The organism is Paenibacillus sp. ov031 (assembly GCF_900143165.1).
In the GTDB taxonomy this organism is placed as follows: domain Bacteria; phylum Bacillota; class Bacilli; order Paenibacillales; family Paenibacillaceae; genus Paenibacillus; species Paenibacillus marchantiae.
The window spans coordinates 57,672-173,014 of sequence record NZ_FRDO01000005.1; the positions used below are offsets into that span (position 1 = coordinate 57,672).

109 protein-coding genes and 2 riboswitches (2 of these 111 cut by a window edge) are annotated in these 115,343 nt (G+C 48.2%); of the genes, 29 read left to right on the forward strand and 80 right to left on the reverse strand.

From position 1 onward, the window contains the following. The 4 genes from BUA17_RS20600 to BUA17_RS31300 all read left to right on the forward strand — a co-directional run. Nucleotides 1-168 carry the end of a zinc ribbon domain-containing protein gene (locus BUA17_RS20600; RefSeq protein WP_072734846.1) on the forward strand. 651 nt of this gene lie to the left of the window's left edge, so 168 of the gene's 819 nt are visible here — the last part of the coding sequence; its start codon lies beyond the left edge, outside the window; its stop codon occupies nucleotides 166-168. Nucleotides 169-711: 543 nt separating this feature from the next. Then, complete coding sequence (locus BUA17_RS31295) at nucleotides 712-879, forward strand: hypothetical protein (RefSeq protein WP_161490662.1); 168 nt, start codon at nucleotides 712-714, stop codon at nucleotides 877-879. A 201-nt stretch (nucleotides 880-1,080) separates the two neighbouring features. Then, nucleotides 1,081-1,758: an aspartate/glutamate racemase family protein gene (locus BUA17_RS20605; protein WP_072734847.1), complete on the forward strand. Its 678-nt coding sequence runs from the start codon at nucleotides 1,081-1,083 to the stop codon at nucleotides 1,756-1,758. 64 nt (nucleotides 1,759-1,822) lie between these two features. Beyond that, nucleotides 1,823-1,990, forward strand: coding sequence for a hypothetical protein (locus BUA17_RS31300; RefSeq protein ID WP_170867900.1), 168 nt, complete (start codon nucleotides 1,823-1,825; stop codon nucleotides 1,988-1,990). Nucleotides 1,991-2,106: 116 nt separating this feature from the next. On the opposite strand, the gene thiC is transcribed toward BUA17_RS31300, so the two are convergent. Beyond that, complete coding sequence (gene thiC, locus BUA17_RS20610) at nucleotides 2,107-3,894, reverse strand: phosphomethylpyrimidine synthase ThiC (RefSeq protein ID WP_072735000.1); 1,788 nt, start codon at nucleotides 3,892-3,894, stop codon at nucleotides 2,107-2,109. A 359-nt stretch (nucleotides 3,895-4,253) separates the two neighbouring features. Next, a riboswitch (TPP riboswitch) is annotated at nucleotides 4,254-4,367 on the reverse strand. 117 nt (nucleotides 4,368-4,484) lie between these two features. Next, entirely contained in the window at nucleotides 4,485-5,228 is a 744-nt protein-coding gene (locus tag BUA17_RS20615) for an IclR family transcriptional regulator (protein ID WP_063568040.1), read from the reverse strand. A gap of 358 nt (nucleotides 5,229-5,586) precedes the next feature. On the opposite strand from BUA17_RS20615, the gene BUA17_RS20620 reads away from it, so the two are divergent. Continuing rightward, on the forward strand, nucleotides 5,587-6,615 hold the full coding sequence (locus BUA17_RS20620) for an alpha/beta hydrolase (RefSeq protein ID WP_063568039.1): 1,029 nt from the start codon (nucleotides 5,587-5,589) through the stop codon (nucleotides 6,613-6,615). 197 nt (nucleotides 6,616-6,812) lie between these two features. Continuing rightward, nucleotides 6,813-8,135 (forward strand): Fe-Mn family superoxide dismutase, encoded by a 1,323-nt coding sequence (locus BUA17_RS20625; RefSeq protein ID WP_072734848.1) that lies wholly within the window; start codon nucleotides 6,813-6,815, stop codon nucleotides 8,133-8,135. Nucleotides 8,136-8,268: 133 nt separating this feature from the next. Here BUA17_RS20625 and BUA17_RS20630 read toward each other — a convergent pair whose 3' ends face one another. The 9 genes from BUA17_RS20630 to BUA17_RS20670 all read right to left on the reverse strand — a co-directional run bounded on the left by BUA17_RS20630 (nucleotide 8,269) and on the right by BUA17_RS20670 (nucleotide 19,253). Continuing rightward, on the reverse strand, nucleotides 8,269-11,901 hold the full coding sequence (locus tag BUA17_RS20630) for an S-layer homology domain-containing protein (protein WP_083584799.1): 3,633 nt from the start codon (nucleotides 11,899-11,901) through the stop codon (nucleotides 8,269-8,271). A gap of 270 nt (nucleotides 11,902-12,171) precedes the next feature. Beyond that, nucleotides 12,172-12,396, reverse strand: a complete 225-nt coding sequence (locus tag BUA17_RS20635) for a hypothetical protein (protein WP_053779639.1) — start codon at nucleotides 12,394-12,396, stop codon at nucleotides 12,172-12,174. Between the two features lie 70 nt (nucleotides 12,397-12,466). Next, on the reverse strand, nucleotides 12,467-13,321 hold the full coding sequence (locus BUA17_RS20640) for a lipoate--protein ligase family protein (protein ID WP_083584800.1): 855 nt from the start codon (nucleotides 13,319-13,321) through the stop codon (nucleotides 12,467-12,469). 253 nt (nucleotides 13,322-13,574) lie between these two features. Further along, entirely contained in the window at nucleotides 13,575-14,168 is a 594-nt protein-coding gene (gene folE, locus BUA17_RS20645; protein WP_063568443.1) for a GTP cyclohydrolase I FolE, read from the reverse strand. A gap of 79 nt (nucleotides 14,169-14,247) precedes the next feature. Further along, complete coding sequence (locus BUA17_RS20650; protein WP_072734850.1) at nucleotides 14,248-14,511, reverse strand: YneF family protein; 264 nt, start codon at nucleotides 14,509-14,511, stop codon at nucleotides 14,248-14,250. A gap of 223 nt (nucleotides 14,512-14,734) precedes the next feature. After that, nucleotides 14,735-15,766, reverse strand: coding sequence for an HD-GYP domain-containing protein (locus BUA17_RS20655; protein WP_072734851.1), 1,032 nt, complete (start codon nucleotides 15,764-15,766; stop codon nucleotides 14,735-14,737). A 15-nt stretch (nucleotides 15,767-15,781) separates the two neighbouring features. Then, complete coding sequence (gene queG, locus BUA17_RS20660; protein WP_072734852.1) at nucleotides 15,782-17,620, reverse strand: tRNA epoxyqueuosine(34) reductase QueG; 1,839 nt, start codon at nucleotides 17,618-17,620, stop codon at nucleotides 15,782-15,784. 178 nt (nucleotides 17,621-17,798) lie between these two features. Next, nucleotides 17,799-18,404: a signal peptidase I gene (gene lepB / locus BUA17_RS20665; RefSeq protein ID WP_024632997.1), complete on the reverse strand. Its 606-nt coding sequence runs from the start codon at nucleotides 18,402-18,404 to the stop codon at nucleotides 17,799-17,801. 423 nt (nucleotides 18,405-18,827) lie between these two features. Continuing rightward, the gene (locus BUA17_RS20670; protein WP_024632996.1) at nucleotides 18,828-19,253 is read right to left on the reverse strand and encodes a GNAT family N-acetyltransferase; all 426 of its coding nucleotides are present in this window, start codon (nucleotides 19,251-19,253) and stop codon (nucleotides 18,828-18,830) included. Nucleotides 19,254-19,791: 538 nt separating this feature from the next. Here BUA17_RS20670 and BUA17_RS20675 point away from each other — a divergent pair. Next, complete coding sequence (locus BUA17_RS20675) at nucleotides 19,792-20,403, forward strand: superoxide dismutase (protein WP_024632995.1); 612 nt, start codon at nucleotides 19,792-19,794, stop codon at nucleotides 20,401-20,403. A 185-nt stretch (nucleotides 20,404-20,588) separates the two neighbouring features. On the opposite strand, the gene mutY is transcribed toward BUA17_RS20675, so the two are convergent. Both mutY and acpS read right to left on the reverse strand, forming a co-directional pair. Further along, nucleotides 20,589-21,944, reverse strand: coding sequence for an A/G-specific adenine glycosylase (gene mutY / locus BUA17_RS20680; RefSeq protein ID WP_072734853.1), 1,356 nt, complete (start codon nucleotides 21,942-21,944; stop codon nucleotides 20,589-20,591). Nucleotides 21,945-21,999: 55 nt separating this feature from the next. Beyond that, nucleotides 22,000-22,419 carry a holo-ACP synthase gene (acpS, locus tag BUA17_RS20685; RefSeq protein ID WP_072734854.1) on the reverse strand — a complete coding sequence of 140 codons (420 nt, stop codon included), beginning with the start codon at nucleotides 22,417-22,419 and terminating at the stop codon, nucleotides 22,000-22,002. 186 nt (nucleotides 22,420-22,605) lie between these two features. Here acpS and BUA17_RS20690 point away from each other — a divergent pair, with 186 nt between their 5' ends. Then, complete coding sequence (locus BUA17_RS20690; RefSeq protein ID WP_072734855.1) at nucleotides 22,606-23,421, forward strand: alpha/beta hydrolase; 816 nt, start codon at nucleotides 22,606-22,608, stop codon at nucleotides 23,419-23,421. A gap of 99 nt (nucleotides 23,422-23,520) precedes the next feature. Here BUA17_RS20690 and nadE read toward each other — a convergent pair whose 3' ends face one another. The 3 genes from nadE to BUA17_RS20705 form a co-directional block, all read right to left on the reverse strand. Next, a complete protein-coding gene (gene nadE, locus BUA17_RS20695) occupies nucleotides 23,521-24,330 on the reverse strand; it encodes an ammonia-dependent NAD(+) synthetase (protein WP_072734856.1) in 810 nt (269 codons plus the stop codon). A 137-nt stretch (nucleotides 24,331-24,467) separates the two neighbouring features. Next, a complete protein-coding gene (locus tag BUA17_RS20700; RefSeq protein ID WP_053779648.1) occupies nucleotides 24,468-24,902 on the reverse strand; it encodes a BrxA/BrxB family bacilliredoxin in 435 nt (144 codons plus the stop codon). A gap of 168 nt (nucleotides 24,903-25,070) precedes the next feature. Next, nucleotides 25,071-26,792, reverse strand: a complete 1,722-nt coding sequence (locus BUA17_RS20705) for a two-component system sensor histidine kinase NtrB (protein WP_083584801.1) — start codon at nucleotides 26,790-26,792, stop codon at nucleotides 25,071-25,073. Nucleotides 26,793-26,961: 169 nt separating this feature from the next. On the opposite strand from BUA17_RS20705, the gene BUA17_RS20710 reads away from it, so the two are divergent. Next, complete coding sequence (locus BUA17_RS20710) at nucleotides 26,962-28,230, forward strand: BaiN/RdsA family NAD(P)/FAD-dependent oxidoreductase (protein WP_072734857.1); 1,269 nt, start codon at nucleotides 26,962-26,964, stop codon at nucleotides 28,228-28,230. A 175-nt stretch (nucleotides 28,231-28,405) separates the two neighbouring features. Here the strand turns inward: BUA17_RS20710 and BUA17_RS20715 are convergent, their stop codons facing one another. The 3 genes from BUA17_RS20715 to BUA17_RS20725 all read right to left on the reverse strand — a co-directional run bounded on the left by BUA17_RS20715 (nucleotide 28,406) and on the right by BUA17_RS20725 (nucleotide 30,905). Beyond that, nucleotides 28,406-28,789 carry a hypothetical protein gene (locus BUA17_RS20715; protein WP_072734858.1) on the reverse strand — a complete coding sequence of 128 codons (384 nt, stop codon included), beginning with the start codon at nucleotides 28,787-28,789 and terminating at the stop codon, nucleotides 28,406-28,408. Between the two features lie 114 nt (nucleotides 28,790-28,903). Beyond that, on the reverse strand, nucleotides 28,904-30,154 hold the full coding sequence (locus tag BUA17_RS20720) for an ABC transporter permease (RefSeq protein WP_072734859.1): 1,251 nt from the start codon (nucleotides 30,152-30,154) through the stop codon (nucleotides 28,904-28,906). A 19-nt stretch (nucleotides 30,155-30,173) separates the two neighbouring features. Further along, nucleotides 30,174-30,905, reverse strand: a complete 732-nt coding sequence (locus BUA17_RS20725; protein WP_072734860.1) for an ABC transporter ATP-binding protein — start codon at nucleotides 30,903-30,905, stop codon at nucleotides 30,174-30,176. Between the two features lie 179 nt (nucleotides 30,906-31,084). On the opposite strand from BUA17_RS20725, the gene BUA17_RS20730 reads away from it, so the two are divergent. Further along, a complete protein-coding gene (locus BUA17_RS20730; RefSeq protein ID WP_244552198.1) occupies nucleotides 31,085-31,393 on the forward strand; it encodes a type II toxin-antitoxin system death-on-curing family toxin in 309 nt (102 codons plus the stop codon). Nucleotides 31,394-31,505: 112 nt separating this feature from the next. Here the strand turns inward: BUA17_RS20730 and BUA17_RS20735 are convergent, their stop codons facing one another. After that, nucleotides 31,506-32,840: an MFS transporter gene (locus BUA17_RS20735; protein ID WP_244552199.1), complete on the reverse strand. Its 1,335-nt coding sequence runs from the start codon at nucleotides 32,838-32,840 to the stop codon at nucleotides 31,506-31,508. A gap of 307 nt (nucleotides 32,841-33,147) precedes the next feature. Here BUA17_RS20735 and BUA17_RS20740 point away from each other — a divergent pair, with 307 nt between their 5' ends. Continuing rightward, the gene (locus tag BUA17_RS20740; RefSeq protein WP_024632985.1) at nucleotides 33,148-33,609 is read left to right on the forward strand and encodes a MarR family winged helix-turn-helix transcriptional regulator; all 462 of its coding nucleotides are present in this window, start codon (nucleotides 33,148-33,150) and stop codon (nucleotides 33,607-33,609) included. 90 nt (nucleotides 33,610-33,699) lie between these two features. Here BUA17_RS20740 and BUA17_RS20745 read toward each other — a convergent pair whose 3' ends face one another. The 5 genes from BUA17_RS20745 to BUA17_RS20765 all read right to left on the reverse strand — a co-directional run bounded on the left by BUA17_RS20745 (nucleotide 33,700) and on the right by BUA17_RS20765 (nucleotide 37,151). After that, nucleotides 33,700-33,885, reverse strand: a complete 186-nt coding sequence (locus BUA17_RS20745; protein ID WP_139295705.1) for a hypothetical protein — start codon at nucleotides 33,883-33,885, stop codon at nucleotides 33,700-33,702. Nucleotides 33,886-33,916: 31 nt separating this feature from the next. After that, entirely contained in the window at nucleotides 33,917-34,405 is a 489-nt protein-coding gene (locus tag BUA17_RS20750) for a hypothetical protein (RefSeq protein WP_072734862.1), read from the reverse strand. 119 nt (nucleotides 34,406-34,524) lie between these two features. Next, nucleotides 34,525-36,033 (reverse strand): MDR family MFS transporter, encoded by a 1,509-nt coding sequence (locus tag BUA17_RS20755; RefSeq protein WP_079695914.1) that lies wholly within the window; start codon nucleotides 36,031-36,033, stop codon nucleotides 34,525-34,527. Between the two features lie 51 nt (nucleotides 36,034-36,084). Continuing rightward, nucleotides 36,085-36,657: a GNAT family N-acetyltransferase gene (locus BUA17_RS20760; protein WP_063567812.1), complete on the reverse strand. Its 573-nt coding sequence runs from the start codon at nucleotides 36,655-36,657 to the stop codon at nucleotides 36,085-36,087. A 197-nt stretch (nucleotides 36,658-36,854) separates the two neighbouring features. Then, nucleotides 36,855-37,151: a hypothetical protein gene (locus BUA17_RS20765; RefSeq protein WP_063567811.1), complete on the reverse strand. Its 297-nt coding sequence runs from the start codon at nucleotides 37,149-37,151 to the stop codon at nucleotides 36,855-36,857. 186 nt (nucleotides 37,152-37,337) lie between these two features. Here BUA17_RS20765 and BUA17_RS20770 point away from each other — a divergent pair, with 186 nt between their 5' ends. After that, entirely contained in the window at nucleotides 37,338-37,826 is a 489-nt protein-coding gene (locus tag BUA17_RS20770) for a GAF domain-containing protein (protein ID WP_063567810.1), read from the forward strand. A gap of 153 nt (nucleotides 37,827-37,979) precedes the next feature. On the opposite strand, the gene BUA17_RS20775 is transcribed toward BUA17_RS20770, so the two are convergent. From BUA17_RS20775 to BUA17_RS20805, 7 genes are all read right to left on the reverse strand, one after another. Next, the gene (locus BUA17_RS20775) at nucleotides 37,980-38,795 is read right to left on the reverse strand and encodes a MerR family transcriptional regulator (RefSeq protein ID WP_063567809.1); all 816 of its coding nucleotides are present in this window, start codon (nucleotides 38,793-38,795) and stop codon (nucleotides 37,980-37,982) included. A 367-nt stretch (nucleotides 38,796-39,162) separates the two neighbouring features. After that, entirely contained in the window at nucleotides 39,163-40,587 is a 1,425-nt protein-coding gene (locus BUA17_RS20780; RefSeq protein WP_139295706.1) for an aldehyde dehydrogenase family protein, read from the reverse strand. Nucleotides 40,588-40,677: 90 nt separating this feature from the next. Beyond that, complete coding sequence (locus BUA17_RS20785; RefSeq protein ID WP_072734864.1) at nucleotides 40,678-41,100, reverse strand: universal stress protein; 423 nt, start codon at nucleotides 41,098-41,100, stop codon at nucleotides 40,678-40,680. Between the two features lie 19 nt (nucleotides 41,101-41,119). Next, the gene (locus BUA17_RS20790) at nucleotides 41,120-42,337 is read right to left on the reverse strand and encodes an MFS transporter (RefSeq protein WP_072734865.1); all 1,218 of its coding nucleotides are present in this window, start codon (nucleotides 42,335-42,337) and stop codon (nucleotides 41,120-41,122) included. Nucleotides 42,338-42,477: 140 nt separating this feature from the next. Further along, nucleotides 42,478-42,918: a helix-turn-helix domain-containing protein gene (locus BUA17_RS20795; RefSeq protein ID WP_063567805.1), complete on the reverse strand. Its 441-nt coding sequence runs from the start codon at nucleotides 42,916-42,918 to the stop codon at nucleotides 42,478-42,480. 246 nt (nucleotides 42,919-43,164) lie between these two features. Beyond that, the gene (locus tag BUA17_RS20800; protein ID WP_161490650.1) at nucleotides 43,165-43,524 is read right to left on the reverse strand and encodes an SdpI family protein; all 360 of its coding nucleotides are present in this window, start codon (nucleotides 43,522-43,524) and stop codon (nucleotides 43,165-43,167) included. Nucleotides 43,525-43,624: 100 nt separating this feature from the next. Then, nucleotides 43,625-45,997 carry a heavy metal translocating P-type ATPase gene (locus BUA17_RS20805; protein ID WP_072734866.1) on the reverse strand — a complete coding sequence of 791 codons (2,373 nt, stop codon included), beginning with the start codon at nucleotides 45,995-45,997 and terminating at the stop codon, nucleotides 43,625-43,627. Between the two features lie 264 nt (nucleotides 45,998-46,261). On the opposite strand from BUA17_RS20805, the gene BUA17_RS20810 reads away from it, so the two are divergent. Further along, nucleotides 46,262-46,633, forward strand: a complete 372-nt coding sequence (locus BUA17_RS20810; protein WP_072734867.1) for an ArsR/SmtB family transcription factor — start codon at nucleotides 46,262-46,264, stop codon at nucleotides 46,631-46,633. A gap of 139 nt (nucleotides 46,634-46,772) precedes the next feature. Here the strand turns inward: BUA17_RS20810 and BUA17_RS20815 are convergent, their stop codons facing one another. From BUA17_RS20815 to BUA17_RS20850, 8 genes are all read right to left on the reverse strand, one after another. Then, complete coding sequence (locus BUA17_RS20815) at nucleotides 46,773-47,933, reverse strand: AI-2E family transporter (RefSeq protein ID WP_063567801.1); 1,161 nt, start codon at nucleotides 47,931-47,933, stop codon at nucleotides 46,773-46,775. A gap of 315 nt (nucleotides 47,934-48,248) precedes the next feature. Continuing rightward, a complete protein-coding gene (locus BUA17_RS20820; protein WP_063567800.1) occupies nucleotides 48,249-49,283 on the reverse strand; it encodes an LLM class flavin-dependent oxidoreductase in 1,035 nt (344 codons plus the stop codon). 164 nt (nucleotides 49,284-49,447) lie between these two features. Further along, the gene (locus BUA17_RS20825) at nucleotides 49,448-49,759 is read right to left on the reverse strand and encodes an ArsR/SmtB family transcription factor (RefSeq protein WP_063567799.1); all 312 of its coding nucleotides are present in this window, start codon (nucleotides 49,757-49,759) and stop codon (nucleotides 49,448-49,450) included. 147 nt (nucleotides 49,760-49,906) lie between these two features. Beyond that, complete coding sequence (locus tag BUA17_RS20830; RefSeq protein ID WP_072734868.1) at nucleotides 49,907-50,584, reverse strand: NAD(P)H-dependent oxidoreductase; 678 nt, start codon at nucleotides 50,582-50,584, stop codon at nucleotides 49,907-49,909. 267 nt (nucleotides 50,585-50,851) lie between these two features. Further along, a complete protein-coding gene (locus tag BUA17_RS20835) occupies nucleotides 50,852-51,310 on the reverse strand; it encodes a 2-thiouracil desulfurase family protein (protein ID WP_072734869.1) in 459 nt (152 codons plus the stop codon). A gap of 60 nt (nucleotides 51,311-51,370) precedes the next feature. Then, a complete protein-coding gene (locus BUA17_RS20840; RefSeq protein WP_072734870.1) occupies nucleotides 51,371-52,624 on the reverse strand; it encodes a hypothetical protein in 1,254 nt (417 codons plus the stop codon). Then, nucleotides 52,621-53,199 (reverse strand): RNA polymerase sigma factor, encoded by a 579-nt coding sequence (locus BUA17_RS20845; RefSeq protein ID WP_083584802.1) that lies wholly within the window; start codon nucleotides 53,197-53,199, stop codon nucleotides 52,621-52,623. Before BUA17_RS20845 ends, BUA17_RS20840 begins: the two co-directional genes overlap by 4 nt. 177 nt (nucleotides 53,200-53,376) lie before the next feature. Beyond that, nucleotides 53,377-54,111, reverse strand: coding sequence for a class I SAM-dependent methyltransferase (locus BUA17_RS20850; RefSeq protein WP_072734871.1), 735 nt, complete (start codon nucleotides 54,109-54,111; stop codon nucleotides 53,377-53,379). Between the two features lie 167 nt (nucleotides 54,112-54,278). Here BUA17_RS20850 and BUA17_RS20855 point away from each other — a divergent pair, with 167 nt between their 5' ends. Further along, the gene (locus tag BUA17_RS20855) at nucleotides 54,279-55,634 is read left to right on the forward strand and encodes an MATE family efflux transporter (protein ID WP_063567794.1); all 1,356 of its coding nucleotides are present in this window, start codon (nucleotides 54,279-54,281) and stop codon (nucleotides 55,632-55,634) included. 149 nt (nucleotides 55,635-55,783) lie between these two features. Here BUA17_RS20855 and BUA17_RS20860 read toward each other — a convergent pair whose 3' ends face one another. Then, nucleotides 55,784-56,140, reverse strand: a complete 357-nt coding sequence (locus BUA17_RS20860; RefSeq protein WP_072734872.1) for a FlxA-like family protein — start codon at nucleotides 56,138-56,140, stop codon at nucleotides 55,784-55,786. Between the two features lie 453 nt (nucleotides 56,141-56,593). Here BUA17_RS20860 and BUA17_RS20865 point away from each other — a divergent pair, with 453 nt between their 5' ends. The 6 genes from BUA17_RS20865 (at nucleotide 56,594) to BUA17_RS20890 (ending at nucleotide 63,349) form a co-directional block, all read left to right on the forward strand. After that, nucleotides 56,594-57,487, forward strand: coding sequence for a carbohydrate ABC transporter permease (locus BUA17_RS20865; protein ID WP_162493574.1), 894 nt, complete (start codon nucleotides 56,594-56,596; stop codon nucleotides 57,485-57,487). After that, nucleotides 57,484-58,368, forward strand: a complete 885-nt coding sequence (locus tag BUA17_RS20870; protein WP_063567787.1) for a carbohydrate ABC transporter permease — start codon at nucleotides 57,484-57,486, stop codon at nucleotides 58,366-58,368. The genes BUA17_RS20865 and BUA17_RS20870 overlap by 4 nt, the downstream gene beginning before the upstream one ends. A 53-nt stretch (nucleotides 58,369-58,421) precedes the next feature. Further along, the gene (locus BUA17_RS20875; protein WP_072734873.1) at nucleotides 58,422-59,804 is read left to right on the forward strand and encodes an ABC transporter substrate-binding protein; all 1,383 of its coding nucleotides are present in this window, start codon (nucleotides 58,422-58,424) and stop codon (nucleotides 59,802-59,804) included. 131 nt (nucleotides 59,805-59,935) lie between these two features. Further along, nucleotides 59,936-60,943: a LacI family DNA-binding transcriptional regulator gene (locus BUA17_RS20880; RefSeq protein ID WP_063567785.1), complete on the forward strand. Its 1,008-nt coding sequence runs from the start codon at nucleotides 59,936-59,938 to the stop codon at nucleotides 60,941-60,943. Nucleotides 60,944-60,976: 33 nt separating this feature from the next. Further along, the gene (locus BUA17_RS20885; protein WP_072734874.1) at nucleotides 60,977-61,969 is read left to right on the forward strand and encodes an N-acetylglucosamine kinase; all 993 of its coding nucleotides are present in this window, start codon (nucleotides 60,977-60,979) and stop codon (nucleotides 61,967-61,969) included. A gap of 54 nt (nucleotides 61,970-62,023) precedes the next feature. After that, on the forward strand, nucleotides 62,024-63,349 hold the full coding sequence (locus BUA17_RS20890) for a 6-phospho-beta-glucosidase (RefSeq protein WP_072734875.1): 1,326 nt from the start codon (nucleotides 62,024-62,026) through the stop codon (nucleotides 63,347-63,349). A 254-nt stretch (nucleotides 63,350-63,603) separates the two neighbouring features. Here BUA17_RS20890 and BUA17_RS20895 read toward each other — a convergent pair whose 3' ends face one another. From BUA17_RS20895 to BUA17_RS20925, 7 genes are all read right to left on the reverse strand, one after another. Then, nucleotides 63,604-64,833, reverse strand: a complete 1,230-nt coding sequence (locus BUA17_RS20895) for a family 8 glycosyl hydrolase (RefSeq protein WP_072734876.1) — start codon at nucleotides 64,831-64,833, stop codon at nucleotides 63,604-63,606. Nucleotides 64,834-65,278: 445 nt separating this feature from the next. Beyond that, nucleotides 65,279-66,499: a TraB/GumN family protein gene (locus tag BUA17_RS20900; RefSeq protein WP_072734877.1), complete on the reverse strand. Its 1,221-nt coding sequence runs from the start codon at nucleotides 66,497-66,499 to the stop codon at nucleotides 65,279-65,281. A gap of 198 nt (nucleotides 66,500-66,697) precedes the next feature. Beyond that, on the reverse strand, nucleotides 66,698-67,993 hold the full coding sequence (locus BUA17_RS20905) for an ABC transporter permease (protein ID WP_072734878.1): 1,296 nt from the start codon (nucleotides 67,991-67,993) through the stop codon (nucleotides 66,698-66,700). Beyond that, nucleotides 67,986-68,888: an ABC transporter ATP-binding protein gene (locus BUA17_RS20910; RefSeq protein WP_064642929.1), complete on the reverse strand. Its 903-nt coding sequence runs from the start codon at nucleotides 68,886-68,888 to the stop codon at nucleotides 67,986-67,988. Before BUA17_RS20910 ends, BUA17_RS20905 begins: the two co-directional genes overlap by 8 nt. Before the next feature lie 20 nt (nucleotides 68,889-68,908). Beyond that, the gene (locus tag BUA17_RS20915; RefSeq protein WP_063567903.1) at nucleotides 68,909-69,805 is read right to left on the reverse strand and encodes an ATP-binding cassette domain-containing protein; all 897 of its coding nucleotides are present in this window, start codon (nucleotides 69,803-69,805) and stop codon (nucleotides 68,909-68,911) included. Between the two features lie 15 nt (nucleotides 69,806-69,820). Beyond that, nucleotides 69,821-70,210, reverse strand: a complete 390-nt coding sequence (locus BUA17_RS20920) for a GntR family transcriptional regulator (protein ID WP_072735004.1) — start codon at nucleotides 70,208-70,210, stop codon at nucleotides 69,821-69,823. A gap of 92 nt (nucleotides 70,211-70,302) precedes the next feature. After that, the gene (locus BUA17_RS20925) at nucleotides 70,303-71,016 is read right to left on the reverse strand and encodes a hypothetical protein (RefSeq protein ID WP_072735005.1); all 714 of its coding nucleotides are present in this window, start codon (nucleotides 71,014-71,016) and stop codon (nucleotides 70,303-70,305) included. 134 nt (nucleotides 71,017-71,150) lie between these two features. On the opposite strand from BUA17_RS20925, the gene BUA17_RS20930 reads away from it, so the two are divergent. Continuing rightward, nucleotides 71,151-71,441 carry a hypothetical protein gene (locus tag BUA17_RS20930; RefSeq protein WP_139295707.1) on the forward strand — a complete coding sequence of 97 codons (291 nt, stop codon included), beginning with the start codon at nucleotides 71,151-71,153 and terminating at the stop codon, nucleotides 71,439-71,441. A gap of 107 nt (nucleotides 71,442-71,548) precedes the next feature. Here the strand turns inward: BUA17_RS20930 and BUA17_RS20935 are convergent, their stop codons facing one another. From BUA17_RS20935 to BUA17_RS20975, 9 genes are all read right to left on the reverse strand, one after another. Next, a complete protein-coding gene (locus BUA17_RS20935) occupies nucleotides 71,549-71,920 on the reverse strand; it encodes a hypothetical protein (protein ID WP_063567901.1) in 372 nt (123 codons plus the stop codon). A gap of 111 nt (nucleotides 71,921-72,031) precedes the next feature. Next, a complete protein-coding gene (locus tag BUA17_RS20940) occupies nucleotides 72,032-72,496 on the reverse strand; it encodes a DUF420 domain-containing protein (protein ID WP_024632131.1) in 465 nt (154 codons plus the stop codon). Between the two features lie 36 nt (nucleotides 72,497-72,532). Further along, the gene (gene ctaG, locus BUA17_RS20945) at nucleotides 72,533-73,456 is read right to left on the reverse strand and encodes a cytochrome c oxidase assembly factor CtaG (RefSeq protein WP_072734880.1); all 924 of its coding nucleotides are present in this window, start codon (nucleotides 73,454-73,456) and stop codon (nucleotides 72,533-72,535) included. Nucleotides 73,457-73,562: 106 nt separating this feature from the next. Then, nucleotides 73,563-73,883, reverse strand: coding sequence for a cytochrome C oxidase subunit IV family protein (locus tag BUA17_RS20950; protein WP_063567899.1), 321 nt, complete (start codon nucleotides 73,881-73,883; stop codon nucleotides 73,563-73,565). A 3-nt stretch (nucleotides 73,884-73,886) separates the two neighbouring features. After that, on the reverse strand, nucleotides 73,887-74,513 hold the full coding sequence (locus BUA17_RS20955) for a cytochrome (ubi)quinol oxidase subunit III (RefSeq protein ID WP_063567898.1): 627 nt from the start codon (nucleotides 74,511-74,513) through the stop codon (nucleotides 73,887-73,889). Then, nucleotides 74,510-76,399 carry a cytochrome c oxidase subunit I gene (ctaD, locus tag BUA17_RS20960; protein WP_063567897.1) on the reverse strand — a complete coding sequence of 630 codons (1,890 nt, stop codon included), beginning with the start codon at nucleotides 76,397-76,399 and terminating at the stop codon, nucleotides 74,510-74,512. The genes BUA17_RS20955 and ctaD overlap by 4 nt, the downstream gene beginning before the upstream one ends. Nucleotides 76,400-76,431: 32 nt before the next feature. Then, the gene (coxB, locus tag BUA17_RS20965) at nucleotides 76,432-77,484 is read right to left on the reverse strand and encodes a cytochrome c oxidase subunit II (RefSeq protein ID WP_063567896.1); all 1,053 of its coding nucleotides are present in this window, start codon (nucleotides 77,482-77,484) and stop codon (nucleotides 76,432-76,434) included. Nucleotides 77,485-78,064: 580 nt separating this feature from the next. After that, nucleotides 78,065-78,826, reverse strand: coding sequence for a type I methionyl aminopeptidase (gene map, locus BUA17_RS20970; protein ID WP_072734881.1), 762 nt, complete (start codon nucleotides 78,824-78,826; stop codon nucleotides 78,065-78,067). A gap of 232 nt (nucleotides 78,827-79,058) precedes the next feature. Beyond that, the gene (locus tag BUA17_RS20975; protein WP_017690840.1) at nucleotides 79,059-79,247 is read right to left on the reverse strand and encodes a hypothetical protein; all 189 of its coding nucleotides are present in this window, start codon (nucleotides 79,245-79,247) and stop codon (nucleotides 79,059-79,061) included. A 397-nt stretch (nucleotides 79,248-79,644) separates the two neighbouring features. On the opposite strand from BUA17_RS20975, the gene BUA17_RS20980 reads away from it, so the two are divergent. Together BUA17_RS20980 and BUA17_RS20985 are read left to right on the forward strand one after the other, a co-directional pair. After that, nucleotides 79,645-79,926 (forward strand): hypothetical protein, encoded by a 282-nt coding sequence (locus BUA17_RS20980; RefSeq protein WP_064642492.1) that lies wholly within the window; start codon nucleotides 79,645-79,647, stop codon nucleotides 79,924-79,926. Between the two features lie 153 nt (nucleotides 79,927-80,079). Further along, the gene (locus BUA17_RS20985; RefSeq protein ID WP_063567894.1) at nucleotides 80,080-80,418 is read left to right on the forward strand and encodes a DUF4870 domain-containing protein; all 339 of its coding nucleotides are present in this window, start codon (nucleotides 80,080-80,082) and stop codon (nucleotides 80,416-80,418) included. A gap of 315 nt (nucleotides 80,419-80,733) precedes the next feature. Here BUA17_RS20985 and BUA17_RS20990 read toward each other — a convergent pair whose 3' ends face one another. Both BUA17_RS20990 and BUA17_RS20995 read right to left on the reverse strand, forming a co-directional pair. After that, nucleotides 80,734-82,095, reverse strand: coding sequence for a nucleobase:cation symporter-2 family protein (locus tag BUA17_RS20990; protein WP_063567893.1), 1,362 nt, complete (start codon nucleotides 82,093-82,095; stop codon nucleotides 80,734-80,736). 1 nt (nucleotide 82,096) lies between these two features. Continuing rightward, nucleotides 82,097-82,684, reverse strand: coding sequence for a xanthine phosphoribosyltransferase (locus BUA17_RS20995; RefSeq protein WP_024632141.1), 588 nt, complete (start codon nucleotides 82,682-82,684; stop codon nucleotides 82,097-82,099). Nucleotides 82,685-82,983: 299 nt separating this feature from the next. Next, a riboswitch (purine riboswitch) is annotated at nucleotides 82,984-83,083 on the reverse strand. A 270-nt stretch (nucleotides 83,084-83,353) separates the two neighbouring features. Here BUA17_RS20995 and mscL point away from each other — a divergent pair. After that, entirely contained in the window at nucleotides 83,354-83,848 is a 495-nt protein-coding gene (gene mscL / locus BUA17_RS21000) for a large conductance mechanosensitive channel protein MscL (RefSeq protein WP_072734882.1), read from the forward strand. 285 nt (nucleotides 83,849-84,133) lie between these two features. Here the strand turns inward: mscL and BUA17_RS21005 are convergent, their stop codons facing one another. Then, nucleotides 84,134-84,436, reverse strand: a complete 303-nt coding sequence (locus BUA17_RS21005) for a hypothetical protein (protein WP_063567890.1) — start codon at nucleotides 84,434-84,436, stop codon at nucleotides 84,134-84,136. A gap of 79 nt (nucleotides 84,437-84,515) precedes the next feature. Between BUA17_RS21005 and BUA17_RS21010 the strand changes: the two genes are divergently transcribed. Further along, nucleotides 84,516-85,199 carry an NUDIX hydrolase gene (locus BUA17_RS21010; protein ID WP_063567889.1) on the forward strand — a complete coding sequence of 228 codons (684 nt, stop codon included), beginning with the start codon at nucleotides 84,516-84,518 and terminating at the stop codon, nucleotides 85,197-85,199. Nucleotides 85,200-85,387: 188 nt separating this feature from the next. On the opposite strand, the gene BUA17_RS21015 is transcribed toward BUA17_RS21010, so the two are convergent. Then, nucleotides 85,388-86,185, reverse strand: a complete 798-nt coding sequence (locus BUA17_RS21015; RefSeq protein ID WP_072734883.1) for a TrmB family transcriptional regulator — start codon at nucleotides 86,183-86,185, stop codon at nucleotides 85,388-85,390. A gap of 68 nt (nucleotides 86,186-86,253) precedes the next feature. Next, nucleotides 86,254-87,045, reverse strand: coding sequence for a zinc ribbon domain-containing protein (locus tag BUA17_RS21020; RefSeq protein WP_064642520.1), 792 nt, complete (start codon nucleotides 87,043-87,045; stop codon nucleotides 86,254-86,256). A gap of 348 nt (nucleotides 87,046-87,393) precedes the next feature. Between BUA17_RS21020 and BUA17_RS21025 the strand changes: the two genes are divergently transcribed. From BUA17_RS21025 to BUA17_RS21035, 3 genes are all read left to right on the forward strand, one after another. Next, nucleotides 87,394-90,057, forward strand: a complete 2,664-nt coding sequence (locus tag BUA17_RS21025; protein WP_072734884.1) for a UvrD-helicase domain-containing protein — start codon at nucleotides 87,394-87,396, stop codon at nucleotides 90,055-90,057. A gap of 85 nt (nucleotides 90,058-90,142) precedes the next feature. Further along, a complete protein-coding gene (locus BUA17_RS21030; protein WP_063568360.1) occupies nucleotides 90,143-90,511 on the forward strand; it encodes a hypothetical protein in 369 nt (122 codons plus the stop codon). 204 nt (nucleotides 90,512-90,715) lie between these two features. Continuing rightward, on the forward strand, nucleotides 90,716-91,756 hold the full coding sequence (locus BUA17_RS21035; protein ID WP_348537084.1) for a zinc-binding alcohol dehydrogenase family protein: 1,041 nt from the start codon (nucleotides 90,716-90,718) through the stop codon (nucleotides 91,754-91,756). A gap of 119 nt (nucleotides 91,757-91,875) precedes the next feature. Here the strand turns inward: BUA17_RS21035 and BUA17_RS21040 are convergent, their stop codons facing one another. Together BUA17_RS21040 and BUA17_RS21045 are read right to left on the reverse strand one after the other, a co-directional pair. After that, nucleotides 91,876-92,946, reverse strand: coding sequence for a Gfo/Idh/MocA family protein (locus BUA17_RS21040; protein ID WP_063568361.1), 1,071 nt, complete (start codon nucleotides 92,944-92,946; stop codon nucleotides 91,876-91,878). 38 nt (nucleotides 92,947-92,984) lie between these two features. After that, complete coding sequence (locus tag BUA17_RS21045; RefSeq protein WP_072734885.1) at nucleotides 92,985-93,461, reverse strand: GNAT family N-acetyltransferase; 477 nt, start codon at nucleotides 93,459-93,461, stop codon at nucleotides 92,985-92,987. 282 nt (nucleotides 93,462-93,743) lie between these two features. Between BUA17_RS21045 and BUA17_RS21050 the strand changes: the two genes are divergently transcribed. Then, nucleotides 93,744-94,817 (forward strand): copper amine oxidase N-terminal domain-containing protein, encoded by a 1,074-nt coding sequence (locus tag BUA17_RS21050; protein WP_072734886.1) that lies wholly within the window; start codon nucleotides 93,744-93,746, stop codon nucleotides 94,815-94,817. 388 nt (nucleotides 94,818-95,205) lie between these two features. Here BUA17_RS21050 and BUA17_RS21055 read toward each other — a convergent pair whose 3' ends face one another. The 16 genes from BUA17_RS21055 to BUA17_RS21130 all read right to left on the reverse strand — a co-directional run. Further along, a complete protein-coding gene (locus BUA17_RS21055) occupies nucleotides 95,206-96,177 on the reverse strand; it encodes a M15 family metallopeptidase (protein ID WP_072734887.1) in 972 nt (323 codons plus the stop codon). A gap of 319 nt (nucleotides 96,178-96,496) precedes the next feature. Beyond that, a complete protein-coding gene (locus BUA17_RS21060; protein ID WP_072734888.1) occupies nucleotides 96,497-97,309 on the reverse strand; it encodes a hypothetical protein in 813 nt (270 codons plus the stop codon). Between the two features lie 52 nt (nucleotides 97,310-97,361). Further along, nucleotides 97,362-100,565, reverse strand: coding sequence for a DEAD/DEAH box helicase (locus BUA17_RS21065; protein WP_072734889.1), 3,204 nt, complete (start codon nucleotides 100,563-100,565; stop codon nucleotides 97,362-97,364). 284 nt (nucleotides 100,566-100,849) lie between these two features. After that, nucleotides 100,850-101,302 (reverse strand): chemotaxis protein CheW, encoded by a 453-nt coding sequence (locus BUA17_RS21070; protein ID WP_072734890.1) that lies wholly within the window; start codon nucleotides 101,300-101,302, stop codon nucleotides 100,850-100,852. A gap of 257 nt (nucleotides 101,303-101,559) precedes the next feature. Continuing rightward, nucleotides 101,560-102,522, reverse strand: coding sequence for an ABC transporter ATP-binding protein (locus BUA17_RS21075; protein ID WP_063567983.1), 963 nt, complete (start codon nucleotides 102,520-102,522; stop codon nucleotides 101,560-101,562). Next, a complete protein-coding gene (locus tag BUA17_RS21080) occupies nucleotides 102,519-103,496 on the reverse strand; it encodes an ABC transporter ATP-binding protein (protein ID WP_072734891.1) in 978 nt (325 codons plus the stop codon). The genes BUA17_RS21075 and BUA17_RS21080 overlap by 4 nt, the downstream gene beginning before the upstream one ends. Before the next feature lie 53 nt (nucleotides 103,497-103,549). Beyond that, on the reverse strand, nucleotides 103,550-104,887 hold the full coding sequence (locus tag BUA17_RS21085) for a M20 family metallopeptidase (protein ID WP_063567985.1): 1,338 nt from the start codon (nucleotides 104,885-104,887) through the stop codon (nucleotides 103,550-103,552). A 96-nt stretch (nucleotides 104,888-104,983) separates the two neighbouring features. After that, a complete protein-coding gene (locus BUA17_RS21090; RefSeq protein WP_072734892.1) occupies nucleotides 104,984-106,567 on the reverse strand; it encodes an ABC transporter substrate-binding protein in 1,584 nt (527 codons plus the stop codon). A gap of 262 nt (nucleotides 106,568-106,829) precedes the next feature. Next, nucleotides 106,830-107,705: an ABC transporter permease gene (locus tag BUA17_RS21095; RefSeq protein ID WP_072735007.1), complete on the reverse strand. Its 876-nt coding sequence runs from the start codon at nucleotides 107,703-107,705 to the stop codon at nucleotides 106,830-106,832. A 51-nt stretch (nucleotides 107,706-107,756) separates the two neighbouring features. Continuing rightward, a complete protein-coding gene (locus BUA17_RS21100; protein WP_170867904.1) occupies nucleotides 107,757-108,767 on the reverse strand; it encodes an ABC transporter permease in 1,011 nt (336 codons plus the stop codon). A gap of 312 nt (nucleotides 108,768-109,079) precedes the next feature. Next, nucleotides 109,080-110,612, reverse strand: coding sequence for a PucR family transcriptional regulator (locus tag BUA17_RS21105; protein ID WP_083584805.1), 1,533 nt, complete (start codon nucleotides 110,610-110,612; stop codon nucleotides 109,080-109,082). A 395-nt stretch (nucleotides 110,613-111,007) separates the two neighbouring features. Further along, nucleotides 111,008-111,640 carry an aspartate/glutamate racemase family protein gene (locus BUA17_RS21110; RefSeq protein WP_072734894.1) on the reverse strand — a complete coding sequence of 211 codons (633 nt, stop codon included), beginning with the start codon at nucleotides 111,638-111,640 and terminating at the stop codon, nucleotides 111,008-111,010. Nucleotides 111,641-111,868: 228 nt separating this feature from the next. Beyond that, the gene (locus BUA17_RS21115; RefSeq protein ID WP_072734895.1) at nucleotides 111,869-112,819 is read right to left on the reverse strand and encodes an aminopeptidase; all 951 of its coding nucleotides are present in this window, start codon (nucleotides 112,817-112,819) and stop codon (nucleotides 111,869-111,871) included. 19 nt (nucleotides 112,820-112,838) lie between these two features. Then, the gene (locus BUA17_RS21120) at nucleotides 112,839-113,510 is read right to left on the reverse strand and encodes an AroM family protein (RefSeq protein ID WP_072734896.1); all 672 of its coding nucleotides are present in this window, start codon (nucleotides 113,508-113,510) and stop codon (nucleotides 112,839-112,841) included. A gap of 96 nt (nucleotides 113,511-113,606) precedes the next feature. After that, a complete protein-coding gene (locus BUA17_RS21125; RefSeq protein WP_072734897.1) occupies nucleotides 113,607-114,557 on the reverse strand; it encodes a DUF1177 domain-containing protein in 951 nt (316 codons plus the stop codon). A 240-nt stretch (nucleotides 114,558-114,797) separates the two neighbouring features. Beyond that, a protein-coding gene (locus tag BUA17_RS21130) for an alpha/beta fold hydrolase (RefSeq protein ID WP_083584806.1) crosses the window boundary here: on the reverse strand, nucleotides 114,798-115,343 show its end. Its footprint extends 1,461 nt past the window's final position; 546 of the gene's 2,007 nt are visible here — the last part of the coding sequence; the start codon falls outside the window, past its right edge — the gene reads right to left on this strand; the stop codon is at nucleotides 114,798-114,800.

A 115,343-nucleotide genomic window follows, 5' to 3' on the forward strand; every position in this document is an offset into this window, starting at 1 on the left:
AAGGGCCCGATGGCCGAGGTCGTAGGTGAGGCCTGGGGTGCGGTGTGGGCCTGGAACAATCAGGGGGAACGCACGTTTACCGGGGACTTCGAATTATATGATGAACGAAGTCTGGATCCTGAGAATGTACAAGTAGATCTATATATCGCTGTTCGGCAGGAAAAATAAGAAAAAAGTGATTATGATCATTTCTTAATTCCAATTGCACCGTTTCGATCTATATCTTGCCAATCGAATACCGCTCGCGGGGTTTACGCAAAATGATGTGAGGCTGTCAGGTTTTCCTGGCGGCTTTTTAGCGTTCCCCCATTGTCTATCCATCAAAAAATGCTCTAATATGCACCCGACAACCGACCATGGTACCAAGTTAGCTAGCTTGCGTCGTACCTATACAACCAGACAATATGTCTTAATTTCGACACAATTGGCATTCCCAAAACTGGGTCTATTCACTTAACGACCGCTTCTATCCTCCCATACAAAACCTCACATATGCGGTCCTTTCCTCCTGAATTTACTTAAAAACGTTTACATCTCCTGAATACGGGGTAAAATCACTACAATCCAATTGGAATTACACCTTAAGTTGCCTATTTCGTCTAACAAGTCACATATACCTATTTGCGTAACAGAGACGATAACCCGTCGGAATACATAACCTATTAATAATCACATATGCATATTCGAAAATGCATTAAAGGAGGAACCAAGATGATCCGCATGCCTATTCAGCAAATGATCCCGTACCACCACCAATACCCGCGCAACACGGCGACCACTGCTCCCAAAAAGGAGAATGAGAACACTCAAGGTCTATCCTTTCATGAAATTTTGCAACAAAAAATGGCTAAAAAGAATGCTGCGCCTTCTATGCGATAAATGAATGACGAGCGAATTGAGAATCGCTTACGTGGTTTGCACCGTTCCTCTGCGAAGTTGTGGATGAACGGTTATTCGCGTTTTCATGATAATTGTTGTTATCTCCGTATTTTAAATATGTACAGTCTATTGTCACATACCTATAATGGGTTAAATATCTACGGAACTTATATGAGAGATAATCCATTTCAGGGGGCAAGTATGATGATGACCATTGGCTGTTTTCACGCTCACTATTCCAATATTGCACTAATTGAAGAAACTCTCGCTCCTTATGAGGTTGAACTTGTACATTATGTCGATCCGGGTCTGGATCGCCTCAAACATGATGCGGATTTCACCGAGGCAGTTACACATGAGAAAGTATCACAGACGCTGCAATGGATCGTACATTGTCATGCAGATGCCATCCTCGTCACCTGTACTCTGTTTGCGGCCGTACTTGAGCAGGAGGCACAGCATGTTCCCGTGCCCGTGATTGGAATTGATGATCCATTACTTCAGGAAATACAGCAGAATCCTGGCGAGTATATCCTAGCGTTTACCAACCCCGCAACGATTGAAGGAACGATGGCGCGGGTGAATCTGGCTTTGCAGCAAGATGATAAGGATGAGCAGCGAAACGGGATCGAAGCAGTATTGATCCCGGGCACATTCGAGTTAATTATGCGAGGCGATAAGGAAAGTTATCTTGCAGCAGTGAGCACCGGATTACAGCAACTTGCTGAGCAGTATCCAGATAGCACTGTCGTAGCCGCTCAACTGTCGATGGCTCCCGCAGCAGCACGGGTCACATCAGATACAGGCATGGCGATCTATAGCCCGCTGGCATCGCTAGCGGCTTATTTGGAGAAGAAGTTGAGCTTGAAGCGGTGTTAGACTTTGAATCCGAGACGTAAGCCATTCAAACCATCTACATCTACAATTGACGGGAGGAATAAGCGTGCGTTTTCTTTATGTTGTTATATTATTTGTAGTTGGATTTGGGTGTTCGGCATTTTTACATGGAAGTAATCTCAAACTCAGTGATGCACTGTTATTTGTTATTGCGGGGATTTTATATAAAATGTGGAACAAGAAAAATCAAGAAACTCATACTGATGAGAACTGATTGTTCAGATGATTGTACACATACAAGAAATTAGAAAAAAGCTGTTCCTCTCCTCAATCACGGAGAAGAACAGCTTTTCACCATGTCAGGCCGCCCAGATTGCGCTGTAACGACGCTTAAGAGCGTGTCCGGTATTCCTCAGCCTTTTCCAACATACCCGCGGCCACAGCCTCATTCTCGGACAAGCCGTTGTCTGCCGCAAAAGCACGAATATCCTGCGTAATACGCATGCTACAGAACTTAGGGCCGCACATGGAGCAGAAATGGGCTTCCTTAGCCCCTTCTGCCGGCAACGTCTCATCATGGTAGGACAGCGCACGTTCCGGGTCCAGTGACAGGTTGAACTGATCCCTCCAGCGGAACTCAAACCGTGCCTTGGACAGCGCATCGTCCCGCCGCTGGGCACGTGGGTGACCTTTCGCCAGATCAGCGGCATGAGCAGCGATCTTGTAGGCGATAACGCCTTCCCGCACATCATCCTTATTGGGCAGGCCCAGATGTTCTTTTGGCGTAACATAACAGAGCATCGACGTGCCAAACCAGCCGATCATCGCCGCCCCAATCGCCGAGGTAATATGGTCATATCCTGGGGCGATATCGGTCGTCAGCGGCCCCAGCGTATAGAACGGCGCCTCCTTGCAAATCTCCATTTGCAGATCGACATTCTCCTTGATCTTGTGCATCGGCACATGTCCCGGACCTTCAATCATCACCTGCACATCATGCTTCCAGGCGATTTGTGTTAGTTCACCAAGCGTAGCCAGTTCCGCCATCTGGGCTTCATCATTAGCATCGTAGATGCTTCCTGGACGCAGTCCGTCTCCGAGTGAGAACGCCACGTCATACCTTTTCATAATCTCGCAGATTTCTTCAAAATGGGTATACAAAAAATTCTCCTGATGATGCGCAAGGCACCATGCTGCCATGATGGACCCGCCCCGGGACACAATGCCCGTCATACGTTTGGCGGTCAGCGGAATATATCGCAGCAGCACACCTGCATGGATCGTAAAATAGTCCACACCCTGCTCTGCCTGTTCTATGAGCGTGTCACGATACAACTCCCATGTCAGTGCTTCTGCTTCGCCATTGACCTTCTCCAGCGCCTGATAGAGCGGTACTGTTCCAATCGGTACAGGTGAATTGCGGATGATCCATTCGCGGGTCGTATGAATGTCCTTGCCTGTGGAAAGATCCATCACCGTATCCGATCCCCAGCGTACGGCCCAAGTCATCTTCTCCACCTCCTCCTCGATGGAGGAGGATACCGCAGAGTTTCCGATGTTCGCATTGATCTTCACATGAAAATGACGCCCGATCAGCATCGGCTCACTCTCTGGGTGATTAATATTCGACGGCAGGATGGCCCTTCCACTCGCTAGCTCCTGCCGCACAAACTCTGGCTCCACACCCTCACGAATAGCGGCGAACTCCATCTCCGGCGTGATCATTCCCTGCCGTGCATAATGCATCTGAGTCACACTGCGCCCTGCCTGTCCACGTAATGGTTTAGCACGCAAGCCTGGATACTTCTCGGCTCCAGTTCGCTTCCCTCCTGGTTTCAATCCGTTATCCTCCGGTTTGACCGTTCTTCCCTGGTAGGCTTCAACATCTTCACGCTCCGTAATCCAGCGGGTGCGCAGCGCTGGCAGCCCTGCCCGGATATCGGCATGAAATCCAGGATCGGTCATTGGTCCGCTCGTATCGTAAACACGCAGCGGTTCGTTATGCTCCACTCCTTGGGGAGTATTGGTGTCATGAAGGGCAATTTCGCGCTCCGGTACAGCAATGTCCGGTCGTGAGCCATGAATGTATACTTTGCGGCTGCCCGGGAAGGGCTGAACCCGTCCTGTCGTACCTTTTTCCTCTGCCAACTGCAGATTCTGCTTGTCCTGTCCCATCATTCGGTTTCCTGTGCTCATCGCTCTTGTCTCCTCCTCATTAGTGATTGCCTGGATTGAAATGCTTGCTCACGGGTCCAAATCATCCACAACATAGAAAAAGGAAGAGCGACCATACCACACAAAATAGGGACATACACTTCAATTAATACAGACAGTCGAAGCAAAAGGTTTACACCCAATGCTCGCCAATGGCACCCAGCCCTTTATCCAAAAGCAGATCTGACACCAGCTTCCGCCTGTTTACTGTATAAAAAAAGCCGGTTCCCAAGGGAACCGGCTTATGTCCATCACCAATAACATACCTTATAGAGACTCCATAACGGAGTCCATCCATAGGTCACATTATACGGTGTTCGTGGTCGTATCGCCGATTACTTCCCTACGCTGGTATGATCCAGATCAGGTGCAAAGGGTCCAGAATCTCATGCGATTCCGTCTCAGTCCGGACAATTCGGACTCCCCCAGTAACGTTAACAAGTTGCAGCATTTAAGCCGCAAATTCATATTCAATTGCTGACCCTGTTGGGCCGTCCATTACAGAGTAGCGCAACCGAATCATAAAAACAACCTTTATATTCCAGAACATAAAATCAGGATAACATAAGTCCCATCTGTGTAGCAGCTTCCTTCAGTACAGGTGCATATTCATGCAACGTCTCCTGCGAAAGGCGACTAACAGGCCCGGATACCGACAGAGCAGCAGCGATGTTGCCTTTCCGATCCATGATGGGTACAGATACTGCCGCGGCTCCTGGTTCACGCTCCTCATAACTTGTTGCGTAGCCATATTCCAGAATGTCTTTCATCTGGGCCAAATATACTTTGGGATCGATAAATACCGGCCATTCCGGTCCATTCATCAGATCTTCGCGGTCCTCTTCGGTGGCAAAAGCCATTAACACTTTACTGGATGCTCCCACAGATAACGGAAGTCTGACGCCCACCGGAGCTACACGACGAATCGCCTGATCACTCTGTACGGCTTGAATTCGAATCCGCTCACTGCCATCACGCAGATATAAACTCACGGTTTCGCCCAGTCGATCTCTCAGCCGCTCCATCGCAGGAAGGAGCAAAATGGCAGGATCATCGCTGCGAGACATATGGGCAGACAGTTCCCAGATACGTATGCCGAGTCGATACTTCTCGGTTGCTGCATCCCGGATCACAAACCCCTTGTCCTCCAAAGTAGCCATCAGACGATGGACTGTACTTTTGTGCAGACCGATCTGGCTCGCAATTTCCGTGAGCCCCAGATCACTGCGGGTTGTAAAACACAATAATATATCCAGCGCCCGTTCTACAGCCCGGACGGTTAACTTTCGGTCTTCCATGGCAAGTTGCCCTCCTCATGTTTCATCACATGAAACTTGGTTACATAAATTATATGAGAAACGGTCTCATCTGTAAACCAAAAAGCGCCATTTGGAATAGGGATATTTGTAAATATTTTCTTTTTATAAATTAGAATCCCCTGCAATTTGCACCCTAAGGAAATGTTACCCATATATCTTCAAAACTATATAACAATTGCGTAACAAATGGCCTCAATCAATTGACTTTGACTATATTGGAACATACGATAAAGATATATTAAATTAAGATTTTGCTTCATATGTAGTCAGAAAAATCATTTATCCGCTCTGTTCGTCTCGTTGTTATCTTCATTTGATTTTTAAAGGAGGGGCAATCATGTATCCGACATCCCAGAGCGAAGCCCCGCTGCAAACGAAAGTGTCAGATCTGCCTTCTTCGTTATCACCGAGGCTGATCCGGTTCAAACATATTGTCGTGGCGTTGTTGCTCTCCGTTGTATTTTTTCTGCTCTTTTGTTTCATTGCACTACACGGTTATATTGCTTGGGTATTATCCAATCCAACTGTAGCGCCTGTATTCTCCAATCCCATGCAGGCGAAGAACATGAAGTATCAAGACATCACGTTCCCGGCAGCAGACGGCAGTCGAACGATGCAGGGTTGGTATATTCCGGCTGATGATAATGCAAACAAAACCATCATATTCAGCCATGGATATGGTGCGAATCGTGAAGAGACCTGGGTACCAATGTATGATCTGGCCCATTATGCTCACCAACTTGGCTTCAATGTGGTGATGTTCGATTACGGTTTCGCTTCACAGGTGAACAAAGCTGTTGCCACAGGCGGCAAAGCCGAGTCCCAGCAGCTGCTTGGTGCTATCCAGTTTGCGAAGCAGCGCGGAGCTCAGGAGCTTGTCGTATGGGGTTTCTCCATGGGTGCAGGTACAGCCCTGCAGACTGGGCTTATTACCAAAGATGTGGATGCTATGATTCTGGACAGCACGTTCCTGCTTGAGCCGGATACGCTGTATCACAACATCCATAATCAGATTGATCTTCCGCGGCAGCCTACGCTGGAGATTATGAACCTGCTGTTCCCGATTCTGAACGGGACCGGATTGCAGCAAATTCCGTATCAAGAAGTGAAAAAAGAAGATTATCCTTTCCCGATTTTCTTCATCCATGGTACCGAGGATGAGAAAGCTCCTTACCCGATTGCAGAGCTGCTTGCCGGCAACCAAACCAATCCGAATTCCGATGAATGGATTGTGGACGGTGCGCATCATGAGCTGATCTTCCGGGAGCATCCGAAGGAATATCTGCGCCGTGTCTCCACATTCCTGAGTCATGTGACCAAGACGAGCAGCGATGATGTGGAAAATACGAATAACGGAGAATCGTGAAAATCCGGTAATTCAAGAGCCCCTAGGGGCTCTTTTTTTTGTGTATACATAGGACAACATGCCTGAAGAATATACTTTTGGGATGTAATTAAAGGCAGCTCTACCTTGTACAATACAAAATTGAGCGAACCGGGGAAGCAATTCGTTTCTGCTACTGGATCTGAATTCAAATTCATCTGAACGGAGGTATACCGCTTATGAATTGGTATGGATATGGGCATCTGCTGCCTCTGCGGGTACTCGAAGAAGTCCGTTTCTGGAAAGAGCAAGAGAAGGAACATACGATTGTCATTCGTGCCTTGGTTCCTGATCTTGAACCCTCATATGTCAAATGGCTTGCGGAATGGGAAGCGATTTTTGAGAATAGCGAACGAGTCGCGAATCAGCTGTTGAAGCAAATACTGCCGGGAACCCAACCGCCTGCTCCTTACATCATCCGCTGTATTGAACAGCTCGTGGCTGCGGCCTGCACACAATCGCGTGAGTTCATTAGACAGCTGTACGTCCTGCTGGAGCAAAGTACTGCTGTTCAGCAGGTGCCGATTGCCAAAGTGGTTATTCTGCATTTCATACGTGAATCGGAGTATTTCCTGGGGGTACTTGAAACGTTGAAACAATCTGGAGCTTTGCGAGATTTGGTGTCTGATCCATCTTTTTCACTGGACCATATTCTTCAAACCTCAGAACAACCGGCTGATCCCAACGTACAAGTTGCTTCAACGCCCGTATCTGAACAAGCCTATCGTGAAGCTGTAGAAGAATCGTCCAATGCTGCGGGAAAAATCAATAACTCCACTCCAGCGGTACAGGCACAATCTTCAGCGGCTATCCAGTCTCCCAATGCAAACGCAGAGGGCACAACCAACTCTTCAGCAGCGCCAGTCAAAGAGAAACCTGTCCCTATTGGTGGACACACACTGCCACCCCTACCCTATGCCTACAATGCGCTGGAACCACATATCGACGAGATGACGATGCGCATCCATCATGACAAGCATCATCAATCCTACGTGGATGGGCTGAACACCGCGGAGAAAAAGCTGGCGGAATCGCGCAAAAAGAATAATTTTGAACTCGTTAAACATTGGGAACGCGAACTCGCATTTAATGGTGCAGGCCATTACCTGCATACGATATTCTGGACAATTATGAACCCTAAAGGTGGAGGTAAGCCTTCCGGTATGCTCGCAGAGCAGATCAAGCGGGATTTTGGCAGCTATGAAGCGTTCAAGAATCAATTCACTGAAGCGGCCAACAAAGTGGAAGGCAGTGGCTGGTCCATGCTGGTCTGGAGCCCGCGGGCGCACAGATTGGAGATTTTACAGGCGGAGAAACATCAGAACCTGTCCCAGTCCGACATCGTGCCTCTCCTGCCACTTGATGTATGGGAACACGCCTACTATCTGAAACACCAGAATGAACGCAAAAAATATATCGAGGACTGGTGGAAGGTTGTGTACTGGCCAGCTGTGGCGGAACGTTACGAAACTGCGCGCAAGCTGTTATGGCCACCTTATTAGGATTCTCGGGCTAAGCATAGCATCGGGGAGTACTCTGAAGCACATTAAATCCATGGTGCTAAATGTTGATTAAAAAAGAGATATCTCCAGCCGAATGACTGAAAGATATCTCTTTGAGTTTGAATACAACTAGTTACTTGCGGATAGAAGCTGCCTCAATCGCTTCATAAGCCCAATGTGTGACAGGTACATCCGACCACTGTCCTGCCGCATTCGTTTCAGCTTGAAGACCGATCAGCTTATTCAGCATTGTAACAGCTTCAGCGCGGGTTATCGGACGACTTGGACGGAACGTGCCATCCTTGTATCCGGTAACTACTCCCGCCGAACTTAATTGTTCTACTGCTTGTTGCGCCCAATGCTCGTTCACATCGGTAAATGCTTTCGGCGCAGTAGTCATCTGAGCAGATGTTAATAACGGCTGTAACACGACAGCCATTTCCGCGCGAGTAATCGCTTGATCCGGCTTGAAGCTGCCATCTGTATAGCCTTGAACATAACCGGATTGAGCTGCTGCTGAGATAGCCGCATCTGCCCAGTGACTGGATGTAACATCTGTAAATTCATGACTTCCCTCAAGAGTCGATGTTCCCAGAATACGCGTGATTAATGTTGCCATTTCCGCACGAGTTACATTACGCTCTGGCCGGAAACTGCCATCCGTGTACCCCTGAATATAAGGGTGTGCTTTCAATGTGTTGTCTGTCCAGTCTTTGACCTTAACAACGGAGAATGTACTGAATTTGTTGACTTCAATCTCGACGCCTTGCTGATGATCACCGTTTAGGGTAACCCGTTTGCCGTGTACAAGCTCCTTCGTTCCATCACTATGCTCAATATATACACCTAGCTCCTCAGACTTCACACTTGCAACCTGATTAGCATCTAAAGGCAATATGAGCGTAACAGGTCTGCTCTGTAGATTCGTTTCGATCGTCATTGGACGTCCAATGATCTGGATATCCGTTGTGCCTACGAATTGGATGATCGACTCATTCGCCTGTGCTCTCGTTTGGATCTCTGAACGTTGGGATTCCTTCTTCACCGGTACAAGACGGAAATAAATATCATCTGTGCGTCCGTTCAAGGAACTCGCCGGAATGATAATCTTCACATTAGGATTGGAAATAACCAGATTCACTCCTTGCTCAGCCAGCATTGCTGACGATTGTGGAGAAAGCTTCAGATCCCACTGCGATACTTCATCTTTTGCGTCTGGAATCAAGACAACCGCTGTACGGGAGCCTGTCTGTTTCAACTGGTCGATAATGGTTTGCGTTTTGCTCTGATCAAGAAAAAGTTCATCCTTAACCGTACCATCTGTTCCTCGAGTACGATTAATCTCCAAGGAAGCGATCGTTGAAGCTTGATCCCCATTCGCTACATCCACTTTGATTACTTCTTTCTGTGGAGCTTGTGGAGTTGTTGGCGTTACAGGAGTTGGAGTAATAACTCCCCCACCTCCCCCATTACCTGGCGTTTCTGGATTGGATGGAGTTATGTTAATCTTCACTGAATTAGATATTCCATATTCGGATACGCCATCTTCATATACAGCTCTAACCGCGAAAATATATTTTTCGCCTTCTCTAAGATTAGTAATTTCCCAACTACTATTCAAAATGTTAGAAGTAACAAGTACCCATTGTGAAGGGTCTACTGGTGCTGATGAACCTTTGTACATATAGACCGAAGCTAATCCGTTGATTGGATCCCAGGTTAACGTAACCTTTTTCTCACCTTTTGTTGCCACTACATGCTGTGGCACAGGAAAGTTCGGGTCTGGATCTGGATTAGATCCACCACCATTATTATTTTCCTCTTGCGGGATCACAACGTTAGATGCAACATAATCTGAATTTTCTTCATCGGAAGTATACGATCTAACTGCAAATACATAAGATTCACCATTCGTCAGCCCACCAATATGTCCATCGATGTAACTGTCCGTCACATTTGTCCACAGATCCGGATCCTTAGGTGCCTCCGTACCTTGGTACATATACACGCGATATTCTAATTCTGGTTCTTCAGTCCATTCAATGGCAGCCTGACCATCACCCGGTGTAGCCACTACGTTTTGTGGAAAAGGCGTTGAGTTTGCAGGAGTTTCATATCCCCGTTCTCCCATGTTCCAGAGCTGACCATTCGTATCTTCTACCGCCAGGAACACTCGGTACGAGGTGCTCTCTTCCAGTCCTGTGAACAAGAACGATCTTTCTTCATTAGCTTCTAGATCAACATAAGATAGATTAGCCAAGGCATGTAATTTAGTATCTTCATCCGACTGTCCCGCATTTTCTTCATCATACGTTCGATTGTCAAAATAAAATCTACCAGCTTCATTAAGCTTCACTATAACTTTAGATGTGGACTGAGTAATTGTTCCGTTTGTAGGATATGGATACAAATAATCTATTGTCCGATCAGGCAGTGGTGGAGTCGGTGCAGTCATAAGCTTGGATGAACGTAATATCGGATACCCATCGTTGATCCTGTTACGAGTTGTCCAAACTCCATCGAAATCCCATCCACTGAAATTAGATTGTTGTTTCATCTGTTCGGTAGTAAGACCCGTTGCATGATTAAAACCATTCTGCTGGTTCGTACTACTCTTGGCTAAATCATAGTAGTTATTAGTAAAGATAACTTGATTCTCTGGATCATTCAGATTACCAATGACTGACCCTATTGTCTGATCATCAACAGGTGATGATGAATTATCAGACATAACGTTTACAGATGCCGCCACATAATTATTAAGTACATTTATTTGAGAGGTGTTACTCGAGCGACGTACTTTATTCACTTCACCAATCAGTCCGCCAATGGCTTCAGCAGAAAAATCATTATTCCCTGCAGCATCAGATCTGACTGAACCAATCACATAGTTATCCGCAATAGTATGGCTAGACTCATAATTAAGCTGGCCAATCAAGCCGCCTACCTGGTAGTTACCCGTCACCTGTCCTGAAGCGTAGCTTTGTTGAATGAAGTTATCATTCGACTCTCCGATCAGTCCACCTATAGCCTCATAACCACTCACTATACCCTCAGCAGCATTTGCAATGATTGTACTCTTGTTACTTTCTCCAACAAGTCCCCCGAGTGAGTCGCGATCCTCACCTAAGGCGATCACTGCGACATTAGTACTATTATTTAGATATTCACTTTTGTCCGATAAACCTGAAATACCGCCAACTTTCATATTCCCTTGTATATTTCCACTGATTTGGACCCCTTCAATATGCGACTCTATGCTCCGTCCGGCAAGTCCGCCTACGATTACATTCCCTTTTATAGAAACATCGTTTAGTTTAAGATTTTTAACCTCAGCACCTTGTAAAACTGAGAACAGCCCCACATACTTCTGATTCTCATCCATCGTTTTCAAACCGGAGATCGAGTAACCATTCCCATCGAACCTGCCTGTAAAAGGCATAAGCTCATCTTCTATCATGTCAGCAATTGGAGTCCAAGATCCTCTGTTCAAAAACGTGCTCATGGCTGCTTCAGAAATATCATTCTTCAGCTTGTAATTACCGTTTAAGTCTTCTCTTACGCAATAGAGCTCTTCAGGCGTACTAATGAGCTTCCATTCAACATCATCAGAATCCGTTTCCGTTATTTCATAGCAACTCTTGGCCTGAACGACGCCTTGTTGAAACACAACTGGCAGCATACCGAAGACCATAAGGAACGATAATATCACGACCCCTATTCGTCTCAGGAGCCTGGCGCGCTTCTGGTGATCCTTTTTTCGCATGTTCGAATCTTCCCTTCTCTTTCTGTTGTAGGAAGATTATAACTATCAGCTCTGAACGGATTCTGAACATTTATCGTCATTTTTCGTGAAAATATGCCTTTTCTCGCATTTTCGCAAAACCACTTTCAAATAAGCATGTTTCTTCCCGTGCAATTTGTTGTTCAGCGGGGCGCGCCTGAATCGAATAATCCAAATGCAGATACAAAAAAAGCAAGCCTCTATACTAGAGACTTGCTTATCATTTGAGAACCACTGTGCAGAGCGTTTACCTTAAGACGCGCAGCCTTCACAGGCAACATAGTTGTCGCCAACCTGTTTGCTAATTGCGATCAGATCGCCCAGCTTGATATCTTCTTCACCTGTAAATTCAAGATCAGCGATACGTGCAACGATCAGGGCAGCTGCTTCTTCCTTGCTTGTAGCCATTTGGCTGAATTCAGACTTTTCGCCTGTAGAAATGACCTCATATAAGTACGTATATCTTAAAGTTTCCATGTAGACACTCTCCTTCCGAAATCACATCATATCATCTCTATTACCCAATTCCAAGTCCAAGCTTCTGAACCTAATCGTAACGTAGTTTCATCTGCTCAGCCGTCCGTCTAACGGCTTCCCGATCCACGGTCAACACACGGCTCGTCTCCGCCAGGGGAAAACGCTGACGCAGTGTACGTACCAGCGAAGCTGTATACGCCGCAGCAGAAGGGACACCTGCCAGTTCCTGCAAACTCGCCATCGTTCCGGGCCGAACATCCGGATAGCCTTCGCTGGCACCGTCTGCTGCATCCTGATAGAACTTACGCACGTCTGCTGCCAATTGGTCCCCTTGTCCTTCCACGATGATAAAGGCCGTAATGATATAAGCCTTGGCCTGTCTACGCTGGGCAATACCACAGAATTTCAGTCCACCCACGCTGACATCATAATCTCCAGGACAGAAGGCGCCTTCGATCTCCCCCGTACGTGCCTGACTCGACCACGGTGTTAGCGATTCAGCAATCAGTGAGGCCATCTCCCGAAAATCATCGTGTATATTGATGGCTCGTCCAGGGTTGGGCAAAATTAAAGAAACGTTAACCACCCCTGGATTCAAGGGAACTGCTGCACCACCGGATGGACGAACGCAGACCGCTGTTTCCTGGCTTCTAATGCGTTCCATCGCTTCTACCGCCTGTGGTAGCCTCCGATCCCGCAGCCCTGCTACAAAGGCATCTGGATGCCGCCATATATGAGCAACGGGCAACTGACCCTCTCCCACCCGGCGGCACATGACTTCTTCCCAAGCAAATGCTTCAAGCACACTGCTCCCGTGCCGCAGCAGCGGTGTCTCCCAAATCTGTAGACGCAATGAATGATCCAGCTGCATCTGCTGCTTTATTCCCGGCGATCCGGGTTGATCTGAATTGGACGGTACACTCATATAAGATAGCCTCCGACTAAACTAATCTGGATGAATTGAAATAATTACGTGATCCTTATGTATCCCCATGAATGCAAAAGTAATATATAAATAAGCCGGTTCCCCAGGGAACACGGCTTATTTATGAAAGCTTCCATTGGCACAAGCATCTATACTGCCATTTCAGATCCAGCAAATTGCCGAATGGAAACAACATGATGGTGCCAAAGGATTCAATGCTTCTGGCTTGTCCATCGAGTGGAATGAGCCGATCTTAATCTTTCATCAGCGACAGGAACTCGGCACGCTGTGCCGGATTGTCACGGAAAGAACCACGTACAGCAGATGTAACCGTCTTACTGCCCGGCTTCTTCACGCCGCGGGAACACATGCACAAGTGCTCGCCTTCCACGACAACCATGACACCGTTCGGCTCTACCGCTTCAGTCAGAATATCGGCAATCTGTGAGGTAATGCGCTCTTGAACCTGCAGGCGGCGGGTAACTGCCTCCACCAGACGGGCCATTTTGCTTAATCCCACAATCTTGCCACTCGGTACATATCCAATGTGCACCTTGCCGAAGAAAGGCGCCATATGGTGTTCACATTGGCTGTAATAGACAATGTCCTTCACAATGACCAGTTCTTCATGATTCTCGTCAAACGTCACTCCAAGTACATCGCGCGGGTCCACTTCATACCCGCCAAAAATCTCTTCATACATCCGGGTTACGCGTGCAGGCGTTTCAAGCAGCCCTTCCCGCGTACTATCCTCACCGATCAATTGCAAGATCTGCTCAATGTGATACTCGATCTTCTCCCGATTGTCGGATACTTTTGAATTCAAATAATCTTTAACGCCAGCCACTGCCGAACGCCTCCTTTCGAACCACATGCTGTAAGTAGCCATTCACTCCAGCATTAAGCAAAATGCTCGCTCACAGCTATTATTTTCGGCGGCCCGAGTTTTTACGCGCAGGATGTTGTTGCGGCTGAGGCATCTTAGTGCCAGGCTGCTGGTTCTTCATCATCTGCTGGGCGCGCTGCATCTGCTTGCCATTCAGGTTATAACCCATTTGCTTCGCCATCTTCTGGAGCATGTCGGGATCGCTTTGCATTTTCTCAAGCTGCTTCCGCAAGTAGTATACCCCAATGAAAAATCCTCCGACCAGACCAACAATCAATGTAATAATCGGTATTGCTATTTCCATCTCTTAGACACCTCTGTATGCAATCTAAAAAGCCTGATGATCCGTGTCAGCACATGATGTTATACGCTCACAATGCAAACATGACACGCACCGGATTTCCTGAAAGTTATCATAGCATTTCCGCACGCCTTGAGCAAACGGATTTTCCAGCTATCTGCTGAATTTAACATCCAGAAAACAGATCGAAAACATTCAATAAATCTTTCAGGAACATCCGTATAAGTTACATCAGTACCGCCTCTATGAAAACGGTTGTTTGCTGAGCCAGATCCACTTCAATCACATCCAGATCATAACGTGTACTGCCACGTGCCACCCGAATGACCGGCCTACCGGGCAAACCCCGGTGCTGACGCACAATGACTCCGGTCTCTCTGGTAGACAATCGAACTGCTGTTCCATTCGGATAAACGGATACACTCCGGTTGAATTCTATCAAAATGTCACGATCCAGCTTCGTGCCAGACATCGCCATCATCTCTTCACAGGCTTCATGCGGCAGCAACCTTCGACCCGAAAGGCCATTGATCAGATTATCATACGTGTTAGCTGCACTGACGATTCTGGCGAACAGATGAATGTCTTTTCCCTTGATACCTCTCGGCTGTCCCGTTCCATCCACATGCTCATGATGCTGCAGAGCTGTATGTGCCACAAGCAGATTGAACTCCCGTTTGGACTTGATCAACTCGAACCCTCTCCACGTGTGATGCAGGGAGGAATTCGCTGCTGAACCGCTGCCGGGTGGCTCCCCCACTTTACCGATGTCATGCAATAGAGCTCCGACGGCTAGATCCTTGAGCTGCACATAGTTAAGCCCCAGATTCAGACCAATGACAGAAGACAGCAAACATACATTCATGGCGTGAACATACTGTGCGTTATCTTTGGTCCGAATATCTGTGAGCTGGACAAGCAGTTCACGCCCATTCAGAACATCGTTCAACAATTTATCGATGCTGATGGCGACCTTCTTCGGGCTCCAGTCCTTCCCGGAACGGATAGATTCAAGAGTTACACTCATTTCATTAATAACTGCTTTTTTCGTGGCTTCATCCAGAATGTCTTCTGTATCCACATCTTTATAAGCTTCATCCTGGATGTATAGCATGGTCACGCCAATACGCTTCAGCGTATTAACCATAAATACGGTGAGTTGGACTCCGGCAGACAGCAATACTGTACCGTTACCGGAATATACTGTTTTGCCCAGAAACTCTCCCGCTTCCACGCTCTCCACGTTAACATACTTCATGAACGTCCCCCGCTCTTACGATTGCTGCTCCAATGTGAGCAATTGCTCTTTGGTTTGCAGCCCACCTACATAACCCACCAGGGTTCCGTCTTTACCGCTGATGCGGTGACAGGGAATAATAATCGGAATCGGATTTTTACTAATGGCATCCAGAACTGCTCGAACAGCTTTGGGCCTACCGATGATTTCCGCAACCTGTTGGTGTGTTGAGGCCTCTCCATAAGATATATCGGACAGGACTTGCCATACTTGTAGCTGGAATGGTGTTCCAAACAAATCGAGCTTCAGTTCAAACGCTTTTCGTTCTCCTGCAAAATACTGCTTCAACTGCTGTGCAGCTTCACTCAGCTTCTCTTCATTTTTCTCATATCGATATTCGCCAATCCATGTACGGGCCCATTGTTGCAGATGTGCCTCGCGCACATGGAATGCACCGAAATCAATGTGACACAGGCCCTTATCCGTGGCACAGAGCGTTAGTGTACCGATCGGTGTCAGTACCTCGTCGTAATATACCGGCGTACCATGCAGGCCTGTTACGGCTGATGGTTTCCATGCTTCAGCTTCCGTTTTGGCAGGCTCTGTCGTCTGCCCGTTCTGTTCGGGTGTCTTATTCTGTTCCTTCTGATCCTCAGGCTTATCGTTGCTCTTTGGCTCTGCCTGAGGCTTATCGGGTAAGGTCTCGGACGAACTCAGTCGTTCCTTGGCCTTCTGCAGCATGCTTAGCACGTTCCCATCTTGTTCGTTAGCGGCAGCTTCCCCAATGGCTCTCATTGCGTCTTCTCCTCCAATTCTGCTCAGCGCCCAAGCTGCAGTTCCCCGCAGCTCGGGACGCGGATCACGCTTCAGTACCTCCGTTAGTTTCGGTACAGCGGTTTTGTCTTTGAAATTGCCCAGGGCAATTACGGCGTTGCGCTGGATTGGCTTCTTGCCCCGCCAAGCGGCGGAACTTTGGCCAAAGCGCTCTTTGAATTCACGGTTACCGATGTCAAGCAGCGGTATCAGCAAAGGTTTTACAATCTCCGGATCGGGATGAAACTCGGGATGGTGGTCCCAGTTTTTACCCCGATTCTTCGGACAGACAATCTGACAGGTATCACAACCGTACAGACGGTTGCCAATTTTCAGCATAAACTCTTCATCCACGAAGCCTTTCGTCTGGGTCACAAACGAAATGCAGCGCTGTGCGTTCAGTTGTCCCGGTCCCACCAATGCTCCTGTTGGACAGGCATCAATACACTTCGTACATTCACCACAATCCTCGGTTACCGGGTTATCTGGCTGAAACGGAATATTCGTGACCAGTTCGCCGAGAAAGATCCATGAACCGAATTTGGGCGATATAATGGCACAGTTCTTGGCACTGAATCCTATCCCCGCACGTTGGGAAACAGCACGGTCCACCAACGCCCCCGTATCTACCATACTTTCAATCATGGCTTCAGGTACGCGTTCACGTATAAAGTTAACCAGCTTGTCCATCGCTGCACGCAGGACTTGGTGATAATCCTGCCCCCAGGCGGAACGAGCCAGAATACCGCGGTATGCACCCGGCTCGGACTTCGGCGGATTGACCATCTTCGATGGATAAGCAACAGCAATAGCAATGAGCGAAGCAGGCTCTCCATCTTTTAGTTCGGGACGCACCCTTTTCTCAATATCAGGCTCCTCAAATCCGGACTCGAATCCTTTCACCCGATGTTGCTCCAGAATGGATTTCAAGGTCACGAATGGTTCTGCCGAAGCGAATCCTATATCATCAATACCCATCTCGGGAGCAGCTGCCTTAATCTCTTGTTTTAACTTCTCCCATACAGCTGCTGCCTTTGCTGCTCCGGTCTGTACACTCGTCATATCTATTCCCTCTCTTCTTCCACGCTAATTCCGTAAATAGTGAACGCCCGCCTCAGGTGGGAGGACAGGCGCTGATTTCGATATACAAGTCGGACATACCGGAGCTAGAAAGAAACCGAGTCTATATCGTTTAACGCAAAATGTAGCGTGAAGTTGTTGTCCTTGTCCTGCTAACATTTTACAGTTTTTTAATTTCCGAGAACGGCCAAAAAATAAACTCCGCCCTGCCTACAATTTCACTGGATGTAATGCTGCCAAACACACGGCTATCCTTGCTCTTGCCTTCATGACGGTTATCTCCCATCACAAAGTAATGATCCGCTTCCAGCGTAATCGGTCCAAAATCAGGGTCCTGAACCTCAGTATCCGTGTACGTTTCCGCTTGCTGCTCCCCATTCACGAACAGATGATGATCCCGTACTTCAACCGTATCACCGGGAAGTCCGACAATCCGTTTGACCAGAAAATCTTTTTTCTCCACACCTTCGCTTGGATCACGAAGTACAATAACATCCGATCGGGACGGTGTCCCAAAATCGTATACAATTTTATTCACAAACAAACGGTCCCGCTCAACCAGCGTGGGCTGCATCGATTGACCTTTGACCATCGAAAGATTGAATACAAACAGGTTCAACAGCATCATGATTACAAAAGCAATCACTATCGTTTTCACCCAGTCCCAAAGCTCTGCACCCCAGGATTTCCCCGGTTGATCAGGCACTCCCGGACCATTTCGTTCCTTGGAAGCCACATGCTCCGTTGAAAGATTATTGGAGTTCAAAGAGACACCTCGTTTATCAATTTTATAAAGAAAAACATCGATCGACGTACTTTCAAGGCAGACAGATCGCATATAATGAACGTTTTTCTTAAAAATATCAGGAAGCTGGCGTTCCACGTTTATATGTTCTGATATTACCAAAATCGAGTGATCATAATCCTTTTAATTCTACTTCATTTGCAAGGGTGAAACAATTGGTTATGAGCACCAACACAACTTGAAGGGTGAATTACAACGGGATTAAAACAGTTAAACCAGGGATTAAGTTAAATGGAATGGCGTTCAGAAGTGGCGAAAAAAGGGGAATAATCGGTGAATAGCACCCATATAAATAGAAAGGCATATCCCTCACGTTGTTACACGCTGAAAGATACGCCTAATATAAAATGAAAATCTGTTTATATTTCTTTTTAACCATGCAAACTAAGCTTTGGACAAGATACTAAGTTTCTGGAAAGCGCTCATAATCTGATTGGCACCGTAACCCATTGCTTCATAAAGAGGCATGGCCACTTTGTTGTGCTCATCACCCGCCACCCATATTTGACTGACTTTACGCTGCTGGAACCTTTGTTCCATGGCCTCGACAAGTTTTTTGCCGACTCCGCGGCGACGATAGTCTGGATGGACCGCAATACGATAGATGCATCCCTGGTTGTGGTCAATCGTACCGATCAAAGCGCCGACGAGGTCTCCCTCTTCTTCCGCAACCATGATCAGGTCAGAATCCCATGACAATTGACGGGCAAACGGGCCCATCGTGTTCTCATAACACTCTTCCGATAGTGCAACCTGGAGAAGCTCTGTCATCTGGCTTGCATCACTCAACTGAAAGGAACGAACGTGCATGTCTTAAATCTCCCTTTTCGTTAGCTTAGATGAGGTTTTACAAAAAGGGGCTCCCCTTTTTACCAAAAACCCAATGTTCATATAATGACAAAAAACGAGAAAATACCGCTTCTTCGTCAATTAAACCATACTTTACGCCATAAAACACGCATTTTCTTTTGAAAGCGCTTAATTGTAACCGTTTACATCCGAATATTAAATTTTCCCTCTATTTAAACACCTAAAATCACATAAATAGTTTCATAATGGGTAAAATATGTTTGTTATCTCTGACCCATGAATGGATTAACATCTGGGGGGACTTAATAAACAAAAATGTTGCTTAATTAGCCCGAATGCGGTTTAATATTAGTGACAAGGGTATTATTACATAGGTACCTGTGGCAATTTGCATAAATCCTGTGAGCGACTTTCACTCAGCAAGATATAGATCGAAGTGATCCTATTCGTCTAGAACTTGTCCCGGAAGCGATTCGAATTGAATTATGCAAAATGCTGACCTTAACAAAAATTCAAAAATCTCAGGAGGTATTTCACTATGACTTTTCAATTACCAGCACTTCCTTACGCTAACGACGCACTGGAACCACATATTGATGCGCAAACGATGGAAATTCACCACGATCGCCATCACAATACTTACGTAACGAACTTGAACGCAGCTCTGGAAAGCGCTCCTGAACTGCAAGGTAAAAGCTTGGAAGATCTGATTGCTAACCTTGACAGCGTACCTGAAGGTATCCGCACAGCCGTTCGCAACAATGGTGGTGGACATGCTAACCACAGCCTGTTCTGGGAAATCATCGGACCTAACGGCGGCGGCGCTCCTACTGGAGACATCGCAGCAGCAATCGATAGCGAACTGGGTGGCTTTGACAAATTCAAAGAAGATTTTGCAAAAGCAGCTACAACTCGTTTCGGTTCCGGTTGGGCTTGGCTCGTAGTTGGTAAAGATGGCAAATTGTCCATCACTAGCACACCTAACCAAGACAGCCCTCTCTTCGAAGGTCTGACTCCGGTTCTGGGTCTGGATGTATGGGAGCACGCTTACTACCTGAAATATCAAAACAAACGCCCTGACTACATCGGTGCTTTCTGGAATGTAATCAACTGGGACGAAGTAAACAAACGTTACGCTGCAGCGAAATAAGACTGCTGGCATAATAGAAGAGCCTGATTTGGTCAACACGACCGAATCAGGCTTTTTTTTATTTGCTTTTGCTTGCTGCACTTCGTTATGAGTAATCCTTCTACGGCTACGAGCTTTAAGTTAAGAATCCTTAGTCCTTAGAGCAAGTATCCTCATTCAAAGACGGTTAGTATGGAGTAGTTTCACTATTCATTAACATCGTCATATGCCCCTGCAAAATAACTGCTGATCAGCTTCAGGAATATATTCGGAAATGCCATTTTGTCCATATCTTCTGGACCAATCCAGCGATAGGTCAGGCCATCACCCTTACCTGTCAGTGTGCTCAGCGCCTGGTCACTAACGTCAGATGGTGCGAGCAGCTCTCCATCGTTAAGCGATGTTGAGATGTTCTGTGCATGAGGAGTGCCCGGCTCCGATGGCGATTTGGCTGACTCAGGTGACACAGCTGATGATGCGGCTGTGCCCTCCCTTGTTACCGCCTGTGCGTCGTAGGCGGCTCTGGCTTCCGCGGCGATCAGCGGAAGCTCGTTACTCTGGTCCTGCTCGGTGCATTTGTACACCTGCAGGCTCCAGACAATGTGGCTGAACACATGCTCCGCATGGGTAGCCAGCCCTTCCGGGCGGGCAGCGAAGCCTTCCGCCCACAGACTGCCGGCCAGCAAAGCCATGGCCGGCTCATCTGCCAGCGGCCCCGCCGCCTTGCCGGCTGCGGCGGGCGCGGCCAGCACATGCGGCAGCTCCCACATGCGGGCCAATAGGCCCGTCGCTGGGCGCTGGCGCACAAGCACACGGCCGCGATGAGCACCGCGGCCCTCCACAATGGCGACCAGCCGCTGCTCAGGGCGCGGCGGCTTCGCCTTAGTCTTGACCGGCAGCGTGAGCTCACGTCCGGCGATGCGGCCGGAACATTGCTCCATGACCGGGCAAGTCAGGCAGTGCGGCGCTTTGGGCGTGCACACCAGCGCGCCAAGTTCCATCAGCGCCTGATTGAAATCACGCGCACGCCCTTCTGGAATGAGCTCTCCCGCGAGCTCTTCCATCAACACCCGGGTGCTGCCCTTCATAATGTCCTCATCAATGAGGAAGTATCGGGACAGGACCCGCATCACATTGCCATCCACCGCTGGCTGCGGCTGGTTGAAGGCAATGCTGAGAATGGCCCCGGCTGTATACGGGCCCACCCCTTTTAACGCAAATACTGCCTGCTTGTCCTGTGGCATCTCCCCACCGTGCAGCTCCATGACTTGTCTGGCAGCTGCTTGAAGATTGCGGGCACGCGAATAATATCCGAGCCCCTCCCAATTTTTCAAGACCTCTTCTTCCGGTGCTTCAGCCAAAGCCTGTACAGTCGGAAAATTCCCAATAAAACGGTTGAAATACGGGATCACCGTATCCACCCGAGTCTGTTGCAGCATAATTTCCGATACCCACGTGAAATAAGGATTGTTGTGGCGACGCCACGGCAAATCCCGTCTGTTGACCATATACCAATCCAGCAAATTCACGCTGAAATGTCGTTTCTGTTCCAATAAACCCATATTCCCGTCCTCTCCTGTTACCATGCTTACGTTCTTCACACGTTCTCCCACATTGTTACTTTTCAGATTCAGGCAACGTCTTCCCCATCTGCTCTACAATAGCAAAGGCCGCAGCCAGCTCCGTCTGGTGAGTAATACTCAAGTGAATATCATACTGCTTGCCGTATGGCAGTTGCAGTCGTTCCCACGCTTCATCAGACAGTGTGGCAACGGGACGTCCTTTCGCATCAGGTAGCACTTCAATGTCGGTAAAACTCATCATGCTTCCAATGCCGCAGCCAAATGCCTTGGACACAGCTTCCTTCGCTGCAAATCGACCAGATACAAACTCCACCATCCGTTTTCCCCGATGCTCCGCAATCTCCTGCTCTGCATGCGTTAAAATCCGCTTCATAAACGCTTCGGCGTGTTGACCTGACAACAGCCTGCGCATACGCCCAATCTCCAGTACGTCATTTCCAATGCCATATATCATTAACGCTTCACCCGCTTAACCTTTTATGCTGTAAACGATCTCCATTCGGTCATCTGATCCGTAACTTATCCGAACACGTATTCTATTGTAGCAGGAGGCGCGCATGGATGCGAGTACCTTCGTCCACATTACCATTTATGTTAAAATATGAATCAGCAATAGATGAAACTTTAGGAGGAATAAGATATGTCCACAGCATTTGAACTGCCTGTTGGCGAAGATGCCGTCATTCGCGGAAATATATTCACTGCACGGCAACCCGCTCAAGGAATCATTATCCTGGCTCACGGTTACAAAGGCTTCAAAGACTGGGGCATGTTCCCCTACACTGCATCCCAGCTAAGCGAGAACTATCACGTCCTGACCTTCAATTTCTCTCACAACGGTGTTGGAGAAGATCTGGAGCAATTTTCTGAACTTGAAAAGTTTGCAGTCAATACGTACAGCCGGGAGCTTGCCGACTTGGCAACGCTGCTTGATTATGTGTCCACACAGCCAGAACTTAACGAACTACCGGTATTTCTACTTGGACATAGCCGCGGTGCAGGCGTAAGCCTCGTGTACGCGCTGGATCATCCCGAACAGATTGCAGGCGTACTCTCTTGGAACGGCGTAACCAACTTGGATCTCTTTACCCCTGAGCAAAAAGAAGAAATGCGCACACATGGCCGCAGCCATGTCACGAACGGGCGAACTGGCCAGCAGATGCCTCTGGACGTGTCCATTCTGGAAGACTTGGACGCGCATAAGGAGCGTTACGCCATCATTGATCGTTTGGCTTCTTCCCCTCTGCGTGTGGCACTTATTCAGGGAACAGAGGACGGCACACGGCTGCGTGACGGCTCGGCCGCACTGGTTCAGGCTCGCCCGGATATCCCGTGGCACCAGATTCCCGGCGGAAGTCATACTTTTAATACTGTGCATCCATTCAAGGAATCGACGACGCAGCTTGAGCAGGCGATCGCCGAAACACTTCGCCAGATCGCAAATTGGATTAACTAATCTTGCATAACAAAAAGAGTCGCTGCCTTATGCAGTGACTCTTTGCTGTTCAGATACTTGCATTGCCCATATCATATCATGGCATGCTTGCAATCCATATTAGATGCCAGGAATGGCATTACGTTTGTGATGGGTACGTGTGTAGAATGCTTCAAGACGCTCCTGTGCAGCCGGATCAATCTGTTTGCCTTCCAGATAGTCACTGTTCGCTTCATACGAAATGCCCAGTTCATCTTCATCAGTCTGGCCTTCCCAGAGTCCCGCTGATGGAGCCTTGTCCAAAATGGCCTGTGGCACGTTTAAATACGCAGCCAGCTGACGCACTTGACGTTTGTTCAGGCTGCTCAGTGGTGTAATATCCACGGCGCCGTCACCCCACTTGGTGTAAAAGCCCGTGATGGCTTCAGAAGCATGGTCTGTTCCGACAACCAACAGGTTTTCCTCAAAGGACAGAGCATATTGCATCACCATACGGGTTCTTGCTTTCACATTCCCTTTGCCTTGATGAGTCATATGACGCGGGCTGCCCATGGATTTGAAACCTTGTTCCACTTCGAGTGCGATTTCGTTCACTGCATCTTCGATGTTGGTTTCCACAACGTGCTTCAGGTCGTAGGCTTTTGCTACAGCATAGCTATGGTCAATGTCCGATTGCTCACCGTAAGGCTGGAATACACCCAGCGTTTTGTATTCCTTATTCTCTTCAGCTGTAAGCTCGTCCGTTGCTTTTTTGCAAATTGCCGTAGCTACAGCGCTGTCAATCCCGCCACTGATTGCAATAAGCAACCCTTTGGAATTGGCATTTTTCACATAGGTTTTGAGAAAGTCAACGCGCTTGCGCACTTCCTCTTCTTCATTAATGCTTGGTTTAACCTTCAATTCAGCGATGATCTGTTGTTGCAAACTCATCGTTCACACACCCCGTTTCTAAATTAATGAAATTTGATGTCCATTTTGAAAGGTCCGAATGGTTAAATAACCCTATTCGCTCAAAATGAAACGCCCCGGCATCGGTCATCCGAAAGGCGGGGCGTTGCTTGAGCTAATTAACGGCAGTAACGGTCAAACACACTTGTGAGTTCAGCCGCAATTTCCTCCGCAGAACGATCTTCCACTTGATGACGCTCAATAAAGTGAACGAGTTCTCCGTCTTTCATCAGAGCGATGGAAGGTGAAGATGGAGGATATGGTGCAAAGTATTCACGTGCTTTTGCTGTAGCTTCTTTGTCCTGACCAGCAAATACTGTGTACAGGTGGTCTGGTGTAATATCATGTTGAAGTGCTTGGGATACACCTGGACGGCATTGACCTGCGGCACATCCGCAAACCGAGTTAATGACAACCAGAGCGGTTCCTTTGGCATCCGGCAAACTTGCTTCAACTTCTTCTGGAGTCCGCAACTCCTGAATTCCCAAACGAGTCAGATCATCCCGCATCGGTTGAACCATATCTTTCATGTATTGATCAAATGACATAGACATTCGGTTTCACTCCTTAAACATGTGAGTTCTATTATTTAAAAAATTAAATGCTTTTGTGCTATTCCTATTATACATCCCTAATCAATGAAAGCAAGGTTCAAACACCGCCTGCGGAAAGGCTTCTCCTTCAATATTATGTCTCATTCCTTGGCAAAACATGCTTAAAGTTCAGCGTTGAAATGCAACCTTGAAAGTTGTACCCTTCCCTTCCTCCGATTCGACGGTAATGGTTCCGTTATGCCGTTCAATAATACTCAGACACATGGATAATCCCAGTCCGGTTCCTTTGGCTTTGGTCGTAAAAAAAGGTTCGAACAGCTTCTCCTGCTTCACTCTAGGTATTCCTGGGCCTGTATCTCGCACACACAGCTCCACGGTGTCATCCACCAACCGGGTCTCAAGTGTAAGTACCCCTTTTTCATTCATGGCTTCCATCCCGTTACGAGCCAGATTAAGTACCACTTGTTTGATTTCCTTTGAATTTAGATGCAGCTTCGGCACATTGTGAGCCAGCATAAATTCAATACTCTGACCTCGCAAATTTGCATCCGCCCATAACAAAGGACTTAGTTCATGGATGATATCATGCAGCTGGGATTCTTCTTTCTCGGCAATTCGATTCTGAGCCAATGACAGAAAATCATTAATAATGCTATTCGCCCGATCAAGCTCTTCCAGAACGATCCGGTAATAGTGATCCAGGGACTCTGGACTCTTTTCCTGCATTAATTGAAGAAAACCACGCACAACCGCCATCGGATTCCGTACTTCATGGGTAATACTTGCGGCCATTTGGCCGACAAGACTGAGGCGATCCACATTATCGAGCTCGCTCCGCAGCATTTCAAGCTCAGTAATATCCTGAATGATCAACATGGCTCCGATAGCCTCTCTTGGCAGTTCTGCTGAATACGCGTAGATGGGAACCGTCCGGGATTGGAACACGTTTGAACCGTAACGCACTGTTAGCCCACTCACTTCTCCATGAACAATGGCTTTACGAATACTGCTCTCCATCTTGTCTGCCTGGGCTTGTTCGACAAACTGACTCGCTGGTTGCCCAATCAAATCTGGTGTGGTTGTGCAAGGCAGTTGATCCCGCGCCGTTTGCTCCATCGTATCATTGACGAACTGCACGGTCCCTTCCTTATCTACGGTTGCGATGGATAAAGGAACAGCATTCAGAATTTGGTTAAGCTTTTCCGTTTCGGCTATGTATCTATGATGAACTTCAGACAAATGTTGCTCAAGCCCCCGGTGATGTTGCATCTGTTCAATCCAGAGCATACTAAGACTTCCAGCAATAACTGCACCGATGGTATATCCCAGCGCTAGCAATACCCACTGTACTATTGAGAATGTTGGCTGGCTTTCCATCAATGGAATATACAGTACACTGGACACAACCAGCTCTGCCGTTATTAAGGCGATAACTGTTGCCATTTTGCGTGAACGTGTATAATGCTTGAATCGTTTGGCTGACAACCATACAATAGGATAGAGAAGGATGCCCGTTTGAAGTAGAAATCCGTACAGATTATAGGGATGCGCAAAGAGAAAATAGAAGAGTATCTGGAGAAGAGACAGCGTTAGACCAATGCGAGGCCTGCAATACAATATGACTAGCGTCAGGGGCACAATGCCCAAGGAGATGGGAACTGACACCGGACTCCCATAGTGGGCAAAAAGCAGACATAGCAACATGCTCACCACACTGGTCGCGGCAAAACTGGTCTGTACCATCCTATGATATCCTGCCTTGGCGACCGCTTGCTTGGAGAGCCCCAAGTGCAATAATGGAATCAGGAATACCGCAGCTCCTGCAAGCAGTATTTGTAAAAGAATGTCCTTCAACGCAACCACAATGCCATCTCCCTCCTCTGCCTGCACATTCCCTCATGTATTTCTGATTAAAACATAGGCGACAGTATATTACAATATATCCCTTAAGACTGCATAATAGAACTGCTAATACATTTGTATTGTTTCATAAACAGGCAGGAGTAGACAGGGTTTTCGGAAAACAGACAAAATCAATGAAAAAAGAGGGTAATAATGCATGTATGATGTCATTGTAATTGGCGGTGGATCTGCGGGCCTCATGGCCTGTGTTGCCGCTGCCGAGCATGGAGCCTCGGTGCTTCTGCTGGATAAAGGAGATCAACTCGGCCGTAAACTCGGGATCTCTGGCGGCGGTCGCTGCAATGTGACCAATGCCAAGGAGACGGATGAACTAATCCGGCATATTCCGGGCAATGGACGCTTTTTATATAGTTCATTTCAGAATCTGGACAATCAGGGAATTATGCGGTTTTTTGAAAATCTCGGTATTGCCCTGAAAGAGGAAGATAACGGGAGAATGTTCCCGGTAACCGATAAAGCCAAAACGGTCGTTGATGCGTTGGTTGGTAAAATTGTTTCCCTTGGGGTAGAGATTCGCACCAAACAGCCGGTTAAGGAATTAATTCAGAACGGTCAACACGTGCAGGGCGTGAAGCTAGCTTCTGGTACAACGATACTTGCACGCTCTGTTATTATCGCTACCGGGGGTAAATCAGTTCCTCAAACCGGATCAACCGGGGATGGCTACCCTTGGGCTGAAGGGGCTGGACATACGATTACAGAGCTGTATCCGACGGAAGTACCGATTGTATCTGGCGAGAGCTGGATTCAATCCAAAGAACTGCAAGGCTTGTCCTTGCGAGATGTCGGGTTATCTGTTCTAGATGCCAAAGGCAAATCGGTTATCTCCCATCGCGGAGATATGATCTTCACCCATTTCGGCGTATCAGGACCGATCGCGCTTCGTTGCAGCCAGTTCATTCGCAAGGTGCAAATGAAATCTGGGAACCCTCAGGTCACGATGAGTATTGATCTGTTCCCCGATCTGTCCCCCGGTGCTCTGGAAGCCCAGGTTCAGCAGGTGCTGGAGCAGGAATCCCGAAAGGCCGTCAAAAACATACTCAAAACATGGGTTCCTGAGCGCATGATTCCATTGATGATGAAGCGTGCAGAGATCAGCGAAGACCTCACATTTCACCATTTCCCCAAAGGCATGTTAAGTGCATTAGTGGGGTTAATGAAAGATTTCACCTTCCGCGTAGACGGAACTCGTTCTCTCAAAGAAGCCTTTGTGACTGGTGGGGGAATCCACTTAAAGGAAATATACCCCAAAACAATGGAATCCAAGCTGCTGCCGGGACTATTCTTTTGCGGTGAAGTTTTGGATATTCACGGCTACACGGGAGGCTATAATATTACCGCTGCCTTCTCTACGGGGTACACGGCTGGCATGCATGCTGCAGAGTATAAAAACGCTCGCTCATGACTTGAACATAGGATGTTGATGGACAGAGTTAGGGGCCACATCACGTAAGTTTATTAAGAGCATGAAAAAACCTCGACATCCCGCTATCGGCGGGGTATCGAGGTTTTTTTGAGATGTATGCAATCCAGAATCACTGTCACCAACAAGGCAAGCAGCATCGTTGCCCCTGTTGTATTTACGCCTTCACACTGCCCGAGAAACCATCCACTGAATCATCGAATGTCGGATCTTCATCCCGGTTAGAGATCTCCTGTTCGGAATTGCCCCCCTGGGTTCCGCTCGCATAACCTTCATTCCAATCTTCATTCACGAGATGAGCCGGAATGGATATATTCTGAAACTGATCCAATCCATCTGTTTCGGAGAGAAACACCGCACTTCCTCCGTGTGACTGTACGATTTCCACAGCAGATAGCGTATCCTGTCGATCTGTAGGAATGTACAATTCAAGCGGCCCTGACTGGTATGGCTTATACCCAAGTTCCTCCAAAGTTGCATGCGCCGCGAGCAACGCTGCATTGTCTGCAAAATGTACCTGAAGTTCACTATCATCCAACATGATTTTTTCCTCCTTGCGAGAGCCGATCTCTTACTTTCAAAATCGTAAGACCCGTCTCCTATAGCATGGTCAGTTACTTCATCTGATATGCTACTGAACAAGGAAGAATATCAACTAAGCGGATCGGATGTAACGAATCCAGCCTGTTATAGATAGGACGAACAGCCCAAATGCCACGACAGCCGCAGCCGTAACGATACCTTCCAGCCAGCCCAGCCAGGCTGCCCCCAGTGAAAATCCCATTAGAATCCCTAGCGGAACGAACAACATCCGTACCATGGTCACACCTGCACGATTTAACGCCTCGGAATCATAGGATACAAGCTGAACGTACTCCGAGGTTGCAAAGACCTCCCAAGAGCGATAAAAAAGTACGCTCAACATGATGACCAACAAGCCACACACGATTACATTGACCGGGAAAGGTGGTAAAGCAACGGCAGCAATCGAAAGGCCGCCAAGCTGCAAGTACAATTTCATGGTTGAGGAGTTACGAAAAAATGCTTTGAATGCCGTCTCAGCTGTCCGATTAGAGATCGTTCGATGACGCAGCAACTTACGCTGCTTGCGGAATATGATCGTCCGGGTGCGTGGTGCTTTCGGTTTGGTTACAGATCGACTCAGTAAAAGGGCTGTGAACTTTAGCCTTTCTCGTAAATCTTCACGCACATCGCCCTCAAAGGTTCCCTTCATTTCCAGCCTCAATCGGCCAACCAAAATCAGAAGAAGGATTGCGGCCACAATACCTGCAAGCAGTATCCAGATGTGTCCATGCATCCAGGATGTTACTCCAATCGTGATAATGCCCATGGCAACTGCTAAAGGGATCATGCGAATCCAGCGTCTCCATCCGGTATAACGTACTTTCGTCATATGAAGTACAATGACCTGGAATGAAGCTACTGCGCCAAACCAAATCGCTATTAGTGCGATATGGATAAATGACATGTCATACACACGGGACCATAGTGGTGAAGTCAACGCCGTAATTGCAATCATTTTACCCAAATGCTGCAAGCAAGCCCGGTAGATCCCTTGTTTCATCAATGTACGCATCCACAGCGACCGCGACTTCAGGAATAACACATCCGCTTCCTCTACAAATATAAGAATTCCACCTGTAAGCATAATGACGTCGATCAGTCCTGTCAGTGTAGGCAGCGTTAATCCGGTCGCCCATGAGGGCAGTGGTTTGGACCATAAACTCACGTACCATCCGCTGAAATACAGCAGACCCGGAATAAGCAGGTATACCCATACCGTCCAATCTACTACCAGTTTCAGGTTTTTTAACTGTTCATTGAAGTGCTCCTTGCGTCTGCGTCTATATAAACCAAGTGGCGTGTATGCTCGAGAGGTCTCCATCTTCCTCCCCCCTTCCCGGTTAGGATGTCAGTGTGTCAAAACAATCAAACAACGAGGCATCCGGCAAATCTGCGGCTGCACGGATTTCGTCCAATGTTCCTTCGGCAGCAGAGCGCCCGGAATGAATAAGAATAAAACGATCACAGATTCGCTCAGCGGTATCCAGTACATGCGTTGACATAAGGACACCCGCACCACGGCGGCGCTCATCGTCCAGCAATTTTAGAAAATCCTTGGTTGCGCGTGGGTCCAGCCCGATGAAAGGCTCGTCCACAATATATACATCCGGCGAGGACAGGAAGCCGATCATCAGCATCATTTTCTGCCGCATCCCCTTGGAGAAACTGGCCGGAAGATCATTGCGAACGTGGTCCATGCCGAAACGAACCAACATCTCCTCCGCCCTGGCAACAAAGACCTCTTCCTCCATCTCATAGGCAGCCGCTGCCAGATCGAGATGTTCCCACAGGGTCATATATTCGTAAAACACAGGTTGTTCCGGGATATAGGCATAACGTCCATCTCCCCCAATGGTTACTTCATACTTTGCATGCTCAAGTAAGCCAAGCAATGTTTTAATGGTCGTGCTTTTGCCAGCCCCATTCGGTCCGATTATACCCACCAGTTCCCCCGGCGCCACGTGTAATCGGATGTTCCTGATCGTGGATTGACCCGCCTCATATCCTGCTTCCGTAATATGTACGTCCAATATGGACTCCTGTGCGGCTGTATTTTTGTTTTCGATTTCCATATCATTCACTCCCTGTCCTGTCAGGTGCTTGTTGGGTTCTTTATTGATATTGTAATCGAGTTCGTGAGGAATTGTTTGATCATTTTAAGCTTTTGTTCTTAAGTTGGATCATACTGTGAAAATACCTGAAAATGTGAGACCTGAAGTACTGGAAGCTTTTTTTGATGTTTTTGAAGAGGATGAATGACACAGCACAAGCTGGAGTGAAGAACTATTCTTTGTTGGACTCTGCTGTAAATAGCCCCCAACAAACTTTGTTTGGAGAAGATGCCTATCCTTCTATATTTGAAAAAACTAGTGCTTTATTAGAGTCTTTAGTTAAAAATCACTGCTTTCAAAATGGGAACAAAAGGACAGCTTATCTCGTGACCAAATCGTTTTTGATGTTGAATGGTTACCATCTCCAAATGGAACGTCAATTTGCAGTAGAGTTCGTGGTCAATATTGCAGAGGGAAGCACTCATTTGAAAGCATCGCAACTATATTAAAGGACCATTCAGTCGTGCGGTAACATAATTTTATAATAAACAAAAGAAGCAGGGGTTCCGGAACCCCTGCTTCTTTATATTACAGTGAAAATCTCATATTTGCATACTCGTTTCACTCACCTGTAATCATGTAGTTTGCTGTAAGACTCCCGTCCATATCGTTCTTTTTTCGCCTACGAATCGCTACATAAATCACGCCAAGCAACGTCAGCAAAATGCCTGAACTGATAAAAGCCGGAATAACTCCGAATGAGGTCACCAAAAATCCACCTACCACCGGACCCATGATGTTACTGGCCGTCATGATGCTGCCAACCGTTCCAAACACACGCCCCGTCATGGATTCAGGCGTTTGCTCCTGAAGTAGAATTTGGAACGGAACAATGGCAAACCCAACCCCCACACCTGCCAAGGCAAATAACGATATCAGCAGTAAATTAGCGCCAAGACCAGCATGCGGCCATACTCCTACGATCATGCCTACTCCACCAATGACAAGACCCATCAATGATGTTCCAAGACCCATCTTGATTACATGCCCCGCCTTCTTCCACTTCTGAACACTCATCGCTGCAATTAACGTTCCAACACCGCTAGCCGCGACACACCATCCGAGCAGATCACTTGAAATACCAGGAAGCTGCCTAAACAGGACTACCGTCTGGGAATCCGCAAATTGCAGAAACAGAAGGACTGAGGCAAGCAGGACTAAAGAGGTACCCACATGAGGAAGAGATGCGAGCATGCGGATGCCTTCCATTGTATCTTTCAAAAACATAGCTTTTTTACCCGCTTGAGCAACGCCTGCTGTCTCTTCCCTTACATGTTCTACGTTCTGATTCACAGATTGGATCACTCGTGCTCCAGGAATCCATAGCAAAATAATGCCTGAGATCAGAAAGGACGCGGAATCCAACACGAAACACCAGGTGATCCCAAAAGCGGCAACCAACAGCCCGCCAAGAGCCGGACCGATAATTTTGGACATCTGTTCAATCACCGAGCTGATGGACACCGCCTGCCCCAATTGCTCATGCGGCACAATCTCCTTAAGCTTGCCGTTCTTGGCCGGTGAGAACACCACATCGAATAAAGACTTGAGAATAAGCAATACATACACATGCCAGATTTGATCCGCAAAAATGAGCCCTCCAACGATCACAATTCGCGCACCGTCTGCGCCGATCATCAGCCACTTGCGATTGACCCGGTCCGCCAGTGCCCCTGCAAATGGACCTGTAAGTAAGACAGGCAATGCTGCACAGAGCGTGGTGAATGTAATCTCCCATGGCGTGGCATTCCAGCGAATGCCCACCAGCGTAAGGATCGCAAGCAGGTGCAGCCAGTCTCCCAGATTGGAGATAGCCTGCGCAGCCATCAAAGTGATAAAAGATCGATTGTGCTTCAGGGGTCTTCGTTCCTGCATCGTTAATCCATTTGCCATCATTCTTCTCCTCCGCCCTCAACCCATTCATGATATGAATTTATTATAGAGAGCAGGCTGAGCTCCAACCTCCTGCCAGAGACGGAGAGGACGCGGCGCCTTCAGGATGATTTTCTCAGTACTTATTTTCAAATCTCATGAATGCTGACAATACGAAAAATGATTAAATTTTAATTGCTAAAAATGCAAATCTTGTGACATATCGCATGTTTTTCGTGCAAACAGATGCTTACAATAGAAATATGGCGAACCTTTGAATCGTCAAATGTAAATTCATCAACTCCAATAAATCTGAAAAGGCGGGATCAGTATGCTGGAATTACAGGAAATCGGAACCGAACGTTCTCTTCATCTGTACCGCACCTTGGCCCAGACATTTAAGAGCGTGAATGAACACGCTGTATCCGGAAGCAAAGTGCATGGCTTCAACCCCACCGCTTACGGGGTGCTCGAAGTGTTATATATGAAAGGAGCACAGCCCATTCAACAAGTCGGTGCACAGCTTCTGCTGCAAAGCGGGAATGTCACTTATGTCATTGACAAGCTGGAGCAAAAGGGACTTTTACATCGAAAACACTGTCCGCAGGACAGACGCATCATTTTCGTAGAATTGACCGAAGAAGGCCAGCGTACGATGGATGAGATCTATCCAGGCTACGCACACAAAATAGATCGTGCTGTCAGCGGTCTGAGCGAAGATGATAAGACATTGCTCTCTGAGCTGTTGGAAAGGCTTGCACTCGGTGCGGATCGTTTATCCGCAAACGGTTAAGGCCAGCCCCGTATCACCTGATCCAAACTAAAAATAACCGGTTCGCCTTAATAGGCGGTACCGGTTATTCGAATTTGTTTATTAATCAAATCAAAGGTACAGAATCCACATCAACACCGTGAGGACAGCGACAACCAATCCACCTGCAATCAGCAAATCGACAATGTAACTGGACAGACCTGAGCGGCTGTGACCCTCAATCTCCCTCTGAGTCTCTTCGTACTTGCTTTTGGCTTCATCTTCCTTGGACGAATTCAGATTATTGGGAAACATCATTCTCACCCCTACTCCAAATGAGATATCTATATTATCCTGTGCTGGTCTGCTGCTTCTGCTTACGAATTTTTTTCAAGATCCATCCCAGACCTGATTGCCACAGTAAAAAAACAAACGTTGTTGTTACTACGTATTGATAAGGGCCAGCATACTGAAAGGCATGCATTCTGTACACAAAGATGGAGAACAACAGCGCACTACCTACACCAAGAAGAAAATAAGCTATGATTGTACTTATTACCTTGGATATAGGTCTGTTCATTTTCAGAGAAGCAAGCACTTGGTCCACAAATAATGATAAAGGCAGGATCAGAAACAAAAGAAGAGCCAAGTTGATAAGAATGCTTATGATCAATGTATACCAGAAGGGATAGTAATATGTATGTTCCGCTCGTTCTGCCAAGGGAACATATTTCATGAGTCCGACAACAATTGAGAGCGAAATGCAAGTCATAATGACTGCCAGAAGCTTGATTGAAAAGGATATTAACCAGAATGATTGCAGCGATTGCTTACTCATCTTAACTCGCCTCCCATTCCATTATTGTAAATTATAGATAATCCCTTCTAGAAAATAATAAACAAAAAAGCAGCCAAGAAACAGCTGCCCTAATCCAATGAATTTTCTTTTCACTTCGTTTACTTCGCTGAAGCTTGTGCTTGTGGCGGAGTATCTGCATCTTCGGGAACGATTAGCCGTTTGCGCAAGGCCAGTGTCGTCACCCATGAGATAATGGCAATGACAAACATGATGACAAACAAGGAATGCAGACTTCCTTCCAACACGTTACGCAGTAGCGCCCATTTGTCATCCGATAGAGCGGCATCCGTATGCGGAGCAAGCAGTTGATTCAGGTCCCCATCCGAAATCCCCGCCTCTGCCAGATGCTGTTCGCTCGACAACGTTGAAATTCGGTAATTTAACCATGTGCCGAAGGCTGCTGCACCAATGGTTTGTCCAAGCGTACGCATAAAGGTATGTAAGGCCGTGGAAGATCCACGTTCTTTATACCCAACCGACGACTGTGAAATGATCGTGAATATTGTAAAAGCAAATCCGAAGCCGAGTCCGTAAATAAAGGTCAAAATAAACAGTACGGCTTGGGGTGATGTTCCACCGACCAAGAAGAGTCCACCCGATCCAATGGCAATCCCGGTTAATCCAATCACCGCTGTTAAGCGTGATCCAATTTTCATTAGCAGACGGCCAGCAAGTACACTACCAATCAGCCAGCCAACAGACATCGGTGCAAGCAGCAATCCTGATTCAGTCGCGTTACCGCCCCGAACCCCCTGCACCCATAGTGGCAAATAACTGGTTAGGCCAATCATCAGGGTACTGGTCAGTAGTCCGGCGATATTCGCCACCCGGATGTCCCGAATACGGAATAGATGAAGAGGTACCATTGGGGCCTGGGCTCTTTTTTCCACCACAAAAAATAAAATCATAAACAAAACAGCTACGATACTCAGTCCCACAATAATAGGAGAACTCCAGGCATAATACTGTCCACCCGCGGACAATACAAAGAGCAATGCTGTAATACCAACGGTAAAGGTCAACGCACCCATATAGTCAATTTTCGCGGTACGCGGAGACATTTCTTCCTTCAAATAACGGAACACAAACCACATCGCCAGCAGTCCGAACGGCAAATTAAATCCAAAGATCCACTGCCAGCCCAGATTGTCTACGAAATACCCGCCAAGCAGCGGTCCGGCCAGAGATGAAATGCCCCACACGGAGCTGATCCAGCCCTGTATTTTGCCCCGTTCTTCAAGGCGGTAGATGTCACCAATAATCGTAAACGTAACAGGCACAACCGCACCTGCGCCAATCCCTTGAATCGCACGAAAAATAATCAGTTGCTCCATGTTCTGCGAAAGGCAGCACAGAAGCGAGCCTAGTAAGAATAAGGCACAGCCAATCAGGAATACTGGCTTTCGTCCGTATAGATCACTGATTTTGCCAAAAATCGGCGTGCTCACAGCCATCGTCAACAGATAAGCAGTGAAAATCCAGCTCAACAGCTGCACACTTCCCAGCTCACTGACAATGGTTGGCCCTGCCGGACCAATGACTGTACCTTCAATTGCAGACAAAAAAGTCGCCAGCAGCAATCCCGCCAGGATGAAACTGCGGTTCAAACCTCCGGTTGTATTCACACAAACCCTTCTCTCTTCAAGTCGTTCTAATCTCTATTTATCTCTCTTACGCAAAAACTCATCGTACAACAGGGAATACATCACCATATCCTTATATCCGGTAGATGTATGCTGCACCTGTCGCAGCAGGCCTTCCCTCGTGAAACCGCGGTTCGTCAAAAACTCTCCCGAAGCCACATTGCGCGGATCAACCAGCGCTTCAATCCGATTGAGACCCATCGTTTCATACCCAAACGGTAACATAACCGAAAATGCTTCCGTCATATAACCGTGACGCCAGTAGTCGCGCCCCAGTTCATAACCGATCTCCCCACGGAATGCGCCTTCAAGTTGCCAAGTGTTATATCCGCAACTTCCGATGAGCTGGCCCGTCTCCTTGAGCTCAATACCCCAGCGAATCGCCTCCTCTTCTCCTGCCATATGGTTCAACAGCCCAATCATATCCGCAGCCTCACTTGTCCCGATCATGGGCGCCAAATTCATATAACGGGTCACTTCCCGGTCTGACCAGCAAGCGAACATCTGGGCAGCATCTCGGCGGCGCATTTTGCGCAGACGCAACCGCCCTGTCTCTAATTCGGGAATTCTCCCTTTGCATTTGTACATGAAAAGACTCTCCGATCCGATCTATCTCACAGACCTCATATTCAATAGCCATCTAACCATAACCTGCACCGAATGGCAACTGTTCAGTCATCATTATCACGTCAAAAAACCGGGCTACTTCCGCTCCCGGTCTTGTTGTACGTATGGATCAACTCAAGTTTGCATCCTATTTCGGGATACCTTATCCAAATTTAATTTCAGGCTGTAGACGTCTTCTTGCCCGTCCCCAGCAATTCCTCACTAACCCGGCCGAACACGGCTATGATTTCCTTAAACTCCTCAATGCCAGTCCCGGTAAGGCTCCATTGATCTCCATGGGCGGTCAGGAAGTTTTCCTGTGTCAGATGCTCAAGTTCCTGCTTGATCTCCCGTTCTCCAACGCGATACCCCCGTTCTTCCAATAGAGGCAATGCGTCGCTAACAGTTAAATCCTGATTTTGAGCTAAATATAGAAGATGAATTCGTACAAAAAGATTCTGTACCTCTGCATGCATAAGCCAAGCTCCTTCCCGGGTTGTAGCCCGCCGTGGTTGCTAAGTATTTACCCCACCCAGGAAGATGAGAAACAGGAGGAATATTCATGCCTGACCTGCCCTTTCCGAAATCCTCCGCTTGACTAACCGCAGGCTCTGCACTATCTTGAAAATAAGTACCATTTTTGCTCGGGAGGGTGATTCATCATGTTTCAAGCTGTTTCTTATGAAGGAACACGAAGCGAGCAGCAAACCGCCGTCCTGGGACAGTTAAGTGCTCTGATCCGCGATGAACCTAGCGCTATTGCCAATCTGGCAAACGCTGCGGCGTTGCTCAATGTATTTATGACCGACACCAATTGGGTCGGATTCTATCTGTATGATGGAAAAGAACTTGTACTCGGTCCATTCCAGGGACTGCCTGCCTGCATCCGTATTCCACTTGGACGCGGTGTATGCGGCACTTCTGCTGCGGAACGGCGTACAATGGTCGTTGAAGATGTTCATGCCTTTCCAGGCCATATCGCCTGTGATGCCGCATCGAACAGTGAAATCGTTGTACCCATTATCAAAAACGGCGAATTGTACGGGGTGCTCGACATCGACAGCCCGATCAAAAACCGTTTTGACGATGAAGACCGCGTCTTCCTGGAAAAGGCGGTAAGCCTAATTACAGAGCAGCTGGAATTATCCTAACTGCCTGAAATACCATCTTAAGCCGATGGAGGGTTTATCGACCTTACGATGATATGCAATAACAAAGAGCGCCATCCTCCTAGAGGATCTGCGCTCTTTGTTAGTTATTTTTCTTCACACCCATGTTCTGCTCGCCCAAGATACTTTATGCATCTAGGATAAATCCTGTTCCGCTTTAATCATCATCCCATCTCGCAAAAACTCGGCCAGCTTGGGGTGGTAGCCATCATACATCTGACGAAAATTTTTGTGCTCGACGTACAGATTGGCCAAATCCCGGTAAATCTCTGCTGTTGGGGTGTAATAATCCTTGATCCAATCCAGGTGTCTTCCAATAATCTGCTGTACTTCCGAGCTGCCGGGTTCTAACCCATCCTCAATAGCGCCCTGCAAGTCCAAGTGAATCCGGTCAATCTTCGCCTGTGAATCGAGAAAATCTTCCTTCGACTTCATCTCCTGCCCATCAGGCATTGTGGATTGCTCCGGTGAATTGGCGTTGTACTTCTGACTGTCCTCTGTCTGCATCCGTTCAGAATAGTCATTTTTTGACGCTTGGTCAGAGGTCGGTTCATTTAGAAGCTGGTGACGCCCCTTGTTGGAAAACCCAGCGTACAGTTCGTACTCATCCAGTTCCTGCTCTCCACGTAAGTAGGAGATGGTTTTATCCAGTGTTTGAATCATTCCGTGCAGATGAAGTGCCTTCTCCAGCATCTCGAGCCGATGCTGCTGCATAATACGGATCATGTCACGGGGAGTATCCCTGAGCATGGGGCCGATCTCTTCCTCCTCCATGCCTACTTCTTTACAGAACAGAATCTGCTGTAGTCTCAGCAGCTCCGGCTTCTCATAGTAGATATCCTCGTCTTGACCAACGAAGGCTGGATTCAGCAGACCTGTCTCCGCATACTGTCCCAATTCACTCAGACTTACACCGGACATCCCGGATACATCAACCATGGAATATGCCATTTGAATACACCTCCTGTCTGGCCTGTAACTCCTAGGTTCAGGCTTGTTCATACTGCATTTTATTTAAATTTAAGTGAGATATTATAAAACTTCCAACAATTCTGTACCCCAGTAATCCGTTCATTTCCCAGGATGGATACACAATGCTTCGGTGATATGAACGGCATCTAATTGGTACATTTGCGGTATGATAAGTATTTATACCCTTCTCATCAGATGTGAACCCGGGGTTAATAAAGAAAGGCTATGTATTTTTTTACGGTAAGGGCTGAATGTAGAAAAGAAAAAAATCCCGCACCCCTAACTCGGGTACAGGATCATCTTGTTCTATTTTATCTAGAATCCCGCTCGTCCTAGGAGTGGATATTTAATTCTTGTTAAACATGACAAACTTCAATTCCGTCATTTCCTCTACAGCATATTTAACACCTTCACGTCCCATCCCGCTCTGCTTCACACCACCATAAGGCATATGATCCACACGGAAAGTGGGAATATCGTTAATCATCACGCCGCCTGCTTCGATGTGGTCCGCTGCATGCAATGCAGTATGAATATCATTGGTAAACACACCCGCCTGAAGCCCGTAGATGGAATCATTCACTTGCTCGATGCCTTCTTCAACCGAATCCACTGTATTAATGACAACGATCGGGGCAAAGACCTCCTGACAAGACACCTTGGCATCATGCGGAACGTTAACAAGCACGGTTGGACGCAATACGCCGCCCTCGGCTTCGCCGCCTGTTGCCACCTCAGCACCTGCCTGCTTCGCTTCATCAATCCAATCCAGCGTACGCTGTACATCTTTGGATGTGATGAGCGCAGACACAACGGTATCCGGATTCAACGGGTCTCCAACTACGACTTTTTGGGCTGCTTCAGCAAAACGACGAATGAACTCATCCGCGATAGCGCTATGCACATAAATCCGCTGCAGCGAGATACATACCTGACCTTGGTAAGTAAAAGCTCCGGTCACACATCTCGGTACCACCTTGTCCAAATTGGCATCCGCGTCAATAATGACAGCTGCATTGGACCCTAGCTCCAATGTGACGCGTTTCAGTCCGGCTTTGCTGCGAATACTGGTGCCTACAGCCGGGCTGCCTGTAAACGTAATATGGGCCACGTCAGGATGTTCTACAAGCACATCACCAATCGTTTTACCGTCACCGCTCACTACATTCAATGCGCCATCCGGTAATCCCGCTTCCTGAAGCAAATTGGCAATATAATACGAAGACAGCGGTGTCTGCTCCGCAGGTTTCAACACAATCGTATTGCCTGCTGCCAGTGCCGGTCCTACTTTGTGAGCCACCAGGTTCATCGGAAAATTAAACGGCGTAATGGCTCCAATAACACCCAAAGGCTGCCGCATCGTGTAGCCTACGCGTCCTTCACCGCCTTTGGCTGCGTCCATGGGAACCGTCTCTCCGGTGAGCCGCTTAGCTTCCTCTGCGGCGAAACGATACGTTTCCACCGTACGGTCAACCTCGGCAAGTGCCGCAGTAATCGGCTTTGCTGCCTCCAGCGCAATGATCCGTGCTGCTTCTTCCTTCCGTTCTTCCAGCAGGGTGGACAGCTTGTAAAGGATGTCTGCACGCTGATGGGCAGGCATTCTGCGCATCTCTTTGCCCGCCTGAACTGCGGCGGCAATCGCCGCTTCCACTTCCTCAGCTGTCGCCGAGGATACGTCTGCCAGTGTTTCTTTCGAGTATGGTGCCTGAAGTGCTATATAGTCTACTGATTCGGTGGGCTTGCCCCCGATGAACAGATGTTGTTTTTTCATAGTTGTATCCTCCATTCATGTTTAACGCAAAGTTATCCCATACCTATTTATACACCACTTTAGCATCATCAACACAAGAAAGTCATACCACTATTTCACAGTCATTACGGGACATGCTGCATGTTTCAAAACTCCGTGGCTGACACTGCCCACGACGATCTCAGCGAGCATGCTTTTCCCCGCCGTCCCCATCACAATGAGATCACAGTCTCTATCCTTCGCTACACGGCAGATCTCATTCACGGGATCACCAGCTATCAGCAACGTTTCATAATGAACAGAACGCGCAGCTAACAATTCATTAACAGGTTGTATAATATGCTGTCCTTCTTCTGCGATCCGTGCTTCCAGATCCACACCCAGTGCGGGCTCATTCAGCGAGATCGAAGGATTAACGTGCACGATCATCAAGGAAGCCGGTTGTTTCATACTTTCTGCCAGAACAACGGCTTGCTCCAAAGCCTTGTGTGCATGATCCGACCCATCGACAGCAACCAATATTCGTTTCAGCATTTTCCATTCCTCCTGTTCATTAATGCGTAATGGCAGCATCGATATCGCGCAGATGTCTGCGGCGTACCAGAAGCACAACGACCCCGATCAGAACCATCAATGCGCCAAAATAAAACGGTGTCTCCGGTAGGAACCACTCGGACAATTTACCAGCAAGCCAAGGTGCCAGCGCACCTCCAAGGAACCGGACAAAGCTGTATGCAGCCGAGGCCACAGAACGTTCCACTGGGGCAGCTTCCATAACTGCCGTTGTAATTAACGTGTTGTTGATCCCGAGGAAAATCCCGGCAACGATAACGGCCACAATAACCGTTGTGGATGATCCCATTACCGTACCCACCGCCATTACCAGCAGATCAATGGCGAACAGGGTCAGCATAACGCTCATGGAAGGAACGGATCCGAATCGACGTTGCAGTCTTGGTGCGACAAAGACAGACGTGATCGCCAGCATCAGACCCCAACCGAAGAATACATAACCAAGTCCGTGTTCATCCAGATTCATGACATAAGGTGAATAAGCCATCAAGGTAAAGAAACCAAAGTTATACAGGAAGGCTGTGATCGCCAATGTTTTCAGTGAAGGATAACCCAGAGCTTTGAACGGATCGGACAAGGAACTACGCGTTTTCGGTTTGGCCATCTTAGGCAGCATAAACGTAATACTGATAAAAGCAATCGCCATCAGAACAGCTACACCATAGAACGGGCCACGCCATGAGATGGAACCCAGTTCACCACCGAGCAATGGACCAACGGCAATCCCCAGACCAAGCGCTGCTTCGTATAAAATAATCGCTTTGGCTGTCCCCGAAGTGGACAGTCCTACAATAGCGGATAATGCAGTTGCGATGAACAGGGCATTCCCTAGTCCCCAACCACCACGGTAACCGACGAGCGCACCTACAGTGTCAGAGGTTCCTCCGAGGAAAGAGAAAACAATGATCAGCAAAATCCCGCTGAGCAGTGTCCACTTCACACCAATCCGGCTGGATACAACACCTGTAATCAGCATGGCTACCCCGGTAACCGCGTTATAACTTGTAAACAATAAAGATACTTGGCTTTTGGAGGCATGCAGCTGATCGGCAATCGCAGGCAGAATCGGGTCAACCAATCCCAGACCCATAAAGGAGATAATACAGGCGAAGGCTACTGCCCATACTGCTCTGGGCTGGGATAACAGACCTCCACGGGATGACGGCAATTCGTCAGGTAATGAGGGTTCTCTTTTCATACGTAATTCCTCCTGGTTCATGATTTATGTTGTGAAATAAATTGTGAAAAACAATGAAATGCTCATTTTTTTTCAGAAATATAGGAAAGAAAACGGCACAAATGACACCGGATCTCCCGGTGCTTATCGTGAAATACTAATTATGTCTCATTCTCGTGCCCTTCTAATCGTCGAATGCCGTTCTGAACCCGTTCACGTAATTCCTCTAGTTCCTCCTGAACGGCGTGAATACTCTGAAGTTTCTGCTCGATCAGTTGCAGCTGGTCATCCAACGTCGTTTCCATCTTGGTGAGCTTCTCGATCCGTTCTCTCACCTCAGTGGTCTGTTGGTAGTCAAAACGCTGTTCGTTCAGCGCATCCGCCGTTGCCACATAGGTATGTAGCTCCTGAAGCGAGAAACCAAGCACTTCCTTCGCCCGAACCACCTTTTTGAGATAATCGATATCTTCCCGGGTGTATAATCGTGTGCCACCGTCCGTCCGCTGAGGTGAAGGCATAACACCGATCTCTTCGTAATACCGAATGGTACGCTTGGTCAAACCACATTCCTTGGCTACGTCATCGATTTTATATAAACTCATTTCCTTCACCTCACTTCAATATGTCTATAATGTTATGTACATAATTATATATATTATTAACGTTAACGTCAACGTTAGATTTTGGACTTGAATATGTAGTATGTCTCAAACAAGAATAAATTATTGCAGTGGTAATTTTTACAACACGTTGTTAAAAGCAGATCTCTGTTATCCTTCGCCTCTATAAGATGCAAAAAAGATCCGCTCGCGCGGATCTTCGTTCAGGTGCGATTTCACATTGTGCCTCTAAGCGCCTTGCTCCTTCTGTTCCTGTTGCTGGACACGCTGCATTTGCTTCAAACGGCCTTCGACTCTGGTAAACAGCCTGAATGTATAGAATCCTATAGCCACAAGACTTAGAACCAAAGCTCGTACATCCGTAAGCCAAAAACCGATTATGCCGAATACCGTAATAATCACACCAAACTGCATCATCAGATTGGCGCTATAACGTTGCGCTTCTTCCCATAACTCAGGATGACTCATTGCTCGCGGAGTACGATAACCATAAACGCCATTAATCCTTTTCGGCGGCTTTTTGTACACCATTAATCCCAGAATGAAATAGCACACTCCGCATATAATCCCAACTACTGCTCCTGCCACAATGTTCTCCCCTAACTCCATTAAAAATACACCACAGATATTAAAACAAAAAAACGGCTCTACGTATATACGAAGAGCCGTCCGGATCGTTTCGTAAAACTTAGATGTCCTTCACGCGCAGTACACGCATGGCGTTCAGGACAGCCAGTACGGTCACCCCTACATCAGAGAATACCGCTTCCCACATGGTGGCAATTCCGAACACACCCAGCAGTAGGAAGATCGCTTTGACACCCAACGCAAAACCGATATTTTGCCAAACAATGGTTCGTGTCCGTTTTGCAATTCGGATCGCACTTGCCAGTCTGGATGGTTCATCCGTCATGATGACAACGTCTGCCGCCTCAATCGCGGCATCCGAACCGAGTCCCCCCATTGCTACACCTACATCGGCACGTGCCAGAACCGGTGTATCGTTAATGCCATCCCCGACAAACACCATTTTCTCTTTCGACGATTTGGCAGCTTCGAGACGCTCCAGCTGTTCGACTTTATGCTGTGGCAGCAGCTCAGCGTATACTTCATCGACACCCAGCTCACGCCCTACAGCTTCACCAACAGCCTTGGCATCCCCTGTCAGCATCACTGTTTTGCGAATACCGAGCTTCTTGAGTGCCTGAATGGCTGCCGCTGCATCATCCTTAACCTCATCGGCAATGATCAGGTGACCGACATACGAACCCGATTCGGCAACGTGCACCACTGTGCCTACGGTTTGTGGAGTCGTGTAGGAGATACCTGCCTGTTCCATCAATTTGGCGTTACCAGCAAGCACTTCACGTCCATCCACACTGACCTTGATGCCATGCCCTGCAACCTCATCGTAATCATCCACACCTTGGGTCCGGATATCTTTTGCCCAAGCTGCGCGAATGGATTCAGCAATCGGATGATTGGAATGAGCCTCGGCAATTGCAGCAAGCTCCATCAATTCATCTTCGTTACGCCCACCTTCAGGGCGAATAGCTGTTACTTTGAAAACACCTTTAGTTAGTGTACCCGTTTTATCGAAAACAACGACTTTGACATCGTTCAAGGCTTCAAGGTAGTTACTTCCTTTGATGAGAATACCGTTACGCGAGGCAGCTCCGATACCGCCGAAAAAACCAAGCGGAATGGAAACGACCAGCGCACACGGACAAGAGATCACGAGGAAGACCAGTGCACGATAGATCCAATCGGCAAATGTCGCACCACTGAGCACCAATGGTGGAACGAGCGCAATCAACGCGGCGAGAATGACGACAACCGGCGTGTAATAACGGGCGAATTTGCTAATAAAATGTTCCGTTTTGGCTTTGCGGCTACTCGCATTCTGCACTAGGTCCAAAATTTTGGATACCGTGGATTCACCAAAAGTTTTTGTTACTTCGATAGTTAACATTCCGTTTTTGTTCACGAAACCACTCAGTACATCACTACCGGGTTCCAGTTCACGCGGAACTGACTCACCTGTCAGAGCGGAAGTGTCCACCATGGAACGACCTGCCTTAACAATCCCGTCCAGAGGTACTCGCTCACCCGCTTTAACCAAAATGCGATCTCCAATACGTACTTCTTCCGGCGACACTCGCTTGGTCTCTTCTCCCGAGCCAATCAGCATATTCGCATAGTCCGGGCGAATATCCATAAGCGACTGGATCGACTTCCTTGACCGATTAACCGCCAGCCCCTGAAACAGCTCACCTAGCTGATAGAAGAGCATGACCGCAACACCTTCGGGGTATTGGCCAATGGCAAACGCACCGATGGTAGCCACGGACATCAGGAAGTATTCATCGAATACCTGACCGCGAATAATATTTTTGAACGCCTGGAGAACGATATCTCCCCCTGCGATCAGATAAGCGACAACATAGAGTGCAAGCTGTGCCCAGCCTTCCAGCGGAGACCAGATCGCGGCTGCTACCAAAATGGAGCCTGCCGCCAGGCGTGCAAGCAGCACCTTTGTCTGCCCAGCGCCATGTTCATGTGAGTGTCCGGCATGCGCATCGTCATGATCGTGACCGTCCGCATGACCGTGATCATGTCCGGCATGACTTCCATGATCATGCGTGTGATCTTGGGCTCCGTGATGATGACCGTGGTCATGGTCATGGGAGTGACCAGCATGATCGTGCCTACTCGGAGTATGCTCATGCGTGTGAGCTCCGCTACCTGCATGTGCGTGCACATTGCCGTTAGCTTGGTTTATTGAATCAGCAGAACCACGACTGCCTTGTGATGATTTACCTTTTTCCGAAATACGAATATGCGGCTCCAGCCGAAGTACTTTGCGCTTCGCTTCTTCCACCACCTGCTCATCCATATCGGATGTGGTGTGCATGGATAAGGTTTTGGTCACAAAATTGACCGAGCAATCGGAAATGCCTTTAATTTTTTTGACGCCATTCTCAATCTTCAATGCGCAGTTCGCGCAATCCAATCCATCCAGCAGCAGTTCCCTTTTCACCTGTTCCTGTCCGGTTCCCATGTGAACTCTCCCCTTTGCAGTACGTAAATCAATATTATTATTCGTAATTTTTACGTTAAAATCAATATATGAGCAATCATTCATATGTTTTGTTAACCCTATTATATGCACGCTTAAACATGAGTGTCAACAATTCCGTTTGATTTTTCATACAGAATATGCTAATAGTAATCATTTCGCTTTAGACGTTTTTTGGATATAATAGGCTTATCGAAGAACATTTGATCAAATCAAAGGTTGAGTTAATATAGGTGGTGATAGGAAATGGAACAACCGGTTAAAGCTCCAGCCGAATGCGACGCGGCCTGCTCTGGAACAGAGGCTGACGTGCAGACCATTCGTGCTTCTCTCATGGATCGCGATACCTCTTCCGAGATGGCTGATTGGTTCAAGGCTTTCAGTGACCCGACACGGCTTCGTATTATTGATGCACTGTTGCAGAAGGAATTATGTGTTCATGATCTGACGGTGCTGCTCGATATGGGACAGTCGGCCATTTCGCACCAGCTGCGATCACTCCGCAACATGCGGATTGTCAAGCGGCGCAAAGAAGGCAAGACCGTGTATTATTCTCTGGATGATACACACATTGAGCAGATTTTCCTGCAGACGCTTCAGCATATTAAACATGGCTAGGCATCAGCCAGCCTGTTCACACAACAGAACCCCCGCCTCTCGGCTGTTAGCCGATGGACGGGGGTTCTGTTGAATTAGGGCACCGTTTTGCCAGAAAAAGAAGTTTATCATGCTCTAGCTACGGGCTTGCCCACTTCGGTTACAGTAGATTGTTATTCTTCGGATCATACAGGCCGGATCGTTCCTTGAACCAGTTGAAGATATGCGACACACATACTTTCAGCACTGCGTATCCCGGAACAGCCAGCAGAATGCCCACTACACCGAACAGATTACCTGAAGTCAGAATGACAAAGATAATCGTGATGGGGTGAATTTTGAGCGTTTTGCCCATAATCTGAGGTGAGATGAATTTACCCTCAATTAATTGCACGATCGTCCACACCGCTACCATCTTCAGCAGCATCACGGGAGAAGTGACCAGAGCCACGATCAGCGCAGGCGTAATCGCAATTGCAGGTCCCAGGTACGGTACAACACTCGTAAACGATGCGATAATCGCAAGAATCAGCGCATAGTCCAGACCAATAATCATATAACCGATGTATAGCAGAATACCTATGCAGAAGCTAACGATAATCTGTCCACGAATGAACGAACTGATCTGGTGATTGATATCTTCCAGCACATGCATTGCACCTGTACGACTCTTGATTGGCAGGAAAGACAGAATTTTCGATGGAAGCTTCTTGCCGTCTTTCAGCAGATAGAACAGGATAAACGGAACCGTTACAATGGACAGCACCGTCTCGGTGAACGCTCCGAGGAATCCGCCCAATTTGTTCCAGGTCGAGTTCAGAATGTCAGTGGCTTTCTGGGAAATCGTGCCCCACCAGTCCTGAGAATTCAAATTGACTGTCTCCTGGAACTGACCGAACAGCTTGCTGCCCGTAAGCTGCTCAAACTGCTGTTTGACCGTCTCACTGTACGTTGGAAAATTTTCAATCAGACTCGTAATCTGGTTACGTACGACCGGAATGACCGCCAGTACCACGACTGTCAGGATGCCCCCGATAGCCAGATATAAGATCAGAATGGACCAGCCACGTTTGATTTTCCATTTCTCCATGACATCCACAATCGGATTCAGCAGGTAATAGAGAATACCCGACAGAATAATCGGCAGCACAATCGTCTTGATCAGCACCGCGAGCGGGTGCAAAACAAAGGATACTTTGGTAAGAACCATCACGTTCAGTCCTACCAGCAGTAAAATTAACAGAAAAAGCACGAACTTATTATTCAGAAAAAATCGTTTAAACCGATCCGGCCAAATGCGGGGTTGCTCGGGTTGCTCCATAGGCGTGTCTTCCTCTCTTATGTATCCTTTATCAAAAGCATAAGCTGTAAACCTGCACGTTTCTTGACTGCGCATAAAGTTGCTTGTACAAGCCAACATATGTATAACACATTGAGTTTATACGTATGGCGCTGTTTAACCGTTTCAAATTAGACCGGTAAGTTCATTTTACCCTAAAAAGAACCTTCTGCCCCATACAACTCCTTTGAATAATTTCCCTACCAAAAAACGGCTCGCCTCCGAAGAGACAAACCGTTAATATGTCAGCGGCATGCGAGCCTTTTGTTCACGTCCGCTGTTGAGTTTATGCTTTTGTTATGCTTTTCCCGCCAGTTGAGCGATCAGCTCATACGAGTGCAGGCGTGCCTGATGATCATAGATCATCGACGTAATAATCAGCTCATCCGCCTGGGTCTGAGCAATAAATGATTCCAGTTGACCACGCACGGTCTCTGGAGAACCGTTCACAGCTGCTTTTAGCGTCTGCTCTACACCAGCTTTCTCACGATCTGTCCATTTGCCTTCCATATCGGCTGGTGGCTGCACCAATCCGGTTGTGCCACGAATAATGTTCAAGAACTGCTGCTGCATCGTTGTGCCAAGCCATGCTGCTTCTTCGTCGGTATCCGCCACGACAGCATTTACACCCACAATAACATGGGGTTCCTTCAAGTAATCGGATGGTTGGAAGCTGCTCCGATACGTTTCAAGTGCAATCCGGGTGTAATCCGGTGAGAAGTGGCTGGCAAAAGCAAACGGCAATCCCAGCTGTCCGGCGAGACGAGCACTGAAATCACTGGAGCCGAGCAGGTAAATCGGGATATTCAACCCTTCACCGGGTACAGCGCGAACAGGCGCGTGATACGATGTAGCAGAAGCATCGAAGTATGCTCTAAGTTCAGCCAGCAATTCGGGGAAATCTTCACCACTGTTCAGGTCTTTACGCAAAGCAAGAGACGTACGTCGGTCACTTCCCGGTGCACGGCCCAGCCCAAGGTCAATACGGCCTGGATACAGTGACTCTAACGTGCCAAACTGTTCGGCAATAACAAGCGGCGCATGGTTAGGCAGCATGATTCCGCCTGATCCGAGACGAATGGTCTTCGTTCCACCTGCAAGGTAACCAATGACAACCGAGGTCGCGGAAGAAGCGATGCCCGGCATGTTGTGGTGTTCCGCTACCCAGTAACGGTGATATCCCCAACGCTCGGCGTGCTGAGCAAGATCCAGACTGTTGCGAAGCGCATCCGCAGGTGTGGCACCTACTACGACAGGAGCCAAATCCAGTATGGACAATTTAACGTCGTTAATAAGTTTTTTATGGGATGAAGCTGTGTTTTCGGTAGACATAATAGAAAGTTCTCCTCTTTGTTCATATTTTTATTTTTGTATATCCAGATATATAGATGTAAAAGCGCAAAAAAATGATGTCACAGAGCTGCTCCTCTAGCCGTTTACATCCGGACGGAATACCCGCCTGCACCTGCATTCTTGCTTCCGTCTCGGCGTCCGGCTTATAGCTCGTGCTGTACGTACTCGGCAAATTGACGAATGGTTTCTTCGTTGCGGCGATAATACGTCCACTGTCCCCTACGCTCGGAGATCAGCAACCCGGCTTTGAGCATGGTCAGCAGATAGCTGGATATGACGGATTGAGCCAGTCCGGCCTTCACCTGAATCGTTCCAACACATATGCCGCTCTTTCCTGCATCCGGATGCTGGGATAACTCCAGCGGTGGAAAGTGTTGCTCCGGGTTTTTGAGCCACAACAGAATCTGTCGACGTGTCTCGTTGGATAATGCTTTGAATATGAGTATAGGTTCCATGGGTAAGATTATACCGCCTTTCTTTCATTTTGCAAACCAAACAGACCGATTCAACGAACGAACCGGCCTGCCAATAAATACAAGTGAATACGTTTAGAACTTGGTGCTGACCGTTTCTTTTACTTGTTCCAGCATGGACTGATAAGCTTAATCAATCCACTGCGTGATTTTATCCAAAGGCTGACGGGATTTCTCGCGTGGCGGATCTTCCGCCCGATAACCGAAGGCTGCCATGACGGAAACATCCCATTGTCCATCCTCAAGCAAACCTTCCTCTTCCAGAATACGATGTACGTCTTCATATCTAAACCCTTCAATTGGGCAGGAATCGATACCAATCAGCGCTGCCGCAGTCATCATATTACCGAGAGCGATGTAGGTCTGTTTGGACGCCCAGTCAAATAAAGTACGCGGGTTCTCAAGCATTCGTTGGTTCTTTTGAAATTTGCCATAAGCTTCACGGGTCAGCTCAAATACGTCATCCGGCATGCCCTTGATTTCTTTCAGCATATATTCCGCGTAAGGCGAGTTATAACTCGCCTCAGACCGCGCCAGAATGACAATAAAATGGCTTGCCTTCGCTAATTGTTTCTGAGCCCCGGAAGAAACTTCGGACAGACGCTTACGGAAGTCCGGGTTCTGCACAATCAGAAATTTCCATGGTTCCAAACCAATTGAGCTTGGCGACAACCGTCCCGTTTCTAGAATAAACTCAAAATCTTCAGCCGAAATGATACGTGAAGCATCAAACTGTTTGGTTGCATGCCGAAAATAGTAAGCGTTCAAAATGTTTTCTTTCGAAATGGCTTTTGCCGAGGCTTCCATATGATCTGCACATCCTTTTCTTGTTTATGTTCCTGTTTATGGTCTGAACTTGAATACCTGAGTATTATTTTAGAGTTTATAATCAAAATATAAAAGTACGCACAATAATGTTTCTTAGTATATAAAAGTAACTATTATTTCTAGCAAGGTTTTTTCGATAATCAAGTGCATGCCCTGTTGTAACAAAAAAACAAGTCGCCATGGATCTGCTGCTCCCCAAGGCGACTTACCTGTAATTCGTATCAGAGATTATTGTGATTACGACAATTATAACTGTTCCATGAACTCATTTTCCGAGATAACCGTAAATCCCTCTTGCCGCAGCAAAGCAGAAGTAACCCCTTCGCCCACGACTTTGTGGTTGGCAAAGTTACCATCGTAGATCATCTGTGTACCGCAGGAAGGACTGAATTCTTTAAGCACCACACAGGTGACATCCAGTTTTTGCGCCCATTCAAGTGTCTGATAGGCTCCTTTAATGTACAGATCCGTGACGTCATTGCCACTCTTCTCAATGACCTTGGCTGTACCTGCCAGCACATCCTTACCCGTACCGCCGATAATTTCAGCTGGCTCCCGCGGGGTGAAAAACCCTCCAAGCAGCTCCGGGCAGACCATCTTTGCCTGTTCCTGCTCCACAAGCTCCTGAATCTTTGCATCCAGACTCGCTGTTCCGTTGTAACGGCAGGCTACGCCAGCAAGACATGAACTCACCAAATATTTCATCGTTATGCTCCTTATGCTCCAATCATCTATTAAATTGATTGTACCATATGAAATCAAGTCTTAGAGAGTATCCCGCTTGATCATTGTGATACGAGCATCTTCATTGTACTCAATCTGAAAGGCATCTGTGGTAGATTCAAGTTCAAATGAAACGATTCCGAGCGTTTCCGGCATACGACGGAGTTTATATGCTTGAAGATCAACATTGAATATTTTCTTGATTATAGGTGCTGCCTTTTCCCTAAGGATGGATTCTTTCATTTCAAGCAGTTCCTTATGATAAGCCTCCATTTCTTCCATAGTATTCAATTCTTTTCTATTATACTTCGCATTCATAACAGAATAACTTAAACCTGACTTTCCTTCAGTTGTTTGCACAAAATAACGATCTCCAAAATTAAAAGTAAATGTATCCTTACCATTCTCATCATCTTTGGTCCGGTGTATGCTCGTCAGATCGGGAGCAGTTTTGCCAGAAAACGCCTCAATGGAATCCTCTGCATTTGCCAAAGCAGTTTGGGAAACTTGATCAGGATCGAGATCACCTGAAACGGAGATCGCTTCATCCTGTAACCAAATAATCTCTCCATAGCTTTTTTTATTCTCTAACGTAAGTGTAGTATACGATTTCGGCTCCAATTCGCCCTGCTTCATTCCCACATATCGATTGGCTGATAGCGGTGTGAGCGCAGGGTCCCCACCAATGCCTTGAAGCAGTGAAGGAATCTGACGCAAATAACGATGCTCCAGCTCATTAGCTGCCATCTCCCGTCTCATCTGTACCTCACGTAGATTGCCTGTTGCCGCATCAAGCCAGATCAACGCATATTCTGCATCGCCTTCTTTTCCAGCCTCGACGGAGACTCTTCCAGAGACAGGCAGGTCCTGCACTTTGGTTATACGTAATTGTTTGCCAAGATAGTCTCGCATCGTGACGGCTACATTCTTTTTCATCTTGTCAGTGAGCAGGCTCATGCCGGCATCATCGGTATATTGCAGCGCTGCTGTGGGATATACTTTTTCAATTACAGGCTCCACAATCTGTCCGTTCCAGAGAATGACCGCCGCTGCCACGGCTGCAATCGTCGTGCACGCAATAACAGCTCTGCGGGAGCGAAGACGGCGTCTGTGTTGATTGGGCAGGGTGTTTTGCTCGGCGGACTTATCCCCAACATCACTCATTTTCTGTGCAGATCCCGATTTGAGCCAGGCTACCTGACGAAGTACGTTCTGTTTATGCTCCTCGGTAAAAGGAGACGCCGCAAACGGCTCCTGTTTGACTACTTTTTCCCATTCGTCATCCATATGTTTCATTCACTTCGCTCCTCCCACTGTTTCCGTACTTTGGCCTTCGCTCTGGACAGTCGCGATTTGACCGTTCCCGCGCTGATGCCCAGCATTTCCGCAATTTCACTCGTCTTAAGCTCATACTTCAGATGCAGCAAAAGCAATTCCCGGAATTTGTCCGGCAGAGCCATGATGATGTCCCAGATTTCGTGAATGTGCTCCCTGCTGATCGCCTCGGCTTCGGCAGAGGGGTGAACCCATTTTCCAGGCTTCATCTCACCCATGCTCGTATTCCCCTGTTCCGTGGGGATTGGCAGTGTCTCTCCCCATAAACTGCTGCGAAAAAATCTGGATTTCCGGTATGTAAATGTCGTGTTCCTAGTGATGGTCAGCAGCCATGTCTTCAATGAGCATTCTCCTCGAAAATGGGCGATCCCGGAATATGCCCGGATAAACACTTCCTGTGACAATTCATCCGCCTGCTCGGTACTTTTGGTCAGAAAGTACGCGTAGTTCCATACATCGTTCCCGTACTCATCCATCATGCTGCTAAGTGTATAATTGTCGATCGTCTGAGCGTGTGCCAGATATTGATAGTCCAACTGATGTTCACCTCACTTAATAAGACTACGTCCATTCGGATTTGGTTCCCAAACGGTTTATTTCTTCTCCCTCTCCTACAAAATAAAATAAACCAGCAAAGTCCAGATGTACTGAACGCGCTGGTCTATCTAGTATAAAACCCATAAACTTCATTTTGATACCGCCGAAGCTGCTGCTCAAGCCTTAACCGCGGCAATCATCAGAAACATCGGCCGACGATTCTCGTCTCGCATACCGGGAACCTGCTCCATCATCTCAGGAGATGGCTTGGACTCGGCTACCTGTTGAATGACAAAACCAGCCTGAATCAATTCATTCAGATGAGTCGCCATCGTCCGATGATATTTCACCACGTCCTGATTCAAAAAGTTCGCTATCCGCTGCCCTTCCTCTTGATAATGATCCACAGGCCAATGCAGTATTTCACCTTGAGCTCCATAATGCCAGTCCTGCTCCGCCCGCGCCGTGAAGATGGGATGTTCCGCAGATAAGACAAACGTACCTCCTTGAACAAGACATGCATTGATTTTGGCGTATACCTGATCCAGACGCTCGATATAATGCAAAGCCAGTGAGCTGATCACTACATCAAATTGTCCGGGTGCAAAATCAATATCCTCAATCGCCATACGCTGGTACTCGATCTGAGGATCATCCGTCATCTCGCGTGCACGTTGCAACATATTTTCAGACAAATCCACGCCAACCACAGAACTAGCGTGTTGCTCACGTGCATATCGACAGTGCCAACCAAAGCCGCACCCCAGATCCAATACGTTCTTGCCCTTTAATTCAGGCAGCATCGTTTGCAGTTCATGCCACTCGCCAGCAGCCTCCAACCCTTGGGTAGATCGAGCCATCTGACTGTAATTGCCGAAAAACTCAGCTTCATCATATTTGTTTTGCTTCATAAAGAGATTCCCTCCCGTGTCATAAAAGATGCTCTATTAACTCTACCATATAAACGATCATCTTTTGGAAAAGTTGCCAACCAAATTCTCGGCATGTTATTATACAGAACGAACGTTCGGTATAATATAATATAGAACGAACATTCAGTATACTAACGGAGGTCATCATGAACACAAATTGGACGCATCCATTAGAAAGGCAATCTGTAGGTAAGGCATTTGTAAGCTACCTCGTGCCTTCCATATTAGGGATGCTCGTTATCGCTTTCAATTTTATTATCGACGGCATTATGGTTGGACACAAACTGGGTTCTACAGCGTTGGCGGGAATCGGGATTGCATCTCCTGTCTATACGCTTTTTGTAGCTATGTCGCTATGGATCGGAATGGGCGGGGCAACCTTGTATTCCACCTATATGGGTAAGAAGGACCCCACGACAGCGAAACAAATCTTCACTAAATCCATTACGATTATTTTGCTGATTACAATGGTTATCGGATATACGGCATATACTTTCAGAGATAAGCTTGTTTTGGCCCTTGGTGCCAATACTGAAACATTCCCGTTTGCTGCAGACTATATGAATATTATGCTGTTGTTCGGTTTTGTCTTCACCATTGAGAATGCACTTACTATTTTTGTTCGTAACGACGGCAATCCCAATACATCCATGTATGCTCAGATTACATTTGCGGTAGCTAATATTGTGCTTAACTATATAACGTTATACGTACTGGAATGGGGCGTTCGTGGCGTCGCGATTGGTACAATTATATCGGCATCTCTGGCGCTTCTTGTGTTGCTGACTCACTTTTTCAGAAAAAATAATAATCTCAAATTCACTCGCTTCAAATGGAATACCAAACTGCTGGCTTCTATTGTACTCATTGGGTTTCCAAGCTTCCTTGCTGAACTAGGCATGTCCGTCTTCTCCATCTCTCACAACATCTCACTGGATCGGATTGCGGGCACGGATGGCGTGGCATCTTTTACAGTTTTGAACTATATTCATGGTGTTGTACTGCTCGCATTTCTCGGTCTAGCCTCCGCTGCCCAACCTTTGGTCAGTTATTATCACGGAGCCAAACAGATGGATCGGGAAAAACAGACCATTCGTTTAGCCTCCAGAACGGCTCTGGCATGTGGGGTCCTGCTGTTACTCGTTGTACAACTGGGCGCACCTTATTTTGTGCAAATCTTCGGGAACTTCAGTGCCAGCGTGACGGATAACGCCGTGTACGGTTTGCGAATATTTACTTTTGCATACTTGTTCATGGGTATTAACTTTGTCATGAGCACGTACTTTCAATCTGTCGGAAATGCCAAAATGGCCATCTGGATTACAGCTGCACGCGAGATGATTATTATGGTTGCTTTGATTGCGATCCTCCCTTCATTCTTCGGTGTTACAGGCGTTTGGCTTGCCGTTCCGCTATCCGAGATGGTGGTTCTGGTGACTATCGGCATGTACTATAAAAAAAGAGCCATCTCTGAACGGATAAACGGTTTAACGATTGAATAAAACATGTACATGTGAACAACCAAAAGACCTGCTTGATCTATAGAGATCAGGCAGGTCTTTTGGTTGAGCCAATCAGCTCCAACTTATCGATTAGCTCGTTGGTTTAAATTATTTTATATTCGGTTTTAAATTAAGTTCTGTATTCCTTCTTATACCCGAATATCAAATCGGCCATTGCTGTCCGTCGTTGCATTTGCAATTTGTTGCGGGGATGCTGCTTGCATACCATTCGTTGGTGGTTTGGCCGGCGGCGCTTCTTTGGTTCCGGTTGTCCCGCTGCTCTGGGAGCTTTGCTGCGAGATTTGAGCTTCGATTTGCTTGATTTGCTGCTGCAGCTGCTTCGTTTTGGTCTCCTTGGTTTTATCATCGTCCTTGCTGGATTGTACTTTCTCCAATTCGGCCTCAAGCTTCGTCTTTTGTTTTTCCAACTCACTTGTGCTGTTCGAACTGGATGAAGACGTGGATATGTAGGATGTCGTGGAACTTGCTGCTGAAGAAATATTCATTGTTGATCTCCTCCTCTTTCTTGGTTCCACTATATCCCATACAGACGATAGGAACGTTAAATTCAACTGAAAGGTTGCTGAATGATTGGCGCCGGCCATTTCTAGTTTTTCGAACAAAGTTACCCGATCCTTTCGCAAAAATTCCTTCCAAGAAGTTTCGTGAATTTTCGAGGGCTTGATTCCCCCCAAAAAGCCTTTCTAAATCAGCCTTTATCAGGCGTTTTGAAAGAACTTACGAAGCTTCAACGAAGGTAGCGCTTACAAACATCCAAAAAAAGGGTTGATAATTGAGAAACCATCCACTATGATAATCTCATCAGTCCGGATAATAAAGTTAAAGCACTTTAACTTTCAATTACATAACATCACATGAAACCTTTTAATTTCGGGGAAACTCAACTACGAAAGTTAAAGCGTTATAACTTTATATCATTTAGAAAGGTTGGTGTTTATGTGACCCATCGCGAAAGCCGGCGGCAGACATTTTACATGTACCTCTTCATCTCTCCATGGCTTATCGGTTTCTTCGTGTTTGCCTTGTATCCGATTCTGTCATCCCTTTATTACAGCTTTACGGACTATGACATTATCCACCCGCCGAAATATGTCGGACTCGCGAATTACAAAGAAATGTTTCAAAATGACCTGTTTTGGAAATCTGTTGTCGTAACGGTGCGCTATACCTTTATCAGTGTACCGATCCAGCTGCTGCTGGCACTTGGATTTGCTCTCCTGCTCAATGCGAAAATACCATTCCGCGGATTTTTTCGCACGGCCATGTATTTTCCGAGCATGGTATCCGGCGTCGCCATGTCCTTGCTGTGGTACTGGATTTTCAACCCATCGATCGGTCTGTTCAATTACGTGCTGTCCTGGTTCGGCATTAGCGGCCCAGCCTGGCTCATGAGCCCCGATTATGCGCTTTACGCTCTGATGATTATGTCCTTCTGGACGGTGGGCTCAGGCATGATTTTGTTCCTTGCGGGACTTCAGGGTGTTCCTTCAAGCCTCGTGGAAGCCGCCAAGCTTGACGGTGCGGGACGTTTCCGGATTTTCCTGAACGTAACGCTGCCCATGATTTCACCGGTACTTTTGTTCCAACTGATTATGGGCGTCATTGATTCCTTCCAAGTATTTACGCAGGCGTATGTAATGACCCAAGGGGGTCCAAACTACTCGACCTGGTTCTACGTTTACAACCTGTACACCAGCGCCTTCAAGGAATACAGAGCGGGCTACTCCTCGGCACTCGCTTGGGTACTGCTGATCGTCGTCATGGCGTTTACAGCGCTTATTATCAAACTCTCGAACCGTTATGTTCACTATGAAGGAGGCGGACGCAAATGAGTACGATTCCGACTGCCGGCCCAGGGGCTTCACCTTCTGTGAATAAACGCCGGCGCAAAATCGATGCGGTTAGCATTGCCAGCTTCATTGCCCTGGTGGTCACCACCTTTCTCATGCTCCTCCCTTTGTTTTTCATGGTCTCTACCTCACTGAAATCGAAGAAGGAACTGCTGACGTTTCCTCCGACCTTTCTGCCGGAGTCCTGGCAGTGGAGTAACTACAGAGAAATTTTCGACACGCTGAACTTCGGTCAAATGTATATGAACAGTCTCATTATCGGCATTTTGACTGTTGTCGGCACCCTGTTTTCGTCGGCGCTTGCAGGATATGGCTTCGCCAGATATCGGGGCAAGGGCAGCAACTTGTGGTTCATGCTCATGCTCAGCACCATGATGCTTCCATATCCAGCGATTATGATCCCACAGTTCATTCTCTTTTCCAAGCTGAACTGGATCGATACCTTCCTGCCGCTGATTGTCCCTGCATTTTTCGGTTCAGCATACAACATCTTTTTGCTGCGACAGTTCTTTACCACGCTGCCGGATGAGCTGTTTGACGCCGGACGTATCGATGGCTGCAGCGAGTTCCGGATGTGGCGACAGATTGCTTTGCCTCTGTCTGGTCCAGCACTTGCAACCGTTGCGATCTTTGCCTTCATCTACAGCTGGAATGACCTTTTGACACCTGTGCTCTATTTAAGCTCATCGGATAAGTTTACGCTTCCGGTCGGTATGTCTTCCTTCACATCTTCGCGTTTCCGAATTCCGCCGTGGCATCTGCTCATGGTCGCCTCCGTACTCGCCATGCTGCCGATCGTGACCCTGTTTGCGATAGCCCAGAAGCGGTTTGTGGAAGGAATTGTACTTACAGGCATCAAGTAAAGACTCCGCCGCAGGGGCGGCAAAAAACTTGAATATATGGGGGACTGTAATTCATGAAAACGATAAGGATCAAAAAGTCTTTTACACTTTTGCTTGCGACCAGCATGCTCGTCGTATTGGCTTTGTCCGGCTGTAGCGGCGGCAAATCAGCGGGAGATGTCGTACCTGGTAACGATGGCGATAGCGCTAACTCAGAAGGGCAAGTAACCATAACGCACTACACCATCGATTCCGAGGATCGCACCTTTATCGAAAAGCTCGTTCCGGATTTTGAAGCCCAACATCCGAATATTAAGGTGAAAATCGAGAAAGCTCCTTACGAGCAGTTCGACAGTAAACTCCAAACGCTGATTGCCGGGGGCAAATCGCCTGACGTCACAAGCCATTATGGATACGGCGGTTTTGCAGAGTATTACAACAAAGACATGCTGCTTGATATGAACGACATTATTAAGGAAGACGGATTTAAGGCGTCCGACTACAACATCCCGGATGATCTTATGAAAATCTACACCGTCAAAGACCAAGTCTACGGTATTCCGGTCAACATGTACGTCTCTCTGATGCTCTACAACAAAGACATGTTCGATGCTGCCAACGTTGCTTATCCTCCAAGCGATTACGAGGACAAGAGCTGGACGTTTGACAAAATGGTCGAAGACGCGAAGAAAATGACGCATGTATCCAATGATATTGCCAAAACTCAATATGGCGTTGACTTCACATGGTCCGAGCGCGATATGCGCCCGCTCTATTTCGGAGCTGAACCCTACTCCCAGGATACCTGGACCAACGGCGGCGTACCATCCGAGACTTATTTTGATTCGCCTGAAGTCATCGCAGCCTATAACAAGTTGTTCAACCTGATCTTAAAAGATAAAGTGTCTCCGACAACGGAATGGAGCAAAAGCGTAGCGGGGCAAAACGGCGATGCGTTCGTAACCGGCAAGGTGGGTATGACCGTCAGCGGCTCATGGAGCCTTGCGGGCTCCAATGACTTTCCTTTCAAGGTTGGCGTGGCTGCAGTGCCTGCCGGCGGCAATGACAAGGTCCGCAGCGTGCTGTTCGTCGATCCGCTCTTGATTCTGAAGGGCTCCAAACATCCGAAGGAAGCTTTTGAATGGATCAAGTATCTGGTCAGCGACGAAATTCAGGAAAAATCCATCGACCTGAGCGGTGGTAACCCTCCAGTGAATACGAAGGCAGCCGAAACCTATTACAAGCATTTTGATGGCATCGATGCGGCAGATGTGAAGAAGGTTTACGAAGGCGCTGTGAAATACGGCTTTGAATCCTATAACCACCTGATCACCCACTATTCTCAGATCAACGACATGTTCATTAATGAGATGCAGCCGATCGATACCGGACACAACACCGTTGAAGAAGTGATGCCGACGATTCAGAAAAAGGTCATGGAAATTATCAAACGTTAACGCTAGACATTGTGCCGTCCTGCAAGGGGCGGTGCATCTATCAAATTAGCTTCGCGGCTAAGCCTCCGTACATGTATACTATTGTTAAGTCAATATAAAGTACGGAAAATCTGCCGCAAGGAGAATAAACAATGAAGGTTAGTATATTTGATGTTGCAAAGAAATCAGGGCTGTCCGTCGTAACGGTCTCACGCGTCTTAAACGGTGCCGAATCCGTGCGAGAGAAAAATAGGCAAAAGGTTCTGGAAGCCATCAAGGAGCTCGATTACCATCCCAACGCTGCTGCGCGGAGTTTAGCTCGCGGTAAGACAGGAATCGTCGGCTTGATCATGACCACTCTTCAGGATTCCTTCTTCGACACCGTCGTTAAAGAGCTGAACGAAGTGCTTGCACTTCACGGCTATTTTCTGGCCGTTTCGGTCTCTACCGGCATTGGCTCCGATGAAACCCATTACCTGATCCAGGAGGACCGGGTAGACGGACTTATTCTGCTCTCGCCGATGGAAGAGGATAACTACATCGTGGAACTGAAGCGGCGCAATATTCCTTATGTCCTAATCGACAATCAGAAGCCGGAGAATGATACTTTTTCGGTAACGATCGATAACTACAAAGGTGGCTATGCCGCTACGAAGCATCTGCTTGATCTCGGCCATACCTCCATCGCGCACTTAAGCGGACAAAACATGTTCCGCAGTACGAGAGAGCGTCGCAGCGGTTTCCTGCAGGCACTTAAGGAAAAAGATCTGGCTCCATTTGAAATGATCACGGGCGATTTCGAAATCGATTTTGGTTATGACATCTGCCGCAAATGGCTGCGTGAGGGACGCCTGCCTTCCGCGGTGTTCGCGGGCGATGATCATATCGCGCTTGGGGTCGTGAACGCCCTCATGGAAGAAGGCATCAAGGTGCCTGAACAGGTAGCTATCGTCGGCTATGACGATCAGTATATTTCATCCAAGCTGCACCCCCATCTGACAACGGTCCGGCAGCCTGCCGACCGCATTGGGGTCGCCGCTGCGGATATGCTGTTGAAACGCATGGACGGTACGATGAAACGCGGGGCTAATGTAAGGATCGATCCTGAACTCATCGTGAGAGAATCTACTGGATCACCAACAAAAGGTACAACCGGATAAAAAATATAACCTTATATATAGGAGTGACGACCATTGGCTTACTACTTGGGAATCGATGGGGGAGGAACAAAAACATACGCCCTGCTGACCGATGACTTCGGCAATGTGCTTGGCAAAGGCGTGGGCGGCAACGGCAATCACCAGATTGACCGCGCCTTGGCCGCACAAAGCATACGGGAAGCTGCAGAAGGAGCTCTAAACGAAGCAGGACTGCGGATTCATGAAATCTCGCACACCTATTTCGGACTTGCAGGCGCAGATCGGGAGGTAGATTACCGAATCCTGCACCCTCTGGTTCAAGGAATCGGATTCACCCAGAACTACTCGATTAACTGTGACACGATGATCGGTCTGCGCGCAGGTACGAACCGGCCTTACGGGGTCGCGCTGATCTGCGGCACAGGCACCAACTCCGCAGGCCGCAATCCGGCAGGAGAACATATACAGGTCGGCGGTTTTGATTATATGTACGGTGATTTCGGCGGTGGCGGTTCCCTCAATATTGAGGTGTTCCGCTCTGTCATCCGTTCTTGGGACGGCCGTGAGCAGCCAACGCTCCTAACTCCCCTGCTGCTGAACTTCCTTGGATATGACAGTGTCAGCGACATGTTCGATGACTTTCAGGATCACGGCAAGCATGTGCCTGTCCATGTAGCAAAGCTGCTATTTGAAGCTGCCGCAGAGGACGATGCTGTAGCTCTGGAAATTCTGAACCGTCAAGGCGTAGAGCTTGGCAAATCAGCGGCTGCGGTTATCCACAAACTTGGAATGGAAAAGGACGCCTTTGACGTTATACTGGCAGGAAGTCTGCTAACAAGGGGAGATCGCGGCTGGATACGCAGCAAAATTGCACAGACTGTTGCAACCATCGCTCCAAATGCGACCATCGTAACGTTGGCCACCGAGCCTGTTGTTGGTGCCTTATGGTCTGCTATGGATGCGGCCGGACATGCGGTAAGCCAGGATGTATATGACAAAATGCGTGCCTTCCGTGACTTCGAACATATTAATCAAACAACAAGATAAACGTCTATAAACAATGTCATCATAAAAAATTCTTAAAAGACTGGAGTGTGTAAAATGGCATATGAACAAGGACTGAAAATAGCGGTAATCGGTGGTGGATCTTCCTATACTCCGGAGCTCGTTGAGGGGTTCATCCTTCACCATGCCGAGCTTCCTGTACGAGAGCTGTGGCTAGTAGATATTGAGCCGGGACAGCGCAAACTGAATATTGTCGGCAACTTGGCCAAACGCATGGTGGAGAAATCGGGTCTGCCGATTGAAGTACATTTGACGTTCGACCGCCGCGAAGCCATCAAGGGTGCGGACTTCGTCAGCACTCAAATGCGTGTCGGTATGCTTGACGCCCGTGGCCGCGATGAATCCATTCCCCTGAAATACGGCGTGATCGGTCAGGAAACCACTGGTCCCGGAGGCATGATGAAGGCGCTGCGGACGATTCCGGTCCTGCTTGATATCTGCCGTGATATTGAAGAACTCGCTCCTAATGCCTGGCTGCTGAACTTTACGAATCCGGCGGGTATGGTCACGGAAGCCATTCTGAAGTATTCCAACGTTAAAAGCATTGGTCTCTGTAATGCACCAATCGGCCTAATCAAGCAAACCTCAGCCAAATACGGCGTAGAAGCGGACCGCGTCTATGCCGAGTTTGTTGGCCTGAACCATCTCCACTGGATTACGCGTATTGATGTGAATGGAGAAGACAAACTGGATGACATGCTGTCCGATACGGCCGGTTACAGCGCGAAGAACGTGCCTGCACGGGAGTGGAATCCGGAATTCCTGCAATCCCTGCATGCCCTGCCTTCCTACTATTTGAAATATTTCTATATGACCGACGCCATGCTCGAAGAGCAGCTGGAATCCTTACAAAAAGGCGGCAACCGTGCGGAAGTGGTTAAACGCGTCGAAGAAGAACTTTTCGAGCTTTACAATGACCCGGACCTGAAAGATAAACCGAAACAGCTGGAACAGCGGGGCGGCGCCTTCTATTCCGAAGCAGCCGTGAACCTGATGCGCTCACTCTACAACGGAACGAATGACATTCAGACGTTGAACGTAGCCAATCAAGGTATCATTGATTTCCTGCCAGACGATGCCAGCATTGAAGTCAACTGCGTGGTCACCAAAACCGGTCCACTGCCCCTGCCGTTGACCAAGGTTCCTCCAATGGCAGTTGGACTGATCCATGCGGTTAAAACCTATGAGCGCCTCGCCATCGATGCTGCCGTGACCGGCGATCGTGGATTGGCCATACAGGCATTGGTCCATCATCCTTTGGTCCCTTCGGTCGAAGTGGCGATTCAGATGCTGGATGAAATGCTCGAAGCCAACAAGGAATATTTGCCGCAGTTCTTTACTGAATCTGCAGCTAATGCATAATTCGGCTATCATCCATTCGTCCTGATACCATAAGAAAAACGTCTATCGACGTACTTTCACATTAAGAGAAACCGCCATATCCCAGAATTTCCTGAGATATGGCGGTTTGTTGTTTCTAGGCATTTTCCATCTATAAGGCTTTCTTAAATCAATCATTAAATACATTCTCCTAGCTCTCTATCCATAAAAAAAGCAGGCCGGGAGCTAATCTCCCGGCCTGCTTGCATATGAGCAATCATCGGATTATAAGTTGCTTAGTATGTCCACCAGTTGCCGGACATCACGATCATAGAGAACAGCTTGATGCTATCTTCATAGTAGCCTTCATTGGAGCTGCCGGCCGTTTTGGTCCAGACGGAATTCAGCCAGTTTTGGTTCACGGACGAGGTCATAGCGCTGACACCAAACGGTGCATAGAACGCGCCGCTGCCGCCGGAACCTGTAACCGTGCCGTTGAGTTTATAACCATCCTTTACGTTGCTAGGATTACCGCTTACTTTGGTTGAGATCCAGCTATTCATTTGATTGAGCTGACTGAGTGCCCGGCTGTCACCAGTCATCAGGTAATCCGTTGCGATCCGCCAAGGCGTACGACACGAATTGTAATCGTAGCTGCCGTCGTTCGCCCCTTCCAGAAAATCGGCTGAAGCTGGCTTGTACGTCGAGCCCGACAGAACGACGAAGTCTGGAAGCAATCCGGTTGATGAGCTGTACCCGTTGTATAAGGAGTTGACAATGGTATAGGTTTTGTCGATCACGTTCGCCCATCTGGCATCACCCGTTGCTGCCTGGAACGCCTTCAAGTGATTCAGCATAAAGTCCGATGGACGGGTAGCATTTTTGAACGTATTATCCGTTGCCCAGTCGCCAAGACGCAGCGTCCATTGGGACTGATTCACGTCACTTTGCATGATGGCATTGATAATGTCCTTGCCGGCCTGAAGGTAGTTGATACTGCCGCTGCTACCCCACTGCTTGTCCGCAAGCAGGAGCGAATAAGCAATGTCCATGTCTCCATCCGTGGCCGAGTCGGCGCCTTCAATGTTCTGGAAGCTGCTGTTTTGTTTCCATGCCATCAATTTCGAATTATTGGCGCTCGGATGCGCTTTATAATATTGATAAAGTCCGTCGAAATAGGTCTGCGCATTGCCGTCATAACCGGCCATTATAACAGTTGCCAGCATTCCGTACCCGTGTGCCTCAGATACGGTATCCCCGTTGGACTGATACTTCACATAATACTTGCCTGTGCCCGCCGTTTTCAGATAAGCCGATTTCCAGCTGTCCCATTTCGCTTTCACGGAGCTATCCATCGCACTTTGCGTAACATGGTTAGGCTTGATCGAGCCGCTGGTATATGTCGTGTGCTGCGGAAACGGCTTGTTTGGAGCGGCGAAAGCAAAGCTCGCCGGAATCAGAAGAAAAGCGAGACAACACATCATAACAGCCTTGCTGCTAACCGAAAATCCCCTATTTTTTCTCATAAATTTACGCTCCTTTTAGGTCCAAATGGGTTTTGATCCATGACATAACCTTTAAGCCTAAAATTCAATGCAGCATCTTGATGGAGAAACCATGATTCGATACTCGCGAGACACAATCACCTCCACCTAAAAGTTAAAGCGCTTTAACTTTTAAAACGCTTACATTTATTTTAAATGATTTTCTAATATTTGTAAATAGACCTTTCTGAGATTGAATCTAAAGTCCTGATTCGACATTTTGGTAGAGATCACCCCTCTCTACCCTAATTAATTCAATATCAAGCCTTCATTCACTCACGTATAGACGACTACTTGCTTCTTCGCAGGCATACAAAATCCCCTCAAGCTTCCAGTGCTTGAGAGGGATTTTATACGATCTCTTTTTTCACTATTGTCTATCATGTGGAGAGAATACCAAACTCCCATATAAGGAGCTATAATTCTATTATTTTCGTACCACTGTATATCCTTTATCTTTCAGCAACTTCACAATCCCATGATCACCCAAGTAGTGCGCTGCACCAACAACGATGAAATACTCTTCACCTTTGCCGTTTTTCAGGTAACCATCGATCTTATCAGCCATTCCAACATTACGGTCGATCAGCATTGCTTTGTTGTATTCTTCATCATCAGAGAAGCTGTTCGTCAGCTCCAACAGTTGTTCGTCATTCCCTGTCTTCCACATTTCGGCCATTTGATTCACGCTGTCATCCAACACATCGAAATTGTCCAAAGTCGCTTTCAATGTTTTCTCTTGCAGCTCCTTAGAGAAGTCATTGAACATTCCCAATTGAGATTGATAGGATTCCAATTCGATCACCGGAAGTTTGCGCTCGATTGCCTTCTGTATGAAGTATAGGTCAACCCCCGAAGAAGCTTCATAGCCCGCTTTCATGGATTTCAGGCTGGCCAGTGTGCTCTCCACTACCCAAGGCTTAAAGGTATCCAGTGCATTCGCTTCCAATCCATTCTTCTTCAAAATGTCTCCCACCTGAGCATACGTCTCGCTGGAGATGTGATCTTTCAGTGTTGTGCCATCCTGATACGAGCCCAGATCCAGAACAATCTTCTGCTGCGCTTCGTCAGCCGCTTTGCTGATATCAATCTCTACGCCTAAGTAATCCGCCTCGGTAAAGGCTTCTTCAAACTCTTCGCGCAATGGATAAAAGCTTTCATCCGCAATATGCATTGAGCCTACCAGATATACTGTGTTGCCATTGCTTTCGACTTCCCACATGAAGCCACGTCCACCGGTTTGAACAGTCTCTGTTTCGCCACCCTTAGAAACCAGCAGCACTGTGCGTGTAGCAGCATCCCAACAGACCTCATAACCAGTTGCATCCCCGACAATACGAATCGGCGCGTACGTTACGCCATTAATGCGTGTAAGCTTGCTCTTCAAAGTAATCGTCTTGCCGTTAACGACGGCTGTGATCGTATCATCTGTTGCTGTCGTCAGCTTCACATCCATTGCGTCCAACGTGGAGCGCAGCGGCACAAGTGTTGTTCCTTTATCGTTAATCGGTGCACCCGATGTGTATTCAACCGTTTCGTCATTCACCTTTACCGCTGTCTCTTGCGGAGAGGCCATAGCCGGTACTGCCGATGCGAGCAAACCTACCGAGATTGTCAGGGACAAGAGCATGCGTTTCCAGTTTTTCATATTATGTATTCTCCTTTAAGCAATATAGTAATTTGAATAAAAGATATTTGGATTATTATGAATTAAGCAGAGAAGATGCTCCTCTTTAAAGCATAGCACCTTCTCTGCTTTAATTACTCAAGCCAATTCCGCTCCAGATCATGAAGGTTCTATTGAACCACTAATTTAAAATTGAATACCCGTGTTCGTAAACTTGGATTAGATCTTATAAGCCTTCATCGCTTTGAACAATTCCTTGAACGTTGGGCGTTTACCATACATCAGCACACCTGTACGATAGATTTTCGCTGCGAGCCAGCCGAAGATCATTATAGATACCACGAGAATGGCCAGGGACGTCCAGATCTGCCAGGTTGGCGCAACGCCTGCCCCAATCCGTACCAGAATTGCCGTTGGCGATGTGAACGGAATGAAGCTTGCTACTTTCAACAACAGGATGTTCGGTGTAGCAATACTGAAAATTGCAATATAGAAGGAAACCAGGGACAACATCGTAATCGGCAGCACGGCCTGACCCAGTTCCTCTGTCCGACTCACCATGGAACCAATGGCCGCGAACATCACCGCATACAGGAAGTAACCCAGAATGTAGAAGATGAGTCCATATACAATGACTGCGACGTTCACATCACCCAGGTTCATGTTGAAATCACTCAATACATCGCGGTTATGCGGTAACAGCATATTTCCGGCAACTACTGCACCGAAAATACCGATTTGCAGCAAACCTACCATGAAAATACCGATGATTTTACCAAACATCTGACTGAGCGGAGATACACTCGTAATCAAAATCTCCATAATACGCGAGCTCTTCTCGGCTGTAATCTCGGAAGCAATCATATTACCTGTCATCATCGTTGATGTGAACAACAGGATAATCAGCAGATATACCACAATGTAGTTGATGCCACTCATGGTACCTTCCGACTCCGCTGCAGCTCCGCTTTGGCCAGAATCCAGGTTTTGCTCTGTCAGTTTTACCGGCGTACTGATGAGCTGTTTTTGTTCCGCCGTGAGTGTATCCTTCACCACGACATCCAGCTTCACAATTTGCAGTGCAGCTTCAATGGGTGCTATAACCTGCGGGGAGATATCATCGCTTGAATATAAGACCGGCTGTGGGAAATCTTGCCCAGCAACAGGTTCAAACTTTAGGTACCCATCCAAAACCTCCGACTCCACATCGGCTTTGAGTGCCGCTTCATCTTTACTCGCGTCGTTAACAAAACGATACGTCTGGTTGCCTTGTGCGGAGGAGTATGTCTCCAGCTTCTCGGCTACCTCCGTTTGTCCTTTACTCAGCAGACCGATATTTACCGGATTTGTGCTCGAGCCTCCACCGATGGGACCGCCATTAAATAAAGTAATGAAATATGGAATATTGAGTCCAATCGTAATTAAAAGTGCAAGTACAATAGTCGTCACCATGAAAGACTTCGTTTTTACTTTGTTTTTGAACGTAAATCCGATAATTGTCCCCATTTTATTCATTCGACTCACCTACCTCACGAATAAAGATTTGGTTAAGCGTTGGTTCCTTGATTTCAAAATGTTCAACGGTCGTCTGAGCCATGGCTGCTCTCAGAATTTCCTGAGCTGCTTCCATCTGACCAATATGGATCAGGTATCCACGCTCATTTTGCTCTACCTTTTTCACACCCGGCAGCTGTTCCAGACCGCCCACATTACCCGTGGTGCTCAAGAATACATGCTCACGTGGATAACGGCTCTTGATCTCCTTAATCTCTCCCTGCACAACGGTGTTGGAGCGATGCAGGATTGTTATCTGACGACATAATTCTTCGACGTGCTCCATACGGTGTGTCGAGAACAGAATGGCCGTGCCTTCGTCACGCAACTCCTTCACCGTGGATTTCAGCAATTCCACGTTCACCGGATCAAGTCCGCTGAAGGCTTCATCCAGAATGAGAATTTGCGGTCTGTGGACCACTGCGGCAATAAAGCCCATCTTCTGCTGATTCCCTTTGGATAGTTCCTCAATCTTTTTGTCGTAATACTCCGGCACTTCGAATCGATCCAACCAATACTTCAGGCTCTGATCCGCATCCTTTCCATTCATGCCGCGCAGACGGGCCAGATAGTTGATCTGTTCACTGACCTTTACCTTCGGGTACAAACCGCGCTCTTCCGGAAGATATCCCATAATCTGCTGCAATTCTTTGCTATAGGGTTTGCCGTTGTACTGGATACTTCCCCCGTCCGGGTGGATCAGCCCGAGCACCATACGCATCGTTGTTGTTTTACCAGCGCCGTTGGCTCCGAGCAGACCGTAAATCTCCCCTTCTTGTACATTAAGCGTCACACCATTAACTGCCGTTTTGTCTGCATATTGCTTGACTACCTGCTTCAATTCCAATCGGTTCATCATTTATCGTCTCCCTTCGGTTATTTCCACTGTACGGGTGCATACCCGGCAATCCAGAATGCCAAGACTTCATCCAATTCCAAGTTACGGATCTTCAATACCCGGTTATTTGCCAGCTCCAGCCTTTCCTGCGCTTCGCTGACCCGGGTTGTTATGACGCGAACCAGTCCTCTCTCTTCAGAGGAAGATTCCACAACCCCAGGGATACTCTCTGGTCGTAAATCTCCTTCATACCAGACTTCTTTCCACTGATCGAGCACCATATCTTTCTCGGCCATCCCCAGGGACTGACCACGGTGCATCAATACGATGTAATCTGCGAGCCTTTTGACTTCATCCGCAATATGTGTGGCAATCAGAATCGTGGTATCGCCCTCAGCCATGAAAGTACGGAACTGCTCGACCATCACTTTCCAGGCAAAGGGGTCCAGTCCGGATGAAGGCTCATCCAAAAGCAATAGTCTTGGGCGAGCTGCGATTGCAGCAGCGATTTCGAATTTCCGTCGTTCTCCCTTGGACATCTTGTTCAGCTTCACATCAACAGGTACTTCCATATCGTGAATCAGTTGGTTGAACAACTTCATATCCCAACGCGGGTACCAGTAGGCCCGAAAATCAGCTGCTTCCTGTGCAGTAATCCGGTTCTCTTCGAGCCCAGCGTTGTCAGCCACAAAACCGATCTGTTGTCTCAGTTCAATGGGAAGAGGCCCCTCATGTTCCTTCCCAAACCATATAATCTGCCCTGCATCAGGCAGTACCACTTGTTGTAACATGTTAAGAAGTGTGCTTTTACCTGAACCGTTATGACCGAGAATAGCAACTACATACCCTTCCGGGATGGTCAGATCGATCGGGCCAATAACTCTGCGTTTTCGCATTTTGGATACGCCGTTCAACTGAACTGCGATAGGTTCCATGTATGAATCACTCCCTCAATTCGAGTAAACAGCCCTCAGGACTTCCCGGAACAGACTCTCCAGTTCTTCTTCCGTACATCCTACCGATTTTCCGGACTGCACCGCTGCCTGCATTGCTTCCTGCGCGGCCTTCAATCGATAATTTTCTCTGTCGCCAGCTTCTACCTGGGCCACAAATGTACCTGTCCCCTGCTTCGTACGAAGCAGACCTTCATTCTCCAGATCCTGATAGACCCGTCTAACCGTTATAACACTGCAATTCAGTGATCCGGCGAATTCGCGAATGGACGGTAAATGTGTCCCCTCCCCCAACTGACCCGTAACAATTAACGATCTTAACTGATTTTCAATTTGGTGGTATAAAGGTTCAGCGCTATTTTCATTAATTTGAATGGGTATTTTCACATCTTGCACCTCGCCCTCCGGTACACTCCAGTCTGTTACCTGATCGTGCCGGTTTCATCCTATATTCATTTTTACGTTCATCCCTCATACCGTTAACTCAAATCCCGAGTGGAAAGTTTCTTCAGCGTCAACCGACTGAAAAGCCATAATCCTGCTATGCCAGCCACCAAAGCCACCCACATAATCGGGGAGAGCAACCCCCATGATTTACTCATATCAATTACAATCGAAAAACCGTAACGGCCCGACGTTCGAATCAGCAAGGATATGATGATTGTAAGCGGCAAGAACAGCGAACTGAGAAGCAAATATTTTTTACCACTGTGCAAAAACTCTCCGTAAATATATAAACCTGTCATGAGAAGTCCGTAACCTGTACAAGTTATACCAAAGGCCAGGTACTGATCCCACCGGAACCCTTCCTCTTGGAACCCGACAACGTACAGTGATCCATAGAAAAAGATACCATTATACGTAAACGCCATCAGAGACTGCTGAAGTCTCGACCACATCACTGTCTCGTTTGGAATAGGAAGTCTGCGATAGTAGGCCAACATCTGTGTATAGGAATCCTCCTGTATGTAACGGAAAGATCGTCTGCTGAACACGAATCCCTGAAATGGCACCATGATCAAAAAGAAAGTATCTACAACAGGATTAATGAAATCGGTCTTCTGTTGTCCTAATAACATCACACCACTCATGCCACCCGTGTATATCATAAAAATTGCAGTCCACAGCCATTGGAGCTTATCCTTTTTCATCTCACTGCGGGTCAACCACCACGCCTGCTTCCATGCGCTCATATCATTGCCTGCCTTTCCATCTCGACTGTGCTCACTGTATATATCAATATACACAGTATACAGACCACTCCCTATTCCCGTCAACTCCTTATTTTCCTGAATCAGGAAGAAAGGATGGGATTCACGTCAGAATCGTGGTCATCTGGCTCATTTTGCGGGATGAACCCAAGCGTCATGCTGCCAAAAAAGGCAGACATCGAGTTCGCCGTAACAACGGCTACACCGACTCTTCTCCGGCATACCCGGTCATTACCACCAATGATGACTCCTACACTCATCATTCCAAACATTCACACGATCACAAGCATCATGACAGTGATTCTTTTTCGGGATCTAATCACCATCACAGTAGCGATAGTGGAACCAGCAACGACAGTGGTGGAGATAGTGGCGGTGGGGACAGTGGCGGCGGTGGTGGAGATTAGGATAACTCCTCAAACCAAAAAAAGAGCTGTATCCGATATTGTGCGAACACAATTCGGAACAGCTCTTTCCTGTTTCCCGGCACCTGAATACTGAAGAGGTTTAATCCTTAAACGAGGTTGTAGCCACTTGGCAGGCTGCGATTACTGCGAATCGCACGAATTTCGTCCAAAGTAAGCCGTTGATTGGTGGAAATCAAAGATTCCACATCATTGCCACGAATCAGATCATCCAAATCTCTCAAGTTGGTGTTCCCACGAAAGACGCGGAATCCGCCTTGAAAGTTAGGTCTCGTAAACACAACCAACGTTGCATTCGAACTTGTCGAGAAGAAACGCAGGCTTTCTACCCCACCCAGGATGTTGTCCAGATTACGGAGACCCGTGTTACCACGGTATACCCTGCTTCTTCCACGATAATCCTCTTCTGAATACACCGTGAGACGTGGATACGTTTGACTTACATGGACTGTTTTTTTCATTTGTTTTCCCCCTCTCGAACTCATTCTATGAATGAATGCGAGAGGAAGCTTGGACCAATCCACGGGTGGATACATCCATTTTCATATTTTCAAAGAATTCAATTCATTGCATTAAACACCCAAAATGACTTCCCATACCGGACGAGTGTGTCCACCAGGATACAGCAGGTACAACAAAACGTATACAATAACGCCTGTGATAGCACTGCTAAACCAGATCATGGATGTAAATCTCCCCCAACGGCGATGTGTCTTGAATTTCTTTTTGAACCCAAGCACCAAAGTGGAAATCCCGAAGACCGCTGCCACCGTGGCAAGGATAATATGAAAGATCAGAAATATTCGATAGAAGATCTCCATTTCCGGGTCCCCACCCCAAGCCGTATTTCCGACAAAGATGGTACGAGACATATAAATGACAAAGAACAGAAGGGCAGCAATGGCCCCTGCAATCATCGCGGTTTGGTGCGCCTCCCGTTTGCCACGGATAATTAGCACCCAGCCAATTCCAACCAGCACTGCGCTAATCACAATGAAAGAAGTACTGATCGTGGGTAGCAGAAAATACATATCCATCGTGTGTTTCCCCCTCTTGTCCAAACAAAACTTGTGTTATTTCCCTGCAGGATTGAGCGGTCCTCCCGTATTCTCTACAGGGTACGGATCATCATCATCTTCCCGTTTTTCCTTGCGGTACCATTGGAAAAAGACATACGCCAGCATGGAGACGAAGATGCCTTCCTGTATGAATTTCATCAAAATACCGCCCACCTGCTGATCCTCCTTGGCAGAGGACAGAAAGTTGAAGAACGCCGGTCCACCGAACGATCGCAGCAATGCCGTAGAATCCCCGGATACACAATACCGCATCGCCTCAGCCCATACGGCAGGATTGCTGTAGGTCGCATACAAGGGTTCGGAAGCAAAAATAATCAGTCCACAAGCTGGTGTCAGAAGCACCATGTTCAGAAAAATAAAACCAATCTTAGACAGCCCCGACGCTTGTCTCCCTTCCGGCAACGGATTGAGCAGCGTCCACCACATCAGCATGGAAGTAATGAAAAGTACAATGTAATACAAACGGTGAACCGTAAAATTTAACATCACGTAATCATGTACCACGGGTAGATGATATAACGAGAACAACCCGTTAAACAGCACAGCCGCCACGATCGGATGAGCCAAAAAAGATAACTGCCGTGTCGGCAGCCACCGGATGATTCCGCGCCATACCCAGAGGGGCAATCCCTTCATCAGTAGCGGTGGCGCTACCAGATAGGACAGAGCCATACTCACCATATGGAAGCTGAACATCACATGACCCAGCAGATTGAATGGCCCCGCTTGTGCAAGATACAACACGGTAAGCCCAGTAATAAACATCATTTTCTGTGCAGCCGTGGCCTGATCTGCCCCCTTGATCCGCTCACTGAATGGACCAACGAGCACTAGATAAGCTGCAGCAATGAGCAAAAACAATGCCATAATAAGTGGACTCCATAAATCATTGAAACTAAAATATTGCAACCCGAGCATACGGGAAACCTCCCCGTGACCTGATTTGGTTGTTGCTTGAATCCATTGACTGATTGATTCGCCTAAAAGGGGAAAAGACGGCGACACTGCGCCGCCGCCATCTCTTTTACCACCAAACCCAATAGAGTGCCATAATGATGCACGTAAAAGCTACGAAAAATCCGAAGCTCATGAACAGGATCGGCATTAAATGCCCTTTATCCTTCAAGTGCATCCAGTAACCGAGCTGTACAAACACCTGAAGGATCGCCATAACCACCAATATAATAATGGTAAAGGTCGTATTGACTCCTCCCGCGGCAGCAGCCGCGAACGCAATTAGCGTCAGGACAATCGAGAAAATAAAAACAACGACGTGTTTCTGTGGACCTTCCGCCCGGTGACGATGCTTCACAGGCTGCTGATCACTTTTATCCTGTACCGACATGTGTTACCCCACCTTTCCGAGCAGGTACACGACCGTAAAGATAAACACCCAGACCACGTCAATAAAGTGCCAGTACATTGCGGAGACGTATACTTTAGGTGCAGTTACGACCGTTAATCCTTTTCTGAACAGTTGCCCGATAATGAGCCCAATCCACATAATACCGAATGCAACGTGAGCTCCGTGGAACCCAACCAGCGTGTAGAACGCTGAACTGAATGCACTTGTAGTCATGCCGAACTCTTTATGTTTCACATATTCATAGAACTCGTAGATTTCCAGACCGAGGAATCCAAGACCCAGTACAACGGTAATGCCAAGCCAGAGAGCAAGAGCATTGCGTTTCCCCTTATGCATAGCCTGGATGGCAAATACACTTGTCAAACTGCTGACTAAGAGAATAAAGGTTGCTGCAGCCACGAGTGGCAGATGAAACAATTCATTCGCCGTCGGTCCGTCATTCGTTTGGCCACGGAGGGCCAAAAAGGTTGCGAAGAGGGTTCCGAACAATACGGTCTCGCCGCCAAGGAACAACCAGAAGCCGACAAGCTTGTTGCGTCCTTCCAGCGTTGCTTTCTCCGGCTCATGCGGCAATTTGCCGTTTACCGGTTCGGCATGTGGAGTTGTCATGTTCTAACCCCCTTCTCATCCTGATCCTCCGGTTCAATATGCCAGCCATGATCATCATAGAGTGACCGCAGCGCCATCGCACCAAATGTAATCAGAAGGCCAATAATGACTACAATGTAATTATTAAACAATCCGTTCATAAACGCATTGCCAAAATCATCTTTGCTGAACATGAGACCAAGTCCGGCAATGAATATACCGACGGACATAACAAACGGCAGTGGAGTCGCTGACGGCATATGGATCGAACCTACAGGTTCAGCCGGTGTCATCTCCGTATGTCCTGCCATCTTTTCTTTCCAATACGCATCAATTCCACGTACCAGAGGAGTCTGCTTAAAGTTGTATTCCGGTGGCGGAGATGGGATTGACCATTCCAACGTACGACCATCTTCCCACGGATCATTCGGCGCATCAACTGGTTTTCTCGTTGTAATCACGATGTTCACGAGGAACATGATGACCCCAACACCCATTAGGAATGCACCAACAGAACTGACCAGGTTAAGCAGGTCAAAATCCTGGTTCGGCAAGTATGTAACGATCCGGCGCTGCATCCCCATCAAACCAAGGAAATGCTGTACGAAGAACGTTAATTGGAAACCGATCATGAATGTCCAGAAGGTCCACTTTCCGAGCGTTTCGCTCAAGACGCGACCGAACATCTTCGGCCACCAGTAATGTAGTCCCGAGAACAAACCTAGCACCAATCCACCAACGATAACGTAATGGAAGTGAGCCACAACAAAGTACGTATCATGGAACTGGAAATCCGCAGGCGCTGAGGCCAGCATGACACCAGTAACCCCGCCCATAACGAAGGTTGGAACGAATCCAACAGCAAACAGGTTTGCTGCCGTAAAACGAATCTGTCCGCCCCACATCGTAAAGAGCCAGTTAAATATTTTGATCCCTGTTGGTACAGCAATCAGCATGGTTGAGATCGAGAACAATGCATTGGCGACTGTTCCCAGACCTGTCGTAAACATGTGATGCGCCCATACCATGAATCCTAAGAAGGCAATCAGGATGGTCGCAAATACCATGGAGCTGTAACCGAATAATCTTTTACGTGCAAAGGTTGGAATAACCTCCGAGATAATACCAAAAGCCGGCAAGATGAGAATGTATACTTCCGGGTGCCCGAAGATCCAGAAGATATGCTGCCAGAGTACCGGGTTACCGCCACCTGCAACATCGAAGAAATTGGCTCCCAGTATACGGTCAAACGTTAACAATACAAGTCCTACCGTAATGGCAGGGAATGCAAAAAGAATGATGGCTGATGTAATAAATGTGGTCCAGGTAAACATCGGCATCCGCATATAGGACATTCCCGGCGCACGCATCGTAATGATGGTCGCGAGAAAGTTAATGCCCCCGATGAGTGTCCCTAGACCGGCGATCTGGAGACCTATCGTGTAGAAATCCACACCGTGCGTCCCACTGTACTCGCTGCCAGAGAGTGGCGTGTACGAAGTCCAGCCGGCATCCGGTGCCCCTCCCATCAACCAGCTCAGGTTCAAGAGCAGTCCGCCAAACAGGAACGTCCAGAAACCAAGCGCGTTAACAAAAGGGAAAGCAACGTCCCGTGCCCCAATTTGCAAAGGTACAACGGCATTCATAAGTGCAAAAATAATAGGCATAACACCAAGGAAAATCATCGTTGTTCCGTGCATCGTAATCAATTCGTTGAAGACCTGTGCCGACACAAAATCATTCATCGGTTTCATTAACTGAATCCGAATCAAAATGGCTTCAATGCCGCCGATTCCGAAGAAAAATCCACCCGCAATCAAATAGAGAACGGCGATTTTTTTGTGATCGACGGTGGTGATCCAATCCATCAAGCCCCTATACCGCTTGACGCTATGAGCATGAGCCAAGGTTGTGTACCCCCTTCTTCGTCCTTGCTGTTCTATTCATAGTCCAATTTGTAGTTGGCCAGATATTCGGCAATTCCGTCGATTTCTTCATCTGTGAGTCCAAGGTCTTTCGGATTAGGCATTGTATTGCCCGGCTTCACGGATTGTGGATCATGGAGCCATTCTTTCATGTTATCCAGCACCGGATTACCGTCTTCCTGGCCTTCGCCCTGATTCAGCAGAATACCTGCCACGGATTGCTTGCCGCCGATACCTGTAAGGTTAGGCGCAACGGGCCCGCCCTGATCCCCAACTGCATGGCAAGAAAGGCAGTTCGTTTTGAACTTCTCAGCCAATTGGGTATCTTCCGGAAGTACCGCCGGGGCTTTCATTTCGTTAACCCATTTGTCAAAGGATTCCTGACTGACCGCTTTTACCTTGAATTCCATGAAGGCATGCGACCTGCCGCATAATTCAGCACATTTGCCTCGGTAAACGCCTTCATTTGGCGCCGAGAAGCTGAACTTGTTAAGCGTTCCATCCGGGTTTGTGTCCATTTTACCCGCAAGTGACGGCACCCAGAAGGAGTGAAGCACGTCAGCGGTTTTCAATTCGAATGCGATTTTCTTTCCGGTCGGGATGATGAGATCTTGAGCGGTGGTTACGTCATATTGAGGATAAGTGAATTCCCACCAGTACTGATGCGAGGTGACTTTGACCTGAATTGCATTTTTGTCGTTGGACAGATCTTCGCCTTGGGCAAAAATCGTTTTTACCGTCGGTACTGCCAGAACAATTACGAGCAGCAACGGAATGGCTGTCCATATTACTTCCAGCTTGAAATTACCTTCAACCTGTTCGGGCATTTCATTCTGCCCGGCTCGTCTGCGAAACCGGATCAACACATACGCAGCAATAGCAAATACAATGATGAGCACCACGATCATAATCGCAATGGACAGCTTCATCAGATCATATTGGCCTTGCGCCACAGGACCCTGAGGTTTCATTACCGACAAGTCTTCCCGCCCGCATGCGGATAGCAGCAAAGAGAACACCGCCAGCAAGGGGAGAATTCGCTTTGCAACCTGCCACTGTTTCATCATTGATCTACCCCACTTTTTTAACATTTTCGTAGATTGCCGTTGTCGCCCAAAATAAACTTAATTCAGTTCATTTCAGCACGATACACGTAATCCTGTCCGACATACAGAACGCTTACAAAAATAACGCTTCCACCACTCCCGTCATTTCCTGCTAAGGGCATGTCTGCGCATTCTTCCAATTCATTCTATATGGTTCAATCACTTATTAAATATAAGTTGAGGGTATGATTTTGTCAATCTTTGGACACATGTTCACAAATTGTTCACTATATGTAAAAAACCGCACCACAACTTGATTTGTAACCGATTTCAGTTAAAAATATTACTCTCTACTTTTGAAAATTTTTGCCAAATTTCGGTGATGAAATTGATTTTTTTGCCGATTTTTCTCACATTGAAAACATGCAGTATTATGCAAAACAGAAAAGCCTGCATCAGCTTGTTTCTCTTACAACTACTGGAAGCCGCAGTAAAGCTCCATACCGCTCCCTTATAGAACCAAACGGCATGGAGCCTGAACCTATTGTGTATCCCTTACACCGTATGCAGCACCCTTACCAGCTTGCCATAGATACAGCGTCTAAGTCCCGTCAGTTAGTATAAGAGGACCATCACTTGTTATGGCTACCGTATGCTCATACTGGACGCCCCAGCTTCCATCCACTGTTCTCACCGTCCAGCCATCCTCATCCCATACAACTGCTCCAGAGCTGCCTTTCGTAAATATAGGCTCAATCGTAATGACCATGCCCTCTGTCAGCATCATGCCCGTCCTGCGTTTCCCGTAAGGGAGGACATTCGGGGGTTCATGGATGTATTGACCGATCCCATGACCAATAAGAGGCTTCACAATCCCGTAACGATACAGCCTCGCTGTCCGTTCAATCGCGTTACCGATATCCCCCAGCGTATTTCCTGGCACTGCCTGTGCTATCGCCTTATGAAGCGCCCTTTCCGTTCGATTCATTAGTTTGCGTATGGACCTGCGTTGTTCACCGATCCCATACGTCCATGCAGAATCGGCAAGCCAGCCGTCTTTGTTCACCACCATATCAATGGTCACCACATCGCCTTCGACCAGTTTCCGGTCATTAGGGAAGCCGTGGCAAACCACTTCATTAACTGAAGCGCATGTAGCGTAAGGATAACCTTTGTACCCCTTTTGCTCAGGTGTAGCTCCTCTTTCAGCCAAAAAAACCTCCACCCGTTCGTCAATATCTCCTGTCGTTACACCGGGGGCCAACCAATTTTCAATATGCTCGTGACAGCTTCGCAGGATTCGTCCTGCTTCCCGCATGTAGCCAATCTCTTCTTTCGTTTTCAAAATAGGGTCCACATGCATTCATCCTTCCTGCCATATGTGTACTTCCATGTATATGCAGCAGGAACGGAACAAAGCCCCCAAAAGTGGAGCGAAGCTCTACAGCTAATTCTGTTTTCTTTTAGATGAAAGGTTTACACGTTGGAAATATGTACATATCATTTTTCAATCAAAAAAAACCGTCTGCCGGAGCTTAACGCCCGGGAGACGGTTCTATTCATATCGGAACAGTATAATCAGAGTTGTGTGTGTTTCAGGACACGGAAGAATCCATCTTGACAAGCTCATGCTCAACCACAGAAGTCAATTCTTCCTCGTATCCACCCGTAATCCGGTATTTTCTCACGTACTCCTTCACGAATTTTTTTGGATCTTTAGGACGGAAAATCCGAGTCATTTCCCTCAAACTTTCTTTGACCTCATTGTGACCTTTCGTTGCCATTGTAATTCCCTCCCAAAACGTTGAAAGTGAATGCTCCGTTTAGAGAATGCCGAATAAGTCTTAAATGCCATCCATGAAGTTGTGTGCGCGGCTCAAAGCAAGCTTTAGGTCGGGAACCCTTGCTTAAGCAAGTACCTGACACTATAAATACCCGATATGATTCGGTGTGAATCATAATCTTATTGTAGCATATTCGGAAGTATCTGACGACTTGACGATTTTACCTAATATTTATAACGGTTTTTATGCCCAAAAAGTTTAATTCCGAATCATATGTTATAAATACGATACTTCTATACGGAATTAATATATCCAGCATAACACTGAACTATTCGGGGGATATTATCACGGACAACCCATACAGTTAAAATACTGGGATCTAAGGAGGCGTTGTTTTATGGATCAGAAAGATAAAGAAATGCTGCCCCTTTCGCATGAAAAGGTGGAAGTGGACGGAATATATACCAACGAAGCCGGACAAGAAGAACATCTGCATCGCGGACAACAATTCCCGGCCGATCCCGTTCTCGGCAAGACGGAATGGGAACTGACGGAATTCACTTTTGACAACCATCACGAAGGTCGTACCGACGAGCGTTTGGTTCCTAAAGAGAATGATACCGATAAGATTGGCAAGACCACACATCCACGCAGACATTTCCAGCGGGGTGACCGTTAAGTTATATAATGAGGCAAGGAAAGGGGCATGTTCCAGGGCAGTATTAGGAACATGCCCCTTTTAAGCTAGCAAAGATACATTTCGTCCCATCCGGTTCAGTTCTGTCCACCTCCTTCATAACCTAGTTAAAAAGGACAAAGGAGGCTGGACCGAATGTCCCCCATGAAATCATCAAGCGGTCTGGATGAAAATATTGCCGGCATGCTCTGTTATCTGTTCACTTTTGTAGGTGGAATCGTCTTTCTGGCTGTAGAAAAACGAAGCAGATTCGTTCTGTTTCATGCACTTCAATCCGTCACGGTATTTGGCCTCATTATGGTCGGTCATGTGTTGTGTGCATTCCTCCCACTGTTTGGGCCACTGCTGGCATCGCTATTGTCCTTGCTTGGTGTGGTGGTCTGGCTTCTCATGGTGGTGACCAGTCTGCAAGGCAAATGGCTTAAGCTGCCGTGGGTCGGAGACTTTGCAGAGAAACAGATGCGGCATCTGTAAGATGTAACGTTTCTATCGGCTTCATCTCAAAGTAATTCATCATGTGAGTCTACATAATAATCCATCTTGTTTTTGGCAAAAAAAAGAAAAAACACCGGATCTCCTGCTCTCTAACGAGCAAGGTCTCCGGTGTTCCGTTTATTATGCCTTCAATAACGATTAACAGGATAGATGATTCATCCCCTGAATAGTTCAGGCCGTTTAACTTTTTTATTCACAACATTTATTATTCAATCCATGAGGAATTTAAAGTTAACATAATATACATGTTGAAGGCATCGGGTAATAACAACGATGATTTCAGTTCTTTACTTTTTACGCCGACTTGCCGTTATCTCCAAGGATCACATCCGCTTGACGTTCAGCCATTTTGGCAGCCCTTGCTTGAGTACCCAGACCATTAAAGAGCAAATTCATGAAAATGGCCGTAAAGCTACCTGCAATAATTCCGTTACCGAGCATAATCTGTGCCCAGTCCGGCGCACCTGCGAACAATTGAGGCACAACCGTTACACCCAGACCCATGCCTACAGAGCAGGCGATGATGAACAGGTTCTCATGACGGTTCAAATCAACCTGGCTGCCCAGAATACGAATACCTGACGATACCACCATACCGAACAATGCAACCATGGCCCCGCCAAGAACAGAACCTGGAACAAGCTGCGCCAATGCAGCAATCTTCGGTACAAAGCCGATAACCACAAGCAGTCCACCCGCTACAACGATAACATCACGCGTTTTGACACGAGTCATCTGTACAAGCCCTACGTTTTGTGAATAGGTCGTGTAAGGGAATGAGTTGAAGATACCACCCAGCACAATCGCCAAACCTTCTGCACGGTAGCCACGAGCCAGATCTTTGGAGGACAGGTCTTTATCCAAAATTTTGCCAAGAGCCATGAATACACCCGTGGATTCAGCTACGCTGACAATCGCCACCAGAATCATGGTCAGAATCGGCACAATCTCAAACGTCGGTGTACCAAAGTAAAATGGCTGCACGACATGAAACCAGCTCGCTTCGCGAATTGGCGCAAAGTTAACTTCACCCATAAGCCCTGCTGCCACTGTGCCCACGAGAAGGCCGATCAGCACCGAGATAGAACGAACGAATCCTGTCGTGAACCGTGTCATCAGAATGATGAACACCAATACGCCGAATCCGAGCAGAAGATGAACACCACTGCCAAAATCTTCTGCGCCCTGACCGCCGCCGAGATCGTTGAACGCAACCGGAATCAGGGTCAGACCAATAATGGTTACTACTGATCCAGTGACGACTGGCGGGAAGAGCCGAATCAATTTGCCAAAAATGCCCGAGAACAATACAACGAATATCCCTGAAGCAATGATCGCACCATAAATGGCAGACACACCGCTCTTCATCCCAATTAAAATCATCGGTGATACAGCCTGGAATGCACAACCAAGCATGACGGGCAGCCCCACTCCGAAGAAACGATTGCCCCATACCTGAAGCAGTGTTGCCACACCACAGGCGAGCAGGTCAATCGCAATCAGATAGGTCAACTGCTCCGTAGTAAAACCAAGGGCCTTGCTGACAATAATCGGTACAACGACAGCTCCTGCATACATCGCAAGAACGTGCTGGAGACCCAGAGAAAAGGTTTTGATCGGGTGACGATGCCGCTGAAAAATACGTTCGCGTGCCATATTAGATCGTGACCTCCTCGTCCGCAAACGTAACTTGTCCGTCTGATAACGCCCCGATGCGAACCAGCGATTCCACACGGTATCCTGCTTCTTTCAGCAAGCGGCCTCCTGGTTGGAACGCCTTTTCAATCACGATGCCAATACCAACCACTTCAGCACCTACTTGCTCCACAATGCGGGCCAGACCAAATGCTGCCTCGCCATTGGCCAGAAAGTCATCGATGATCAGTACACGGTCACCAGGCTGCATGAACTTCTTCGCAACTGTAATTTCATTGGTCTCCTGCTTCGTAAAGGAGTACACTTTCTCAACCAGAATGTCTTCCGTGAGTGTAAGTGACTTCTGCTTCCGTGCAAAAATAAGCGGCACGTTGAGTTCCAGCGCAGTCATGATGCCTGGTGCAATCCCTGAGGATTCAATCGTCAGTACACGTGTAATGTTCTCCCCTTCAAAACGACGGATGAACTCCTTACCGACTTCCTTCATCAAAACCGGGTCCATCTGGTGGTTCAGGAATGAATCCACTTTGAGTACCTGCTCGGACAGGACAATGCCTTCCTGTATTACCTTGTCTTTTAACAATTGCATCGTAATTCTTCCCCCTGTGCGCCCTCCCGTACAGAAGCCTGCATGACCTCGATCCCCTCTGTAAAAAAACAAAAAGCCCGCCTTTTTACACGCTGCGGAAAAACCGGAGACGGGAAAAGACGGACTTGTACATATGTGGACAAGCCGCATGGATACTGCAAGTGTAGTGTAATGGAAGAGCATGATAACAGGATAACTCAGAGCAAACCTCACTCCCTATTCAAGAAGGGATATGAAGCTACTTGAACATCCTTTTTCAGACATACTGCCCGATAATCATCTCTCTCCATACCTTAACAACGTTGCAGGATCTTTCCCGTAGTCCGATCATTCCGGTGATCGGGTAGAAACATGCAGGCCTATTCCTGCACATATACGAGTCGGCATATTAAATTTTTAGAGCTCCATGATTCGTTACAATGTATGATCGCGAACCTGAATGTAAAAGTATGAACGGAACTGATAATGTTAGAAGTATACCGAATCGGCGCTGTGAAATAAAGAAGTATTTTCATGGAAGTTGCGGAAACTTGTCTTAATTTGCATTAAAGGGATGATTGCTGCGGTTTTTTTATGTACAATATGAGAACGGAAGCGCGTGTCCGAACGGAGAATCGATGGAAACGCCGCCTGTATTATGAATATATTTGGTAAAGGAGATTTGCAGACATGAAAGGCGTACTAAAGGAATTTAAAGAATTTGCTGTACGTGGCAACGTCATCGATTTGGCAGTAGGTGTCATAATCGGGGCTGCTTTTGGTAAAATTGTCACGTCCCTCGTGAATGATATTATCATGCCACCGGTAGGTAAACTGCTTGGGGGTGTTGATTTCAGTCAGAAAATCATTAATCTGGATTGGGATATGAAAACTGCCAGTGGACAGGAGATCACAACTCTCGCTCAAGCCAATGAGGCTGGCGCTACGGTGATTGCATATGGGCAGTTCATCAACGTGATGATTGATTTTCTCATCGTCGCTTTCTGTATTTTCATGCTGGTGAAGGGTATCAATTACATCAAAAGCAAAGAACACAAAAAGCCCGAGCCGCAAAAAACGACCAAGGCTTGCAAATATTGTCTGTCCGAAATTCCGGCTGCGGCTACTCGCTGTTCGCACTGTACTTCAGAGCTGGAAGCTGAAGGTAACGGCGCAACGGCTTAATCGTTTCCATGCTTGAAGTGCATCAGAATTTACAGTGTACCCAAACTCTCTATAGAGAACAGTAGTGGATAATTGTTAATATATAAAGGCTTATGTAAAAAAACTCCTGCTTGATCTGTCCGTCATGCTTCTTCATCCGTGTTGTTGCAATCCCGCACGGAGCGGGTGGAATCAAATCGGCAACCACATGAAAGGTCTCACCGTAAAGGTGGGGCCTTTCTTTATCTCACAAGCAGGTATGTTGCTCTAATGTCATTATTATCTTACGCTCACCATGCTTACAAACTAGAATCGACGCGGCAACAAGTGCTCCAAAATCGACTTCAAATCCCGATCTTCCTTATAAACCTCTTCCCCGGTATCGAGCTCTGTTACCCGGATATAATCAAAATTCATCGACGCATCCACAGGTTTAAACAACAATTGGCTCTCGTCTTCCAGACGTACGTTGAATCCCATATCCTTAAACATCGTTGTTAGCTGGCTATTCGCCGGTTCCTGACCTTGCCCTACCATAATCAATCCTCTAAGACTTTTACGTTCCTGAGGTTGCGGATAAATGACCTGAAAGTGTACAATGCATTCCATAAGATGGTTCCCCTTTCGTTTAAAACATACTTTGTGAAATTTTGAACTTTAAAACTTGCTATATAAGGAGATACGTATCATGACCCCAGAACGTTTCGATATTTACGACGATCAGCAAAATTGGATAGGTACAGAGCTGCGCAGCGTGGTTCATGCCAAGGGATTCTGGCACCGTTCATTCCACTGCTGGATCGTGCGGGACGAAGGCTCACAGCGGTTGGTTCTATTTCAGCGAAGACGGGATATCAAGGATACCTTCCCCGGATGTTACGACATTACCGCAGCAGGGCATCTCACAGCAGGCGAACAGCTGCATGAAGCCAGTCGTGAGCTGGAGGAAGAACTGGGCGTGCAAGCACCTTTTGAAACGCTGACCTACCTGTTGACAGCAAGACAGCAACTTGAAGGGCAGGTTCGCGGTGTACCTTTTATTGATCGGGAATTCAGCTCTGTCTTTGGACTGTGCTTAAACCAGCCTCTCGAAGCCTATACCTTGCAGGCAAGTGAAGTCGACAGTCTATATGAAGTGCCTCTGGATGACCTGATTGCCTTGTTCCGTGGCGAAACCCATGTGATTCAAGCCGCGGGAGTGCAAGCCGTGCAGTCAGCGTCCAATCAGGTGGATCAGGCAAATAGTAGCTCTGTTCCTCTTCACGTTCAAACACGTCACATGCGCGAGATTAGAGCAGCCGAGTTCGTGCCACACGGTACGGAATATTATATCGATGTACTTGAAGCGTTAGTTCACGTGCCCAAAAACTAACCAATTTTGCCTATGATAAAGTTACGTTCATAGCTTCATTTTCTCAAAAATAGCATGAATTCATACCCTATTACATTAGCTCAACAGGGAACATTTGCTGTGATGAATATCACTGCTTCTGTTAACTAGCAAGAAGAGGCGTCTGCCTCATGGCAACGCCTGCTTCCTTTAAGCATGTATTTTGGAGTTCATAGGATATCTGAAGGTACCGACCAATAACGTGCTGACAGGTTTTGGTATCGAGGCCCGTATCGAGACTCCAGTTCCTCCCCCATGTCCTGCTCCAGTTCATACAACACCAATTCCTGAGCAAAATGATTCAACAGCAGTCCGGTCATGACCGGATGTTCTGTCACCATCGCCTGAGTGGCGCAAGATTCTCCGCGCATCCCTAACATGCACCAACGACGATCTACCACTAAAGAGAACTTCCGGCCATTCCCTGCTCCGTATGAAGGCAAACCAGGACAAGGAGCGGGCTGATCCATAATACCCTCTCCACCATCACATGACCATAACAGGCGCACACCTCGATCTTCGGCACGCTGCAAGTCGGCACGCAACAGCTCTGCTTCCTCACGCCACACGTCCACCACAATCTCATATTTGGCTTCAGCCAGTTCCCGGCTCAGGTTTTCAAATACATTCTTGTCGCCTTCAATGTTGTAAAAGACCGGCTTCTCCGGCTCATGCTGCGGCATACTGCTCTGCACATATTCAAGAGATGCGCGCATCTGACCGGAGATCATGCTTGTCATCTCCTCAGGCTTCAAGACGCTGTATTTCGCAGGTTCTCCTGCGCTGCAACGCAGGAATCCCCGCTGTTCCAGCCGTTGCAGGGTGGCATATACATTGGAACGGGACACACCCAGCCTTTTTGCAACCTCATAACCCGAGGCCGAGCCTTGGCGAGCGAGTTCCACCATAATTTTAGATTCCATCTCGGTAAACCCCAGATGACGCAAATGATGCAGCAGTTGGTCCATATTCCCGTCCCCCCATGCTGTAAGCAACCAGCGCTGCCACACATTGATTCGGCAGCGCTTCTACTGCATCAAATCTGTTCTGCTCCGCAGCGTGGGCACCATTTCGAACCTTTGGGCAGCTCTGCTGTACAAATCTGACAATTCACCATTTCGCGTGGCACTTCCGTCTGTACGTCCACCGTGTTCACGATCGGATTATTTTCTTTCCAGTACCGAATGCGCTCATCCAGCTCCTGCTGGCGCTCGCGCTCCCGTTGCATTTCTTCATCCCGACGGCGTTCCCACTCGGCATCGAACGCTTCCTTTTCCTCTTGGGTAAATTCCGTACTGTTATATTCGGATTCGGTCTCCAGGTCCGCAATGGACGGAATTACCGTGTGATATGGCTCAGCTTCCTCCAGTTCCTCTTCAGCTGGCGCATCATAGATTGGTCCCTCCGGGCTTTGGGCCACAGCTGCTTCCTGTCTCGCAGGGTTTGTCGCCCCTACAGATGCTGCTGCGGGTTTGAATTCACCCAACTTGCGTCCGCATTTCGGACAGAAGTTGGCATCCAGTGAAGCGACGTGTCCACACTCGCATAAGCGCTCATTTTTGAGTTGTGCAATCTTGTTGCGCAGACCATCGATCTCATCCTGCAATTCATCGCACAATCCCGATAGATCCACCATCTCTTTTTCGGCACGCGTCATGTCCTGTGCGCGATAACCTTCATAGAAGATACGACCCATATCTGTAAAATGGACTTCCTGTTCCTGCTGCAAGCCCACAATCTGATTATTTATTTTTCCGATTTCAACGGCGTGCTGGGCACGCTCTGTTGCTTTGTTTGCTCCGTTCTTAATTCGCTGAAGCAGTTTCATGACTTCTCCTCCTCTGTCCCGTCAGAGTTGAACCTTTTGATTCAACACCCATTTGTTCCAAAACTCATTTTCAGTTGATTTTTTTTATAGTATATAACTTATACGATATCATGCCAAAAAGTTGCGGAATCTCGCGTGAATGCCCGTTTTCTGCCGATGCTGGATGAATTCGGGGGCTTTCGTCAGGACCATACGTTCGGGTATAATGAAGCTTTGGCCCTACTGATCCGCCTACTTGGGCGGTTATCCCTATCATACCAATTTACAATGTGATTGTGAAAAGGGCAAATGAATTACTTTTAAGCAGGGATAGTCCTATCCCTGAATGCATATAGAGGTGGATGAATGATGTTAAGTCCGAACTCAACGTTTTACCCCCGTCCGCTCGGGGTTACCCCGGCGGCATCACTGCCCCAGTCCCCTTCAGCTCCGCTGGAGACCAGTAGGCAGCTCGTTGCCAGCGATGAACGGGATGCGCCTTATTTCCGCTCTCTGGAAGAGGTAGGCATCCGTCTGAACGGACCCCAGATCTCAGCGGTTCGCCACGGCAAAGGACCCCTGCTGACTCTCGCAGGAGCAGGCTGCGGCAAAACAACCGTACTGGCTGCACGAGCCGGCTACCTGATGGAGGTTAGTGGTGCTCACGCGGGAAGCATCCTGCTGGTGACGTTCACGAACAAAGCTGCCACTGAGATGAAAGACCGCATCGCATCGCTGCCTGGCATTCGTCCCGCAGCCGCACGAGCGGTGCAGGCCCGTACATTCCACTCGTTCGCGTTGACGCTGCTGCGTCATTACGGCGTGCAGGAGGAGATTTTTGGCGAGTCTCGTGCGCAGCATACGGTGCTCAAGATGCTTCTGCGTCAGAATGGCATGAGTGAGGCGTTTCAGCCTGAGAGTCTGCTAGCTATGCTATCCGCTTGGAAAATGCAAGGTTCAGAAACGAGCGATCTTCCCGAAAAATCACAGGAGGAACGGGATGCCAAACGTGTTCTCCTTGGTTATGAAGCCTGGAAGCGGGATCGCAACAAAATGGATTTTGATGATATTTTGCTGCGAGCTGCCGCTCTGCTTCGTGATCCTGCTGTACTGGGACCTCTTCAGCAACGTTTTCAGTACATCATGGTCGATGAGTTCCAGGATACGAATAGTCTGCAATATGAGATTGTACAAAAACTGGCTGCCGCCCACCGCAACCTGATGGTTGTGGGAGACGATGACCAGACGATCTATACGTTTAATGGGGCACGGCAGGAATCCATTTTGGAATTCGATAAAGTTTACCCCGGTGCACGCATCGTGACGCTGGATATCAATTACCGCAGCGATGCGCGTATTCTGGGACTGGGCAGCGAATTGGTCGCCCGGAACAAACGAAGACGTGACAAGCGGCTGCGCGCAGCCGGACATCGTGGAGATGCTCCAAGGTTCGCCACCCCCTCCAATACCGAGGAAGAAGCAGCTTGGGTTGTTAACCAGTTGTGTCAGCAAGTTGAGGAAGGTCTGCATACCTATCGGGATATCGCGATCCTGCACCGGACAGCCAGCAGCAGTCGGGCTATATTTGAGCAGCTTGTGTTGAAAGATGTGCCATTTGTACAACATGGTGCTTCCCCGGTCTTCTATGACCAGTCACTGATTCGACCGTTAATGGATCATATGCGCTTGTCACTGAACCCACGCGCTGTAGATGCTCTGCCAAGTACGCTGGGGCCTCTCTATGTATCCCGCGATGCCGGATTGGAGTGGATTCAGCGCAGTGAAGAGCAGCAAGCGAAGAAATATCCGCTCATTCATCTGGCCAAATGGGACAAGCTGAAGCCTTTTCAGCAGGAACAGGTCAAGGAGCGCATCAAGCTGATCAAATCACTGACGAAGCTGAAACCAGTGATCGCGATCCAGGAGATGCGGCGCCAGTTTTACGACAAATATATGGAAAGCGGTGATCCAAGCATCTTTACCCATTATAAGGAAACGATGCTGGAGACACTGGACGAATTCGAAGCTGCAGCCAAAAAATTCGAAACCGTTGAAGAGTTCATCCAATTCGCCGATGAACTGTCCCGCAGACACCGCGAGATGGAATCACTGCGCCGTTCACAGGACAGCGATGCAGTCCAACTGATGACGATTCACCGGGCCAAGGGACTTGAATTCCCATGTGTATACTGGATCGGTGCCAGCGAAGGAATCGTACCTCACAGCACGGCACTGCGGCAGGATATCCCTGAAGACCAGAAGGCTGCTCTTACCGTACAGCAGACCGATGCCGAACTGGACATGGCTCTGGAAGAGGAGCGACGACTCGCCTATGTCGCAATCACACGGGCCAAACAGTATTTATACATCACTTCTCCCGCCAGTCATCACGGAAAACCGGCGGACGTTTCCCGCTTTCTGCTGGAGGCCTTCGGCATGGAGGTACCAGACAAACGCAAAAACCGCGAGGAAAGCCAGACTGGCAATCACGCGTCATACGGCAGCGGTAGCAGCAACTGGAAGGGGAACGGGAACACGAATGGTAAAGCTAACGGCAATGAGAGTAGAACTAGAAATGGAAATGCAGCATACGCCCGTTCAGGTTCGCGGCTACAGGGACGCGATGCAGTGAGTCCAGTTGAGCGTGGTGCAGATCAGCGCAGCGCGATCCGTCAAAGTGATCGGCGTGATTTTGAAGTACTCGATGAACGAGACGAGGATCGTCTCAGTGAGCGGCGCGGCAGCGGGGTTATTCGCAATCACACGGCGTTCAGCACCACGGGTGTGAATCAGGCAGCTTCGTCCTCCAACAGTTCGGGGTCGCAATCTTCAGGTACAGAACGTACAGAAACCGTAGCGATCTGGAAGTGCAGTTCTTCCACCTGCAAAGCATGGCTGCGCCAGAAACCGGATGGTCCTTCAGCCAAGGTATCCAAAAAGACGGCGTCTGGCCCCCCGGCTTGTCCGCTATGTTCAGGCACCATGGAGGCCGGTACCCGTAAGGTTCCCGTAACTGGGCGGTTCGGAAGATGAACAATTGCCATTCGTTTCAGGACGCTTCCTGCTGTTTATTAACAGTAGAAGCGTCTTTTTTCCATTTTAGAATGGAGGTTGGATTATGCAGGACGGCAAAAAGCATTACTATGTATCGGTAACCCATAATCTTATTGAACAGACCAAGAACGAATCAACACCGTTTGAAATCATGGTGGACGATGAACAGCTAAACCGGCTGAAAGACCTGATGAAAGTGCTGGAGGATGAAGATGCCTATACATTGCAACGGGCTCCGGTACCCTACAAATCAGCGGATCATGACGAGGCTACAGAACAATTCTCAGATGGCATGACGTTGCTGTACACGTTTCTTTACGACCATGGCACTTCGGATACCAGGCAGGCGATTGAGAGCATGAATGTACTTTCACGGCTGCAAGATACGGATTATGATGATCCGGGGTATGAGAACTCACCGCTGAATAAATGAACTCTTATCACAAAGACTTCCACTCCGATGAATTCAGGCCAATGACCTGCTTCAGGAGTAACGGGAGTCTTTATTTTTTTACAATTCAGCCCCAATAGTATCATTATTGATACTATAAACCAAAAATCATACTACTGTTTATTTTAGATATTATACTATATATTTTATATACAACTTATTTATGCGAGGAGGATATCTATAACGATGGGAAATCCAATCATGATGAAAGCGTTCGGATATTACGAGCCTGGGCTAGAGACCGACATACCACCATTTCAGGAGGTAGAAGTTGAGAAACCAAAACCTACAGGAAAGGATTTACTCGTTGAGGTGAAGGCGGTGTCTGTCAATCCGACGGATTGGAGATCGCATCTTTCAAAACATCCGGACGATTTATCCCTGACCGTGCCTGGTCGTGATGTAGCGGGCGTAGTAGTGGACATCGGCTCCGATTGCAACTTGTTCAACATTGGTGACGAAGTGTATTATGCGGGGAGCAATATGCGCCCAGGCGGACACAGTGAGTTTCATTTAGTAGATGAACGAATTGTCGGCAGAAAGCCGAAAAATCTGGATTTCGCCCAGGCGGCAGCTTTACCTCTGACAAGCCTTACGGCAGGAGAAGCTTTTTATGAACGCTTGGGCATTTCCAGAAATGCATCGGATAATGAGGGTAAGAGTATGCTTATTATCGGGGCAGCGGGAGGCGTCGGATCGATTGCTACTCAATTAGCCAAGTTAGCTGGACTTAAAGTTATAGCAACTGCCTCTCGTCCCGAATCAGTCTCTTGGGTAAAATCAAACGGAGCAGACCACGTGATCAACCATCATCAACCATTTGGACCACAACTTAAAGATCTCGGACTCGCTGGTGTACAATATATTTTCGTGCTAAATCATATAGATGAGCATATGGATGAGATGGCAGAAGTTATTTTACCGCAGGGGAAAATTTGCTCCATTCTACCCTTCGAAAAACCAGCCGAACTTCAAAAGTTATTCTCAAAAAGCGTAACACTCGTTTGGGAAATGATGTTCACCCGTCCGATGTTCCAGACAGATGATATGATTGAACAACATCTTCTACTTAATGAAATCACAGATCTGGTGGATGCGGGCAAGATTCATACAACGATGGCAGAGCGGATTGAACCAATTAATGCAGCTAACTTGCTGGAAGCCTACAGAAAGAGCAAATCGGGCACTGCGATTGGCAAAATCGTGTTGGAAGGGTTTGAAAATTAAACATACATCCGTTTTGTCTGATTATGATCGATCAATGAATCAACCAAAGGGTGTTGTCTCTCCATTGATAAGATAGAGAAACAACACCCTTTAATATCACGTTAGATTCAATCTCTATATCAGTCCAGACGAATCTCTTGACCTTTTTCGGCTGACTCATAAATTCCGCTCAGCATCCGAGTCGAAGCCACACCATCCGCAATGGGACTGATGGGCTCGGTACCATTCAGACAACAATCCACAAAGTGATCAATCTGATTCTGGAAGGCACCGTGAATATCGAGACCTTTATAGTCTGTCTGAGGTTCAATGTTCAGGATCGTATTGTGTTTCTCGGTGACGATTAGCGTCTCCGGCTCCAGCTCAATTCCACCACGCTCACCGTACAATCGGACTGAAGATTCTTCCCCACGTGCATGCAGGGTAAAGCTCACATCTACCGCCAAAGAAGCCCCATTCTCGAAGCGAATCAGCGCATTCGCCATATCCTCCACATTGTTGACAGCGGAACTGTAATCTGCGGCTTTGTAAAAAGAAAGATGCTCGATATGGGCACGATTGCCCAGTTTTCGATACGTATTGCCACTCACCGAAACAGGTTTCGGTTTGCCCATCAGATACCAGCATTGGTCGATAATATGTACGCCAAGATCAATCAGCGGCCCACCGCCGGAACGGTTTTTGTCCGCAAACCATCCTCCGGGATTTCCCAAGCGACGCAGGATAGAAGCCTTGGCATAGTACAACTCACCAAACTCACCCGCATCAATGAAACTACGCATCATCTGCATATTGTTATCATAACGACGCACAAATCCCACGACAAAAGTACATCCGCTTTTCTTCACAGCCTCTTCGATCCGCAGCGCATCTTCCACATTGGTGGCTACCGGTTTTTCAAGCAGCACATGTTTACCTGCCTCCAGGGCAGCGATGGCAAATTCGGCATGCGTATTATTCCACGTACAGATACTAACGGCATCCACATGCGGATCCTTCAGCATCTCGCGATAATCAGTGTACACGGATTGTGCATCATATTTCTCAGCAGCCGCGGCTGCACGCTGTTCGTTCAAGTCACAGATGGCGTAAATGACGGCATTCTCGTTCTTGGCATAACACCTCATATGAAGATCCGAGATGGAGCCTGTGCCGATCATGCCGATATGCAGCATTTTGCTAGTACTCATCTTCTTCCTCCCTTCCTTTTCCAGAACACGAATATCGTCTAGTCTGCCCGGAGCATGCCTTTGTAAATCCCTGGTGTTGAATTTTCGATCTTCACGGCCCCCAAGGTCTGAGCATAGAAATCCACGGGTCCCGCCGATCCAATAATCGCGTAAGCGTAACCATCTGTCTTCATGGCGTGCATACAGGCCAACAGCAGCGCTGTACCGACACCTTTGCCCCGTGCCTCCTGACCAACACCTGTTGGACCAAAGAAATTACGACACGTTGCTTCATAACAAGCGAAGCCGATCATTTTCCCATGCTCAAGCGCAATATAACAAGTCACGGGTTGACGTGCAAAAGCTACATCACATTCATCCACCCAGGGCTGGCTAAAATGGGATCTCACCCAATCCAGCACAACCTGCTTCTCTGGTGCGATGGCTCTTCGGATGACAATGGAGGACTCCTCCAACTTCTTCAGTCCACTCTCTTGCTCTGGCAAATGGTAAAGCGCAACCAACATATCACTCATATGATTGCCCCCCTCCTCATATTTGGATGCTCCACAACCCCATGTAATCCTAGGTTAATTCAAAATCTGAATCACACGTCTTCCACTTATTGATCCTTAACCGCATCCCGCTTCTTATAACCGGCTATTGGTCTGTTTTTCAAATAATAGACTAACATGCTGCTCACATTAATTACCTCAAAGTGCAACACTGGACGAAGTTGTCCCGTCTATAAGGTTGGAACGTGGCCTTAATAGGAGTTTACCGCGTCATAACCAAGATGAGAAGGGATGAAATCAACGATGAACAACAACATGAAAAAAGTTAGTGCCCTGATGGTCCTGTCCTTGGCCCTGGGCGGGGGAGCCGCATATGCTGCAAACCTGGACAGCACTCAGCCCATCAATTCAACTTCCGTATCAGCCGACAGCAAAGGAACTGAAGCCGTAAAAGTATCTGTGAACGGGGCACCGATGGCTGACGGCTATTGGAACAAAGATGGTCAAGAACCCATGATCGCGCTGCGTGATCTCACAGAAGCACTTGGCATTGAACTGAAATGGAACAAAGAAAACAAATCTGCTGAGCTGACAAAAGGTACCCTCTGGACACTCGTCACCACAGGCAAAGACCAGTATTCAGTTAATAAAATGCTGCTTAAGCTGGGAACAGCACCTGAAATCACAAATGGTACATTGTTTGTACCCGCTTCTTTTGCAGATAAAGTACTGCACGCACAAGTGAATACAAAAGGTAACCAAGTAACCATCTCCAGTGAAGAGGAAGTGAAAACTGTTACTGAGCGTGGGGTCATTACGGGAATTAACAGTGAAGGCAAATATCAATCCATCCATATCGGCGGTGCAGGTACAGATGGTATCGTCCTTAATGTTGGTGAAGATACCGTGTTCAAATCCGCAGATGGCAAAGATATCAAGCTTACTGATCTGACCATTGGCATGAACGTTGAAGCTGAGCATTCTGAGATTGCAACCCTCAGTTTACCGCCTCAAACACCTACTTACAAAGTCACTGTACTGGATACTGCTGCTTCGGAATCCGAAGCACAACCAAAAGAAGTTCTGGGTACAGCAGGCACGATTGAAAATGTAAAAACAACAGAAGATAATGGTACTCAGATCGAGATCTCCGGCTCCCGTCTGACAGAGACAGCACCTGACCATGTTATCCTTAACATTAGCAAAGATACAAAACTGGTGAATCATCAAGGGGAAACGATCAAACCAGAGGAACTGACCAAAGGGGCCAAAGTGATTGGTTTCTATAGCCCCGTCCTGACTCGCAGCCTGCCTCCAATCGGAACGGCTTGGAAAGTAGTAATCGAAACACCAGCCGATCAACCTGAAGCGAAATAAGCTGCCAGAAAAGAAGGCTAGCCTTCTTTATGCGTAGAGCACAGCAGATCTAGACCACACTATATTAATGCAGAAATAACCTTATCCCACGATTCCTCCTTCATGGAGGTTGGGGTAAGGTTATTTCTCGATCCTGCATTTATTTATATATGTACGTAATAGCTCTATTCCGTTATTTCGGCATCAATGTGATTTGAACTCCTGATTAAACATGAATCATATCAGCCTGCCGACCTGCTGAACAAGCAAATAAAATAGGATATAACTGAATTTAGCTCAAACCAAAAAGCCCCTGAAGTGATCTCCCGTGCCTTGGACAAGGGTGAATCATTCAGGGGCTCTATGAAATTGAGATCCTAGTCTTCAATCAAAAGATGAAGCACCAGGCTTACAGCTTGATATTAGCCTCATCAAAGTATTCTTCAAGTGTCAGTCCACTTTTCACAACATCAGGAGCCAGATCAGTGCCGACATAGCGAATATGCCATGGCTCGTACACATAACCGGTTATCCCTTCCTCACCTTTTGGATAACGGATGATGAACCCATATTCTGCTGCATGCTCAGCCAACCACTGGCCTTCTTTCGATGTGCCAAACACCTCTTCTATGGCATTGCCTACACTTGGACTGGAAACGTCAATCGCTAGTCCGGTCTGATGTTCGCTGTGGCCTGGCACAGAGCTTACACGATCCGTGTATTCTTTACCTTTGGTTTTGACATTGTTGTTATAGATTGAAACCTGACGCTGATAAGAACGATATCCAGATACCGCACGAAGCTCAATGTCGTCCGCTTTGGCACCGGCGAACAGCTTCTCCAACGCCTCAGCAGCTTCCTTGCGCATATGGCGCTTTTCATGCGGCCCGTCGAAGGAAAACGGTACGTTAGGCTCAACCAGATCATCCGGCTCATATCCTTCTGGCAAGCTGCGCTGTTTGTTAACGATCACTGTCATCGCTTCTGAATTGGTCACTACCGCTTGTGCATCAATCGTCGTTTGCAGCGCGCTAATGCTGCGTTTCTCCATCAAGGGATCCTCTGCTGTGGCTCCATTGCCTGCGTCAGAAGAACCTTCTCCCCCAGTTGAAGCATTGCCGGAACCACTATCTGTACCTTCATTGTTATTGTCCGAAGATGAGCTGTCATCCCCACCTGTGTTATTGCCATCCTTGCCAGTATCCTCAGTCAAATGAACCGTGGTACCGTCCGACTCTTGCTGTGCGCTTCCTGCTGCGTTCAGATTCTGGTTCTCCTCTGAGCCCGAACCGTCCTGGCAAGCGGATAACAAAGCTCCGCATATCATAAGTGAGGACAGCATAACCGCAACTTGGCGCTGTCGTCCTGTACGTAATTTCATGTAAAAACTCCTATCGCATATTGTAATAATGATTGCAGTATTCGTGCATGTGGGCTTGTCTTCCCCTGCGACAGTATACCTTAAATTGCAGCGAAGCTCCACCGGTAAAGACCTCCTTGAGAGGAGGTCACCCTAAAGATATGCCGGGTGTACAGCTTGTACGGTCGTTTTTTGGACTTTTAGAGCCCTATCCCAAGGTTCAACGCCATAGAAGCGAATTAGAAATGTATATATCCATTTTGGATAAAAAGGATTATGCCGATGCACATCACAAACAAGCGGGGGATGATCTAAGATCTCCCCCGCTCCGAATGGTGCATCATTTGGTTGCCGGGCTGTCCTTCTTCTTCTTTTGGACAGCCTCCCACATCCGCGCAGCTACGCGCTCGCGGATCAATGCCAGCCCTGCGGTGGCAGGCACGCCTGGCAGCAGCGCCGCCAGTTCCGGCGTTGCCGGGGGTTTCCCCGGCTGCGCCAGCCGCACCTTCACGGCGCCGAAACCAGGCCCCGGCTGGTGCATGGCGCCGTCCGCGGCTGCCTCGGCGATCCACTCGCCGACGGCTGCGCCGCCTTCGCCGCCCCGCGCCTGCGGGCGGCCGGCCGTTTCGGCTGCGCGGCCGGGGCCGCTGGGATCATGGGCGAGTTCTTCCGCCCATGATCCCAGCACGCCGGCGAGCAGTGCTTCGCGCGGCAGGCCGGCGTGCGCCAGCTGCAGCAGCGGCTCAGCCGCGAAGAGCGCGGCAACGGCTCGCTCAGCGGCCGCGGCATGCGCGCAGCCCGGGCGGCCGCAGGTGCACGTCGCTGCGCCGCCAGCGCTAAGCGAGCCGCCAGCAGCTGTGCCCAGCTCAGCCTCGCTTGGCGTAGCGGGCAGCAGCCCAGCGAGCTCCGCCGGGGCAGGGCCGCCGCGCAGCAGCGCGTACAGCGCCAGCGGACGCTTGCGCAGCTGTGCCAGCACAGCCTCGCGTTCAGCTTCACTGAACTGCTGCAGCGTGCCTGTTACCGTGAACAAGCCTTCGGCTGATTCAGTCTTGCCCGCGGCTGCTAATACCTCTTTGCCTGCATACGCCGCACTTACTTCTGCTGTCCATCCACCGGGGGACATATGCAGCTCCACATTCCATTTTTCGCTCACAACAATCCCCCTTCCTGTCACTATATTTTGCATGTACTATTTATCTCGCAACTTACAGCCATGTCTCGCCCTGAAGCGAGATCAGACCGCGCAGTTCATCATCCGACATCTCGGTCAACCAGTTCTCACCAGAACCGACCACTTGCTCAGAAAGTGCCTTTTTACTCTCAATCAGCTCATCAATCCGTTCCTCCAGGGTACCCTGACAGATCAGCTTATGCACCTGTACGTTTCGATTCTGTCCAATTCGGAATACCCGGTCTGTCGCCTGATTCTCCACCGCAGGATTCCACCAGCGATCGTAGTGAACGACATGACTGGCACGCGTTAGATTCAGGCCTACACCCCCGGCACGAAGAGACAGGACAAACAAGGATGGTCCCTCCCCTTTTTGGAAAGTTTCCACCATATCATCCCTTTGCGACTTCGAAACACCGCCATGCAGGAAATACGGTTCTTCCTCATACCGTTGTGTAAGCCGGGATACGAGCAGTTCTCCCATTGCCACATACTGAGTGAAAATCAGCGCCGACTCCCCGTTGTCACGGATCGCATCCACCAATTCCAGCAAACGTTCCATTTTGCCGGATGCCTCAGCCTTACCATGTTCCTTCCGGCTGCTGTCCGCCAGCACCGGATGATCACAGATTTGCTTCAGCTTAGTCAGTGATGACAACACAATTCCCTTACGGGCGATACCATTTCGTCCATCCAATCCACCCATTAGATCATCCACCACCCGCTGATACAAAACGGTCTGCTCTGGTGTCAGGGAACAATAGGATTTCAGTTCCAGCTTCTCCGGCAGATCCTTGCGGATATCCGGATCACTTTTCAGCCTACGCAGCATAAAGGGTGATACAAGCCGATGAAGCTCACGCAAAGAAGCTGCATTTTCTTCGGATGGGCCCAGTCCGGTATAGCGCTGGCGGAATGAAGAAGCCGTACCCAGATACCCCGGATTGAGGAATTGGAAAATGGACCACAGCTCGCTTAGTCGATTCTCCACTGGCGTACCCGTCATCGCAATGCGATGCGGCGTAGACAGACGCATGACGCTTTGCGCTTGCTTTGTACGGTAATTTTTAATATATTGCGCCTCATCCAGCACAACGGTAGACCAGTGCAACGAAGCCAGATCCGGGCCATCCCGGCCAGCCAGATGATAGGTCGTCAGCACAATATCATGGGACTGCGCTTCTGCCTGGAAGGCATTGCCGTGCAACCGTTGTCCGCCATGGTGAATATATAACGACAGATTCGGGGCAAACCGCTTCAGCTCACGCTGCCAGTTTCCAAGCAACGAGGTAGGGCACACAATAAGTGCAGGCAGATGCGCATCATGCACGTGCGGCTGTTCACCGTTCGCGGATTCTTCTTCCATCCCCATAAACGCTTCGTGCTCACGTGCTTCCTCCGCCGCGGCTTGCTGTTCCTCATGTTTCAAGTCCAGCAGGCAGGTAATAACCTGAATCGTTTTCCCCAGTCCCATATCATCGGCAAGACATACTCCGAACCCAAGCTCACGCATGGCGGATAACCATTGGTACCCGCGCTCTTGATAGGGTCTCAACTCGCCATGCAGCTCTGCCGGAACCTGCCGAGGCTCAATACTGCGGAGCACCTGTCCGTCGAGCAAAAAGGATAGCAGCCCCTCGGATTCCGCACCAAAGACGGAAAGCCCCTTCCATGCCGTATCTTCGCCTTCTTCCGCTGCCAGATGCAGCCATTCGGAGAGTGGCATATATTGTTCTTCTTCTTTTTTCATATAACGCAGAACCTGACGAATCTCTTTTGTATCCACTTCAATCCATTCGCCGCGGAACATCACATAAGGTACCGTTGCTTCTGCAAGGGCAGCCAGCTCCTCCGCCGTAACAGGTTTTCCGTCCAGCATCGGTTCTGCCTTAAAGGCAACCAGCTGCTCCATACCCAGTGCAGACGGGGCCCCAACCGGTCTTTCTATTCCACGATTGAGCATTTGCAGACGCAGTCCAGCGCGGCGTTTCCCTGCACGGCTCCAGCGGGAAGGCATTAACACCGTTACTCCCGCCTTCTGCAGACGAGGCACAGCATAGGTCAAAAATTCAAAAAAGGCTTGCTGTTCCAGCTTCATTCCTTCCGGTCGTGCATGAAGAAGCGCCGTTTCCAGCTCCGGTGCCAGTTCTGATGCATGCCCCAGCGCCATCAGGAGCTGTTCTGCAGCTGAAATATAACGCACTTTCCCTCGGTCCAGATCTCGTTCCGGATGTGCCCAGATCGTACGTGCAGGCAATCTCAGGCCAGATTCCTGCACACTGTCTGCCCAGAAGGTAATCCCCCACAATGATTCATGATCACCAAGGGGCGGTTCCAGCCGCAGTACCAGCTTCAGCTCACCTTCCGTGGGAGCCGTTTCTTCACTGCCTACCACGGGTTTCGCTGTACCGCCAGCTTCTTGCAGCGTTCCAATGAGTTCTGCCATTTCCTCCGTAGGTCCCTGCACCGTCACCGGGCGGAACATCGAGATCAGACTATTCCACCACAGCTCTGCTACCGGAGAGGACCCACGCCGGAATGGCGTGCGGTAACGAGACAGCTCACTGTCCATGCTTTCCATCTCACCCGTGACAACCGCATGAATCATCCCGCTCATAAATGAAAATAATACGGCCGCTCCCGCTTCCTCCCGTGATTCCGGTTCAGAAGATGCGTATGCTCCGGGAGCAGACAATCCGATCGGCGGCATAGATTCCGCCAACTCCCGGAATCGTTCTACATCCGCTTCCTGCAACAGACGTGGACGCCATACACCTGTCAGCGTTTCCTGTCCGGTGCGACGACGCGCCCCCGTCTTGGCCGCAAACTCAGCGGACGGAGCAAATTCTCCGCGCAGCAGCAGTTCCTGTGTAAACTGTGCTGCTTTTACCCAGTAGCGAATCTCTTCTCCGGCCTGAATTCCTGCCGCATTCAATATACTGTCGTCCCAATGGAGCAGCAGCTTGAATGTATCTTTGGGCGAGATTGCGAGCCCTTCCAACGTCCGTCCGAGCAATTGACGTCGCTTCGTACCCTTCGCTTCCGCGGCATTACGCATCGGATTGGGCCAACGAAGCTCCGCAAGACGCAGAGCGGCAGGCTGAAACAGACGACCCCCGTCGCCAAAATTCAGCTTCCGTACCACATGGCTCCACGCATCCACACGTGGTTCCGATGTTTCACCGGAAAAACAAAAAAATACGTCACCAAGCCATACTCCATACAGCGATTGCATCATTACAGTCTCCCGTCATCCCTTCGCATTGTTACTCTCCATCATATACGAAAATGCTCGGATTTAAAAACTTTTACGGATAAAAAGTGCTACATTACTTCAAAAAACCATCTTCAAACCACTTCATACTATATTATGTATGCCTGTTAAAAGGTGAAACACACCGCGTCATTGCATTAAGGATAAGGTGATCACAATAAAAAATGCCCCTCATCCCCACAAAGGGGTAAGGAGCATTATTATAATCAAGCGGTTATGTGCTTTGTATATAACATTTCAGCGTGCGTTTACTGCGATTTGGTTAAATTACCGAGCAATACATCCAAATTAAGAATGCCGGCTTCATGATCGTCATTGTGTGCGATTTCCTTGAATATTCCCGTTGTGTAGCGACGATATTCTTCTGTAGGCTCTTCAAACCGATCATACATCACCACGGAATCCACGGAATCGACGACGAGCGGTACATAATCGTCGTGGTAAGGCACAACAATGATACGAGTAGAAGGTGTAGTCTCCTCGTCAGGCAAGCCGAGCAGGACGCGTAAACTCACAACAGAGACCACTTTGCCGTACAAGGGCGTGAAACCCTTAATCTCAGGACTGCCAAAAGGAACGGTGGTTACCGGGAGCATTTTGATAATTTCATGAACTTCATCAATACGAAGCGCACAAATCTGATTTCCGACCGAGAAATTGATGTATTGAATTTGAACTTCCTCATCCATAGATGTTTTCATACCCTTCTTGTCTTCAGTTTCAAATAGAAGCTTTTTATAGTCATCTTGATCATGAATAATTACATTTCATGTTGCATTCTCTGTGTTTATATCGGTTGAAGGGAGAAAAATTTTTACCCATTTCTTAATATGTAGATGCTATCGTCAGAAATAATGGCAGAAGAGAAGATAAAAAAAGAAAAACGCAAACAGAACCCAAGTAAACTGAAGTTTTGTTTGCATTTTTTGTACGTATTTTTCAGTTAAAATGATCACTTCTAATACAAATGACACGCCACCTGGCGTCCTGGTGAAATCTCCCGCAGCTCCGGAATAACGGAGCGGCATTCGTCCTTCACATACGGACAACGGGTATGAAACGTGCAGCCGGACGGTGGATTTTCCGGATTGGGCACATCGCCGCCCAGGACAATTCGTTCCTTTTGCACATTCGGATCAGGAACCGGAACAGCGGACATCAATGCTTTGGTATATGGATGCAGCGCCTCGGTGAACAGTTCGGAGGTGGGGGCAAGCTCGACCACTTTGCCCAGATACATGACAGCCACACGATCACTGATGAACTTAACGACGGACAGGTCATGAGAGATGAACATATACGTCAGTCCGAATTGTTCCTGTAGATCCTGCATCAAGTTCAGCACCTGTGCCTGAATGGACACATCCAGCGCTGACACGGGCTCGTCACACACAATGAATTTGGGATTCAAAGCGAGAGCACGGGCAATCCCGATCCGTTGCCGTTGTCCACCCGAGAACTCGTGCGGAAAGCGATGTGCCTGATAGGGGGATAATCCGACCACTTCCATCAGTTCTTCGATTCGGCTTTTCAACTCGTTTTTTTTCAGATTATGGTGGGTGAGCAGCGGCTCCTCCAGTGTGCGCTGTACCGTCCAGCGCGGATCCAGTGAAGCGTATGGGTCCTGGAACACCATCTGCATATCCGTACGGAAACGGCGCAGCTCTTCTGGCGGAAGCTTCCGTACATCCTTGCCTTCGAAGAACACCTCGCCATCCGTCGGCTCAATCAGACGCAAGATGGCACGCCCCGTGGTGGATTTTCCGCAACCGGACTCTCCAACCACGGCGAGTGTTTCCCCGCGCTCCACAGACAGCGTTACACCATCGACGGCTTTGACGGCACCGACCTGTTTGGAGAACAGGCCCTTGCGGATAGGGTAATGCTTCTTGAGGTTTCTGACTTCCAATATCGCACTCATATAATCCCCTCCTGTTGCAGCAGACAGCGACAGCTATGACTTGGTGCTGTCTCCAGTAATTCAGGTTGTATTGTCTCGCACCGTGCTTCCTTCACCGGACAACGAGGAGCAAAGCGACAGCCGGACGGCATATGGGCGGGATTCGGTACCTGACCTGGAATGGATTGAAGACGATCCTGATCCCCCGCAAGCTGCGGCAGCGAAGCCAAGAGACCGCGAGTATATGGATGCTTGGGATCGGCAAAAAGGGTTTTGACATCCGTCTCTTCCACCACTTGCCCGGCATACATCACCATGACGCGATCACACATCTCAGCTACAACACCGAGATCATGAGTGATCATCATGATTGCCATATTTTCCGTCCGCTGGAGGTCACGCATCAAGTCCAGAATCTGTGCCTGGATGGTCACATCTAGGGCTGTTGTTGGTTCATCTGCGATGAGCAGCTGCGGGCTGCATACCATCGCCATGGCGATCATCACCCGTTGGCGCATGCCACCTGAGAGCTGGTGCGGGTATTGTTCTGCAATTTTGTCAGGACGGGGAATGCCGACTTTGCGAAGCATATCAACCGACCGTGCCCAAGCCTCTTTTTTGCCCAGCTTCAGATGGTATCGTGCCGCTTCCGAGATTTGTTTGCCGATTTTGAATACCGGATTGAGTGAGGTCATCGGCTCCTGAAAAATCATAGCCATTCGGTTACCCCGAATTCGGCGAATTTCACGACCGGACAGCTTAAGCATGTCTTTCCCCTGGAAACGGACTTCCCCTGACGCCACGCGGCCGATCTTTTTGGGGAGCAGCTGCATGATCGATAACGATGTAATACTTTTCCCGCATCCCGATTCTCCGACAATACCCAGCGTTTCACCCTGCCGTATGGAAAGACTGATCCCGTCCACGGCGCGTATCACACCTGCATCCGTAATGAACTCTGTCCGCAAATCCGAAACTTCGAGCAGTTCAGTCATGTTGTTCCCCTCCCATGCCATTACGTTCTGAGCCTTGCTCCTTCTAAAAAAAATTAACGTTTGGACGTCGTGGCTTCTTCGGAAGCCGCACCATTCGAATTCTTCAATGACGTCTCATCTTCCATACCTTCCACGCCCAAATATTTAAGCGCGCTCAGCGCGTACACTTTGGCGCACTGGATAATCTGCCATACGGGTGCTTTTTCATTAAAATTATGAATCGTGGACAGCTCTGCCGGACCATATTGCAATACCGGAATCTGATGATTACGGAAGTGGCGTGCATCGCTGGATGCCCATTGCAGCACACCGTACGCCTCTTCGCCGCTCACTTCACTGATGCTCTCCACCAATTGGCTCACGATTGGCTCATGTGCTGGAGTCCAGTTGGCGTTGCCCTGGAAGCCAAACGGCTTCAGCTCCGATTCTATTCCTGCTTCAAGCAGAAGCGAGCGAGCACGGTCCAATACATCGCGGTAATCCACACCAAATGGAACGCGGGAGTCCACCTGAACTGTGCAGCGATCCGCTACCACATTCACCTTGGTTCCACCCTGAATTGAACCGATATTCACCGTTACATGGTCGAACACCTGATAGGCCAGACCTGCCTTCTCCCGATCACGCGCATATTCCTGCGAGATGCGGATAATATCCTTCACCTCTTCCGGGATGTCTGGCTTGATGTCCCATAGACGCTGCAATGCTTCAATGCCTTTGGCTGCCTTCACAATCGCATTATCGCCTACAATGGGTTGAAGACTGCCATGACCCGGTGTACCTTCCACCGTAAACTCAAACCAGCAGCTCCCCTTTTGTCCAATGGTTGGATGCTGCGGGCTGGATGGCTCTGCAATTACTGCGGCAGTTCCGGTTGCAAGACCACGTTCCAGAACCCAAGGTACTCCCAGGTCACCGCCTGTTTCTTCATCCGGAACAATCATTAACGATAGATCTCCGCGCAAAGGCACATTCAACTTTGCCAGAATAACCGTCGCAAAGATTAAGCCGGCAAGCCCACCTTTCATGTCGGATGCCCCGCGTCCAAGCATATATCCGTCCTTGATTTCACCGCAGAACGGATCAAAATCCCAACGAGAAAGATCCCCGGCTGGCACAACATCCGTATGACCACAGAAAATCAGATGTTTGTCTGACTTGTCTGCCCCTTCTCCGTTCAACGTCGAGATCAGGTTAAACATCGTTTCCGTTGCCGCGTGTACTTTGGTGTCGATTCCGGCCTGATGAAGATATTCGATAATAAAAGCGCTAATCTCACGTGAATCCCCTGGAGGGTTCTCCGTCGGAAAACGAATCAGTTGTGAACAGAGCTCCAGTAATTCATCCTGGCCTTCCTCGATTGCATCAAGTACCTTTCTTTTCCAATCCATCCTGTTCAGACTCCCTTCAATATGGGCTGTATTGTGGTCAGTACGAATCGGCAGAAGACAGGCATGACTGCCTGTCCCCCAAATCGTCCGTTCGTTTTACTGCTCTTTGCTAAGTGGGTAGAAACGCAGAACCTCATCCGGGTAATACACGTATCCGCTGACCTTGTTATTCATGCCGACAACCCGGTTGTATTCGTATAGATACGCCCATGGCGCTTCTGTCGTAATAATCTCCTGTGCCTTCATATATAGCTCGTTGCGTTTCACCTGATCCGGTTCGGCGCCTGCTTCTTCCCACAGTTTGTTAACTTCCGCATTATTGTAATGAATGTAGTTGGAAGAGCCTTCACCGTAGAGCAGGAAGCCCAGATGGTATCCAGGATCGTTAACAAAAGAAGTCCATTTGGAAATGTAAGAAACTAAATTCCCGTCTTTTTGTTGTTCCAGGAACTGTGCACGAGCGACTTTGTTAATGTTCATTTTGACACCGATCTTGGCCAGTTCTGCTTGAATCAGAACCGCATCATACTCCCAATCGTCAAATCCGGAACCGAGTGTAAAGTCAAAGCTGAACCCTTCTGCATAACCTGCTTCTTTCAACAATTCCTTGGCTTTGTCCAGATTGTACTCGTACACATAGCCTGCATCCGTAAAGCCCGGTGTGTTGCTCGCTACAGCACTCTTCATCTCTTTGGCCTGACCATACATGACATCGTTGATCAATTGGTCATAAGGGATCGCATAGTTGATGGCCTGACGCACTTTTTCATTATCAAACGGTTTGACATTGTTGTTCATGGCGAAGAACAAAATGCGGTTACTCGCATTCGACTTGATGGTCAAATTACTGTTCTCCTGCAAAGCTGCAACATCTTTTGGAGGAATCTCGATAGCCATGTCCACGTCACTCTTGTTCAACAGCAGAACACGGTTGGAGGCTTCCTTCGTGAATTTCAGCGTGACTTTGCTGAGCTTCGGTGCACCCTGCCAGTAGTCGTTATTGGCCTGGAAGACCGCTTCACTGGCCGGGTCCCATTTTTCAAGCGTGAACGGGCCTGATCCGGCAGCATTTGTTTTCAAATAATCATCACCTTTTTCCTCGACCAACTTCTGGTCCACAATGGAGAAGGTATACATGGCAATGATCTGGGTGAACATGTGGTTTGCTTTATTCAGTACGATCTCGACGGTGGAGTCGTCCTTGGCGGTCACGCTCTTGATGTCGGCCATTCCGTATAGAAAGCTGCCGGAGCTGGACTTGGATACACGGTCAAAAGAGTACACAACCGCATCCGCATTGACCGGATTTCCACTTTGGAATTTCAGACCGCTTTTGATTTTGAACGTATACGTTGTATTGTCATCAGACACTTCCCAGCTCTCGGCGAGCATAGGCTGAATATCCTCCGTGTTGGCTACATCAGCACCATCCACCGTTTTGACACCATAGGTTACCAACTGGTCATAGGTTGCCAGTACCAATGTATCCGAGGTCAGGTCATTCGCCTCCGCCGGGTCCATCGTGGTTCCACCTTCAGAGTAAGCAACCGTCAGTGTTGGCGCGGGTTTTGTTTCCTCTCCTGAGCCGGATGCCGCAGGTTGCTGGTTGGCATTACTGGCACAGCCACCAAGAACAACGGTAAGAGCAATCATTGCAGAAAACCATTTGAGCTTTTTCATTTTTAGTTTCCTCCCCTTTTTGAACCAGTCTTATGATGTAATGCTGTAAAACGTTGCAGCTTTTATCAGACAAAGCGAAAGTGTGGGCCAATATCCCGGAAAGTAACTTACTCATATCCCTGATACCAACCGCAGCAGCATTCAATCTGCCTACTGCCGGTGATGGAACCTTGCCTGCCTTTATTTCAGGCATTCCCCGCAAGTTGGTTCCACCATCCAGATATCTATGAATCGGTTCTATAGGGACCGATGACACTAACACCTATTTTCCCGAACGCAACCTTGGGTCCAGTACATCACGGAAACCATCTCCGAGCAGGTTAAAGCCAAGAATGGATGTGGCTATAGCCAGTCCAGGGAATGTCACGAGCCACCATTGTCCAGAAATGATATACTCCCGACCTTCAGAGATCATGGCCCCCCATTCGGCTGTAGGCGGTTTGACGCCAAGACCGAGAAAGCTCAAACTGGATGCCGTCAGGATGGCAAAGCCCATACCAAGCGTGGCTTGTACCAACAGCGGTGCCAAAGCATTCGGCAAAATATGGCGAAACAGAATCACTCTGTCTCTGACACCAATGGCTCTGCTGGCCTCAACGTACTCCTTTTCGCGCAGGGATACGGTCTGCCCATACATCAATCTGGAAAATTCGGGAATACCTACAATCCCTACAGCAATCATGGCACTCGTCAGTCCGTTGCCGATGGAAGCCGCAATTGCCATGGAGAGTACCAGCGAGGGAAATGCAAGCAACACATCCATCACCCGCATGATGATATTGCCCGTACGTCCGCCGTAGTAAGCAGCAATTCCGCCTAGCGGAACCCCGATGACAAACGAGATGCTGACGGCAATCAAGCCTGTCCAGATGCTGATTCTGGCGCCATACAGAACACGACTCAGAATGTCACGACCATAGTTATCCGTACCAAACCAGTGACCACCTGATGGGGATTCCAGCTTCACAGCCGTATTCGTCACGTACGGATCATAAGGGGCAATCCAGGGGGCAATAGCTGCGATGACAGTCCACATGACTATAAAGGCTAGACCAATAGCAGCGAGCCGATTGCGGAGCAACAATCTCAGAAAGGTTTTGGGTTTGGGAACAACCGCTGGTGCAGGTTTGGTTCCCATGGAAGTCGGTGCGGCAGTACTCACAGCGGTACTCCTCCTTTCGCGGCGACCCTATTCATAACGGATTCGTGGATCAATCAATCCATAGACCAGATCCACCGCCAGATTTATAAAGCTGAACAGAATGGCACTTACCAGTGTGAATGCCTGAATTGGTGCATAGTCGGCAGCCAGAATCGAATCTGTAACATAACCGCCGACACCGGGCCAGGAAAAGATAGTTTCCGTGATAACCGCACCACCGAGTAATCCGCCAAACTGCAGGCCAAGAACGGTCAACGTGGGAATCAAGGCATTGATCAGGGAGTGTTTGCCAACGACCGCGGTTTCGCTCAAGCCCTTGGCTCGTGCGGTACGTACATAATCCTGTCCGATGACTTCCAGCATGCTGGACCTGGTCATACGCGCTACAATCGCCATTGTCCCTGTGCTGAGGCAGATGGCCGGAAGCAGCAAATGCGCAAGACTGCTTTTGAGTGCAACCATATCTCCGGTCATCAGACTGTCTACCACGTACAATCCGGTGATATGCGTCGGTGGATTGAGGTCTCCGCTGATGCGTCCCATTGGAGCTGGAGCCCAGCCGAGGATGGAATAGAAGATGTAAATAAACAGCAGTCCCAGCCAGAAAATTGGTACACATGCTCCAATCAGTGAGAACACCCTGGAGATGTGGTCGATAAAGGATTCTTTTCGAGTTGCAGCGATAATGCCTACCGGAATCGCAACACAGATGGCTATAATCACACTGGCCAACGTCAGCTCAATGGTTGCCGGAAAGCGGGTAGCGAAATCACTCAGTACCGTATGACCGGTATGGTAGGCGAATCCCAGATTCCCTTGAAGCAACTGTCCCACGTAACTAAAAAACTGTACAAATAATGGCTTGTCCAATCCCATGTCCATTCGGATTTTGGCAATGACATCATCCGTGGCCTGTTCGCCAGCCATGACAATGGCGGGATCTCCCGGAAGAACACGGGACAGGATGAAGGTAATCACCACAATGCCGATCAGCGCCGGAATCATCTGCAGCAGCCTTCGGAGCGTGTAAGCAAACAATCGATCAACCCCTTTAACTCTGATGTCTCACTTGCTGTTTTACGGTTCTCTGTGGACGGCCCAGTCTTGAAAACTTGTCTGATTATCCGTCTCTTCTTTGTAATTGTGCTTATTTTACCTAGAATCCGAGCGTCGAACTACGTCCCTTTTAGCTAAAAAAAAGCACAACCGTTTGTCGATTGTGCACTAATGTCTCCTATTTATGTCATGTTAAATCACACCCTAAGACATAGTTCGCTATTTTTCGACCTATATCTACCATATCATCCTTTGTTGATTTTGCTGTAGAAGAGAGTATCCGATTGGCAGGACCTACACCTCTTGTTTATCCTGCTTCATGTAGTAGTACACAAGACACAGATGACAGACAAATTGTTCACGCGGATGATTCAGGTCGAAGCCCGTAATATCCCGTATTCGCTCCAGTCGGTATTTCACGGAATTCCGGTGAATATAGAGGCGATTTGCTGTCTCGATCAAGCTGCCCCGGCTCTCCAGATAATAAAAAAACGTACGCAGCAAATCCCCACTGTGTTCATCATCATAAGCACGCAATTTCCCCAGTTTCCGCTCAAACAATGCCGCAAAACCTGGTTCATTCGCCGTTTCGCTCAACAAATGATATACCTCCACATCCTCAAACCGGGTTGTACGCCCACCCGACAAGCGGGAGGATACCAGCAGTGCATTTCTGGCCTCGCCATAGCTTTGATGCATATTCCAAAGTGGAACCTGGGTGCCTACGCCTGTCCTGAATTGTCCAAGCTTGTTAGCCGGATCTTCGAGCCATAGCCCAATCGTATCAGACCAGGATTGAACGTCATCCTTCCATGTCGTATCCCGGGACTCCGGTGTTGGCAAGAAGAGCACTGCCCTGTTGGTCCGAAACTCAATATGAGGCGCTACCCTCCGTTTTCTGGCCTCCTGACCAAGCAATTCGGTCAATAGGTCTTCATCCGGAGCAGTCTCCCCTTCCATCACAGCTACTTCCCATAAATGCTCCGGATTCATGCCAAGCTTGCGGCCTCTTGATTCGGCTTCATGTGGCAACAGCAGAGGCGGTGTCAGCAGTTCGTCAATGAAATTGCCTCGAAGACGTAATTCGGTATCTTCCGCCACCTTGTTTCTCATCAATTCCAGGGATAATACTAATCTGGCTTGCTCAATGCCGACTTGTTCCATTTCATCCAGGGAGTCCTTGTCCACCAGCAGTCGGGCAACCTTCCGCCGATCCAGATTTATCTCCCATACGAGTGGGTCCACCGCTTCTTTCCAGTCATAATCCGGCGGTGAAGACACAATCATCTGACCAGCATTGTCGATAACACCCACAGGTGCCTGAAGCAGCTCGGCGACATTGTCCCCCACCGCCTGAATTCCGCTGTTTTCAAGTACCATTGTCATCAGTGTCCGATATACTTCCTCTGACCTGCGGAGAAGTGCGGCCTGTCGATCCAGTACCAATTCCATAACAGGTTGCGTAATATCCATGTAGGGTATCTCCGGAGGAATTTCAATGATGGGCAGACCACAGTCATTACTGGCTGCAACGGCTTCTTTCGGGATTTCTTTGAGAAAACGCGCAGGCTTGATGGCCAAAGCAGCCGCCCCTGCTTCATTAAGCGTATAGATTAGTTCTCCGAGCAAGCCGGGATTATCACGAATCGAATAGGCTGTCGTCAGCATAAGCATGCCTTCTCGCAACCATCCTTGCAGATCCGGCACCTCCATAATATCCACGAACCGTACAACCCGATCCAATCCTTGGTGCCCACTAATGACTTTGGCCTTGCTGAGTATAGGAATATTCAACAGTTCTTTTAGTGTTATACCTGTCGTTTTCAAGCCTATCGACCACCCTGAGCCAGATTTGCAAATCATTTTTGCATACTGTATCTAATTTTTTTGGATAGTTTACCAGACTATCTAATCAAAAAAAACGGGAATTTCTGTGATATACGTATGATATATATTGATTCTATAAATTACAGCAATAATAATACGTTGTTAGTAGAAGTTGATGGCATGGAAAATAAATTCATTACTTTATCGCTTCACATCAGAAAACAGAAAAAATTATGCCCATGATCCTAGCACACCTGCGCCATGCTATTCCAAGAGCCCCGATAACCTTATCCAACACAAATAACGCCGATGCAGTTATCCACACTGCATCGGCGTCAAAATCAAATCAACCCAAATATAAAATCATTCAATACCCACACTCGGCATTCCATAGATCAGATATTCAACGCAGACACGGCTGCTCCCAATGAATAGATCGGGTCAAGCGCCCGGATATGCAGTTCTTTTTCCAATTCCACGGCGAAACCCATCGTTGCAAAACCAGTACACGCAAGAACGATGGACTCAGCACCCTTCGCCTTGAGTCTTCTGGCAGCTTCCATAGCCGCGATTCGCCCCTGAGGCGTGTTGAGATCCAGCGTGGTTACCACACCTTCAGGACGATCCATCCCGATATAAGCATCACCTAGTATTCCTCGGATCAGCAGGGGCACTTCCTCTAGGATGGTCAATACACCAACACGCGCCGCTGATGTGAGCGCAAGATGTGCAGCACATGAGCCAGCACCATAGACGGGGATCTGAACTGCGGCACGCATTTCTGCAAGAGCCGGATCGGCTGCACAACTGATACCGATAGAGGTACAGCCTTCCTGTTCCAGTTTTCGTGCCAGATCCACAATTTTGGGAATCGATTCAAGCTCTGTGGCCTGATCATATACCCCCAGCGGTTGATCGGGAATGCAGCGACTCCGAACCTGAATGCCATAACGTCCTTCAATCAATGCCCCGTGTCTGTGGATATCTTCTTCATGATGAAGTGTAATCACTCTGATAAGACCCAACATCGGCATTCCTCCCCAGGCTGTGGATATCTTGTGTATATGTTACCCACAAACTGTTGATAGTTACCCCCAATTATGTGGATATCTCTTTATATATTGTGAATATGTTGTGTATTTGTCGCTAAATCTACCGCGTAATTTACGCATTGGTCCCCACTGTGGATATGTTGTGCATACGCTCTCATACCCTTTTTTTGATCCACAAGGTTATCCCTTGAATATTCTGCTCTATTATTGATCGAGCAGCTCTCCCTGACGCATAATCAACACATCATCAATGTACACATCCGGCTTCTGCACAACGGCATCAATGTGAACACCTGCTGCGACTGTGCCACCGAAGGTATTGTTACTTCCAAAAGCAACATGAATCGTACCGTAGACTTTCTCGTCCTCCAAGACAACACCTGTAATTCGAGCCTTGTCATTGGTGCCAATGCCGAACTCGCCAAGAATTCGACCATCACCTTCGCCCAGCATGGATAACAGCTTGTCTCCTTCAGCGCCAGTTGCCGTAACAAGGCGTCCCTCTCTAACCGTCAATAGAACAGGTTCACCGATCGCACCTATTCCTGCAATTGAGCCATCCACCAGGATTTCACCTTCTCCAATACCGTCAACGGGGGCGATGTAAGCTTCACCGGAAGGCAAATTGCCGGACTCACCTGGATTGAGGTACATACCTGTGCTTGGCACGCCGTTACGTCCCTGAATGGAGAATGACAGCTGGTGTCCATCTTTCTCGATACGGACATTTCTCCCTGCACTCAGCATGGCAGTGACCTTATCTGTCAAAGCCTTCACTTTGGGATATTCTGCGGTAATGGCACCGTTCATGAACATATCGTCCGTCATGCCCGGCATCGTGGCTACCCGGGTTCCAGCAGCTGCCGCCTGTTTACGCGCCTGCGTATGGGTTAGTGAATAACGGGTTACGCATACCGCGACATCTGCACGCTTCATCGCTTCGGCAATCGGCGCAGGCGGCTCTTCACCGGATTTGCTCCGTTCCTTCATCACTATTAGTACCGCATCTGCTCCCAGTGCCTTGCCTGCCTCATATATGGATTCGGCCAGCTCTCTCTTGGCATCATCCGCTACGACAGCCAGTGTCTCACCACTGCGAAGTCCAAGGCATTCCACCAAAACATTTTTACTGACGTCAATTCGTTGCTGGTTCATTGGTTCGTCTCCTCCTGTGTCAGACCATTTCCGCTACTAGTTTACCCATTAGAGCATTCGACAAAATGACAGGGATTCCTGCGCTGGCATTGGCAACCCATTGACGGTGGCGCTCATCATACCCCATGCAATCCAGTAAAATGAGTTCAACACGCCCCTTTAATGATTCCGTCGCCTGCCGGAACTCAGACTCGCCGGATGTATAAGGAGAAGCAGCGGCAAACGCAGGCTGGACCAAGGAGGAAAACTTCAAATCAAGCTGTCCCGCTTGCTCTGCCAAAGGTCCAATAAGCCCCAGACGGCGGCCATCGGCCATGGCCTGTACGGCTGGAGGAATAATGCGGTCAGGCTCAATGAGGTGCACTTTAGCTGAACGCAGACCCGGAAAGGAACCTGTGCACAGCAGCAGAATATTGGGGACACCCATGGCTTCGAATTCACGAATCTTTTGATTCAGCATCGGTCTGATTTTTTCACGGGATACGATAGCTGCACTGCCATCCTGCAGACGGGAAGTCAACACATATTCACCCGGTTCCGGGGCCAGCGCAGCGATCTGAGTTGCCGACAGTCCGTCCAGCACCCCGACCTGAAGGAGTTCCGCCCGCCCCTCCAGGTACTTTTCTAAGACAGGCGCAACATCGGTTCGTGGAGCTTGTCCAATCGTAATCATGCCTAGCTGCTTGGTCATGTTATAGCCTCCTACATATCAGATCGGCTGTAGAAGACACGTATGTCCACAGCATTATTTTTAACTGCCGCTTCAACCGTGACCTTCTCGACTAAACTATGCAGACGGAGCTGCCTGGATCCCTGGTGTCTGAAGTACTTTCATTGATCCATACAGACGAGTAATCAGGTTATATTCCTCCACATTGTAGAAAGAACAGGTGCCATTCGTGAATTCCTTGGCTGTCTCCACGACCAAACGAACTGCGCTTGCAATATCAACCTCATGGCTCGCTCCTGTGCCGCATCCCGGAACTGCAGATTGAGCGGTTACGGCTACGCCTACAACAGGTGCATGTGTAGCCACAGCTGGCTGTAAAATGGAATTAATATGGTATAAGTCATTGCCATATGGCGTAATATCCTGCGTCGTAATCGGGAAAGTCACAGGCAGCTGCCCTGTGGTCATCTCCATAATTCGGAGCAAATCATCGCTCACCCGTAAAATATATCCCTCTTTCACCGTGGGCGAAATGGCGATGCCTTTATGGTTAATCACCCGGTTTCCTTTGGTTGTATCAATGGACAAAATAGCTTCCATCTCTGGCAGAACCTCATGTTCGTTCATCTGCAAAATGTCGACCGGAGAGTCCATAAAATCCACCGGTTCATGCGGAAGAGTCGGGGCATCCGGACAGATATGCGTAGTCACAATGACATCACCTTTGAGCGAATCACCCTTGGTCTGCATATCGGCGAGTTTCAGTCCTGCTGCTACAGCAGCGACGGCGCCATCTGCATCCGAAACGAGTCCAATGCGTGTTGGACGGGCGCCGATTCCACCCAGCCGTCCGACAATCCCCATGGTCGGGGCCTGCCCTCCTGACAACTTGCCGTTTGTACCAGGGATGATGATTTTAACAAAATCCGTACTTCCCTTTTCCCCTTGTACGGTCAGCACTTCAACTGAAACCTGTGGATATTGAACAAATAGTTGCTTTACACTTTCACCATTTACATAAGCGCTGTCCAGCGCGTCCAGTGCCAATAACGTTTTTTGAAGTGGCATCGTACACATCCTCCTCTTAGCTGTTGATCTTGAAATCAAGTCTATCGCAGTTCAGAAGAGGGTCACAATGTACTGCCTTGCCAAAATGAGCATCGTTTTATTGTGCGACAAGTATAAATGGGAGTGAAAATAACGTTTTCATTCCGTTTATCTAACTGTATGTGTAATATAATTTAACATTTTATTATCGAGCTACCTGAATATTTTGTAATTTAGGGAATGCACACTTCATTTCTTCGCTTACCGTCTCTTCATTTGCCATTTCACAAGCAGTGAAGCTGTTTCTTCCACATGAAACAGGGGAAAGTGATGCCCATAGGGAAGTTCCACACGTTGAACGGATGAATGGATATTTTCGGGGCGCGTGTATCCCTTATCGTTCGTCCCCCAAACCATGAGTGTGCGCTGCGCATCTGCACTTGTCTGTGACACTTTATCATTTGGATGGGACTGTATCCAGTGGAGCAAATCAGCATTCGCTCCTGCGATGCGAGGAGACTTCATACCAGAAGAAGATCTCCTCGCATAACCTTCCAGCACGGTTGGATTGATCCCCGCAGCCTCTGCTCTTTTTAACTGCCCAGCCAATTGCTGTGGAGACATCCGAGATAACAGTCCTTGCAGCATTCTTCTCGGGAGTCTTGATATTAGGCGCTGCATACCATCTTTCGAGGCTCCCCATACGGGCTGCAGCATGGCAAGCTGGATATTTTCACGTCCACTCTCCTGCATCACCGCCGCGGCTATGGCTGCCCCAACAGAATGTCCTACCAGTTTGACCGGACC

Bases quoted from the DNA above. Each gene is read 5' to 3' on its own strand.
- BUA17_RS20715 (WP_072734858.1), bottom strand. From the start codon at position 28,789: ATGTTGGATGATAGTGAACTTCAGGTACATTTTGCAGACAATGCAGCG.
- BUA17_RS20630 (WP_083584799.1), bottom strand. From the start codon at position 11,901: ATGCGAAAAAAGGATCACCAGAAGCGCGCCAGGCTCCTGAGACGAATA.
- thiC (WP_072735000.1), bottom strand. From the start codon at position 3,894: ATGATGGGACAGGACAAGCAGAATCTGCAGTTGGCAGAGGAAAAAGGT.
- BUA17_RS20990 (WP_063567893.1), bottom strand. From the start codon at position 82,095: ATGGCACGCGAACGTATTTTTCAGCGGCATCGTCACCCGATCAAAACC.
- BUA17_RS21045 (WP_072734885.1), bottom strand. From the start codon at position 93,461: ATGAGTGATATGTTGGTTGCGCTTTACCATTTGCCAGAGCAAGAGAGT.
- BUA17_RS20975 (WP_017690840.1), bottom strand. From the start codon at position 79,247: ATGGCAACGAAAGGTCACAATGAGGTCAAAGAAAGTTTGAGGGAAATG.
- BUA17_RS20655 (WP_072734851.1), bottom strand. From the start codon at position 15,766: ATGAAGTATGTTAACGTGGAGAGCGTGGAAGCGGGAGAGTTTCTGGGC.
- BUA17_RS20855 (WP_063567794.1), top strand. From the start codon at position 54,279: ATGAACACAAATTGGACGCATCCATTAGAAAGGCAATCTGTAGGTAAG.
- BUA17_RS20915 (WP_063567903.1), bottom strand. From the start codon at position 69,805: ATGGAACCTATCGCAGTTCAGTTGAACGGCGTATCCAAAATGCGAAAA.
- BUA17_RS21040 (WP_063568361.1), bottom strand. From the start codon at position 92,946: ATGAGTACTAGCAAAATGCTGCATATCGGCATGATCGGCACAGGCTCC.
- BUA17_RS20710 (WP_072734857.1), top strand. From the start codon at position 26,962: ATGTATGATGTCATTGTAATTGGCGGTGGATCTGCGGGCCTCATGGCC.
- BUA17_RS21065 (WP_072734889.1), bottom strand. From the start codon at position 100,565: ATGATGCAATCGCTGTATGGAGTATGGCTTGGTGACGTATTTTTTTGT.
- BUA17_RS20905 (WP_072734878.1), bottom strand. From the start codon at position 67,993: ATGAATAAAATGGGGACAATTATCGGATTTACGTTCAAAAACAAAGTA.
- BUA17_RS20670 (WP_024632996.1), bottom strand. From the start codon at position 19,253: ATGCACGTTCGTTCCTTTCAGTTGAGTGATGCAAGCCAGATGACAGAG.
- BUA17_RS21120 (WP_072734896.1), bottom strand. From the start codon at position 113,510: ATGACCAAGCAGCTAGGCATGATTACGATTGGACAAGCTCCACGAACC.
- BUA17_RS21090 (WP_072734892.1), bottom strand. From the start codon at position 106,567: ATGAAAAAGCTCAAATGGTTTTCTGCAATGATTGCTCTTACCGTTGTT.
- BUA17_RS20775 (WP_063567809.1), bottom strand. From the start codon at position 38,795: ATGGCATATTCCATGGTTGATGTATCCGGGATGTCCGGTGTAAGTCTG.
- BUA17_RS20635 (WP_053779639.1), bottom strand. From the start codon at position 12,396: ATGGAAACTTTAAGATATACGTACTTATATGAGGTCATTTCTACAGGC.
- acpS (WP_072734854.1), bottom strand. From the start codon at position 22,419: ATGATATATGGCATTGGAAATGACGTACTGGAGATTGGGCGTATGCGC.
- BUA17_RS20910 (WP_064642929.1), bottom strand. From the start codon at position 68,888: ATGAACCGATTGGAATTGAAGCAGGTAGTCAAGCAATATGCAGACAAA.
- BUA17_RS20825 (WP_063567799.1), bottom strand. From the start codon at position 49,759: ATGGAACCTATACTCATATTCAAAGCATTATCCAACGAGACACGTCGA.
- BUA17_RS21070 (WP_072734890.1), bottom strand. From the start codon at position 101,302: ATGAAAACATCTATGGATGAGGAAGTTCAAATTCAATACATCAATTTC.
- mscL (WP_072734882.1), top strand. From the start codon at position 83,354: ATGAAAGGCGTACTAAAGGAATTTAAAGAATTTGCTGTACGTGGCAAC.
- ctaG (WP_072734880.1), bottom strand. From the start codon at position 73,456: ATGCTCGGGTTGCAATATTTTAGTTTCAATGATTTATGGAGTCCACTT.
- BUA17_RS20790 (WP_072734865.1), bottom strand. From the start codon at position 42,337: ATGAAAAGAGAACCCTCATTACCTGACGAATTGCCGTCATCCCGTGGA.
- BUA17_RS21115 (WP_072734895.1), bottom strand. From the start codon at position 112,819: ATGAACCAGCAACGAATTGACGTCAGTAAAAATGTTTTGGTGGAATGC.
- BUA17_RS21035 (WP_348537084.1), top strand. From the start codon at position 90,716: ATGGGAAATCCAATCATGATGAAAGCGTTCGGATATTACGAGCCTGGG.
- BUA17_RS20770 (WP_063567810.1), top strand. From the start codon at position 37,338: ATGTTTCAAGCTGTTTCTTATGAAGGAACACGAAGCGAGCAGCAAACC.
- BUA17_RS21015 (WP_072734883.1), bottom strand. From the start codon at position 86,185: ATGGACCAACTGCTGCATCATTTGCGTCATCTGGGGTTTACCGAGATG.
- BUA17_RS20880 (WP_063567785.1), top strand. From the start codon at position 59,936: ATGAAGGTTAGTATATTTGATGTTGCAAAGAAATCAGGGCTGTCCGTC.
- BUA17_RS21050 (WP_072734886.1), top strand. From the start codon at position 93,744: ATGAACAACAACATGAAAAAAGTTAGTGCCCTGATGGTCCTGTCCTTG.
- BUA17_RS20890 (WP_072734875.1), top strand. From the start codon at position 62,024: ATGGCATATGAACAAGGACTGAAAATAGCGGTAATCGGTGGTGGATCT.
- BUA17_RS20870 (WP_063567787.1), top strand. From the start codon at position 57,484: ATGAGTACGATTCCGACTGCCGGCCCAGGGGCTTCACCTTCTGTGAAT.
- BUA17_RS20745 (WP_139295705.1), bottom strand. From the start codon at position 33,885: ATGATGTTTCCCAATAATCTGAATTCGTCCAAGGAAGATGAAGCCAAA.
- BUA17_RS20765 (WP_063567811.1), bottom strand. From the start codon at position 37,151: ATGCATGCAGAGGTACAGAATCTTTTTGTACGAATTCATCTTCTATAT.
- BUA17_RS20995 (WP_024632141.1), bottom strand. From the start codon at position 82,684: ATGCAATTGTTAAAAGACAAGGTAATACAGGAAGGCATTGTCCTGTCC.
- coxB (WP_063567896.1), bottom strand. From the start codon at position 77,484: ATGATGAAACAGTGGCAGGTTGCAAAGCGAATTCTCCCCTTGCTGGCG.
- BUA17_RS21075 (WP_063567983.1), bottom strand. From the start codon at position 102,522: ATGAGTGCGATATTGGAAGTCAGAAACCTCAAGAAGCATTACCCTATC.
- BUA17_RS20605 (WP_072734847.1), top strand. From the start codon at position 1,081: ATGATGATGACCATTGGCTGTTTTCACGCTCACTATTCCAATATTGCA.
- BUA17_RS21010 (WP_063567889.1), top strand. From the start codon at position 84,516: ATGACCCCAGAACGTTTCGATATTTACGACGATCAGCAAAATTGGATA.
- BUA17_RS20785 (WP_072734864.1), bottom strand. From the start codon at position 41,100: ATGCTGAAACGAATATTGGTTGCTGTCGATGGGTCGGATCATGCACAC.
- BUA17_RS31295 (WP_161490662.1), top strand. From the start codon at position 712: ATGATCCGCATGCCTATTCAGCAAATGATCCCGTACCACCACCAATAC.
- BUA17_RS20940 (WP_024632131.1), bottom strand. From the start codon at position 72,496: ATGGATATGTATTTTCTGCTACCCACGATCAGTACTTCTTTCATTGTG.
- BUA17_RS20650 (WP_072734850.1), bottom strand. From the start codon at position 14,511: ATGGAAATAGCAATACCGATTATTACATTGATTGTTGGTCTGGTCGGA.
- BUA17_RS20620 (WP_063568039.1), top strand. From the start codon at position 5,587: ATGTATCCGACATCCCAGAGCGAAGCCCCGCTGCAAACGAAAGTGTCA.
- BUA17_RS20690 (WP_072734855.1), top strand. From the start codon at position 22,606: ATGTCCACAGCATTTGAACTGCCTGTTGGCGAAGATGCCGTCATTCGC.
- queG (WP_072734852.1), bottom strand. From the start codon at position 17,620: ATGACGAGTGTACAGACCGGAGCAGCAAAGGCAGCAGCTGTATGGGAG.
- BUA17_RS21085 (WP_063567985.1), bottom strand. From the start codon at position 104,887: ATGGATTGGAAAAGAAAGGTACTTGATGCAATCGAGGAAGGCCAGGAT.
- BUA17_RS21095 (WP_072735007.1), bottom strand. From the start codon at position 107,705: ATGGGAACCAAACCTGCACCAGCGGTTGTTCCCAAACCCAAAACCTTT.
- nadE (WP_072734856.1), bottom strand. From the start codon at position 24,330: ATGAGTTTGCAACAACAGATCATCGCTGAATTGAAGGTTAAACCAAGC.
- BUA17_RS20830 (WP_072734868.1), bottom strand. From the start codon at position 50,584: ATGGAAGCCTCGGCAAAAGCCATTTCGAAAGAAAACATTTTGAACGCT.
- BUA17_RS20810 (WP_072734867.1), top strand. From the start codon at position 46,262: ATGGAACAACCGGTTAAAGCTCCAGCCGAATGCGACGCGGCCTGCTCT.
- BUA17_RS21005 (WP_063567890.1), bottom strand. From the start codon at position 84,436: ATGGAATGCATTGTACACTTTCAGGTCATTTATCCGCAACCTCAGGAA.
- BUA17_RS20950 (WP_063567899.1), bottom strand. From the start codon at position 73,883: ATGTCGGTACAGGATAAAAGTGATCAGCAGCCTGTGAAGCATCGTCAC.
- map (WP_072734881.1), bottom strand. From the start codon at position 78,826: ATGCATGTGGACCCTATTTTGAAAACGAAAGAAGAGATTGGCTACATG.
- BUA17_RS20985 (WP_063567894.1), top strand. From the start codon at position 80,080: ATGTCCCCCATGAAATCATCAAGCGGTCTGGATGAAAATATTGCCGGC.
- BUA17_RS20935 (WP_063567901.1), bottom strand. From the start codon at position 71,920: ATGAAAAAAACAGTCCATGTAAGTCAAACGTATCCACGTCTCACGGTG.
- BUA17_RS20805 (WP_072734866.1), bottom strand. From the start codon at position 45,997: ATGGGAACCGGACAGGAACAGGTGAAAAGGGAACTGCTGCTGGATGGA.
- BUA17_RS21030 (WP_063568360.1), top strand. From the start codon at position 90,143: ATGCAGGACGGCAAAAAGCATTACTATGTATCGGTAACCCATAATCTT.
- BUA17_RS20955 (WP_063567898.1), bottom strand. From the start codon at position 74,513: ATGACAACTCCACATGCCGAACCGGTAAACGGCAAATTGCCGCATGAG.
- BUA17_RS20675 (WP_024632995.1), top strand. From the start codon at position 19,792: ATGACTTTTCAATTACCAGCACTTCCTTACGCTAACGACGCACTGGAA.
- BUA17_RS20900 (WP_072734877.1), bottom strand. From the start codon at position 66,499: ATGAAAAACTGGAAACGCATGCTCTTGTCCCTGACAATCTCGGTAGGT.
- BUA17_RS21020 (WP_064642520.1), bottom strand. From the start codon at position 87,045: ATGAAACTGCTTCAGCGAATTAAGAACGGAGCAAACAAAGCAACAGAG.
- BUA17_RS20750 (WP_072734862.1), bottom strand. From the start codon at position 34,405: ATGAGTAAGCAATCGCTGCAATCATTCTGGTTAATATCCTTTTCAATC.
- BUA17_RS21055 (WP_072734887.1), bottom strand. From the start codon at position 96,177: ATGAAATTACGTACAGGACGACAGCGCCAAGTTGCGGTTATGCTGTCC.
- BUA17_RS20735 (WP_244552199.1), bottom strand. From the start codon at position 32,840: ATGATGGCAAATGGATTAACGATGCAGGAACGAAGACCCCTGAAGCAC.
- BUA17_RS20840 (WP_072734870.1), bottom strand. From the start codon at position 52,624: ATGAAACATATGGATGACGAATGGGAAAAAGTAGTCAAACAGGAGCCG.
- BUA17_RS20820 (WP_063567800.1), bottom strand. From the start codon at position 49,283: ATGTCTACCGAAAACACAGCTTCATCCCATAAAAAACTTATTAACGAC.
- BUA17_RS21125 (WP_072734897.1), bottom strand. From the start codon at position 114,557: ATGCCACTTCAAAAAACGTTATTGGCACTGGACGCGCTGGACAGCGCT.
- BUA17_RS21025 (WP_072734884.1), top strand. From the start codon at position 87,394: ATGTTAAGTCCGAACTCAACGTTTTACCCCCGTCCGCTCGGGGTTACC.
- BUA17_RS20730 (WP_244552198.1), top strand. From the start codon at position 31,085: ATGAATGACACAGCACAAGCTGGAGTGAAGAACTATTCTTTGTTGGAC.
- BUA17_RS20850 (WP_072734871.1), bottom strand. From the start codon at position 54,111: ATGAAGCAAAACAAATATGATGAAGCTGAGTTTTTCGGCAATTACAGT.
- BUA17_RS20795 (WP_063567805.1), bottom strand. From the start codon at position 42,918: ATGAGTTTATATAAAATCGATGACGTAGCCAAGGAATGTGGTTTGACC.
- BUA17_RS20780 (WP_139295706.1), bottom strand. From the start codon at position 40,587: ATGAAAAAACAACATCTGTTCATCGGGGGCAAGCCCACCGAATCAGTA.
- BUA17_RS20835 (WP_072734869.1), bottom strand. From the start codon at position 51,310: ATGAAATATTTGGTGAGTTCATGTCTTGCTGGCGTAGCCTGCCGTTAC.
- BUA17_RS20700 (WP_053779648.1), bottom strand. From the start codon at position 24,902: ATGTCTATGTCATTTGATCAATACATGAAAGATATGGTTCAACCGATG.
- BUA17_RS20860 (WP_072734872.1), bottom strand. From the start codon at position 56,140: ATGAATATTTCTTCAGCAGCAAGTTCCACGACATCCTACATATCCACG.
- BUA17_RS21080 (WP_072734891.1), bottom strand. From the start codon at position 103,496: ATGACTGAACTGCTCGAAGTTTCGGATTTGCGGACAGAGTTCATTACG.
- BUA17_RS20615 (WP_063568040.1), bottom strand. From the start codon at position 5,228: ATGGAAGACCGAAAGTTAACCGTCCGGGCTGTAGAACGGGCGCTGGAT.
- BUA17_RS20720 (WP_072734859.1), bottom strand. From the start codon at position 30,154: ATGGAGACCTCTCGAGCATACACGCCACTTGGTTTATATAGACGCAGA.
- BUA17_RS20740 (WP_024632985.1), top strand. From the start codon at position 33,148: ATGCTGGAATTACAGGAAATCGGAACCGAACGTTCTCTTCATCTGTAC.
- BUA17_RS20625 (WP_072734848.1), top strand. From the start codon at position 6,813: ATGAATTGGTATGGATATGGGCATCTGCTGCCTCTGCGGGTACTCGAA.
- BUA17_RS20980 (WP_064642492.1), top strand. From the start codon at position 79,645: ATGGATCAGAAAGATAAAGAAATGCTGCCCCTTTCGCATGAAAAGGTG.
- BUA17_RS20815 (WP_063567801.1), bottom strand. From the start codon at position 47,933: ATGGAGCAACCCGAGCAACCCCGCATTTGGCCGGATCGGTTTAAACGA.
- BUA17_RS20760 (WP_063567812.1), bottom strand. From the start codon at position 36,657: ATGTACAAATGCAAAGGGAGAATTCCCGAATTAGAGACAGGGCGGTTG.
- BUA17_RS20875 (WP_072734873.1), top strand. From the start codon at position 58,422: ATGAAAACGATAAGGATCAAAAAGTCTTTTACACTTTTGCTTGCGACC.
- mutY (WP_072734853.1), bottom strand. From the start codon at position 21,944: ATGGGTTTATTGGAACAGAAACGACATTTCAGCGTGAATTTGCTGGAT.
- BUA17_RS20725 (WP_072734860.1), bottom strand. From the start codon at position 30,905: ATGGAAATCGAAAACAAAAATACAGCCGCACAGGAGTCCATATTGGAC.
- BUA17_RS20895 (WP_072734876.1), bottom strand. From the start codon at position 64,833: ATGAGAAAAAATAGGGGATTTTCGGTTAGCAGCAAGGCTGTTATGATG.
- BUA17_RS20925 (WP_072735005.1), bottom strand. From the start codon at position 71,016: ATGAGCGCATGGAAGCAGGCGTGGTGGTTGACCCGCAGTGAGATGAAA.
- BUA17_RS21110 (WP_072734894.1), bottom strand. From the start codon at position 111,640: ATGTTGGGTCTTATCAGAGTGATTACACTTCATCATGAAGAAGATATC.
- BUA17_RS20640 (WP_083584800.1), bottom strand. From the start codon at position 13,321: ATGAGTGTACCGTCCAATTCAGATCAACCCGGATCGCCGGGAATAAAG.